The following is an 87,474-nucleotide window of genomic DNA, read 5'->3' as shown; positions in this document are numbered from 1 at the left end:
AGAAGCGGGATAAGAACGTCACGGTGGTTACCGAGGGTGCGCCTGAGGTGGGTAAGGCGGTAGAGCCGAAGGCTCCGCGTCGCTCCATTAAGGCGATTCCGTCTGGTTCTGTGGTGTTGGAGGAGGGTATGCCTTCTGTGATCTAGGCGGTTGATGGTGTAACCGCCGGGTAAGTTAGGCGGGTGAGGGAGTTATTTTCCCTTGCCCGTCTTTTTGCTGTGGGTGGTCTGCGTGCTGCGTGGCCTGGGTGCCGCTAGGTTGGGTGGTGGTAGCCCACCTTGACTGTCGCAATAATAAGGCGAAGAACCCCACCGCTGGTTAGAGCATGGTGAGGTTCTTCGTGAGACTAGCAGTCCCGTGATCGCGTCAAATGATGAAGCGGGCGGTTGCGTTGATACTCAGCCCGCCCTAGGAACCGTCGCGTGGAGCTGGAACTCTGGTGGCGGTTTTTGTTATCTCTGTTTGTGTGGTGATGGTGGGCTATTTGTCTTACCTTCTCCTCGTGGTTGAAGGTGCTTGCTTGTGGGGTGCGTGCCTTCGTCCTGGTGGTGGAGATGGTCGCACCACCGGGAGGAGCTGGGAGGTTTCCCAGCACAATGTCTCCTAGCGGGAAGAGTCCCGAGGGGGAGGAGGTGTGATTACGCTTTTATGCCGTTGAGGAGTGTCCCGGCGTCGGTGAGGAAAATAGCGGCGGTATCGCTCCGGATGTCGCAGCACGGGTGCATGAGGCGCGGCTCTACCCGCGCCCTGTCCCACCCGCCCTCTACAATGGCCTCATGACTGATCTGCCTGCCACCTCTGCCCATACTCAGAAATCCGCGCGCTGGTTCGAGCGCGCCTCGCGGCTGATCCCCGGCGGCGTGAACTCCCCGGTGCGCGCCTTCGGTTCGGTGGGCGGGCAGGCCCGCTTCATCCGGGAGGCCAAGGGCTCGCATCTGATCGACGTGGACGGCAACGAGTACGTCGATCTGGTGTGTTCCTGGGGGCCCATGCTCATGGGGCACGCCCTGCCCGCCATCGTGGAGGCGGTGCGCGAGGCCGCGGTGAGTGGGTTGTCGTTCGGCGCGCCGTCGATCGCGGAGGCGGAGCTGGCCCAGGCGATCGTGGATCGTACCGCCGTCGAGCAGGTGCGCCTGGTCAATTCCGGCACGGAGGCCACGATGTCGGCCGTGCGCTTGGCGAGGGGCTTTACCGGGCGGGCCAAGATCCTCAAGTTCGAGGGGTGCTATCACGGGCACGTGGACGCGCTGCTGGCCTCGGCGGGCTCGGGGGTGGCCACCCTGGGGCTGCCGGATTCCCCGGGAGTGACGGGGGCCGCGGCGGCGGACACCATCGTGGTGCCCTATAACGATCTGGACGCGGTGCGCCGCGCCTTTGCCGAGCACCCCGGCCAGATCGCGGCGATTATCGCGGAGGCGGCGGCGGGCAACATGGGCACGGTGGCCCCGCGCGAGGGCTTCAACGCCGCGCTCAAGGAGATCGCCCACGCCGACGGGGCCCTATTGATCCTCGACGAGGTGATGACCGGCTTCCGCACCTCCTATCACGGCTGGTACGGGGTGGATCGCGTGGCGGGCGACCTGGTGACCTTCGGCAAGGTGGTCTCCGGCGGCCTGCCGGCGGCGGCCTTCGGCGGGCGCCGCGACGTCATGGAGCATCTGGCCCCGCTCGGCCCGGTGTATCAGGCGGGCACCCTGTCCGGGAACCCGGTGGCGGTGGCGGCGGGGTTGGCCTCGCTGAAGGCCGCCACGGAGGAGGTCTATGACGAGGTGTCCCGGAACGCCAATCGCCTGGCCGGGCTGCTGCACGAGGCGCTGGGGCGCGAGGGCGTGGCGCACCACATTCAGCGCGCCTCCTCCATGCTGTCCGTGCGGTTTGCCGAGGGCGAGGGGCGTCACTTCCAGGACATGCAGGCCGCCCAGACCTTCCGCTATCCGGCCTTTTTCCACGCCCTGCTGGATGCGGGGGTCTACGCCCCGCCGAGCGTCTTTGAGACGTGGTTTGTGTCCAGCGCGCTCAGCGACGATGATTTTGAGCGGATTGAGCGCGCCCTGATTCCCGCCGCCAAGGCGGCTGCGGCGGCCACAGAAAAGTAGCCCGGCCTCCATCCCCGCGACAGAAAGCGATCCATGACCACCACCATTGTCCACCTGGTACGCCACGGTGAGGTGTATAACCCCGCCAAGATCCTCTATGGCCGCCTGCCGGGGTACCACCTGTCCTCCCGGGGGCAGAGCCAGGCGGCGCGCACCGCCTTGTCCTTCGAGGGGCACGACGTGGCCTACCTCGGAGCCTCCCCGATGGAGCGGGTGCAGGAGACGGCCGCCCCCCTCGCGCGGGTGACGGGCTGCGAGATCCGCACCGACGAGGATCTGTTGGAGGCGGGCAATCGCTTCGAGGGGCTGCGCACCAAGGGGTGGCGCTCCCAGCTGTGGAATCCGGTGCGCTGGCCGCTCATGGTCAATCCCACCCTGCCGAGCTGGGGGGAGCACTACGAGGACATCCTGGCGCGGATGCGGGCCGCGGTGGAGCGGGCGCGGGCGGCCGCGGAGGGCCGCGAGGCCGTCGTGGTCAGCCACCAGCTGCCCATCGTGATGGTGCAGCGCTGGGCGGCGGGCAAGCCCCTGGCGCATAATCCTGCCGCCCGCCGCTGCGATCTGGCCTCCGTGACCTCTCTGATTTTCCGGGGCGAGCGGCTGGTGGAGCATCGCTATAGCGAGCCCGCCCGCGAGATATAGGGGATGGCGATGAGGCGCAGGACGATGACGCTGGGGTTCGCGATGGCCGCCGCGCTGGCGGCGGGTGCTGCGGGATGCAGCGAGGAACAGACCGCCGGGCGTGACGCCGTGAACCAGGGGGAGGGCTCCTTTTCCTTTTATTCCCCCGGCGGGGCCACGGAGATTTTCTACGAGCCGCAGGAGCGTCAGCCCGTGCGGGACTTCTCCGGCGATTCCCTCATGCAGGAGGGCACCGAGATCGCGCTCTCGGACTTTGCCGACCAGGTGGTGGTGCTTAACTCCTGGGGGCAGTGGTGTGCCCCGTGCCGCTCCGAGGTAGACGACCTGGAGGAGACCCAGGAGGCCATCGCGCCGCTGGGGGCCACGGTGCTGGGGATCAACGTGCGGGACTATAACCGGCAGATCGCCCAGGACTTCGTCAAAGACAGCGCCGTGACCTACCCCTCCCTCTACGACCCGCCCTTCCGTACCGCCGCTGCCCTCGGCGGGGTACCGGCCAGCGTCGTGCCCACCACCATCGTGCTTGATCGGCAGCACCGTCCCGCGGCGGTGTTCCTGCGTTCGATCACGGCCGGGGAGCTCATCGACGTCGTCACGCGCATCGCCCAGGAGTAGCCCGTGGGAGAATATCTTGCCGACCTCGTCGCCTCCGGGCCCCTGATCCTCGGGGTGCTGGCCGCCGCCGTGGCGGGCCTGGTGTCCTTTGCCTCCCCGTGCGTGATTCCCCTGGTGCCGGGGTATCTTTCCTACCTCGCGGGCACCGTGGGCGGGGAGATGAACTACGAGGGGGAACACGGACCGCGGGTGGGGCGGCGCCGGCAGTGGGCGGTGGTGCTCGCTGCGGCGCTCTTCGTGCTGGGCTTCACCGTGATCTTTCTGCTGGCCACTGTGACGGTCTTTGGCGTTATCGGCGCGCTGACGGTGCGGGCGGAGACGCTCATGCGCCTCGGCGGGGTGGTGACCATCCTCATGGGCCTGGTCTTCATGGGCCTGGTGCCGGGCCTGCAGCGCGATACCCGCATGACCCCGCAGCGCTGGACCACCTGGCTGGGGGCGCCCCTGTTGGGCGGGGTTTTTGCGCTGGGCTGGACGCCCTGCCTCGGTCCCACGCTGACGGCCATCGTCTCGGTGTCCGTGGGCACCGAGGGGGTGACGGCCGCGCGCGGCGTGGCGCTCATCGTCGGCTACTGCCTGGGGCTGGGCCTGCCCTTCATCCTGCTGGCCCTGGGCTCCGGGGCCGCGCTGCGCGGCGTGGGCTGGCTGCGGCGGCACACCAGGGCCATGCAGGTCCTCGGCGGGGTGCTCATGGTGCTCATCGGGCTGGCCCTGGTGACCGGCCTGTGGGCGGAGTTTATTACGTGGGTGCGCCAGTGGACCGTGGAATACGGCACCACGCTGGTGTAGCACCGAGGAGAACGCGACGGAGGAGAGTCATACGATGAAGCTCGCGGTGAGGTACCTGCGCCGGGCCTGGAACTGGCTCACCAGCATGCGCACGGCGCTGGTGTTGCTCTTCCTGCTGGCCGTGGCGGCCATTCCCGGTGCGCTTCTGCCGCAGCGTAACCTCAGCCTGGCCAACGTGGAGGAGTACCTCGCGGACAACGGCCGCCTGGCGCAGATCTACGATCGCCTTGAGCTCTTCGATGTCTTCAGCTCCACCTGGTTTACCGCCATTTACGTGCTGCTGATGATCTCGCTGGTGGGCTGCATCATCCCGCGCAGCTGGGAGCACTACAAGGCCATGCGTACGCCTCCTGTGCGCCCGCCCAAGCGCCTGGAGAGGATGCCGCGCCACAGCGCCGACGTGGACCCGCGCCCCCTCGCGGAGTTAGAGGAGCAGGTGCGCTCGCGCTTCTCTCGGTGGCGCCTGGCGGAGTACGCTCCCGGGGAGGATCGGGCGGGCAAACGCTCGTTCGCCGCCGAGCGGGGCTATGCGCACGAGTTTTTCAACCTGGTTTTCCATCTCTCTCTGGTGGCGCTGCTGGTCACCGTGGGCCTGGGTCGGCTGGTGTATTACGAGGGGCACGTCATCGTGATCACGGAGTCCGGCTCCCACGACGCCCTGGCGCTCGACCAGTCCACGGAGTTCTGCAATACCTCCCCGGCCAACTTCGATTCCTTCCGCGCCGGGCCGCTTTTCAACGGCACCGGCCTGAGTCCTTTTTGCTTCCATGCGCACGACTTCACCGCGGACTACCTGCCCAGCGGGCAGGCGGAGATGTTTCGCTCCCACATCTCCTACGCCCGGGGCGAGGAGATCACCCGGGACCCCGCCACCTGGGAGAACTACGAGCTCAAGGTGAATCACCCGCTGCGGATGTCCGGGGACCGGCTGTATCTTCAGGGCCACGGCTTTGCCCCCACCTTCACCGTGACCTGGCCCAACGGGCAGCGGCGCACCCAGACCCTGCAGTGGCGCCCGGACGATCCCACCTTCTTCCTGTCCTCCGGGGCGATGCGCTTTGACCCTCCGGCGGGCATGTATCCGGACCTGTACGAGCGCCGCCAGCACCAGCTGGCCATTCAGGGGCTCTTCGCCCCCACCGCGCAGTGGTCGGGGGAGAACGGGGAGCTGCTTACCTCGTCCTTCCCCACCATGCGCGATCCCGCGGTGGCGATCGACGTGTACCGGGGCGATAACGGCCTCGATACCGGCGTGGGGCAGAACATCTTTAGCCTCGATCCCACCCTGATCCACGCGGGGCAGCTGCAAAAGATCGACCGGGTGAACCTCTCCCAGGGGCAGTCCGTGACCCTCGACGACGGCACCGTGGTCACCTTCGAGGGGGCCAACGAGTACGCCAACTATGTGGTGGCCTCCGATCCCACGCAGGTGTGGGTGCTCGTCTCCGCGGTGACGATGCTCGGCTCCCTGGTGGCCTCGCTCATGGTCAAGCGCCGCCGCGTGTGGGTGCGGCTCTCCCCGGCCCGGGGCGGGGGCACCCTGGTGGAGATGGCGGGGTTGGCGCGCACGGATCGCGCCGGGTGGGGCGCCGAGTTCGATGTGCTGCGTCGCCGGATCCTGGGCCTGCCCGAGGAGGATGAGGAGGAGCAATAGGCCGCCCGGCGAGGTCTGGTAGCGTCTGCTGTCAGTACCTGTTCGTCGAGGAAGAAGCCGAAAAATGTCTGTGAATACCAGCCTGGCGGGCCTGTCCGATCACACGTTCCAGGCCGCGTTTCTGGTGTACGCGGTGGCCCTGGTGGCCTCGTTGTTCTACTACGTGAAGATGCAGGCCATCATCCGCCTGCGTCGTCAGGAACCGGCCCCGGACGCGGAGGGGCGCCAGGAATCGGAGCGGCGCGAGGCGGGCGCGGCCAAGTGGGCCGGGGCGACGCAGGCGCTGGTGTGGACGGGCATCATCCTTCACGTCATCTCCGCGGTCACCAGGGGGCTGTCCGCCGGGCGCTTCCCCCTGGGGAATCTCTACGAGTACGTGTTGGTGGTCTCGTGCATTACCCTTGTGGTGGCCGCCGCGGTGGTGCAGCGCCGCGGCCACCAGGTGGTGTGGCCGTGGATCTTGACTCCGCTGTTGGTGCTGATGTTTATCGGCGCCACCAAGCTCTACGCGGACTCTGCCCCGGTGGTGCCGGCGCTGCAATCCTATTGGTTGCCCGTGCACGTGACCACGGTGTCGACGGGGGCCTCCATCGGCATCGTCTCCGGAGTGTTTTCCCTGCTGTACCTGCTGCGCGTGTGGCAGGCCCCCGGCAAGGAGTCGAGGGGCGGGGTGGCCGGTGTCTTCGGGGCGATGGCCGCTCCGCTGCCCTCGGCGGAGAAGCTGGATTCCATCGCCTATAAGTTGGCTGTGTTCACGCTGCCAATTCTGGGTATGGGCATTATTTTTGGGGCGATTTGGGCGGAGGATGCCTGGACGCGGTTTTGGGGCTGGGATCCCAAGGAGACGTTCTCCTTTATCTCCTGGATTCTCTACGCCGCCTACCTGCACGCTCGGGCCACGGCGGGATGGAAGATCGGGGCGGCCTGGGTGAATATCCTGGCGATGGGCACGATGGTGTTCAATCTCTTCTTTATTAATCTGGTGGTTTCCGGCCTCCACTCGTACGCGGGCCTTAATTAAAAGCCGCGATGTTTCGTTGGTAAATGTTTCGTAATGGGCGCGGAATTTTCCGTCCGCACCCTGTGATTTTTGTTGAAAAAATATTCCCGCGGCGCGCCGGAGAGTGCCCTAGTGGTCTATGTATGGAAGGGCGGTCAAGGGGCCCGTTAAGGCTATAATTCCATACATTTTCCCTGGGAGGGTGGGGTGTGTGCGAGGGGATGGCGCAACGTCCTATTTTTGGTATAGATTGGGGGATGGTTCCGATAGGTTGGCGCGCGGCGTGCTTATCGGTGTATTGTCTCGCTATCAAGAAAAATGCTTAGGGCACGGAAGAGGTGGGTGAAGGCTATGGCGTTACCTCGGCGCAAAACCGGTAAACCGGCGGGGGATGTACCGGAGCTGCTGGAGCTGGGGACGCAGCTGGCCGAGCGGCGCCGCCAGCTCGGCCGCCTTCAGCAGGACGTGGCGGATGGGGCCGGGGTTTCGCGCTCCACGCTGCACGCCATCGAACACGGCGCCTCGGGTGTGCGATGGGAGAAGGTCGTGGCCGTGGTCAGGGAATTACAGCTCGCCATGAGGTTCGTCGAGGGCGAGTAGTCGCGCCCCGCACGCCCCGGCGCTTGTTAGCCTGGTTCCCATGCATATCCTGGTCACCGGCGGGGCCGGTTTCATTGGCTCAAACTTCGTGGTGCGCACCCTGGAGCGTACCGAACACTCCCTGACGGTGCTCGATGCGATGACCTACGCCGCCAACCCCACCAGCCTGCCCGCGCCGGGGGAGCGGTGGGATCTCGTCGAGGCCTCCATCACCGATGAGTCCGTGGTGGACGCGCTGGTGGCGCGGTGCGATCTGGTGGTGCACTTTGCGGCGGAATCCCACAACGATCGCTCGTTGCGCTCCCCCCTGGATTTCGTGCGCACCAACGTGGAGGGCACGGCGGTGCTGCTGGCCGCGGCCGCGCGCCACGGGGTGCGTTTCCATCACGTCTCCACCGATGAGGTTTTTGGCGATCTCCCCCTGAGCGAGTCGGGGCGGTTCCACCCGCAGAGCCCGTATCGGCCGTCAAGTCCCTATTCCGCCTCGAAGGCTGCCAGCGATCACCTGGTGCGCGCCTGGGTGCGCAGCTTCGGACTGGAGGCCACCATCTCCAACTGCTCCAATAACTATGGGCCGCGCCAGCACCCGGAGAAATTCATCCCTCGGCAGATCCTCAACCTGCTCGACGGCGAGCCGCCCCGGGTCTACGGCACGGGGTGCAACGTGCGCGATTGGATCCATGTGGACGATCACAACGATGCGGTCTGGGCGATCATCGAGCGCGGCACTCCCGGCGAGACGTACCTGATTGGGGCGGAGGGGGAGCGCAGCAACATGGAGGTGGTGCGCGAGCTCAATCGGATCTTCGGCCGCGATCCCGACGATTTCCTGCACGTCACCGATCGCCCGGGGCACGATCGTCGCTACGCCATCGACCCGTCCTCCACCCGGGCGTTGGGCTGGCGGCCGGCCCACGCGGACTTCGCCGAGGGCCTGCGGGAGACGGTGGAATGGTACAGGGAAAACCCGGAGTGGTGGCGGGAGTCCTTCGCCGCCGCGGAGCGTGCCTATCGCCGCGGCGAGCGGCAGTTCCCGCACTAGAATGGCGGGCATGTTGGAACCGGTAGCAGGATGTGAGGGCGCGCTGCGCCTCGTACCCACCGTGTACCCGGATCGACGGGGTACCTTTCACGAATGGTTTAAGGCCAGCGAGTTCGAACAGGCCACGGGCTATCCCCTGGATGTGCAGCAGGCGAACATGTCCTTTTCCCGGGCGGGGGTGCTGCGCGGCCTGCACTACGCGGAGGTGCCCCCGGGCCAGGGCAAGCTGGTCACCTGCCCGGCGGGTGCGATCTTTGACGTGCTGGTGGACGTGCGGGTGGGCTCGGGGGACTTTGGCCACTGGGCGGGATTCGAACTCAGCGAAGACAACCGCCAGGCCCTCTATATTCCCCCCGGCTTTGCCCACGGCTTCCTGGCCCTGCGTGATTCCACGGTGGTGTACCTGACCACCTCGGAATACCAGCCGGAGGTGGAGCACGGCCTTAACCCCCACGACGCCCAGATCGGGGTGGATTGGCCGGAGCTGGCCGGACCGCCGGTGCTCTCGGACAAGGATCGCCAGGCCCTCGGCCTGGCGCAGGCGCGCGAGGCCGGGATTCTGCCCGAGGTGCAGGAGTGCCGCGCCTATCACACCGAGCTGCGCAACGCCTGGGCCGTGGCCAACGAAGAGGCCGGGCTGTGAGGGGCATCATCCTGGCCGGCGGTACCGGCTCGCGCCTGCACCCCATTACCTATGGGGTGTCCAAGCAGCTTGTGCCGGTCTACGACAAGCCGATGATCTACTACCCCCTGAGTACCCTCATGCTCGCGGGGATCACGGAGATCCTGATCATCACCACCCCCCAGGATCGCCCGCAATTCGAGCGCCTGCTGGGCGATGGCTCCCAGTTCGGCATCCGGCTGAGCTTCGCCACCCAGGACGCCCCCCGGGGCCTTGCAGACGCCTTCCTCCTCGGCGCCGAGCACATCGGCACCGAGCCAGTGGCGCTGGTGCTGGGGGACAACATCTTCTACGGCGCGGGCCTGGGCACCCAGCTGCGCCGCTACACCGACGTGCGCGGCGGGGCGATCTTTGCCTACTGGGTGGCCAATCCGCAGGCCTACGGTGTGGTCTCCTTCGACGAGCGGGGCCGCGCCACGGCCCTGGAGGAAAAACCAAGCCGCCTGCGCTCCCACTTTGCGGTGCCGGGACTGTATTTTTACGACCACTCCGTGGTGGAGATCGCCCGAGGCCTGAGCCCCAGCGCCCGGGGCGAGCTGGAGATCACCGACATCAACAACGAGTACCTGCGCCGCGGGGAGCTACAGGTGGAGGTTCTGCCCCGCGGTACCGCCTGGCTGGATACCGGCACTGTGGACATGCTCATGGCCGCCGGGGACTTCGTGCGCACCATTGAGCAGCGGCAGGGCCTCAAGATCGGCGCGCCCGAGGAGGTGGCCTGGCGGATGGGCTATATCACGGACGAGCAGCTGCGGGAGCGCGCCGAGAGGCTGCGCGCCTCCGGCTACGGGGAGTACTTGAGGGAGATCCTGCGGCGGGACGAGGCCCGGGGCGGGACGGATTAGTCGTCGGGGCGCGCGCGGCGCTCGCGCTTGCGTCGCTCCTCCTCGGCCCTGTCGGCTTCCTCGCGCGCCCGCCGCTCCTTGAACCGCTGCTTGTCGATGTTCCACAGGAAGTCGGGATCGTCATCCGGGCCCTTGATCGCCGGGGGCTCGGAGCGGCGGCCCGGGAGGCCGGGACGGTTCCAGGTGCCGGGGCCAAAGGCCTTCCATAGCAGCACGGCGGTGACGATGAGCAGGGCAACAAGCAGCAAGCGACCCACGTATCCATTCCTCCTTGGCGTTGCCACCATAGTAGCGTGGGGTGAGTGAACGACGATCAGCTGCTGCGCAAGAATGCCAATCGCGCCCTGCTCAAGTACGGTCTGGCCAGGTTGGGCCTCTTTGTGGTGCTCACCGCGGTGATCCAGACGGTGGCCTGGCTGGTGGGCAGCCCCTTTCCGCTGCTGGCCTCGGCCACCGGGGCGCTGTTGATCGCGTTCCCGCTGTCCATGCTCGTCTTCTCGACGATGCGGGTGGAGGCGAACGAGGCGGTGGCGGCCTGGTCGCGGCGACGCCGCGAGCGCAAGGAATGGATCGCCCAGGAACTCGCGGAGCGGTAGCGCCGGGATTATACCCCCAGCACCCCCACGGAGCTGCTGCTCAGGCACGCGCCCGGGGCGTCGATCAGCAGGCGGCCGCCGCCCCCGCTGACCTGCACGTAAACGCTGTGCAGCCCGGGTTCGATGGGGAAGTCCACCGGGTGCCCGTTGAGGGCCAGCACGCCGGTGCCGGGCCGCTCGGCGATGTAGTTGAGGCGTACCACCCACTCGCGGTCGATCAACGGACCGTCCAGGGGCAGCTCGGGGCCGGTATTGCACCGAGCGGGGGAGGCGGTGGCGCGCATCTCGTGGAGCCGCGCGGGGTGCAGCGCGCCGTCCGGGCCCACGATCACCGGGGCGGAGGTGGCCGTGGAGACGCGGTCGCTGTAGTGGGACAGCCGGTTATAGGGGTGGGTGACCGGCAGCAGCACCTCCAGCGGAAGATCCTGATCGAGCAGGGCGGCGTCGTGGCGGGTAAGCGAGGCGTCGAGGCCGCCGAAGAAGTCGCGGGCGGGCTGCTGCGCCCAGGACTGCGCGAAGGCCACCGTGCTGACCATGCTGGAGGCTAGCCACGCCGCGCCGAGCACCCGCGCGCTCCTGGGTAGCGGCGAGGGAAGGCAGAACGCCAGCACCACGGCGGCGAGCACCGCGACCTCGCTGACGTGGCGCAGCGTCTGGGTGATCTCCCAGGCGGTGTCCGGCCCCGAGCGCGCCAGCGCCAGGGCCAGAAAGGGCAGCAGCGGGTAGAGCGCCACCGGCAGCCAGGCGACGGCGCGGCGCAGGGTCAGCGCCAGGAGCACCAGCCCCGCCGCGGCCCCCAGCGCGATCGCCCCGGCGTGCGGGGCGGCCCACGGCGGGCCGGGGTGCCACCGCTCCCAGTGCCAGGGGCCGCCCGCCAGGGTGGGCAGCAGCCCCAGCCCGTAACCGTGGGAGAAAAACGGCAGCGGATCGCTCGGGGTGGTGCGCGGATCGCCCACCACTAGGGCGTAGATCCCCGCCCACAGGGCCGTGGGCAGGATCAGGCACAGGCGCACCAGCGCCCGGTGGGCGGAACGCATGCCGTCCAGCAGACCGCAGCAGCGCAGGGTCAGCAGCACGGCGGGCGCAAGAAAGAGGGCGCGCTCGCTAAAGAGTGCCCCGGCGATCATCGCCGCCCCGGCTCCCAGCGACCAGAGCGCGGCTTGGCGGGTGGAGGGGGCGCGGGCCGCTCGGATGCCCGCGCCTAGGCACAGGGCCAGCGCTGCGTGCAGCGGTAGCGTATTGACGCCCGCCGCCAGCCACGTCGAAGTGGTCAGCGTGACAGGGGTAAAAAGATACGCGGCCAGGGGGATCAGGCTGCGGCTGAGCGGGCGATACGCCCAGGCCACCGCCGCGCCCGCGGCCAGGTTGCCCGCCGCCAGGACCCCCACGGCTGTCGGCCAGCGCAGGGGCGCGCCGTGCGCGAGGCCCCAGACGACGAGCCAGGAGCCGGGCATGAGGTGGCCGTCGTGGGGCGTGAGAAGCAAGGAGAGGTCGGGTAAGGGGTGTTCCCGCGCCTGGGCGTAGAGGGTGAGGTCGTCGTAGTAGAACCAGCCTTGGGCCGCCACCGTCGTACGCACGAGCACACCGAGGACGAGCAGGGCGATGAGGGGGACGAGACTGCTTGGTTTGCTCGGGGCGCGCACGCGGATACGATAGGAGGACATCAGCGCCCGCTCATGGCCGCGATCGCCAGCATCACCGGCAGCGAGGCAAAGGTGGTCAGCAGCACGGTGTCGCGCGCCACGATGGTGCCCTTGCGGAAAGTGGCGGCGTAGTTGTACACGTTCTGCGCGGTGGGCAGCGCCGCCAGGATCACCGCGGCGTAGCGCTCCTGGCCCTCCAGGCCCAGCCCCAGGGCTAGCAGCCATGCCAGCAGCGGCATGACCAGCGTTTTGAGGCCCGTGGCCAAGAGCACCCGCGGACGATCGGCGGGGGAGTCGAGCACCGTGGTGGTGGTCAGGGAGGCCCCAAAGCTCATCAGGATCATGGGGATGGAGGCCCCACCCAGGATCTCCAGGGGGGCCATGACCGGCTCCGGCACGCTTAGGGAGCCCAGGCACACCACCAGTCCCGCCGCCGAGGCCAGCACGATCGGGCTGAGCAGCGCGGTGCGCACCGCACCCAGCACCGCCCTGGCGGTGCTTCCCGGGGCCGATCCCGCCCCGCTGGCTCCCAGCACGGCCAGCAGCAGCGGGGTGAGCAGCACCATCTGGATCACCAGAATGGGCGGGATATACGCCGCGCTGCCGAGCACGTACATGCTCACCGGCAGGCCGATGTTATTGGAGTTCACGTAGGAAGCCGCGGCCGCCCCCATCGCCGTATCGGCGGTGCTGTGCTGATCCCGCCCGGGCAGCAGGCGGGTCGCGAGCAGAAACACCCCGCCCGTGAGCAGCGTGGCCGCCAGGCTGACCCCGATCACCGGGGAAAAGAGCGCCTGCGGGCGGGAGGTGGAGACCACCGTGAACAGCAGCGCGGGGGTGGCGGCATAAAAGGCCACCCGGTTGAGCATCAGGCGTGCCTCGCCGGGCGGAATAATCTTGGCCCTCCCCAGCGCGTAGCCCGCGCCGATGACCACCATGATGATGGCGAACCCGGTGAGTACGCCGATCATGCCGGGGTCCTTTTCTTTTCCTTAGCGCTGCGCACGGCACACCACTGTAGCCGCACCCCGATCAGGCCAGAACGAAGCCTAAGAACATTGCCGCCGACCACGCCAGCATGGCGCGCCCCGTCAGGCCCAGCACCGGAATGAGCGCCGCCCCCGTGGCCCCCCGGAGCACCGGCCGCGCGCCGATGACCCCCAGCGGTACCGCCAGCAGGCCCAGCAGCGCCCACGGCGTCGCGCCCACCGCCAGGGGCAGGCAGAGAGCGAAGGGCACCGTGATAAGGCCGCAGAAGAGGCGGCGGGTGGCCGCCTCGCCCAGGCGCACCGCGAGGGTGATCTTGCCGCTGGCAGCGTCCGAGGGGATATCGCGCAGGTTATTGGCCAGGTTGACCGCCGCAGAAATCGAGCCCACCCCCACGGCGCAGGCCAGTCCCGCCCAGGTCACCGCCCCGGCCTGGGTATATTGCGTGCCGAGCACGGCCACCAGGCCAAAGAACACAAACACGGCGGCCTCCCCCCACCCGCGATAGCCATAGGGGCGGGAACCTCCCGTGTAGAACCACGCCCCGGCGATGCAGCCCGCGCCCACCAGGATCAGCCACCAGCTGCTGGCGAGGCTCAGCGCCACGCCGAACGCCCCGGCGATGAAGAATGCGAGGAACGCCGCGCGCCTGACGGCCTGCGGCGCGGCGAGCCCGGAGCCGGTCAGCCGCAGGGGGCCAGAGCGATCCTCGTCGGTGCCGCGGATGCCGTCGGAGTAATCGTTGGCGTAATTGACCCCGATGATGAGCGCCCAGGCCACCCCCAGGGCGAGCAGGGCGCGCCACCAGCTCGCCGCACCGTCCAGGGCGGCGGCCCCGGTACCGGCGATGACGGGGGCCAGCGCGTTGGCCCAGGTGTGGGGGCGGGCGCCGGCCCACCAGTCGGCGGGGGTGGCGCGGCGAGGTTGTGGGGAGGAAATCATGGGTTTATTGTCTCACTGGATCTGGGGCTGGAGGGCGGTGAGGGGGATCCTATGCTGGCTTATGCCGGTTCACTTTGATTGTGACAAAAACGGCGAGGAGCCTCACCCGGCGCTCAAAACCAAGTGAGGCTCCTCGTGGGACTAGCTGAGCAGGCTAATCATCGCTTCTACGATCACATGGGAGAGGCCGTTGGAGATTGTTGCGTTGATTTTGGCTCGGGGATGAGCCGATCATCCCTGCGATGAAAAGCGCGCTGGCAGCACCTTGCGGAGCCGTAGCCGGTGCAGACCCGCACACCACCACCCCTATGCATGGAGCCGTGTACGGTGGGAGGGTATTTTTCGGGAGTGCGGCGCGGCGGTGCCCGGGAGGGCGGAGGCTTCATGTGGTTCAGGTATGTGGTCGGTCAGGCGGTCGGCTTCCTGTTCACCCTCCTGCGCCTGGTGCCGCTGCGCTGGCACAATCGGTTTTCCCGCTCGCGCCTTCCCCGGTGGGAGGGCAACCCGGAGCTGCTCGTCTCCCTGACCACGCACGGCCGTCGCCTGCGCACGGTCTTCCTGGCAATCGAGTCGGTGGCCCGAGGTGCGCGCGGGGTGCCCATCGTGCTGTGGCTGGATCCTGAGGAATACGATCACCCGGAGGCCTGGCCGGCCAGCCTGCACCGGCTGGTGCACCGAGGGCTGACGGTGCGCCGGGGCGACGGCGGGCTGGGCCCGCACGCGAAGTACTGGAACCAGTTTCGCGCGGTGGCCGGGTCCCAGACCCGGGTGGTCACCATCGACGACGACGTGATCTACCCGGCGTGGTTCCTCGATCGCCTGCGCGAGGTCGGGGGTCTGCGGCCGGATACCGTGGTGGCGTACCGGGCCCACCGGATCGAGCTGCGCGAGGGGCGGATGCTGCCCTACATGAAGTGGAGTCCCGCCGATACCTGCGCGCCGAGCCTGCTGCACTTCGCCACGGGGGTCTCAGGGGTGTCCTATCCGCCCGCGTTCATCGACTACGTGGTGGCCCAGGGGGAAGGATTCCGGGAGGTGGCCCCGCAGGCGGATGACGTCTGGCTGCATCTGTGCGCCCTGCGCTCCGGGCACCCGGTGCGCCAGGTCTTTGCCAGGCCCCGCAACTTTGCCGTGGTTCCCTCCGCGCAGTTGGATGCCCTGGTTCTGGGCAATGGCGTGGGCGGCGGTAACGACGAACAGATCGGGCGGGCCTATACCCCGCGGGATGTGGCCAATCTGGTGGCGCTGAGCGGTCGGGAGGATTAGCCTTTCGCGAGCAGCGCGGCCACCCCGGCGCGGTGAACCTTGCCCGAGCCAGTGCGCGGCAGGGCGTCCACCCGGCGCAGTTCCTTGGGCAGCTGCCAGCGCGGCAGGGCGTCGAGCGCCTCGATGAGGTCTTCCGGTTGCGCCTGGCCGGTGTAGGCCACCGCGATCGCCTGTCCCAGGCGGGGGTGGGGAACGCCCACCACGCAGGCCTCCGTGACGCCCGGGACCTCGCGCAGGTGGTACTCCAGCACCTCGGGGTGGAGCTTGAGGCCCCCGGAGTCGATGATGGCGTCGATCCGGCCGCGCACGGTCAGCGTCCCGTCATCGGCCAGCGTCCCGGCGTCGCTCGTGGCAAACCAGCCCTCGCGGGCGAAGGCTTCGTGGCCGGGGGTGTTGCGGTAGCCGCGCGCGATCATCGGGCCGCCTAGGTGGATCCGATCCTGCTCGTCCAGGCGCAGCCGCACCCCGGGCAGGGGGCGGCCATCGTAGACGCACCCGCCGGAGGTCTCGGAGGCGCCGTAGGTGCGCACCACCCGGATTCCCAGCTCTGCGGCCGCGCGGGCGTCCGCCTGGCGCAGGGGGGCACCGCCGATAAGGACGGCGCTAAATGTGCGCAGGGCCTCGATTCCCTCCAGCCGGTCCATGGCCTTGAGTAGCTGGGCGGGGGTGAGCGCGGTGTAGGTGCGCGGTCCCGCTAATCGACGCGCCGCCTGCGCAAAGGCGGGCACGCGGAAGCCGGAGCACAGGTCGAGGCACACCGGGGTGGTGCCCGCCGCGAGGGAGCGCACCAGAACCTGCAGGCCCGCGATGTAATGGCCGGGCATGGCCAGCAGCCAGGTGCCGTCCCCGCCGAGGGCCTCGTGGGTGGCGGCCGCGCTGCTGAGGAGGTTGCGGGCGCTTAGCTCCGCCCCCTTGGGGGTGCCCGTGGAGCCGGAGGTGCTCACCACCAGGGCGACCTCGCGGTCGATGGCCTGGCCCACGCGCTGGGTGGTGCGCAGGAGTTGGGCGCGGCCGGGATCGTTGTCCGGCAGCGGCAGCAGGCTGCGCCGCCCCGCGAGGGCCTCGCGCAGATCCGGCAGGATCGCGCTCGCGTCGGTGCTGGGGACGACGAGGGGTTCGAGGATGCGCTCGGCCATCGCTAGGCGGCCGCGGTGGCGGAGTGACGGAAGAGGGTATCGGCGGAGAGGCGTCCGGCCTCGATCGCGCCGGGCAGCTCCCAGCCGCCGTCGGCGACGAGGAGACCACGGTCCTTAATTATTGACACGACGGCAAAGATAGTCATGGAAGGTCCGCCGCGCCACATCAATAGTAGAAGGGGAAGCCGGACCAATCCGGTTCCCGCTTATTTAGGAAGGCCTCCTTGCCCTCCACGGCCTCGTCCGTCATGTAAGCCAGGCGCGTGGCCTCGCCGGCAAAGACCTGCTGCCCCATCAGGCCGTCGTCGGTGAGGTTGAAGGCAAACTTCAGCATCCGCTGCGCGGTGGGGGACTTCCCGTTGATCTCACGCGCCACCCGGATCGCCTCGGCCTCCAGCTCCGCGTGATCGGTCACGATATTGACCGCACCCATGCGGTGCATCTCCTCGGCGTCGTAGGCGCGACCCAGGAAGAAAATCTCCCGGGCAAACTTCTGCCCCACCTGCTTGGCCAGGTAGGCGCTGCCGTAGCCGGCGTCGAAGGAACCTACGTCGGCATCCGTCTGCTTGAAGCGCGCCTCTTGGCGTGAGGCCAGGGTCAGATCGCACACCACGTGCAGGGAGTGCCCCCCGCCGGCCGCCCACCCATTGACCACCGCGATGACCACCTTGGGCATCGTGCGGATCAGCCGCTGCACCTCCAGGATGTGCAGCCTTCCGCCCTCCACACGGGCGCGCTGCTCGTCCACGGTATCGGCGGTATCGCCCTCGGCGTACTGATAGCCCGAGCGGCCCCGGATCCGCTGATCTCCGCCCGAGCAAAAGGCCCAGCCGCCATCCTTGGGGCTGGGGCCGTTGCCGGTGAGCAGTACCACGCCCACGTCCGGGGTGCGGCGCGCGTGATCGAGCGCCCGATACAGCTCGTCCACGGTGTGCGGGCGAAAGGCGTTGCGCACCTCGGGGCGATCAAAGGCGATGCGCACGATGCCGTCGCGGCGATGGTCTCCCACGTGGCGGTGATAGGTGATGTCCGTGAGATCCTCGAATCCCTCCACGGCGCGCCACTGCTGCGGGTCAAAGGGTTGCTGGGTGCTGTCACTCATGGGATCGAGTGTAGGGCGCGGTGCCACCGATGCACGCCTTGGACGTCGCTAGGCAACAAGGTGCTTGAGGATCGTGCCGTGCGGGATACCTGGGCTACCACGTCGTTGAGGGCGTAATCCACGCAGGTATCGGAGTAACGCAGCACGATGTAGCCCGCGCGTTGGGCGGCGTTGGTCTTCCACCGATCCCGGATAAAGGCGTCCGTGTCTCTGTGAAATTGCTGCCCATCCACCTCAATCAGAAGGGGCTGGCCCACTACTTTCAGATCGAATACATAGGGCCCTACCCGTACGTTGGATTGGGTGAAAACCCCCTCGGCTGCCAGTGCGTGAGCCAACCTGCGCTCCGTCTGACTTGACGCCCCGATGATGGCCCTTCCCGCGATGATCCTCATCGTGCTTTGCGCAGCAGGACCCAACGCAGAGCAATCCGAGCGATAGCGAGCGGTGCCATCGAAGCCGCCATAGGATCGCTCCAGAAAACTGATCAATTTCGCGCGTGGCCACCGTTGCACAAGGTCATGCGCGGTGGCTACCGGCGAGACCACCCGTAATCCTTGCTGCATCTGGCTGCGGCGTATCGAGGTTCTCTTGAGGCGCACGTTGTGAGAGTTGATCCCCGTCCCCGTGCCCGGTATCACGCCGGAAACCGGCCAGGTCAGTGGCCCCCAACCATAGAGATGCGCGGCTGTGGTTCCGGTAAAAACAATCCGCGGCCAGCGGCGGCACAGCGCCCGCAGACGGGTCAGATCGTCCGCCCCTGGGCGGATGTAGAGGCCATGGGCCAGGCGTTCTATCTTTCCCCGGGTAATGCTTCTTTGCACCGCGTTGGGAGAAAAGCCGGCGCGGCGCAGATCCTGAGTAGTCCAAAAGTCGGTCACATTGCTCTTAGACCGCGATGGGGTGGTGGTTGGTTCCAGGGGTTTCTTCGGTGATGTGTGACTGGTGTGAATCTCATGAGTTCTGGAACCCGGGTTGGGTATTTTCCTCACCTGTGTGTGACTGTTGGTGCTACCACCAGTAACCAAGCACTGAAAAAAGATCTTTTTCAGCCCAGTGGGAAACACGTGATTCCCAGCAGTAACATCACCCCCATGACCCCCTCGCCCTCCCTCGATGATCTCCTCGATAGAACCCACGTCGTTTCCTTGCCCATGCGGGCGCGCTTCCGTGGGATCACCACCCGGGAGGCGCTGCTCATCGAGGGGCCGCGCGGCTGGGGGGAGTGGGCCCCGTTCGTGGAGTATGCAGACGCGGAGGCTGCCACCTGGCTGGCCAGCGCCCTGGAATCCGCCTACGTGGGCTTGCCGCCGGCGGAACGGGACTTCGTGGAGGTCAACGCCACGGTTCCCGCCGTGGAGCCTCAGCGGGTGCCGGAGTTGTTGGCGCGCTATCCGGGGTGTCGCACGGTGAAGGTCAAGGTGGCAGAAAAGGGGCAGAGCCTGGCCGATGATATGGCCCGGGTGGCGGCGGTGCGCGAGGAGGTGCCTCGGGCGCGAATCAGGGTGGATGCGAACCGGGGGTGGTCCCTCGATCAGGCGGTGGCGGCCGCCCGTCACCTGGGGCCGCTGGACTATATGGAGCAGCCGTGCGCCACGGCCGAGGAACTAGCGGCCCTGCGGGAGATTCTGAAGAACAAGGGGATCGCCGTGCCGGTGGCGGCCGATGAGTCGATTCGCCGCGCGAGCGATCCGTTTCGCGTGGCGAAGCTCTGCGCGGCGGACGTGGCGGTGCTCAAGGTCGCGCCCCTGGGTGGGGTGCGGAGACTCGTAGGGATCGCCCGGAGGATGCGCGATCATGCGATAGCCACCACCGTCGCCAGCGCCCTGGACACGGCGGTGGGGATGAACGCCGGGTTGGTGGCCGCTGCGGCGCTGCCCGATCCCCAGGCCCCGGCCGGGTTGGCCACCCAGACTCTCTTCGTCGAGGACGTGGCGGAGCCTCGGCGCCTGGTCGGCGGGCGGCTGAGTACGGCCGTGGTGTCCCCGGAACCGGCGCGGCTGAGCGGCCTGGCGGCGGCGGGGGAACGCAGGCAGTGGTGGATCGAGCGCCTGGGGCGCTGCCTGGATCACCTACACTGACCCGTATGGACGATAATGAGACCCGCTATCTGGGTCCCGTGGGTGACCGGGGCGAGCAGGGGAATCAGGGCCACCCCGCCGCGCGGCCCCGCCAGCACTTTCCGGAGCAGCAGCGCTCCACCCAGCAGTATCACAATTACGCGGATGGGTACCCGCCGGAGTACGAGCAGGACGCCGGGGTGTCCCCGGAACCGAGGGGATCGCGGGGCGGCAGCGCGATGGCGGTCGCCGGGGTGATCGCCGCGATCCTGATTGCCGCCGGGGTCTTTTTCTTTCTGGGCCGCGCCGCAGGCGAGGGCCAGGTGGAGCGGGAGGTGGTGACGCAAACCCAGGTCTCCACGGTGACGGTGACGGAAACGGTGACCGAGGGGCCCGGGCTGCGGCTGCCGGAGTTGCCCAGCGGTATCCCCAGCATCCCCGAGGTGGAGGTGCCCTCGTGGTTGCAGGATCTCCTGGGAGGCTCCGCTCAGGGGGCCGATCCGCAGGACGGGGAGCCGCGGCTGTGAGCGCCCCCATCCTGGCCCGCGAGGTGGCCGCCGCGATCGCTTCCTACCTCACCGACGTGGTGCTATGCCCCGGTTCGCGCAACTCGGCTCTCACGCTGGCCCTGCTGGCCCGCCGCGACCTGCGGGTGCACGTGCGCATCGACGAGCGTGCCGCGGCCTTCCTGGCCCTGGGCATGGCGCGTCAGCAGCGCCGACCGGTGGCGGTGGTGATGACCTCGGGCACGGCCGTGGCCAATTGCCTGCCCGCGGTGATCGAGGCCGCGCAGTCCCACGTGCCCCTGGTGGTGCTCAGCGCCGATCGGCCCCGGGTGCTGGTGGGCACGGGGGCCAGCCAGACGATCGACCAGGTGGGCCTCTTTGGCTCCTATGCCCCCACCGTGCAGGTGGAGGGCCTCGACGACGTGAGCCGGATCCCGCGGGCCCTGGACCGCTGCCCCCAGGTGCACCTGAACGTGGCCTTCGATATCCCGCTGGTGCCGGATGCCCTGCCCACCCCGGAAGGACACGCCAGGATACCCCGCTGCCGCGCGCTCGCGGAGGTGGATCACGGCGAGGTGGAGGTAGATCTGAGCCGCCCCACCCTGGTGATCGCCGGTGACGAGGCCTGGGAGGTCGAGGAGCTCGCGGAGGTGCCCACCATCGCGGAACCTTCCGCGCCCGCGCCCTTTCACCCCGTGCACCCGCTGGCGGCGCACCTGCTGAGCGGCAGGATCGAGGGGCCGGTGGGCGAGCAGCGAAGGGAGCTGGTGACCAAGCCCGAGCAGGTGATCGTGGTGGGGCATCCCACCCTGCATCGCCCCGTGCTGGCCCTCCTGGAGGACCCCGAGGTGGAGGTCACGGTGCTCAGCCGCACGGACACGGTCACCGACCCGGGCCGCCACGCGCGCCGGGTGGCCAGCCGCGTCAAGGCAACGGGGAGCACCCCGCGGCGTTGGTACGCGATCACCCAGGCGGCCTCGGAGATGGGGGCGCAGGCGGTGCGCGAGGCGGTGGCCTCGTCGGACTACGGGCTCACTGGCCTGCACGTGGCGGCCGCCGTGGCCGATAGCGTGGCGATAGGCGATTGCCTGTTCTTGGCGGCTTCGAACGCGGTGCGGGATGCTTCCCTCGTGGGGCTGCCGTTTAGTGGCGTGGATACCCACACCCCTCGGGGCGCGGCGGGAATCGACGGCACCGTTTCGCAGGCGGTGGGGGTGGCCCTGGCGGCACAGTCGGCGGAACCGGAGGCGGTGCGAGCGCCGCGCACCGTGGCGCTGCTGGGCGATCTTGCCCTGCTGCACGACGCCGGGGGGATGCTCATCGGCCCCACGGAGCCGCGACCGGAAAACCTCACGCTGGTGGTGGCCAACGACGAAGGTGGCGGCATCTTCGAGACCCTGGAGGTGGGGGCGCCCGAGCTCCGCGAGGCCTTTGAACGCGGCTTTGGCACCCCGCACGGGGTCGGCATCGAGGACCTGTGCGCGGCCTACGGGGTGGATTATGCCCGAGCCGAGGACCTCTCGGGCCTCCTGGCGGCCCTGGACGAGGCCGAGGAGGCGGGGGGCCTGCGGCTGATCGAGGCGCGCACGCGGCGCGACACGCGCCGCGCCCTGCACGCCGACCTGGAGCGCGCGGTGCGGGTGGAGAAATGAGCCCACGCATGATCCATCGCGCCCGGCAGGCGGTGATCGCGGCCTACCTGTTGGCGCTGCTGGGATGCGCGGCCATGGTCCTGGGGTCGTGGCTTAATGATCGCGCCATCGAGGCCGATCCCGGCCGGGCGCTGGCCAAGGTCACCGGGGTCACGGCCTGGCGCACCGCGGTGGAATACCAAGACGAGCAAGGAATGTATCACCTCCCGGCCACCGGCCTGCTCTACCCCTCGGGGCTGGGCGAGGGGCAAAACGTGTGGGTCACCTATGCCCGCACCGACCCGGACCTGGTGAAGGTGGAGGGCCGGGCTTGGACGCTTTCGGTGGTGCCCGCGGCCTCGGTGGCGGTCACCGCCACGGCGGTGGCCGGCCTCGTGTGGTGGGGCGTCGGCAGAAAGCGCAGAGCGGATTGATGCGCATCGGCATCGTGGCGGAGTCTTTTCTCCCCAACGTCAACGGCGTGGTCAATTCCGTGCTCCGGGTGCTGGACTATGCCCGGGCCCGTGGGCACGAGGCTTTCGTCATCGCCCCGGGGGCGCGCGACTTCCAGGAAGAAATCCCCGATTACCTGGGCTTTCCCGTCTATCGGGTGCCCACCGTGATGGTGCCCCTGATCGATTCCCTCCCCGTGGGCGTGCCGGTTCCCGCCGTGGTGGAGATCCTTCGCCGCCACCGGCCGGATGTGGTGCACCTGGCCTCCCCCTTTGTCTTGGGGGCCGCCGGGGCATTCGCCGCCCGCAGGCTCGTCATCCCCGCGGTGGCGGTGTATCAGACGGACGTGGCGGGTTTTTCCACCCGCTATCGGCTCGGGGCCCTGGCGTCGGCCTCCTGGGCCTGGACCCGCGCCGTCCACAATGCCTGCCAGCGCACCTTGGCCCCGTCCTCCGCGACCATGGAGCAGCTGCGCGCCCACGGGATCGGGAACATTCACCGTTGGGGGCGGGGGGTGGACGCGCAGCGCTTCCACCCGGACAAGCGCTGCGTCGCGCTGCGCCGCCGCTGGGATCCCACGGGAAGCAAGAAGATCGTGGGTTTTGTGGGGCGCCTGGCCGCGGAAAAGGGCGTGCATCGCCTGGCGGGCCTGGATCGGCGGGCGGGCATCCAGCTCGTGATCGTGGGCGACGGCCCGGAGCGTGGCGCGCTGGAGCGGCTGCTGCCGGGTGCGGTGGTCACGGGGCAGCTCGGCGGCGAGGATCTCGCCCGGGCTTATGCCTGCCTGGACGTGTTCGTCCACCCCGGCGAGTTCGAGACCTTCTGCCAGGCGATCCAGGAGGCCCAGGCCTCCGGCGTGCCCACCATCGGCCCGCGCGCCGGGGGACCGAGGGATCTTATCGAGCAGGGGCGCAACGGGCTGCTCCTTGACGTTCCCACCTTCGCCCGCGAGCTTCCCGCCGCGGTGGACTGGGTGCTGGACGATTCCCGCCACGAGCTGCTGCGTCGGCAGTCCCGCGCGGGCGTGGCGGGGCGCACCTGGGAGGCGCAGTGCGAGCGGCTCCTCGGCCACTACCGGGAGGCCATCGGCGAGGCCCGGGGCCGGGTCTAGACTGGGGCGTTGTGGCTAAGGCATCACTGGAGAAAAAGCCCCTGGACGTCGCGGCGATGTTTGACGACGTGGGCGAGAACTACGACCTCACCAACACCGTCTTGTCCTTCGGGCAGGATCGGCGCTGGCGGCGGCGCACCAGGCGGCGTCTGGACCTCAAGCCGGGGGAGCGGGTACTCGACCTCGCCGCGGGCACGGCGGTGTCCACCGTGGAGTTGGCCAAGTCCGGAGCCTGGTGCGTGGCCTGCGATTTCTCCCCGGGAATGCTGGCCGCCGGGGCGCACCGCCCGGTGCCCAAGGTGGTGGGCGACGGCATGCACCTGCCTTTTGCCGATAACACCTTCGACGCGGTGACCATCTCCTACGGACTGCGCAACATCCACGATTTCCGCGCGGGCCTGCGCGAGATGGCCAGGGTGACCCGCCCGGGCGGGCGGCTGACCGTCAGCGAGTTCTCTACCCCTGTGGTGCCGGTGTTCGGCACGGTGTATAAGGAATACCTCATGCGCCTGCTGCCCGCCGTGGCGCGGGTGGTGTCCTCCAACCCGGAGGCCTACGAGTACCTGGCAGAGTCCATCCGCGCCTGGCCGGATCAGGAGGCCCTGGCCCGGGAGATCAATGCCAACGGCTGGCGGGAATGCGGCTGGCAAAACCTCACCCTGGGCATCGTGGCCCTGCACTCCGCGGTCAAGCCGGGCTAACCCCACAGAGGCCGACGCCCCGGACGCCGCGCGGCCACCCACCCGGCCCCGCGCCAGGCCCGGGCGATAAGATCGCGGTCCTCCTCGGTGACGAGGTTACCCATCAGCCGTGCCGCGGCGGGCATGAGCCGCGCCCCGAGCGGTCCGCGCAGGGCCAGCGGGCCCACGGCGGGCACCAGGCGTGGGTGGGTCAGCAGCCGGGCGGCGGCGCGGGCCAGGGCGAAGGCCTCGCCGTAGCGGGAACGCAGCAGCTCCGGCCAGGCGCGGCGGTAATCCGCGGTTCCCACGAGGGAAACCGCCAGCTCCGCAGTCTCCAGGGCGTAGTCGATCCCCTCCCCGTTGAGGGGATTGACGCAGGCGGCGGCGTCGCCAAGCAGCATCCAGTTGCGCCCGGCCACGTTGCTGACCGCGCCGCCCATGGGTAGCAGCGCGGAGGTGATGCGCTGCGGCGCGTCGAGGCCCCATTCCTCGCGGCGCTGATGGGCGTAGTGCTCCAGGAGTTTTTTGGTATTGACCTTGGCGCGCCGGGCGGTGGTGGACAGCGCGCCGCAGCCGAGATTGACCTCCCCGTTGCCGAGGGGGAAGATCCAGCCGTAGCCGGGCTGCGCGATCCCCTGCGGGTCGCGCAGCTCCAGGTGCGAGTGGATCCAGGGTTCCCGGTGGCGGGGGGTGCGACAGTAGGAGCGCGCGGCGATGCCGTAGACCTCCTCCTGGTGCCAGGCGCGCCCCAGTTGCTTGCCCAGGGGGGAGCGCACCCCGTCGGCCACCAGCACGGAGGCGGGGCGAAGGCGCTTGTCCTCGCCCTCGTGACGCACCACCACGGCGGAGAGGCGATCCCCGGTGAATTCCGGTCGCAGGGCCCGTGCCCCGTGCCACACGGTGGCGCCCGCCTGGCGTGCGGTGTCGAGCAGCAGATGGTCGAGTTCCACGCGCGGCATGGCGGAGCCCACCGCGCCGAAGGCCCCGTCCGGCCAGGGGGCGGTGACGGAGCCGCCGAAGCCGTGCAGCTTGAGCCCTCTGTTGCTGTAGCGGTCGAGAATTTCCGTGGCCAACCCCAGGCGACGCAGCTGGTGGATGGCCCGGGGGGTCAGCCCGTCCCCGCAGGTCTTGTCGCGGGGGAAGACGGTGGCGTCGATGAGCGTGGTCTCGAAGCCGCGGGCGGCGGCCCAGGTGGCCGCGGCGGAACCCGCGGGCCCCGCGCCGATGATGAGCAGGGAGGGGGAAAGAGCGGAACTCACACCCCGGAGTGTATCTGCGGGGGTGATTCCGCTACGGTTGAGTCCGAGTTACCGTTACTCTCCAGGATGGGTGCCACCTGGCCCGGAGATACAAATCACCTGCGAGGACACCGAAGACATGACCAAAGGGCGCGAGGCGGCAACGCCTGGGGTGGTGGCGGGATCGCTCAACCTCGGTGACGAGGCCCTCAACGAGCGCGTGGGGCGCGGCCTGAACCTGGTGGAGGAGACGCTCTATGAGCACCTGAGCCGGAGCGACGACATCCTGCGGGACAAGGTCATGCACCTGGTCAACGCCGGGGGGAAGCGCTTCCGCCCCATGTTTGCGCTCTTGGCCTCGGAATACGGCGAGCGTCCCATGAGCGAGGACGTGATCCGCGCGGCCGCGGTGGTGGAGATGACGCACCTGGCCACGCTGTATCACGACGACGTGATGGACGAGGCCGCCCGTCGGCGCGGGGTGGAGTCCGCCAACGCGCGCTGGGGCAACTCCGTGGCGATCCTGGCGGGCGATCACCTGCTGGCCCAGGCCTCCGGGATCATGGCGCAGTTGGGCACGGACACGGTCACACACTTTGCGGAGACCTTTGGCACCCTGGTCACCGGGCAGATGCGCGAGACCGTGGGCGCGCAGGGCGGCGACCCGATCGCGCACTACACCCGGGTGATCGAGGAAAAGACCGGGGTGCTCATCGCCTCCGCCGGCTACCTCGGGGCCCTGCACAGTGGGGCCAAGGAGGAATACGTGGCGGCCCTGCGCGGCTACGGGCACGCCATCGGCATGGTCTTCCAGATAGTCGATGACATCATCGACCTTTTCTCCACCCCGGAGGAATCCGGCAAGGTACGCGGCACCGATCTGCGCGAGGGGGTTTTCACGCTGCCGGTGCTCTACGCCCTTGGGGAGCGGGGCTCGGTGGGGGATCGCTTGCGCGAGATACTCACCGGGCCGGTGACCTCGGAGGAGGAGCTGAGCGAGGCGTTGGGGCTGTTGGAGCGCTCCGAGGGGCGAGCGCGGGCTGCCGCCGACGTCGCCGTTTGGGCCCAGCGCGCCCGGGAATACCTGGCGGTACTGCCGCAGGGCCCGGCCACGCGCGCCCTCGAGGCCCTGGTGGTCTACACCGCCGAGCGCCTGGGTTAGGTTCTTGTGCCCTGTGACCAGCCGATTTGGCCGCTATGGGTGGGATCGTAGTAAAGTATCCCCCGCACCGCACGGTGTGGTTTGCCAGGTTGCCCGAGCGGCCAAAGGGAGCGGACTGTAAATCCGCCGGCATTGCCTTCAGAAGTTCGAATCTTCTACCTGGCACCGTTCATCGCCCCCGCGATATCCTCTCAGAGGGAGGATATTGCGGGGGCGATGGCTATTTCTTGGGTCGCCGGAGGGGTGGTTCGGAGTGGGAGCGGCGGGCGCAAAATCGCGGTTGTCCTGGGGATTTGTGGTTGTCGGGGGTGCCAGGTTAATCTTTGTGAGGCTTCAACGGAGCGGCCCGGAAATCCTCAGGATGTTTCGTGGTGGTGAAGATGTGGCGCGCCCCCTTAGCTCAGTCGGCAGAGCGTTTCCATGGTAAGGAAAAGGTCAACAGTTCGATTCTGTTAGGGGGCTCTGTTGTTCTTTCCGGTGCCGTCAGGTGCGGGGAAGGATGCGCGGCGGTGTAGCTCAGTGGTAGAGCAAGCGACTCATAATCGCTGTGTCGCGAGTTCAATTCTCGCCATCGCTACTGGGACGAAGGGCCGGGCTTCGCGCCTGGCTTTCGTTCTAGATCCGGGAAGTGTCCGCCCGGTGCGGATGCCTCTGGTAGGGTGGTTCCTGCCGCGCGAGCGGTGAGAACAAAGGGGCGTGGCGCAATTGGTAGCGCAACGGTCTCCAAAACCGTAGGTTGCAGGTTCGAGTCCTGTCGCCCCTGCCATATACTTTTCAACTCTTAAGGAGTGCTGTGAGCGAGGATCGCGCAAACCAGTCGGAGGCCGTGCGGCCCACCGGTAAGCGTCAGCGCGCAGGTGCAACGACCACCACGTCCTCCTACGAGGCCCGCAGCTCCGCGACGCAGGGAGCCGAGGATACGAAGCCCGGCGGCGGGCCGCTGCGGTTCCTGCCCGAGGTGGGCGCGGAAATCAAGAAGGTTATCTGGCCCACGGCCTCCCAGATGGTCACCTACACCCTGGTGGTCTTCGCTTTCCTCATTGTGCTCACCGTCCTCGTTTCCAGCGTGGATTTTGTGGTGGGCCTGGGAGTTGAGAAGGTCCTTGCCCCGTAGTAGGGTATGGGTTTGAAAATACGTTAAAGAAGAATGATCCCGCCGTCCCGCCCGGGCGGCGGGATCATTCTGTGACCGCGGTGCCTGCGCCGGGCCGTCTCGCGCTGGCGCGCGGCGGGATAGGATGGGCACCGCATGCCGGCATCACGATGAGAGACACGACCCAGGAGCACACCATGAGCGAGGAATACACCTCCCAGCACGATTCCGAATCCCCCTTGTTTGCCGCCGCCCGGGAGGCGATCCAGGACTCCGTGGAGCCCGAGACCGTCGAGGAGCCCGCGGAGCAGGCCTCCATCGTGGAGACTCCCGCAGTAGAGGCTCCCGCGCAAGAAACCCCGGAGACCCCGGCGGTTGAGGCGGAAGAGGATGCCTCCGATGCGGAGTACCGCCGCCGCCTGCGCGAGTTCACCCGCGAGCTGAAGAAGAAGTCGGGCCAGTGGTATATCATCCAGTGCTACTCCGGGTACGAGAACAAGGTGAAGACCAACCTGGACATGCGCGTGCAGACCCTTGAGGTGGAGGACTCCATTTACGAGGTGGTGGTGCCGGTGGAGCAGGCCCTGGAGCTGCGCGACGGCAAGCGCAAGATGGTCAAGCGCAAGCTGTTACCGGGTTACGTGCTGGTGCGCATGGACATCAACGACCGCGCCTGGTCCGTGGTGCGCGAGACCCCGGGCGTGACGAGCTTCGTGGGCAACGAGGGCAACGCGACCCCGGTGCGTCACCGCGACGTGGCCAAGTTCCTCATGCCGCGCGCCGCCGTGGAGGGGGAGGCCACGGCCGCCGGCAACGAGGTGGAGCAGGTGGTGGCCATGCCCGAGGAGCAGGCCGCCCCGAAGCAGCAGATCGACTTCGAGGTGGGCGAGGCCGTCACCATCCTCACCGGGGCCCTGGCCTCCGTGTCCGCCACGATCTCCGATATCGACTACGAGACGGGCAAGCTGCAGGCCCTGGTGTCCATCTTCGGCCGTGAGACCCCCGTGGAGCTCACCGCGGATCAGGTGGAGAAGATCATCTAGCCCCGCTCGCCGCGACCCGCGGCATTTGGTGCCACGGCGGCGGCTCAATTAGACTGTTTCTTCGCGTGTGCCGACAACGGCTCGCGTAGGAAACGTATTCATCCCCGGTGGCCGGGTTACGCGGAGAAACAGCGCCATGCTGCGAGCGGGACCCGGCATCCGGACGGCGGTGCGGCGCGGCCGTCGAGCGCCCCCGCCGGTACCTAGGAAAGAGGGTCAGCGATGGCAAAGAAGAAGAAGGTCACCGGCTTTATCAAGCTCCAGATCGAGGCGGGTGCGGCTAACCCGGCTCCTCCCGTGGGTCCCGCCCTGGGTGCGCACGGCGTGAACATCATGGAGTTCTGCAAGGCCTACAATGCCGCCACCGAGAGCCAGCGCGGCAACGTGATCCCCGTAGAGATCACGGTGTACGAGGACCGCAGCTTCGACTTCAAGTTGAAGACCCCGCCGGCCGCCAAGCTGCTGCTCAAGGCCGCCGGCCTGCAGAAGGGCTCCGGCGTGCCGCACACCAATAAGGTGGGTTCGGTGACCATGGCTCAGGTCAAGGAGATCGCCGAGCAGAAGAAGCCGGATCTCAACGCCCGCGACATCGACGCCGCCGCCAAGATCATCGCCGGTACCGCCCGCTCCATGGGCATCACCGTCGAGGACTAATTTTTCCCGCAAGACCATTGTGGCAGGGCCAGCTTCGGCCCGTTCGACCGCAGGATCGCTATTCTTATAAGGATCTTTGAACTATGAGCAAGAAGTCTAAGGCCTTCCGCGCCGCCGCCGAGGCCGTGGATCAACGCCACCTCTACAGCCCGCTCCAGGCCGCCAAGCTGGTCAAGGAGACCTCGTCCAAGAATTTCGATGCCACCGTGGACGTCGCCGTGCGCCTGGGCGTGGACCCCCGCAAGGCCGACCAGCTGGTGCGCGGCACTGTGAGCCTGCCCAACGGCACCGGTAAGGCCGTGCGCGTGGTGGTCTTCGCGGAGGGCCCCAACGCCACCGCCGCCGAAGAAGCCGGCGCCGATGTGGTGGGTACCGCCGAGCTCATCGAGCGGATTCAGGGCGGCTGGACGGATTTCGACGCCGCCATCGCCACCCCGGATCAGATGGCCAAGGTCGGCCGCGTGGCCCGCGTGCTGGGCCCCCGCGGCCTCATGCCGAACCCCAAGACCGGCACCGTGACCACCGACGTGGCCAAGGCGGTCAAGGAAATCAAGGGCGGCAAGATCTCCTTCCGCGTGGACAAGGCCGCGAACCTGCACGCCGCGATCGGCAAGGCCTCCTTCACCGCGGAGCAGCTCGCACAGAACTACGGCGCGCTGATCGAGGAGCTCAACCGCCTCAAGCCCTCCTCCGCCAAGGGTATCTACATGAAGAAGATCACCCTTTCCTCCACGATGGGCCCCGGTGTGCCGGTGGATGCTTCCGTGCAGAAGAACTTCGACGCGGAGTAAAACTCTCGAGACCACCGCTTCCCCTGGGTCTGGATGACTATGGTTATCCCGCCCTGGGGGAGCGCTTTTCTGTTGGCGTGGTGCCGGAAGCAAGAAACGAGCAAGAAAAAGTTTCCGCAGCTAGAACACCAAAAAGGGGCGTGCGAAGGGGTACAAACCCGCCCGCGGAAGGATGCGAAGCAAGAAAACGCGGGGAACTGCCTCTACGCCCACGCGGGGATGTAGTGCATGGCCCGCGCCCCGGCGTGGGGATCACGGGGCCTAATCAGGTTCGCCGCGATGCAGTCCTTGAGGAGCCGGGAGACCTGTGAGGCCTGGCTATCCCTGAGCCCCAGCCTGGCGCGGATGGAGGAATTATTGACCACCCTGCCCTCCAGGAAGGCCAGGCAGGTGTGCTGGTACACGGCTTGGTGGCGCTCCTGCTGCGATAGAAGGGGGAAGGGGCGAAATGCGCTGAGGGTCACCGTGGTGGATCCGTTTGCTCGCACCAAGGCCGGCGGGAATTTCTCCGATTCCAGGGATTGCACGACTTTGTCCCACCCGCTGCCCCGTTGCTCAACGAACTGGGCTTGGCACAAGGCGGCGCCGAGCTTGGGATTACGGGTGGTGGAGGGGGCGTCGATGAATCGCTCGGGAGAGATCAAGGGGGTGCCCGGGTTGGTGACCTCGGCCCTGTCGGCAAAGACCTCCACCGTGAGAAACTTTCCGGTCTGCTCTAGATCCTGGTGCATGAGGGCATTGGCGTAGACCTCGCGGAAGGCGATGGTGGGCAGGGCGGGGATCTGCATCAGTCGGCCCGTCGAGGGGTCGAAGGATTCGCCTCCCGGGCGGATTGCGTCAAAGAGGGCGATGACCTTCCCGAAGCTGGAGGCAAAGCCCTCATCAAACTCCCATTGTCGCTTCAGCGTGGTGCGCGCGGTGGCATCAAAGTGCAAGATGCGGGAATGAATTGCTCTAGGGAGGGGAAGCGCGAGAGCGTGGTGGCGTACATCAGTGCGGACCAGGTGGGGATGGACCAGCCGTCCTCGTGGGTGTAGTTCACGGCTCCTGCCCTGAGCATGAGGTCGGGGAGTGCTGAGTCGCCGGTGTGGGGCAGCTCGGGGCGGTTGTTGAAGAACGCTTTTGCGCTGAGGAGGTCGAGGATCTCCGACTTTGCAACGCCGGTCATGGCGGGGGAGTCTTCGCGGGAAAACTGGTTGAGCTGACGCCATAGTGCCTGCTCGGACTCAGGGTAGTCGAGGAGATTCTTCGTGTAGCTTCCCAGCCGGAACCAACGCTTGCCCTCGTATGAGTACGGGGCGCGGGTTGGAGCCTCGATGCGGAGGAGAACGATGGGCTGCCCCTCCACGGTGATGGTCGAAAACTCCAGGATCGGGGTGGGGGAGATGACCCGGGTGAGCCACGGTTTCAGGTCTTCGTTGCCTTTACCCTTGGTTGTCTGCCAGTCGAAGGAGGTGCCCACGGGTTCGCGGGAGTCGCTGATTCCCCAGACGAGGTAGCCGGCCGGTTCCCCCTGGAGGCGGGCGGAATTGCCGAGTGCACAGACGTACTTGGCGATTTCCGGGCCTTCCCGAAGCTTATCGATCTTAAACTCCAGCCACGGTTGTTCGGTGGGGAGTTTAAGGAACCGCTGGAGGCGTCGGCGCAACGCGGCATCGGGGTTGGGGTCCGGTCGAGTCATAGAGATGGCCTGCCTTCGGTGAGCACGTGAGTCACGTATAGGTATGACCCGGCCGGAAGCAAGAAACGAGCAAGAAAAAGTTTCCGCAGCTAGACAGTCAAAAAGGGGCGTGTGAAGGGGCACAAACCCGCCCGTGGAAGGATGCGAAGCAAGAAAAACGCGGGGAGGTATCTCCCCGCGAGGCCGTTGCCTATTATTTTTATTTCTTCCTGCGTCGCCACTGCGGCAGCGCGCCGTAGCCGGGCAGCACGGTACCGCGAACGAGGGGGTGGGTGCTGCGGTAACCCCCGGTGACATCGAGTTCCTCCCGAATGAAGTCGATGACGCGGGGGGAGTACAGGATGGCCAGGTGATCGCTGAAGTCGCGCACCGCCCCCTCTTGCACCAGCACGTTGCGCACGGTGGCGCCCGGCCCCTGGTCGAGGAATTGGCGGCGCCAGGGGGTCACGATCTCGTCGAAGCGGGTGCACAGGGTGGTGTAACTGACCCCGGGCACGGTATCGCCCAGGCGGTTGATGTGGCGCATGGTCTCGGAGTCCACGAGCTGATCCAGAGCGGCGTCGCCAAGAATCCTCGTGAGGAGGGGGCGCAGGCCGGGCCAGCGCTTCTCGACCTTGAGCCCCAGGGAACCGAGGCCGGAGAGCGTGGTGCCGTGGTGGCTGGGGCTGATGGCGATGAGCTTGCGCACCCGGTTGCGGGTGGGATCCGCGGGATTAGCCCCGCCGGAGTCGGAAAGGTAGAGGCGGGCCTGGCTCATCCCTTGGGAGTGGGCGATGAGATCCACCTGCGCTGCCTCGGTACGCTCGAGGACTCGGCCGATAAAGGCGGCCACCTCGGGTTGGGCGTCGAGGATTGCCCGGGTGCCGTGGATCGCCCGGGGCCGCCCGGTCAGCGCGGAGGTGTCGCGCCCGTAATTGAAGGCAAAGACCCGGTGCCCGTCCTTGGCAAGCGCCGGGGCGATCTGCGACCAGGTGTTATAGCTGTTGAGCCAGGTGCCGTGGATGAGCACCACGGGTACCTGGCCCTCGACGAGAGGGGAGGCCCAGTCGTTGACGCCCTGGGGCATCCATTCCGGGTGGGCGAGGGAGCGTAGGAAGGCGGCGAGGAAGTTCGTGGAGGCGCGGACGCTATCGGGGGAGGAGACCTGGATGTGTGTTGGCATGGGAACACAATACAAAGGGATCGGACCGCTTCGGGGGCGTTTGGGGAAGGAAATACCGGGTAGGTTGTGTTCTCGGGTGTGGAGGGTGTACAGTTCCCGGAGAAGTTTGAATGGTCGCGCACTCGTGCGCGCCTAGCTCAAGTTTCACCGAAGACCGTCGGTTATCCGCGCCACGCGGATCGAAGGTTCCCGGCTTGCCGGGGCGACCCACGCAGGAGACACTTTCGAGCCACCGCCTTTCCCTGCGGGGAGGGCAGGCCCCTGTGCTTCCTGCACGGGGGCCTTTTTCGAGAGAGGTCTCCGGGCGGAAAACACGACACGTTTAAGAGGAAGGAGGCGAAGTACATGGCTAACCCGAAGAACCAGGCGGACCTCAAGGAACTGAAGACCTGCTTTGCCGAGGCGGACAGCGTGGTGCTCACCGAGTACCGCGGCCTGACCGTGGCGCAGACCACCGAGCTGCGCACGGCCCTGGGGGATGACGTCCAGTACTCCGTCGCCAAGAACACCCTTCTGAAGCTGGCCGCCAAGGACAGCGGCATCGAGGGACTCGACGATTACCTGACCGGCCCCACCGCCATCGCCTTCATTAAGGGCGAGGCGGTGGACGCCGCCAAGGCGATGAAGAAGTTTGCCGAGGATAACAAGGCCTTCATCGTCAAGGGTGGCTACATGGACGGCGCCGCTTTGACCCCGGAGCAGGTGCAGGCCATCGCCGATCTGGACAACCGCGAGACCACGCTGGCAAAGCTGGCTGGTGCCATGAAGGGTAGTTTGGCCAAGGCCGCAGGCCTGTTCAACGCCCCCGCTTCCCAGGTGGCGCGCCTCGCGAGCGCGCTGCAGGAGAAGAAGGAAGCCTAAGACACCGCGCATTCCCGCGCACCCCCTACCCACACCGCGAGCCGCAGCGGCTCGCACAATAGAAAGGATGCCATCATGGCTAAGCTTTCCAAGGACGAGCTGATCGAGGCCTTCAAGGAGATGACCCTGATCGAGCTCTCCGAGTTCGTCAAGGAGTTCGAAGAGGTCTTCGACGTCACCGCCGCCGCCCCCGTGGCCGTGGCCGCCGCCGGCGCCCCCGCCGAGGGCGCTGCCGCCGCCGAGGAGAAGGACGAGTTCGACGTCGTGCTCGAGGACGCCGGCGCCAAGAAGATCGGCGTGATCAAGGCCGTGCGCGAGATCGTTTCCGGCCTGGGCCTGAAGGAGGCCAAGGAGCTGGTGGAGTCCGCTCCCAAGGCGATCCTCGAGGGCGCGAACAAGGACGACGCCGAGGCCGCCAAGGCCAAGCTGGAGGATGCTGGCGCCAAGGTCTCCCTCAAGTAATCCCTCGGGATTGCTGCGCCCGGTTCCCGCCACGGCGGGGCCGGGTTTTTCGTGTGCGAGCGGGAGGTGTGACGCATTCCTCGCCCGGGAGGTTTCCCTCATCCGCGGTGCGTCGCGTCATCGCGGGTAACATCGCGGTCATGCTTCCTACCTCCCGGGTGATCTCCGTGCTTCTTATGGGTCTGGGGGCGGCGCTTGCGGTCGTGAGCCTGCTCGCCCCGCGCCTGATCGACCGGGATGCCCGCCTGCCCCTCGACGTGGGGGAGCTGACCTGGACGCTGCGCGACGAATCCGCGCGGTCCATGGTGGTGGCCGATCCGCAGCGCCCGGTGGTCACTACCCCCGTGGTGCGGCAGATGCACGTGACGCTGGAGGAGCCCTCCACCCGAGATCAGGTCATGGTGCGGGTGGGCACCAGCCAGCTGCGGGAGAGCCGCCAGGAGGAGGCGGATCGGTTGATCTCTGCGCAGGTGTGGAGCTACGGGATGGATCGCACCACGGGGGCGGCCACGGGGCCCGCGGTGCTCAGCCAGCAGCTCGCCAGCCCCACCACGGAGGTGGTCGCGCCGTGGCCGTGGTGGAAGTTCCCCTCCCTGGTGGAGCGGCGCTCCTACGAGGTCTTCGATGAGACCCTGCGCGCCGCCTTCCCCGCGGAGTTTCAGGGGGCGCAGGAGCGTGATGGGCGCGAGGTGTACCACTTCCGTCAGGTCATCGAGCCGACCAACGTGGCCCAGCGCTACCCGGGTGTGGTGAATACCACGCAGTGGGAGAACGCGGGGGAAGGCGCAGCTGAGCGCGGCTTTCTCTTTCACTCGGCCACCAGGGATTACTATGTGGATCGGGTTTCCGGCCTGGTGGTGGATGCCCACGAGCGGATCGATGATTACTATGGCACCGCAGACGGCGTCAGGCGGGAGCAGGTGCTTTCCTTCGACGGTGGCCTCGCGGAGGGTCAATCCGAGCGGTTGCTGGAGGCGGCCGGTCGGGTGACCGAGCGGGGGTACGTGGGGGCGTGGTCCTGGGCGGGGATCGTCGCGGGCGTCGCGCTCGTGGCGGCGGGGGCGCTGGGTGCCCTGCGTCCGGGGCCGCGGCGCGCCCGCTCCTCGTCCCGAGGGGTTGCGCGCCTCCCTGAAGTGGTATAGGCTGCTTCGTTGCGCTGGAATCCGTCTCCGGGGCGCCGAGTAACCTTGATCGGTTGGTGAGAAAAGCCAATTTGACAAGGTGATTTTGTGCTATCTGGGACGGGTGTCCACAGCAGTGACAATGCTAAAATTACCAGCGGATATGCCGGTTGTTGGCCCATGCAATCGGCGGTCCGCGTGAGGTGCTGGAAGGACCCATCTTGGCAGTCTCCCGCCAGACCAAGTCAGCGGCCGATACCCCCGGAGCCCCGAAGCGTTATTCCTTCGCTAAGTACTCGGAGCCGATTGAGATTCCGGGTCTCCTTGACGTGCAGCGTGATTCCTTCGATTGGCTCGTCGGCACGCCCGAGTGGCGCGCCCGTCAGCAGGAGGAGCGCGGCCCGGAGGCGCGCATCACCAGCGGCCTTGAGGATATTCTCGACGAGCTTTCTCCGATTCAGGATTACTCCGGCAACATGTCGTTGTCCCTGTCGGAGCCGCGCTTCGAGGAGGTCAAGAACTCCATCGAGGAGTCCAAGGACAAGGACATTAACTATTCCGCTCCGCTGTACGTCACGGCCGAGTTTATTAATAACGACACCCAGGAGATTAAGTCCCAGACCGTGTTCATCGGCGACTTCCCGATGATGACGGACAAGGGAACGTTCATCGTGAACGGCACCGAGCGCGTGGTGGTCTCGCAGCTCGTGCGCTCCCCGGGCGTGTACTTCGACCAGACCATCGACAAGTCTACCGAGCGTCCGCTGCATTCCGTGAAGGTGATCCCCTCGCGCGGCGCGTGGCTGGAGTTCGACGTGGACAAGCGCGACACCGTCGGCGTGCGCATCGACCGTAAGCGCCGCCAGCCGGTGACGGTGCTACTCAAGGCCCTGGGGTGGACGGCAGAGCAGATCCGCGAGCGCTTTGGCTTCTCCGAGATCATGATGTCCACGCTGGAAAACGACGGTGTGGAGAACACCGATCAGGCCTTGCTGGAGATCTACCGCAAGCAGCGCCCCGGCGAGCAGCCCACCCGCGAGCTGGCGCAATCCCTGCTGGATAACGCCTTCTTCCGGGCCAAGCGCTACGACCTGGCCAAGGTGGGTCGCTACAAGGTGAACCGCAAGCTCGGCTTGGGCGGCGATCACGACGGCCTGATGACGCTCACCGAGGAAGACATCGCCACCACCCTGGAATACCTCGTGCGCCTGCACGCGGGGGAGCGGACGATGACCTCGCCCACCGGCGAGACGATCCCGGTGGCGACCGACGACATCGACCACTTTGGCAACCGCCGCCTGCGCACCGTGGGCGAGCTGATCCAGAATCAGGTGCGCGTGGGGCTTTCACGCATGGAGCGCGTGGTGCGCGAGCGCATGACCACGCAGGACGCGGAGTCCATCACGCCCACCTCCCTGATTAACGTGCGTCCGGTCTCGGCGGCGATCCGCGAGTTCTTTGGCACCTCGCAGCTCTCGCAGTTCATGGACCAGAACAACTCCCTGTCCGGGCTGACCCACAAGCGCCGCCTGTCGGCCCTGGGCCCCGGCGGCCTGTCCCGCGAGCGCGCGGGTATCGAGGTGCGCGACGTCCACGCCTCGCACTACGGCCGCATGTGTCCGATTGAGACCCCCGAGGGCCCGAACATCGGCCTGATCGGCTCCCTGGCTACCTACGCCCGGGTCAATCCCTTCGGCTTCATCGAGACGCCGTACCGCAAGGTCGTCGACGGCAAGGTCACCGATCAGGTGGAGTACCTCACCGCGGACGAGGAGGATCGCTTCGCCGTGGCAGAGGCCTCCACCCAGGTGGATGCCGAGGGCACCATCACCCAGGGGCGCATCGAGGTGCGCGTGAAGGACGGCGATATTCAGGTGACCAACGCCCAGGGCGTGGATTACCTGGATGTTTCCCCGCGTCAGATGGTCTCGGTGGGCACGGCCATGATTCCCTTCCTGGAGCACGACGACGCCAACCGCGCCCTCATGGGCGCGAACATGCAGAAGCAGGCCGTGCCCCTGCTGCGCTCCGAGGCCCCGCTGGTGGGCACCGGCATGGAGTATCGCGCGGCCTACGACGCGGGCGACCTGGTGATCGCCCCGCGCGCGGGCGTGGTGGAAAACGTCTCCGCGGACTTCATCACCATCATGGATGACGCCGGCCAGCGCGAGACCTTCATGCTGCGCAAGTTCGAGCGCACCAACCAGGGCACCTGCTACAACCAGACCCCGCTGGTGAGCATCGGTCAGCGCGTGGAGGCCGGCGAGGTGCTCGCGGACGGTCCCGGCACCCACAACGGCGAGATGGCCCTGGGCCGCAACCTTCTCGTGGCGTTCATGCCGTGGGAGGGCCACAACTACGAGGACGCGATCATCCTCAACCAGCGCGTAGTGGAGGAGGACATCTTGACCTCCATCCACATCGAGGAGCATGAGATCGATGCCCGCGATACCAAGCTGGGCGCCGAGGAGATCACCCGCGAGATCCCCAACGTCTCCGAGGACGTGCTGCGCGACCTCGACGAGCGCGGCATCGTGCGCATCGGCGCGGACGTGCGCGCGGGCGACATCCTGGTGGGTAAGGTCACCCCGAAGGGTGAGACGGAGCTGACCCCGGAGGAGCGCCTGCTGCGCGCGATCTTCGGTGAAAAGGCCCGCGAGGTGCGTGATACCTCCCTGAAGGTGCCGCATGGCGAGACGGGCAAGGTCATTGGCGTGCGTCGCTTCTCCCGCGAGGACGATGACGACCTGGCCGCCGGCGTCAATGAGATGATCCGGGTGTACGTGGCGCAGAAGCGCAAGATTCAGGACGGCGATAAGCTCGCCGGCCGCCACGGCAACAAGGGCGTGGTGGGCAAGATCCTGCCCCCGGAGGATATGCCCTTCATGGCCGACGGCACTCCCGTGGACATCATCCTCAACACCCACGGCGTGCCGCGCCGCATGAACATCGGGCAGGTGCTGGAGACTCACCTGGGCTGGCTGGCCGCGGCTGGCTGGAAGGTGGACCCGGCGGACGAGAAGAACGCCGAGCTGCTCACGACGCTGCCGGAGGAGCTCTACGACGTTCCCGCCGGCTCGCTGACGGCCACTCCCGTGTTCGACGGCGCCACCAATGCCGAGGTGGCGGGCCTGCTGGCCAACTCCCGCCCCAACCGCGATGGCGACGTCATGGTGGACGGCAACGGCAAGACCATGCTCCTCGACGGCCGCTCTGGCGAGCCCTTCCCCTACCCGGTGTCCGTGGGTTACATGTACATGCTCAAGCTGCACCACCTGGTGGACGAGAAGATTCACGCCCGCTCCACCGGCCCGTACTCGATGATTACCCAGCAGCCCCTCGGCGGTAAGGCCCAGTTCGGTGGCCAGCGCTTCGGCGAGATGGAGGTGTGGGCCATGCAGGCCTACGGCGCCGCCTACACCCTCCAGGAGCTGCTGACCATCAAGTCCGATGACGTGATGGGCCGCGTGAAGGTCTACGAGGCGATCGTGAAGGGGGAGAACATCCCGGACCCGGGTATCCCCGAATCCTTCAAGGTGCTGCTCAAGGAGTTGCAGTCCCTGTGCCTGAACGTGGAGGTTCTCTCCGCCGACGGCACCCCGATGGAGCTCTCCGGCTCCGATGACGACATGGAGGCCACGACGTCGCTGGGCATCAACCTGTCCCGCGACGAGCGCTCCGATGCCGACATCGCCTAGGCAAACACACCCTGTGACTTTTATCCGCCATTTCAATCCCTCCCGCCGCGGGAGGGGAAAGGGAGTTACGTGTTCGACGTAAACCTCTTCGACGAGCTTCGCATTGGCCTGGCCACTGCTGACGACATCCGTCGTTGGTCCAAGGGCGAGGTCAAGAAGCCGGAGACCATCAATTACCGTACCCTCAAGCCGGAGAAGGACGGCCTGTTCTGCGAGCGCATCTTCGGCCCCACCCGCGACTGGGAGTGCGCCTGCGGCAAGTACAAGCGCGTCCGCTACAAGGGCATCATCTGTGAGCGCTGCGGCGTGGAGGTGACCAAGTCTAAGGTGCGCCGCGAGCGCATGGGCCACATCGAGCTCGCCGCACCGGTCACCCACATCTGGTATTTCAAGGGCGTTCCTTCCCGCCTGGGCTACCTGCTCGACCTTGCGCCCAAGGACCTGGAGCGCATCATCTACTTCGCCGCGAACATCATCACCTCGGTGGACGAGGAGGCGCGCCACGCCGACCAGTCCACCCTGGAGGCGGAGATGCTGCTGGAGAAGAAGGACGTGGAGGCCGACGCCGAGTCCGAGATCGCCGAGCGCGCCCAGAAGCTGGAGGAGGATCTGGCCGAGCTGGAGGCCGCCGGCGCCAAGGCCGACGCCCGCCGCAAGGTGCAGAACGCCGCCAACAAGGAGATGCAGCACATCCGCGAGCGCGCCGAGCGCGAGGTGGAGCGCCTGGAGGAGATCTGGCAGACCTTCATCAAGCTCGCTCCGAAGCAGATGATCATCGACGAGACCATCTACTCCGAGCTGGTGGATCGCTACGAGGATTACTTCACCGGCGGCATGGGCGCGGAGGCCATCCAGACCCTGATCCGCAACTTCGACCTCGACGCCGAGGCCGAGGAGCTGCGCGAGGTCATCAACAACGGCAAGGGCCAGAAAAAGATGCGCGCCCTCAAGCGCCTCAAGGTCGTGGCGGCCTTCCAGCGCTCCGGCAACGACCCCGCGGGCATGGTGCTCGACGCCATCCCGGTGATTCCCCCGGAGCTGCGCCCCATGGTGCAGCTCGACGGCGGTCGCTTTGCCACCTCGGACCTCAACGACCTCTACCGCCGCGTCATCAACCGCAATAATCGCCTCAAGCGCATGATCGACCTGGGTGCGCCCGAGATCATCGTGAATAACGAGAAGCGCATGTTGCAGGAGTCCGTGGACGCGCTGTTCGATAACGGCCGCCGCGGCCGCCCCGTCACCGGCCCGGGTAACCGTCCGCTGAAGTCCCTGTCCGATCTGCTCAAGGGCAAGCAGGGCCGCTTCCGCCAGAACCTGCTGGGTAAGCGCGTGGACTACTCCGGCCGTTCCGTGATTATCGTCGGTCCCCAGCTCAAGCTGCACGAGTGCGGCCTGCCCAAGCTCATGGCGCTGGAGCTGTTTAAGCCTTTTGTGATGAAGCGCCTGGTGGAGCACGATTACGCGCAGAACATCAAGAGCGCCAAGCGCATGGTGGAGCGCCAGCGCCCCGAGGTGTGGGATGTGTTGGAGGAGGCCATCGCCGAGCACCCGGTGATGCTCAACCGAGCCCCCACCCTGCACCGTCTGGGCATCCAGGCCTTCGAGCCCAAGCTTGTGGAGGGCAAGGCCATCCAGCTGCACCCGCTGGCCTGCGAGGCCTTCAACGCCGACTTCGACGGCGACCAGATGGCCGTGCACCTGCCGCTGTCCGCCGAGGCGCAGGCTGAGGCCCGCGTGCTCATGCTCGCCTCGAACAACATTCTCTCCCCGGCCTCCGGCAAGCCGCTGGCGATGCCGCGCCTGGATATGGTCACCGGCCTGTACTTCCTGACCATGGACAAGGGCGAGGACGAGATTGGCGGGCAGGGGCGCTACACCCCGGCCACCGAGGATCGTCCCGCCGAGGGCGAGTACACCTCCATGGCCGAGGCCATCATGGCCCGTGACCGCGGCGTGCTGGGCCTTCAGGCCCCCATCAAGGTGCGCATCTCGCACCTGCGTCCCCCGCAGGAGGTGGAGACCGAGCAGTTCCCGCAGGGCTGGGAGCGCGGCCAGGAGTGGCTCGCGGATACCACCCTGGGCCGCATCATGTTCAACGAGCTCCTGCCGTGGGACTACCCCTACCTCGAGGGGGTGATGGTGCGCAAGGGCGGCGGCTCCGGCACGATCCTGTTGGGCGACGTCATCAACGACCTTGCCGCCAAGTACCCCATGATCACCGTGGCGCAGACTATGGATAAGATGAAGGACGCCGGATTCTATTGGGCCACCCGCTCGGGCGTGACCATCTCCATGTCCGACGTGCTGGTGCTGCCCAACAAGACGGACATCCTGGAGCGTTACGAGGACGAGGCCCGCCAGATCGAGCGCAAGTACTGGCAGCAGGGGGCGCTCACCGAGCGCGAGCGCTACGACCGCCTGGTGGAGCTGTGGCAGGCCGCCACCAACGAGGTGGGCGAGGCCGTGGAGGATCTTTACCCGGACGATAACCCCATCCCCATGATCGTGAAGTCCGGTGCCGCCGGTAACATGCGCCAGATCTGGACCCTGGCCGGCATGAAGGGCATGGTGGTGAACTCCAAGGGTGATTACATCACCCGACCGATCAAGACCTCCTTCCGCGAGGGCCTCTCGGTGCTGGAGTACTTCAACAACTCCCACGGTTCGCGCAAGGGCCTGGCCGATACCGCCCTGCGCACCGCCGACTCCGGCTACCTCACCCGACGCCTGGTGGACGTGGCCCAGGACGTCATCGTGCGCGAAGACGACTGCGGCACCCGCCAGGGCGTGCGCGTGCCCGTGGCCGTGCCCGCCCCCGGCACCGAGAGCGGCTACCGCGCCCACGAGTTCGTGGAGACCTCCGTGGCGGGCCGCGTACTGGCCACCGACGTCAAGAACGCCGAGGGCGAGGTGGTGCTGGAAGCCGGCGCCGACCTCACCGAGGCCACCGTGGCGGGCCTGGTCTCCGCGGGCATCGAGTGGGTCAAGGTGCGCTCCGTGATGACCTGCCAGACGGCCACCGGCGTGTGCGCCAAGTGCTACGGCAAGTCCATGGCGTCGGGCCACCTGGTGGACATCGGCGAGGCCGTGGGCATCGTGGCGGCCCAGTCCATCGGCGAGCCCGGTACCCAGCTGACCATGCGTACCTTCCACCAGGGTGGTGTGGGCGGCGACATCACCGGTGGTCTGCCTCGCGTGCAGGAGCTCTTCGAGGCCCGCGTGCCCAAGAACCGCGCGCCCATCGCCTCGGTCGCCGGCACCATCCACCTGGAGGACGAGGGCAACTTCTACACGCTCACCATCACCCCGGACGACGGCGGCGATAACGTGGTGTACGAGAAGCTCTCCAAGCGCCAGGGCCTGGCCCAGGTGCGGCGCCCCATGGAGTCCAACCCGAACGCCATGATCGAGCGCGCCCTGCGCGAGGGCGACCACGTGGAGGTGGGAGAGCGCTTGCTGCGCGGCCCCGCCGACCCGCACGACGTGCTTGAGGTGCTCGGTCGCCGCGGCGTGGAAAAGCACCTCATCGACGAGGTGCAGGCCGTGTACCGCACCCAGGGCGTGGCGATCCACGACAAGCACATCGAGATCATCATCCGCCAGATGCTGCGCCGCGGCACCGTCATCGACTCCGGCTCCACCGAGTTCCTGCCCGGCACCCTCGTGGATCTCTCCGAGGCCAAGGCCGCCAATGCCGAGGCCATCGCCGCTGGCGGCAGCCCCGCCGAGCTGCGCAGCGAGATCATGGGCATCACCAAGGCCTCGCTGGCCACGGAGTCCTGGCTCTCGGCGGCCTCTTTCCAGGAGACCACCCGCGTGCTCACCGATGCCGCGATCAACAAGCGCTCCGACAAGCTCATCGGTCTAAAGGAGAACGTGATCATCGGTAAGCTCATCCCGGCCGGTACGGGCATCTCGCGTTACCGCAACATCACGGTCACTCCTACCGAGGAGGCCCGCAATGCCGCCTACGCCATCCCCACCTACGGGGAGGCGATCTACGGCGACGATGGCTTCGGTGAGTTCACCGGCGCCTCCGTGCCGCTGGATGAGGCATTCGAGATGTAGGGCGTGAAACCCTTGCGGCTGTGAGGCCCGCTTTCTCCTGGGAGGGGAGGGGCGGGCCTTTGGCTTTTAGCCCCTGTCTGAGTTAGAGCTATTCCAATCCCAGTAGGCGCCGTCCCTCGACGGTGAGGGCGTAGCGCAGGGGGCGCTCGCCGGGCAGATTCACGAGCCCGTGCTCCTGGAGCCGCGCCGTCCAGCGGCGGGTCTGGCGATCCCCGGTGGGGACGTGCTCGACCACGTTTCGATGCAGCACCCCGGCCTCGGCGTCGAACAGATGGGCCTGTCCCAGCACGAAGAGGATGGCCTTCTCCTGTTCCTCAAACCGAGTACCGAGTTCCTCCACGGAGTTCCCCAGGGCGTCGACGGCACGCTTTCTTTCCCCTATCTCCGTGCTGAGATTCCGCTGAGCCGCGTGCACGAGATGCAGCATGCGGCAGGTGAAGAGCGTGCCGTCCGCGTGATTGAGGGGGTCCTCGGTCTCGAGAAACGCCTTGTAATACACCTCCTTGTTGCGATTCAGGGTGCGGGACAGGGAGAGGGCCGTGGGGGCGGAAAGCAGGCGGGCGAGGGACATACCGAGGAGGTAGCGGCCCAGGCGGCCGTTGCCGTCGTAAAAGGGGTGGAGGTACTCGAACATGAGGTGACACATCAGGGTGTTCACCAGCGGAGCGGGCGCTTCCTCGTCGTTCATGCTGCGCAGCATGGTCTCGAGCCCCTCGATGATCGCGGATTCGGGGTGGACGCCTCGGTGGACCTCCTTGGTGCCCCCGAGGATGAACACGGGATTGGCGCGGAAAAGGTCGCCGTCCGGGTGGTCCTCCTCGGAGACCTCGCCGCGCATGATCCGGTCGTAGAGGCTCCGTATTTCCTTCGGCGTGCGGGGCAGGCTGACCTCCCCGAAGGCGGCGTCGAGGTAAAGCCGCACCGTTTCTCGAAACCGCACAGTGGCGTGCCCGGATGCTTCCGCGGCGTTCAGTGCCGCAGTGAGTTCCTTCCGCGTGGAGCGGACCTGCTCGATGTCGTTGGTTGCCATCACCTCCTTGACGATGAGCGATCGCAGGTAGTGGTGCTGGGCGGCTCCGCTGAGTTCGTTCCACTGGAGGGCGATGGTGCGCTCGGTGCGCAGAATCTTCTCCGTGTAGGCGTGGATGTCAAGGCTGAGCACGCAGAAGAGTGGTTCTTCGCCTATGCGAAACGACCAATGGAGGGTGGAATCCGAGCGTCGTCGCCGCTCTAGGAGTTCGGCGGCGGCGTGGGCATCGCGCGCGTGAAACTCGGACGTGAGGCTACGGTAGGGCATGCGGGATTCCTTGAGAGCGTGAGGACGGGATTCTCTTATCTGACATATATGTCAGATATGTCGGATAAGAGGGGTGTGGACAGAGTATAACCGGACACATGGCCCCTATATGTCAGATTGGAGGGGAGGCGGCAATGTCTCAAGAAGATCGGGAAGGCATCGGCGCGGAGGAGGTGGGCCGCGGGTTCTGCGAGGCGGTGCTCATGGTGCTGCATTTCCACGAACAGATCGGCTTCCTCGAGTCCGGGCACGGGGAGCCGGCGCTCATCGCCCCGCACGCCGGGTTCTGCTGGGACTACGTGCCGCGGGAGGCGCTGGAGCACTTGGGTGAGGAGGGGTGCCAACGGCTCGTCAGGGCAGGGGCGAGTATCGGTGGGCGATGAACCCCGAATGAGGGGTTGGGGCTACGGTGCGAGGGTGGTTTTCTGGGGTGCCTGACCGGCCCACTCGTGAACGCGCTCCAGGGCGGGCACCTGGCGGGCATCGGGGGAGGAAGGGCGCTCGTCAAGCATGGAGATTCCGGTGATGGTGAGGTCAAGGAGGTTGGCCAAGCCCAGCGCAAAGAGATTGGCCTTGGTGGGATCCTGGGCATCAATGTCAAAGATGATTTCCGGTGATGCGGGATTCTCTACAAGGGATGCTCCGGGGATGTCGTCCAGGAAACTGTAGTGAGCTTCCCAGGCATCGTGCTGCACGGGAGCCGTGATGAGCCGCAGGGTGTAATTCCTCATGGTAATTCCAATCCTGATAACGGTGGTCTAGAGCTAGGATACTTCCGCGCCGAATCGACGTAGCTGCGCAATGGAGTTTTTGTCGCCACGGGAGTCGGAAGGCGTTTTGGAGAATGTCACGGGGTAAGCAAGGTTTCCTTGATCGTCGGTAGCGCCGGGTGGTGGGTGAAAACGAGAATGTCCACTCCGGGTAGTGTCGTAGCGCCAACCCTGCTTTTCAAGCGACCTCTTCAATTTTCTTAACCGTGATGGAACCGTTTGCTTCCCCATAGCGCCCCGATCTATGCGGCCCAATTTTTGGTGGTGAGTGTAGCACTTTGATCTGATCGTGCGCCCCTCCCTCAACCCTATTTGCTACCCCTTCCTCCGGCGTGTATCCTTAGCCCAGTCTCCCGTGTAAGCGGGACAATCCCCTGGCTCCTGGGCGTCGGTAAGTAAAGCCGGTAACCACCGTGGGCTGGCGGCGATCATGCGGTAGGGCCCCGGAGAAGAGCCCCTCTTTTTGCATGTTTGCCACGCAACTGTTCGGTTCAATCAAGGTAAGGTAAATGCCTACTATTCAGCAGCTGGTCCGCAAGGGCCGCCACGATAAGACCACCAAGGTGGCCACCGCTGCGCTGAAGGGTTCGCCCCAGCGCCGTGGCGTGTGCACTCGCGTGTACACCACCACCCCGAAGAAGCCGAACTCGGCTCTGCGTAAGGTCGCCCGTGTGCGCCTGACTTCCGGCATCGAGGTCTCGGCCTACATCCCGGGTGAGGGCCACAACCTCCAGGAGCACTCCATGGTGCTCGTGCGCGGCGGTCGTGTGAAGGACCTCCCGGGTGTGCGCTACAAGATCATTCGCGGCGCCCTCGATACGCAGGGTGTGAAGGATCGTAAGCAGGCTCGTTCCCGTTACGGCGCGAAGAAGGAGAAGTAAAGCACCATGCGTAAGTCCCGAGCACCGAAGCGCGAGATTATCAAGGATCCGGTCTACGATTCCGAGCTGGTTACCCAGCTGGTGAACAAGGTTCTCCTCGACGGCAAGAAGTCCACCGCCCAGCGCATCGTTTACGGCGCGCTGGAGAAGTGCCGCGAGAAGACCGGCACCGACCCCGTGGGCACCCTGGAGAAGGCCCTGGGCAACATCCGCCCGGACCTGGAGGTGCGTTCCCGCCGCGTGGGTGGCGCCACCTACCAGGTGCCGGTGGAGGTCAAGCCCGGCCGCTCCAACACGCTGGCCCTGCGCTGGCTGGTGACCTTCACCCGGCAGCGCCGCGAGCACAGCATGATGGATCGCCTGGCCAATGAGATCCTGGACGCTTCCAACGGCCTGGGTGCCTCCGTGAAGCGCCGTGAGGATACCCACAAGATGGCCGAGGCCAACCGCGCCTTCGCCCACTACCGCTGGTAGTCATCGCGAGCGTTGCCATCGAGATGAAAACGGCCCTTGTCCCTCGATCCCCCCGGCGCATCGCCGCATCGAGCCGCGCCGCGCGCGGTGGTGCGGCGGCCGGGGAGTGACCCAGGCGCGGGGGTCGTTTTTTCGCGCACACCGCCGCAGGAGACGGGCGCGGGCGCAGGCCCATCCGTCATGCCCGTGGCGGGAAAGAATGGCAGAATTGAACGAGAATTATCCACCCGGCACGTCTTTGCGCCCCAGCACCCTCGATCAGGGCGGCGGCGCGGGGATGTCCACAACAACTGAGTTGGGGTATAACCGTGGCACAAGAAGTGCTTAAGGATCTCAAGAAGGTCCGCAACATCGGCATCATGGCGCACATTGATGCCGGTAAGACCACCACCACCGAGCGCATCCTTTTCTACACCGGCATCAACCGCAGGGTGGGCGAGACGCACGACGGCGCCTCCACCACCGACTGGATGGAGCAGGAGAAGGAGCGCGGCATCACCATTACCTCCGCCGCCGTGACTTGCTTCTGGGAGGGCCACCAGATCAACATCATCGACACTCCCGGTCACGTGGACTTCACCGTGGAGGTGGAGCGCTCCCTGCGCGTGCTCGACGGCGCGGTGGCGGTGTTTGACGGCAAGGAGGGCGTGGAGCCCCAGTCCGAGCAGGTGTGGCGCCAGGCCGCCAAGTACGACGTCCCGCGCATCTGCTTCGTGAACAAGATGGACAAGCTCGGCGCGGACTTTTACTACACGGTCCAGACGATCATCGACCGCCTGGGCGCGAAGCCCTTGGTGCTGCAGCTGCCCATCGGCGCGGAGGATGACTTCGACGGCGTGGTGGACCTGATCAACATGCGCGCCATCGTGTGGCCGGGCAAGGTCGAGGTCGGCGCGGAGCCGGAGTACCGGGAGATCCCCGCCGAGCTGCAGGAGAAGGCCGAGGAGTACCGCGAGAAGCTGCTGGAGGCCGTGGCGGAGTCCGACGAGGCTCTCATGGATAAGTACTTCGGCGGCGAGGAACTCACGGTCGAGGAGATCAAGGCGGCCATCCGCAGGATGACCGTGAACTCGGAGATCTACCCCGTGCTGTGCGGCACCGCCTACCGCAACAAGGGCGTGCAGCCGCTGCTCGACGCCGTCGTGGACTACCTGCCCACGCCGCTGGACGTCGGAGAGGTGCACGGCCACAAGGTGGGCGACGAGTCCGTGGAGCTGACCCGCAAGCCCTCCGACGAGTCCCCGCTGTCCGCCCTGGCCTTCAAGATCGCGGCGCACCCGTTCTTCGGCAAGCTGACCTTCGTGCGCGTGTACTCCGGCACCATGGAGCCCGGCGAGCAGGTGCTCAACTCCACCAAGGAGAAGAAGGAGCGCGTCGGCAAGCTCTTCCAGATGCACGCCAACAAGGAAAACCCGGTGGACTTTGCTCACGCGGGCAACATCTACGCGGTGATTGGCCTGAAGGACACCACCACGGGCGATACCCTGTGCTCCCAGAGCGATCCCATCATCCTGGAGTCCATGGACTTCCCGGACCCGGTGATTAAGGTCTCCATCGAGCCCAAGACCAAGTCCGACCAGGAGAAGCTGGGCGTGGCCATCCAGAAGCTCGCGGAGGAGGATCCCACCTTCACCGTGGAGCTGGACGAGGAGTCCGGTCAGACCGTGATCGGCGGCATGGGCGAGCTGCACCTCGACGTGCTGGTGGATCGCATGAAGCGCGAGTTCAAGGTGGAGGCCAACGTCGGTGCCCCGCAGGTGGCTTACCGCGAGACGATCCGCAAGGCCGTGGAGAAGCTGGAATACACCCACAAGAAGCAGACGGGTGGTTCCGGTCAGTTCGCCAAGGTCATCATGGCCTTCGAGCCCTACGCTCCCGCCGAGGACGAGCTGGAGGAGGGCGAGTCCGCGATCTACAAGTTCGAAAACGCCGTCACCGGTGGCCGCGTGCCCAAGGAGTACATCCCTTCCGTGGATGCCGGCGTGCAGGACGCGATGCAGTATGGCTACCTGGCGGGCTTCCCGCTGGTGAACGTCAAGGCCACCCTGCTCGATGGCGCCTACCACGAGGTGGACTCCTCCGAGATGGCCTTCAAGATCGCCGGCTCCCAGGCGCTCAAGGAGGGCGTGGCCAAGGCCAAGCCGGTGCTGCTGGAGCCGCTCATGGCGGTGGAGGTGACCACGCCCGAGGAGTATATGGGCGAGGTCATCGGCGACATCAACTCCCGCCGCGGCCAGGTCTCCGCGATGGAGGATCGCGCCGGTGCCAAGCTGGTGAAGGCCAAGGTGCCGCTGTCCGAGATGTTCGGCTACGTGGGCGACCTGCGCTCTAAGACGCAGGGCCGCGCGAACTACTCCATGGTCTTTGACTCCTACGGCGAGGTGCCCTCCAGCGTCTCCCAGGAGATCATCGACGAGCGCAACGGCAACAAGTAAAGCCGGTCACGCGCTTCGCGCCTCCCGCACCGGGCGTGTCGCCGGTGCGGGAGGGTGCGGTAGCGGCTTCCTGGCGATCCGCCCCGTGGTGAGGTGGGGCGGGTGGGCAGGCGGCCGTTACGGCACCCGAGGCGCATCCTGGGAGTCGCGTGCGCGGGAATCTGGTTTGATATTCCGCGCCGATAAATCTAGGATCAAGTAACTGGCACGTTGTGTAAAAGCTACCCTGCGTGGGTTCTGTCCGTGCGGGGTTAGCTTCCGTTAATTACGTGGCTGCGAGAGTCGTAGCCACCATGAAGTCCAGGAGGACATACAGTGGCAAAGGCGAAGTTCGAGCGTACAAAGCCGCACGTCAACATCGGTACCATCGGTCACGTGGACCACGGTAAGACCACCACCACGGCCGCCATCACCAAGGTGCTGGCCGACAAGTACCCCGATGAGAACACTGCCTTCGCTTTCGACGCCATCGACAAGGCGCCGGAGGAGAAGGAGCGTGGTATTACGATCAACATCTCCCACGTTGAGTACTCCACCCCGAAGCGTCACTACGCCCACGTTGATGCCCCGGGCCACGCTGACTACATCAAGAACATGATTACCGGTGCCGCTCAGATGGACGGCGCCATCCTCGTGGTCGCCGCCACCGACGGCCCCATGCCCCAGACCCGCGAGCACGTGCTGCTCGCCCGCCAGGTGGGCGTGCCCTACATCCTTGTGGCCCTGAACAAGTGCGACATGGTGGATGACGAGGAGATCATCGAGCTCGTGGAGATGGAGATCCGCGAGCTGCTCGCCGAGCAGGAGTTCGACGAGGATGCCCCCATCGTTCACATCTCCGCCCTGAAGGCTCTTGAGGGCGACGAGCAGTGGACCCAGTCCATCGTGGACCTCATGCAGGCCTGCGACGACTCCATCCCGGATCCGGAGCGCGAGACCGACAAGCCGTTCCTGATGCCGATCGAGGACATCTTCACCATCACCGGCCGCGGCACCGTGGTGACCGGTCGCGTGGAGCGCGGCAAGCTCAACCTGAACGAGGATGTCGATATCATCGGCATCAAGGAGAAGTCCACCCACACCACCGTCACGGGCATCGAGATGTTCCGCAAGATGATGGACTACACCGAGGCTGGCGACAACTGCGGTCTGCTCCTGCGCGGCATCAAGCGCGAGGACGTCGAGCGCGGCCAGGTCGTCATCGCTCCGGGCGCTTACACCCCGCACACCGAGTTCGAGGGTTCCGTGTACGTGCTGTCCAAGGACGAGGGCGGCCGCCACACCCCGTTCTTCGACAACTACCGTCCGCAGTTCTACTTCCGCACCACCGACGTGACCGGTGTGGTTCACCTGCCGGAGGGCGTCGAGATGGTCATGCCGGGCGACAACGTCGATATGCGCGTCGAGCTGATCCAGCCCGTCGCTATGGACGAGGGCCTGCGCTTCGCCATCCGCGAGGGCTCCCGCACCGTGGGCGCCGGTCGCGTGACCAAGGTGATCAAGTAAAGCTTGAGACCTAAGCGCGCATAGGGGCCGCTTCCTCCGCACGGGGGAGCGGCCCCTTTCGCATGAGAAGGGCGGACGCAAAGATGAAGGATCCCACCAGGATAGAGCCCCTGATGAACCTGCTGTGCGATGTCTGGGAGGCCCAGCCCGACCTCGAGCTCTCCGAGCTCTGGGGCATCCTGGAAAACCGCGGCATCGGCTGGGGTGCCACTGACGAACAGGTGGCCGAAGAATTGCGGCGTATCCTGCGCGAGCATCCCGTGCGGGTGGGCGATGAGCCCGCGCTGGTGTACACCACGCAGCCGGATCACCTGGTGAGCATCCATCCCGGCGAGGGCTCGGTGATGGTGCGGCACCCGGATCGCTCCCGCCAGCCGGCCTGGTGGCGGCTGGCGGCGGTGGTGCGCGCCCGGGTGGGCGGGCCCCTGGTGCTGCGGGACGAGGAGGGAATCGACCACCGGCTGGGGCTGATTCGGGGCATCGATCGCATCGGGACTCAGCGCCGCGACCTCGCCGGGCTGCGCCCGGAGCTGTTGGGCGACGCCGCCTACGCCTGCCGCCTGGAGGGCGGGGACCTGGTGGTGGTCGGCCACGGCATCGACGTCTATGCCAAGGGCAGGCGCAGCGTGACGCACTCCGCGCTGCGCTGGGCAGAAATTAAGGCCGGTGCGGTGGGCACCGGCCTGGTGATTCTCCCCCGCGGGGGAGAACGGGCGCGGGATCTGGGCGTGGTGTGCGCGGTGCTCCCGCTGGCCTAGCTCGCCACGGGGGCGAGGTTGATCTTGTACACGCTGTCGACGTCGATGCCGGGTAGCGCGGCGCGCAGATCCTCCTCGTTGCGCTCGATGGCCTCGCGCAGCTCCAGGAGATCCGTGATGGCCTCGCCCCGGATCATCCAGGTGATGGTGGGGCGGGAGCGCTCCATCGCTACCCGGTGCCGGACGCGGGTGACCCCCGGTACCTCGGACAGGTCCTCCCCCACGGCGGAGGCCACGCGCACCAGGCTGATGTCGATGGAGCCGTGGGCGGTGGAAGCCTCGGAACGCAGCCGGTTAAAGCCCCGGCGGCGCAGGTTGGCGGCGATCCACCACAGGCCCAGGATCACGCCGAGGATCATGGTGATCCACAGGGCGGCCGTGAACCAGGGGGAGTCCTGGACGGTGGAAAACACGGAGGCGTCGATGCGTCGGTTGACGCGCGAGACCTGCTCCACCCGCAGCCACGAGGCGATGCCCCAGGCGCCACCAAGGAGGCCGAGCAGGCCGAAGAAAACGAGAATGATCCGATCGACAGCGGAGAGCGCGCGGCTCATTTCTGCTCACCTCCGGCGGAGTTATCGACGCTAATTTTCACGGTCATGGAGCCTCCCACCAGGGGATCGAGGCCGCGGTGCACGTCGTCGTGGACGCGCTGGCCCACGGTGTCATCACCGCTGGTGGCCGTGGCGTGGAGGCGCACCTGCTTGCCGCGCACGCGGGTGGCGGCGGAGGTAATGCCGGGCACGCGCTTGGCGGTGGCGGTGGTATGCCGGGCGAGGTCCACAGGCCTGGCCCACAGGGAGACCCGGGACTCCAACGGAAGATAATCCCGGCGCCGCGGCTTGAGGGCGATGAGCAGGAAAAAGAGCCCGATGATCACGGCGCCGATGGCGGCGGGAATCATCCACTGCTGGAACGTGCCCTGGGCGAGGTTGTCGAGCAGGGGAAGAATCCAGCTGCTGCGCTCCTCCTTGGCGTAGTGCACCCACAGCTCGCGGCCGGCCACCCCGGCCAGGGCGATGAGCCCGAGGCCGAGCAGCACGGAAACCCAGCGGGCGGCGGGGGCGGCCTTGGGCTCCTGGCCGTACCCGGGGCGATGTTTATCGGACACGGGCTTCTCCCTTCTCCTGCGCCGGGCTCAGCGGATGCCACGGGGTGACCGTGATGGGACTCAGTGGGCGTGGCAAAGCGATGGTGATCTCCGGCGGGGGTGTTTCCTCCGAGGCCACGGCGATGGGCACGAGGGATTGCGCCTGCGCGGTGACCACCTCGGGGTTCGTGATCCGGGTGGCGGCCACGGTCACGGGGCGCAGCGGCATTCGACTGGGGCCGTCCCCGGCCTGATCCGGCTCGGTGATCGCGGATTCGCGCACCGTGACCGGCTGCAGGGCAGGAAGGCTGGGGGTGGCGTCGATAAGCTCCGCGGTGATGCGGCGGCTTCCCTTGACCACGGCCCCCACCAGGATATTGCAGTGCGTCACGCGCAGCCCGGTCATGCTCGTGACCGAGTTGGTGATGGTGGTGCGCACTTCCTCGGCCACGCGGGTGACCGGGGCGGGCCAGGTCACCGCGATGAAGGCCTCGATGGAGACTACGCCGCGCTCGGCATCGACCAGGACGTCGTAGCGGGGGAAACCGCGCGCCGCGAGCCGGTCGAAGGCCTTGCCCACCTGCGTTGTTCCGGGCACGGACTGGGCGGCGGCCGCGACGATGCGGGAGACGGCGCGTTCGGTGATGAAAATGCGGCCGCGATCGCTCACCCCTTACCACCTCGTCCGGACGTCAGGCTATCCCAGAGGGCACGCAGGTCGATGCGTCCCTCGACCTGGGCGCCGATGAGTCCGCCGAGGGCGCCTAGGAGAAGGGCAACGATAAATCCGCTCAATCCGCCGGCGGCTGCGGAGAGGGCCACGGCAAGGCCGAAGGCGATGCCGATGATGGTCATGTTCTTCATGAAATCTTCCTCGGTGCCCGCGGCGCTGAGGAAGCGTCGCGGGCCTTCGTCGTATCGGTTGAAGCGGTCTCGGGCGCGGTGGAGTCCACGGCGTCCGCGATGATGACGTCCACGGTGAAACCCGTGGCCGATTGCACCGCCCGGCGAACCTCCCGGGCGAGGTCGTGGAGGTCGGGGGCCGCGGCGAGATCGGCGACGAGGTGAACCTCCAGATGGGTGCCCTCACGCAGGCGCAGACCGCGCACGCGCCGCCCCGGGTAGAGCAGGGATACCTCCCCGAAGGTTCCGGCATGGAGATCGGCGACGCCCGGCAGGGCGCACACCATGCGCACGAGCTTCTCGGCATCCTCATAGGGGAGGGAATCGGACATGGGCACGAGGGGCCTCCTTGTGCGTGCGGGATCGAAAAGGGGAAACGCGGGGGATCGGAAACGCCCCGGGGACGAGCCGACGGAGCGCCGCAGGCCGATCGCCTCCGTGCGGGGTTACTGCACCCGGCGGGGGGCGTCCTCGGAGTCCTCTTCCGTGGGCTCGTCGTTGTCGTCGAGGTCCAGGTGCACGTCGGTAACGGTGACGTTTACCTCGGTGACCTCCAGGCCGGTCATCCGCTCGATGGCGCGGATGATGTTGCGACGGATAGCCTCGGCCAGCTCGTGAATGGCCACGCCGTACTCGGCCACGATGGAGAGATCCACGGCCGCCTGGCTCTCGCCGACCTCCACGTCCACGCCCTGCTGCACGTTATCGGAGGCGCCGAAGGACTCGCGGATGGAGCCGAGCATCCGAGCGGCACCGCCGCCGAGGGCATGGACACCGGAAACCTCGCGGGCGGCGAGACCGGCGATCTTGCCGACCACCTGATCCTCGATCACGGTGCGGCCGTGCTCGGTGCTCAGGGCGTCGTTGCGGGCTACCTCCGCGCCGGTGTTGTTCTGGTTATTCTTCGCGTTTGCGTTCTTGTTCTCAGCCATGATGCTCCTTCTGAATCGATATGGTCTGCACGGTACGGCCGCTAGTATACGGATCTGGACGGAAGCGCGAGGGTGGCGCTATGTAGCGGCGTGGAAACATGATGGGGAAGTCCTGCTCAGCGGGGTGAACGAGAGGAAATGTGAGGTTGCATAAAAATTTCCTCCGTGCTTTAATGGCGGGGTTGCTTTAACACGGCGTGGCTCTTCCGCGTCCACTCTCGCACGTGGAGTGCACGGGATGGGCGAGGTGTCCCGCCGCTGGTGAGGCGAACATGACACCTTCGTTTGCGCGCTCGAGGGCCTCCCCGTGGGGTCGGGTTCGCAAGGAAGGGTCCAGGATCGGGGTAGGTCGGCCCGCGGAGGCGCGGCATTCCCGAGAGTGGAAACCGGAGAAGGGGCATGGCAAATAAACAGCGGCAGTGCGCAAGGGTTACTTTCCTCGCCTCGGGCGTGGGGGTTCCTTGCACTTGATCGGTTCGGCACGGATCGGCGCTGCGGTGCGTTTGCTTGCGCAGTCCCGCACCGCGCCGGTGATGTCATGGCGGTCAAGTGAAGAACTGGCGTTGAACCTGCTGGCCCCGGCCCTGGGACAACGTTATAGAGAACATCAGGAAGCTAATTCCCACCTCTCCACCCCGGTGGACGTGGGACGAGCGAGGAAGAGGATAAGCGTGGCGGGACAAAAGATCCGCATTCGACTCAAGGCCTATGACCATGAGGCGATCGACGCGTCGGCACGCAAGATTGTCGAGACCGTGACCCGTACCGGGGCTCGCGTCATCGGCCCCGTGCCGCTGCCCACCGAAAAGAACGTGTACGCCGTTATTCGTTCTCCCCACAAGTACAAGGATTCTCGCGAGCACTTCGAGATGCGCACGCACAAGCGCCTGATCGACATTCTCGACCCGACGCCCAAGACGGTGGATGCCCTCATGCGCATCGACCTTCCGGCCAGCGTCGATGTGAACATCCAGTGATCGACGATCGACGACAAACTTTGGCGGAGAAGAACTAATGAGTGAAAACGAGATCAAGGGCATTCTGGGCACCAAGCTCGGCATGACCCAGGTCTTTGACGATCAGAACCGGGTGGTTCCGGTGACGGTCGTGGAGGCCGGGCCGTGCGTGGTCACCCAGATCCGCACCATCGAGACCGATGGCTACAACGCCATCCAAATCGCCTACGGCGAGATCGATCCCCGCAAGGTGAAGAAGCCGCAGGCGGGACACTACAAGAAGGCCGGCGTGACCCCGCGCCGTCACGTGACCGAGATCCGCATGGATGACGTCTCCGGCTACGAGGTTGGCCAGGACATCACCGTGGAGATCTTCAACGACATCGAGTTCGTGGACGTCACCGGCATCACCAAGGGCAAGGGCTTTGCCGGCGGCATGAAGCGCCACGGCTTTGCCGGTCAGGGTGCCGCGCACGGTAACCAGGCCGCGCACCGTCGCGTCGGGGGTATCGGCGGCGCCGCTACCCCCGGCCGCGTGTTCAAGGGCAAGCGCATGGCCGGCCGCATGGGTTCCGACCGTGTGACCACCCAGAACCTGAAGATCCAGAAGGTGGACGCCGAGGCGAACCTGCTGCTCATCAAGGGCGCTATCCCGGGCAACCGCGGCGGCATCGTCACCGTTAAGACCGCAGTGAAGGGCGGTGCACACGCATGAGCACTCTGAAGTTGGACGTCCACACCGCGGACGGCAAGACCAACGGCCAGGTGGAACTTCCCGCGGAGATCTTCGACCGCGAGGCCTCCGTGGCGCTGATGCACCAGGTTGTCAACGCGCAGCTTGCGGCCAAGCGCCAGGGCACCCACGCCACCAAGACCCGCGGCATGGTCTCCGGCGGCGGCAAGAAACCGTTCCGTCAGAAGGGCACCGGCCGTGCCCGCCAGGGCTCCATCCGCGCCCCGCACTTCACCGGCGGTGGCGTGGTGCACGGCCCGCAGCCGCGCGATTACTCCCAGCGCACGCCCAAGAAGATGAAGGCCGCCGCCCTGCGCGGCGCGCTGACCAACCGCGCCTCGAACGAGCGTATCCACGTCATCGAGGAGCTCGTTCCGGGCCAGAAGCCCTCGACGAAGGCCGCCCGCGCCTTCATCGAGCGCCTCACCGACCGCAAGAGCGTGCTGCTCGTGATCGGCCGCGAGGATCTGAACGGACGCCGCAGCGCTAATAACCTGCCGAACGTGCACATCCTCACCCCGGATCAGTTGAACACCTACGACGTGCTCAACTCCGATGACGTTGTGTTCTCCGTGGAGGCTCTGCACAGCTTCATCAACCGCGCCGGCGACGCTGCCGCGGAGAAGGAGGAGAACTAATGGCGAAGATTGCGAACCCGCGCGACATCATTCTCGCGCCGGTCGTTTCCGAGAAGTCCTACGGCCTCATGGAGCGGAACACCTACACGTTCTTTGTGGCCCCGGACGCCAACAAGACCCACATCAAGCAAGCCGTGGAGGAGATCTTCGGCGTCAAGGTTGCTTCGGTGAACACCGTGAACCGTGAGGGCAAGCGCAAGCGCAGCCGCACGGGCTTCGGTCGCCGCAAGGCCACCAAGCGCGCCTACGTCACCCTCCGCGAGGGCAGCGACTCCATCGACATCTTCGGCGGTTCGGCCGCCTAAGGGTGCCGAGAAGTAAGGACACATTATGGCTATTCGCAAGTACAAGCCGACAACTCCGGGTCGCCGCTTCAGCTCCGTTTCTACCTTCGAGGAGATCACTCGCTCGAAGCCGGAAAAGAGCCTGCTGCGCCCGCTGCACAAGACCGGCGGCCGTAACGTACACGGCCACATCACCACCCGTCATAAGGGCGGTGGACACAAGCGTCGTTACCGCGTGATCGACTTCCGTCGTAACGACAAGGACGGCATCGCGGCTAAGGTCGCTCACATCGAGTACGACCCCAACCGCACCGCCAACATCGCCCTGCTGCACTACATCGACGGCGAGAAGCGCTACATCGTGGCGCCCAAGGGCCTCAAGCAGGGCATGGTCGTGGAGGCCGGCCCCAACGCGGACATCAAGGTGGGCAACAACCTGCCGCTGCGCAACATTCCCACGGGTACGACCATCCACGCCGTGGAGCTCAAGCCGGGCGCCGGCGCCAAGCTCGCCCGCTCCGCGGGCGCGTCCATCCAGCTCCTCGGTAAGGAAGGCAAGTATGCCGTGCTGCGCATGCCCTCCTCCGAGATCCGCCGCGTGGACATCCGCTGCCGCGCCACCGTGGGCGAGGTAGGCAACGCCGAGCAGATCAACATCCGCTGGGGTAAGGCGGGCCGCATGCGCTGGAAGGGCGTGCGTCCGACCGTCCGCGGTGTGGTGATGAACCCCGTGGACCACCCGCACGGTGGTGGTGAGGGCAAGACCTCGGGTGGTCGCCACCCGGTGTCGCCGTGGGGCAAGAAGGAAGGCCGCACCCGCAACCCGAACCGTTACTCCAACAACATGATCGTGCGTCGTCGCCGGTCCAACAAGAAGCGCTAAGAGGAGGTAAGTCACTATGCCACGCAGCCTGAAAAAGGGCCCGTTCGTCGATGAGCACCTCCTCAACAAGGTGGATGCTCAGAACGAGAAGGGCACCAAGCAGGTCATCAAGACCTGGTCTCGCCGGTCCACCATCTTGCCAGACTTCATCGGCCACACCTTCGCCGTCCACGACGGTCGCAAGCACGTGCCGGTGTTCGTCGATGACTCCATGGTCGGACACAAGCTGGGCGAGTTCGCGCCCACCAAGACCTTCAAGGGTCACGTCAAGGACGATAAGAAGGGACGTCGATAAGCGATGAGTGAGACCATCACCTCCGCACGCGCTACCGCGCGCTACGTTCGCGTCACCCCGATGAAGGCTCGCCGCGTGATTGATCTCGTGCGCGGCAAGTCGGTGTCCGAGGCCCTGGCCATCCTCAAGTACGCCCCCCAGGGCGCCGCCAAGCCGGTGGCCAAGGTTGTGGCCTCGGCCGCGGCTAACGCTGAGAACAACTTTGGTCTGGACCCGCGCACCCTCGTGGTCTCCGAGGCTTATGCCAACGAGGGCCCCACGATGCGCCGCTTCCAGCCGCGTGCCCAGGGTCGCGCCTACCAGATCCGCAAGCGCACCAGCCACATCACCGTGGTTGTCGAGAGCCAGAAGGAAGGGGCCAAGTAGTGGGCCAGAAGATTCACCCCCACGGCCTCCGGCTGGGAATCACTTCCGATTGGAAGTCCCACTGGTACGCCGACAAGCAGTACAAGGACTACGTCGCCGAAGACATCAAGATCCGCGAGTTCCTGTCCAAGGGAATTGAGCGCGCCGGCATCGCCGACGTCGTGATCGAGCGCACCCGCGATCGCGTCCGCGTGGACATCCACACGGCCCGTCCCGGCATCGTCATCGGCCGCCGCGGTTCCGAGGCCGATCGCATCCGCCGCTCGCTGGAGAAGCTCACCGGCAAGCAGGTTGCCCTCAACATCCTTGAGGTCAAGAACGTGGATGCCAACGCCCAGCTGGTGGCCCAGAACGTGGCGGATCAGCTTGCCAACCGCGTGGCCTTCCGCCGCGCCATGCGCAAGGCGATCCAATCCGCGATGCGCCAGCCGCAGGTCAAGGGCATCAAGGTACAGTGCTCCGGTCGCCTTGGCGGCGCCGAGATGTCCCGCACCGAGCGTTACCACGAGGGCCGCGTGCCGCTGCACACGCTGCGCGCCGAGATCGACTACGGCGTACACGAGGCCCACACCACCTTCGGCCGCATCGGCGTGAAGGTCTGGATCTACAAGGGCGACGTGGTCGGTGGCCGCCGCGAGAGCGAGCTCAACGCACCGTCCGAGCGTCGCGGCCGTGGTGACCGCGCCGGCCGTCCGCGCCGCGGTGGCCAGCGCCGGAACCGCGCTGAGAAGAAGCAGGAGGGCTAAACGCAATGCTTATTCCTAAGCGCGTGAAGTACCGCCGCCAGCACCGCCCGACCCGTCGTGGCGTGTCCAAGGGCGGTAACCGCATCAACTTCGGTGATTACGCCATCCAGGCGCTGGAGCCGGCCTACATCACCAACCGACAGATCGAGGCGGCGCGTATCGCCATCAACCGCCACGTCAAGCGCGGCGGCAAGGTCTGGATCAACATCTTCCCGGATCGCCCCCTGACCCAGAAGCCGCTCGGTGTGCGCATGGGTTCCGGTAAGGGTCCCGTGGAGAAGTGGGTGGCTAACGTCAAGCCCGGCCGCATTCTCTTCGAGATGAGCTACCCGGACAAGGCCACGGCCGTGGAGGCCCTGCGTCGTGCCGGCCAGAAGCTGCCCTGCAAGGTCCGCATCATTTCTAAGGAGGACCAGTTCTAATGGCTACCGGTACCCCCGCACATGAGTTCCGCGAGCTGTCCGTGGAGGAACTTGAGACCCGCCTGTCCGAGGCCAAGGAAGAGCTGTTTAACCTGCGCTTCCAGATGGCCACCGGCCAGCTGACCAACAACCGCCGGCTGCGGACGGTCAAGCGCGACATCGCCCGCATTTACACCGTCATCCGCGAGCGTGAGCTTGGCCTGTCCGTCGTCCCGGGAGCTGAGGCTTAACTATGAGTGAGGCAAACGTGACTAAGAAGGAAAAGGGCGCGCAGAAGGTCCGCACCGGCTACGTGGTTTCTGACAAGATGCAGAAGACCATCGTGGTGGAGCTGGAGGACCGCAAGCGTCACGCCCTGTACGGCAAGACCATGCGCACCAACTCCAAGGTGAAGGTGCACGATGAGAACGAGTCCGCCGGCGTGGGCGACCTCGTGCGCATCGCCGAGACGCGACCGCTGTCGAAGGACAAGCACTTCCGTCTCGTGGAGATCATCGAGAAGGCCAAGTAGGCCCCTCGCCTGATCGACGTGAGAGGGCCCGGCCTCCCCGCGCAGGGGAAGGCCGGGCCCTTGTCTTATGCCTGAGGCGATGCGGGCGGCGCGGGATCGTGGGAGGCAAGGAGGGTTGCGGGGGTGTCCAAAGGGAGATCGTTGTGCGGGTTATGCGGGCGGCGCGGTGGCGATGATGGCGAGAATCTCCAGGTGGGAGCGTTGGAGTGGGGTGGTCGAAGAAGATGTTCAAAGTGTGAGGAACATTATCGCTACCCCCTAAAAGCGTATGACCGTGTTCAAAAATATCGCGGAGTATTATGCTGATCCCGTAAGTTTTCTCAGATTTTCCTCAGGTAGGCCTGTGGGATGGCATGCGCGGGATACGGCGGTGCGGCCGTGCATCGTGCAGGAAGAAAGGGTCAGTTTATGCGTTCGAAGATCGTCTCCATCATGGCCGCCGCGGCCGTGTCCCTCGGTGCCGTGGCGGCGGCACCCGCGGCCTCCGCCGCGCAGGCCGTGGTGCCGGGCAAGGTGGGGCAGTCCTGCTCCATCGAGGGGCAGAACGGGCAGTCGCTCAGGATCGTCTCCAGCACCTTCGAGGTGGAGGGAACCGCGACCGTCGCCAACTACAACGACGAGGACCTGCCGCTCACGCAGACCCTGCGCGAGGGCAAGACCAAGTCCTGGAACGTGGGTGGGTCCGTCGATTTCGACCTGCTCAAGCTCTTCCACGTGACGTTTAGCGCCGGTTACCAGTCCACGCAGACCTGGGAGGTCGGCCAGACCCTGGGTCCGTACCCGGTCAAGCCCGGTTACACCGGTGTGCTGGAGTATGGCTTCCTCAACCAGCGCTTCGAGGGCACCCACCTCCGCTGCACCGGCGGCACCTGGCGCGACACCGGTCGCCCCTTCCACGGCACCATCCCCAAGGAGCGCCACGTGAAGGTGTCTATGCGCTCGAACGAGGCCTAAGCGGCGAGGCAGGGTGATCGGGCTGATGAGAAAGAGGCTGACGACGGCCGCGTGCGCCGCGGTCGTGGCGATGGTGAGCCTGGGTGGCGGTACCGCGGTGGCCCAGCAGAAGGTGTCTCCGGATCAAAACGAGCACCGCTCGACCTTCGTCAATAACGAAACCTGCAACGTGCTCACCGATGCCAAGCGCCACCCCTGGGAGCAGTGGATCGTGGACGAGTGGGATCGCTACAACGGCACCTCCTCGTTTACCAACACCACGGATCGCGTGATTACGTATTCCTTGGAGGTTACGGAGGGCGTCAATGAGTCCGTGAAGGCCATGAGCAGCGGCAACATGTGGGATACCTTCTTCAAGGGCCTCAAGACCCGCTACGGGGTGGTGGAGACCTCGGAGTGGTCCGTGGGCGATAAACTCGGCCCGATCAAGGTCAAGCCGGGTGAGACCGTGCGGGCCGATTACGGCGTGCACATGAAGGAGTTCATTGGCCGCGTGCGTACCTGCGATAAGAGGACCGGGCTGTGGCGCACCGAACGCTCCTTCGGCGAGTACCGGGGCAAGGGGCCGAGCACGCGCTTCGTGGTGTGGCACCGCACCACCGCGGAGGGCGATTACACCCAGAGCTACATGCCGGTGAGCGATTCCTGGGGCAAGGGCAGCGACGGCGGCCCGGGCGCGCAGACGATTAACGGTAAGGCGTGATGGCGGTGGCAGCAAAGAAGATTGCGACCACGGTAGCGGCGAGCGCCGCCGCCCTGGCGGCGCTGATCGGTGTGGCGGCCCCGGCGGTGGCGGCCCCGGACTTCTCCGTGGGGCGTACCTCGGACTCGTGGGCGCCGGTGGCCAAGCTTCAGGCGAAGGAGCGCGGGCCGCAGCCAGGTACGCAGTGTACCCAGCGCGGTGAGGTGCGCGAGTACGTGGAGCTGCGGGATTCCCACTTCGATGTGGAAGGGAGGCAGTCCTCCGTCAATGAGACCGAGGGGGTGGTGCCGCTGAAGCAGACCATCAAGGAGAGCAAGAAGAAGAAGTGGACGTGGTCCGCCTCCGTGACGGTCAAGCTCACCAACGAGATCAAGAAGAAGTACGACTGGGAATATAACCGAGAGATGTTCTGGTCGCTTGGCCAAAACCTCGGCCCCTACGATCTCATGCCCGGAGAGAAGGGCACCTTGGCCTGGGGCTTCATCATGGATGACTACACTAGCCAGCGAGTGCGCTGCGGTGCGGCCATGACCTGGGAGCCGGTGGGCCGGCAGAACCACGGCTCCGCCCCGCGCGAGCGCCACGTGGAAGTGGTTATTACCAAGGCCTCCTAGCGCACGGCCCCGTTGTTGTCGAGCGGCCCCGCCCATGTGGGCGGGGCCGCTGGCGCGAAACGCCCCTCGCCCCCGCGCCTGGATAATGTTAGCCTAGCCAAGGTTATTGCTGCGGCTATGGGCACAAGGAGATCCAGGGTGACGGAAGAAAAAGAACTCAACGCACTGCGGGCGGCTACCACCCCCGGCATGGTGGCCACCGGTGTCCCCGAGGAGGTGGCCCGGCGGTACCGCGAGGAGGGGTTGTGGACGGGAGACCATCACTGGCGGATGTTTAGCCGCACGGTGGAACGGTACCCGGATCGGCTGGCGGCCACCGACCGCTACCGCTCGCTGACCTGGGCGCAGCTGGCCGAGACGGTGGCCGCCGCCTCGGCCAGGTTGGCGGCGGTGGGGGTGTGCCGCGGCGACGGCGTCCTCGTGCAGATGCCCAACTCCGTGGCCTACCTGGAGACCATTCTGGGGGTCTGGCGGTTGGGGGCCATCCCGGTGATGACCCTGCCCGCCCACGGCTCCACGGAGGTCGTGCACTTTGCGGATACCGCGCCGGCACGCCACTACGTCGGCCCGGTCAAGGGGGATCGGCACCACGCCCGCGTGATTCGCGACCTGGAGCGGCGGCGCCCCGACGTGGTGCGGGTGGAGGTCGATACGTGCTCGGCGGACTGCCCCTGGGGCACGGAACCCGTCCCGACCCCGGCGGAGGTAGACCCCGCGGAGCTGGCCTTTCTTCAGCTTTCGGGCGGCACCACCGGCGTCCCCAAGCTGATTCCCAAGACCCACGATGACTACCTGTATTCCGTGCGTGCCTCCCTCGAGGTGTGCGACCTGGATGAGGACAGCGTGCTGTTGACCGTCCTGCCCGCCGCGCATAACTTCTCGATGTCCTCGCCGGGGATACTCGGGGCCATGATGCGCGGGGCGCACATCGTTTTTTCCCCGGATCCCAGCCCCATGACGGTGCTGCCGCTGATGGAGAGGCATCGGGTCACTCACGCCGCCCTGGTGCCGCCCATGCTCCTGAGCTACCTTCATTTTCCGGAGCGGGCCGGGTATGATCTTTCCGCGCTGCGCACCCTGTGGGTGGGTGGGGCCAAGCTGTCTGCGGCCGTGGCGCGCCGCGTGACCCCGGAGTTGGGGTGCCGGCTGCAGCAGGTCTTTGGCATGGCGGAGGGCCTGGTCAATTACACCAGGCTGGACGATCCCGAGGAGGTTGTGATCGCCACCCAGGGGCGTCCGGTCTCTCCTCACGACGACGTGCGCCTCATCGACGCCGAGGGCAAGGACGTACCCGCTGGGCAGCCGGGCGAGTTGATCACGCGCGGGCCTTACACGATTCGCCGCTATCACCGCAATCCCGAGGCCAATGCGCGTTCCTTTACCGAGGATGGTTTTTACCGCACCGGAGACATCGCCACCGTGGACGTACGCGGCAACATCACGGTGGTGGGCCGGGCCAAGGATCAGATCAACCGGGGCGGGGAGAAGGTGGCCCCCGAGGCCGTGGAGAATGCCCTGCTGGGGCACCCCGGCGTGCACGATGCTTCCGTGGTGGGGGCACCGGATGAGGTGCTGGGGGAAAAGATCGTGGCCTACGTGATCCCGCAGCAAGGGCGGGAGCTTACCGCTGTTGACCTGCGGAAGTTTGTTCGCGAGTCCGGATCGTCGAGCTTTGCGGTGCCCGACGTCGTCGAGATCGTATCGGAATTTCCCTATACCGGGGTGGGCAAGGTGTCTAAGCGGAGACAGCGGGAGCGTCGATAGCCGCGAGCACCTCGTGCCGGGTGGGCGGCTGAGCGCCCGGTCGCGAACAGGTCAGGGCGGCGCCAGTGGCGGCGAAGCGCAGTACCTTCCGCCAATCCGCCTCGCCCAGCCCCGCGAGGGAATCGGGGCCCCACCCCCGCCGATCCGCGTAGGCGAGCAGGGCGGCCAGGACGGTATCGCCCGCGCCGATGGTGTCCGCCACGGCGACGGGCACGGCGGGAATGTCCACCCGAGCCCGCGCGGTGCGCACGCTCAGGCCCTCCCCGCCGCGCGTGATGACGATGACGGGGGCGGCGATCTCCTCGATCCCGCCGAGGAACTCCACTTCCTCCTCGGAGAGCTTCAGCAGCGTGACATCCGGGAGGAGGCTGCGGAGGAACGCGCGGTGGCGTGTGGTGGCGGAGAAAGCGCGGATGTTGGGGTCGAGGGCCACGAGGGCGCCCCGGGTGGCCATCTCGCGCAGCACTTCCGCGTAGCGGCTCGCGGCGGGTTCCAGCGCCAGCGAGCAGGTGCCAAAGCAGGCGATCGGAGCGTCGGTGGCCCACGGGCGGGCGAGGCGATCCGCGGTGCCCTGCGTGTAAAAGGAGTAGCTTGCGGAACCGGTGCGATCCATGCTGGTCACCGCGAGCGTGGTGGGTGCCTCGCCGCGCTGCACGCCCGAGGTATCCACGCCTTCTTCGCGGAGAGCGCGCGTTAGGGCCTCGCCGAAGGCATCGGTGGACAGGCGGGATTGGAAGGCCACCTCCGCTCCCAGGCGGGCGGCGGCCACGGCCACGTTGTAGGGGCCGCCGCCGAGGGCTGGGCGCAGCGGGGCCAGCGGGGTGGGGTCGGCGGGGACGAGGTCGATGAGCCCCTCGCCGTAGACGGTGATCATGGGTGCCTCCCGGTGGTGGTGCGATCGGATCACGGCGTTCTGTGCACGCCGGTTAGGTGCCACGGTAGCAAGGATGAGGGCGCGATTATGCCCGATCGGAAGGGGGAACGGGCATGTTTCTCGGGTATTTTGGGATGGAACGGGCAAGAAAAAGAAGGAATCGGGCGCTATGGGGTGGCTAGGGACACATCGCGGCGGCTATTCTGGTGGGCATGGCGCAGCATCACTACCGCCCCGCTTATCACGTTTCGCCGCCGCAGGGGCGGCTCAACGACCCCAACGGGCTTTTTCTCAGCGGCACCACCGTGCACGTGCATTACCAGCACGATCCCGTGTTCCCCCACGCCGCCAAGCGCACCGGCTGGGGGCATGCCGCGATCCCGTTGACCGGACCCCGTGCCTTCGTTCCTCATCACCTGCCCGCCGCCATGGAACCGGGTTATCCCTACGACGCCCACGGCTGCTACTCCGGCTGCGCGGTGCGCATCCCGGACCATCTGCGCGGGGAATACGGGGGAAGCGCCGAGGTGGCCCTGTTCTACACCGGAAATCTCAAGACCGAGCGGGGGCGGCAGGCCAGCCAAAACCTCACGCTGCTCGACGACCCGGACGGACCGCTGGGCGGGGTGTACCGGCGGGTGGAACACAACCCGGTCATCGCGACCCGCCCCGAGGGCTTTACCCCGCACTACCGCGACCCGCACGTGGGGCCGGATCCCGAGCGCCCCGGCGCCTGGCGCATGGTGCTCGGTGCCCAGCGCGGGGAGGGGGAGGGTGGCCCGGGTCGCGGCGAGGGCACGGCGGTACTGTACCGCTCCGTGAACCTCCGGGACTGGGAGTTCGCCGGGCCACTGGACTTCGATACCAGCGGGGCCGTCCCGGGCGATGCCCCGGACCTTCTTCCCGACGGCTACATGTGGGAGTGCCCCAACCTCATCCGGCTCATCGACCGGCGCACCGGCGAGGACATGGACGTGCTGGTGATCTGCCCGCAAGGCCTCGACGAGGTCGAGGAGGTGCTCCCGGAGAACCCCGATGTGATGGTCACGCACTACGCCAGTGCCGATCAGTGCGGCTACCTGGTGGGGCACCTCGAGGGCACCACCTTCCGCGTGACCCGCGGCTTCAGCGAGCTGGACTACGGCCACGAGTTCTACGCCCCGCACCTCATTCCGGAGTCTCCCGACGCCGCCCTCATGCTCGCCTGGATGGGTCAGCCCGCGCAGGACGATAAGCCCTCCCTGGCCGAGGGCTGGGTGCATATGCTTACCTGCCTGCGTCGGCTCACGCTCGTCGGTGGTCGGCTGCGCCAGGAACCCCTGCTGCCCGCGCGGTTGGACGCCCCCAACGCCTTCCGCCTCACCGCTTCCCTCGGCGGCGAGGACATCGACAAACGGCTGGTGGATACCGCCGGCGAGACTCAGGTGCGGTTGGCCTACGAGGCGGCCGCTGGGGTGCTCTCCGTGGGGCGCCGGGGTGGGCACGCCGCGCTGGACCGCGGCGACGGCAACGCCTGGGACACTCGCACCTTCCGGGTGGAGCCCGGCCCGTTGGAGGTGATCGTCGATGGCGCGGCCGTGGAGATCTTCGCCGGCACCAGCGGGGTTACCGCCAGCCTTCAGGCGTTTTGCACGCCGGGGGCCAGCTGGCGCCACCCGTAGGCTTTTCCATCACACACATTCACACAGAAAGCGGAATAACCACCGTGGAACACAAAGAGGTAGCCGGCCGCGTGCTGGCGGCCGTGGGCGGGGAGGACAACCTTGTCGCCGCGGCACACTGCGCCACGCGCCTGCGCATGGTGCTCAAGGACGGCTCCCGCATCGACCGGGAACGCCTGGACAACGATCCCGACCTCAAGGGAACCTTTGAGGCCGGCGGCATGTTTCAGGTCATCGTGGGGCCCGGCGACGTCGATCGGGTTTTCGCCCAGATGGAGGCGCAGACCACCAAGAACATCGCCGTGAGCACCGAGGAACTCAAGGAGGTCGCGGCCACGGGCGGCAATCCCGTGACCCGCGCCGTCAAGGTGCTCTCCGATATCTTCGTGCCGCTGATCCCCATCCTGGTGGGCGGCGGCCTGCTCATGGCGCTCAACAACGTCCTCACCGCGCAGGGTGTGTTCGGGGAGCGCTCCCTGATCGCCACCTACCCCCAGATGGCGGATCTTTCCGAACTCATCAACCTCCTGGCCTCCGCTCCCTTCGCCTTCCTCCCGGTGTTGGTGGGCTATACGGCCACCAAGCGCTTCGGCGGCAACGAGTTCCTGGGTGCGGGCATGGGCATGGCGATGGTCATGCCCATGCTGGTCAACGGCTACGAGGTGGCCGAGGCGACGGCCAACGGCCAGATGCCGCACTGGGACATCTTTGGCCTTCACGTCGCCCAGGCGGGCTACCAGGGCACGGTGCTCCCCGTGCTGGTGGTCTCCTGGTTGCTGGCCACCACGGAGAAGTTCCTGCACAAGCGCCTCAAGGGCACCGTGGACTTCCTGCTGACCCCGGTGCTGACCCTCCTGGTCACCGGCTTTATCACCTTCCTCGCCGTGGGTCCGGTCATGCGCACCGCGGGCGACGCCTTGGGTGAGGGGCTGGCCTGGCTCTACCACGTGGCCGGCCCCCTCGGCGGCTTGCTCTTCGGCCTGTTCTATTCCCCCATCGTCATCACCGGCCTGCACCAGTCCTTCCCGCCGATCGAGATCCAGCTTTGGGCGGCCGATGGCGGCTCCTTCGTGTTCCCCGTGGCCTCCATGGCCAACATCGCCCAGGGCGCGGCTACCCTGGCCGTATGGACGCTGGCCACGTCGAGCAAGCTGAAGGGCCTGGCGGGGGCCTCGGGCGTCTCGGCGGTGTTCGGCATCACCGAGCCCGCCATCTTCGGTGTGAATCTGCGCCTGCGCTGGCCCTTCTTCGTGGCCATGGGCGGGGCGGCCCTGGGCGGCGCGCTGGTGGCGCTGTGGAAGATCAAGGCCACCGCGCTCGGCGCGGCCGGGTTCCTCGGCGTGGTCTCCATGCGCGCCGGGGATTGGGGCACCTTCCTTGTTCTCTCGGCGGTGACCTTCGCGGTCACCTTCGCCGCCACCTGGGGCTACGGGTGCTACCTGGTGGCCCGCAACGGCACGATCGACCCGGACGCTCCCGCCGCCGTGGTGGGTGGCGGGCACCCGGAGGAGCCCCGCGCGGCGGCCTCCGCCGAGGCCACCGCCGTGGCTTCCCCGCTCACGGGCCGGGTTCTGGAGCTCTCCGAGGTTTCCGATCCGATGTTCGCCGCGGGCAAGCTCGGCGCGGGGATGGCCGTGGTTCCTCGGGAGGGCGTGCTGCGCTCCCCGGTGGCGGGCACCGTGACGGTGGCTTTTCCCAGCGGCCACGCCTTCGCCGTGCGTACCGAGGCCAAGGATGGCTCTCCGGTGGACATCCTCATGCATATCGGCTTCGATACCGTGAACCTCAAGGGAGAACACTTTAGCCCCCGCGCGGCCAAGGGGGACCGGGTGCAGGTGGGTGACGTGCTGTGCGAGTTCGACATCGAAGCGATCACGGGTGCGGGCTACGAGGTGACCACCCCGGTGGTGGTGGCCAACGCCAAAAAGACCGGCCCCGTGCTACCCGCGGCAAGTCGTGCGCTCCCCGGCGTCGTGACGGCGGGGGAGGCGCTGCTGGCGGTGGAGCCGAAGCCGGCCGCGGCGGCCGCTACCCCCTGAGGCGCTGTTGCGCCCGGAGTCGATGAGGTGATTTAATAGGGCGGTTGTCTGCGTGGAGGGTGCGTTCCGAGCCCGAATGGCCTGTGGTCGGCGCAGAAAACGAGCTTTGTACATAGACCGCGTGCGCGCAGGACGGAAATCTGGCGCACACTCAACCAGGTCAAGGAGACCAGCAGTGATTCAGCAGGAATCGCGTCTGAAGGTCGCCGACAACACCGGTGCGCGGGAAATCCTGTGCATCCGTGTTCTCGGCGGTTCTACCCGACGCTTTGCCGGTATCGGTGACACCATCGTGGCCACCGTGAAGGAAGCCACCCCCGGCGGCAACGTCAAGGCCGGCGAGGTGGTCAAGGCCGTGATCGTGCGCACGAAGAAGGAGACCCGTCGCCCGGACGGCTCCTACATCGCGTTCGACGAGAACGCCGCCGTGCTCATCAAGAACGATGGCGAGCCCCGCGGCACCCGCATCTTCGGGCCGGTGGCCCGCGAGTTGCGCGAGAAGAAGTTCATGAAGATTGTGTCCCTGGCACCGGAGGTGATCTAAGGTGAAGATCCGCAAGGGCGATATGGTCCAGGTGATCTCCGGGCCGGATAAGGGCGCTCAGGGCAAGGTGATCCAGGCCTTCCCCAAGAACGACAAGGTTCTGGTCGAGGGCGTGAACCGCATCAAGAAGCACGTGGCCAACTCCGCCCCCGAGCGCGGCGCAGAGTCCGGCGGCATCGTGACCCAGGAGGCCCCCATTCACGTGTCCAACGTGATGCTGCTGGACTCCGAGGGTAAGCCCACCCGCGTCGGCTACCGCTTCGACGAGGACGGCAAGAAGGTCCGCATCGCGCGTAGCAACGGGAAGGACATCTAATGAGCGAGAACTACACCCCGCGGCTCAAGACCGTCTACCGCGAGGAGATCCGCGCCAAGCTCAACGAGAAGTATGAGTACGAGAACGTCATGCAGATCCCCGGTCTGACCAAGATCGTGGTGAACATGGGCGTGGGCGACGCCGCCCGCGACTCGAAGCTCATCAACGGTGCCATCGAGGATCTGACCCTCATTACCGGCCAGAAGCCGCAGATCCGTCGCGCGCGCAAGTCCATCGCCAACTTCAAGCTGCGCGAGGGCATGCCGATCGGCGCGAAGGTGACCCTGCGCGGCGACCGCATGTGGGAGTTCCTGGATCGCCTGCTCACGGTGGCGCTGCCCCGTATCCGCGACTTCCGGGGCCTCTCCGACACCCAGTTCGACGGCCACGGCAACTACACCTTTGGTCTGACCGAACAGACGATGTTCTACGAGATCGACGTGGACAAGGTTGATCGCCCGCGCGGCATGGACATCACCCTGGTGACCACCGCCACGAACAATGAGGAAGGCCGCTCCCTGCTGCGCCTGCTCGGCTTCCCGTTCAAGGACGCCGAGGGCAAGATGCAGCCCAAGGAGGCCTAGCCCCCGCGCCGGTTGCCCGGCGTTTGCAGGAGGTTCCCGCCAGCCAGGAGGTTGGCGGGAACCTCCTTTGCTTACCGGAATCGTGGGCGATATTGCGGGGTGGAGATGGCTGGGAAGGCTGCTGAGTCTGCGGGTTCTGTCGCGGCTCGGTGACGTGGTCTATCGCTGCCATGCCGCCGCGAGGGTGTGCGAGATTGAGGCCTAGTCACACCAGTCACACTGGTTTTGCTATGCTTCCTTAGGGAAATGTCTTTTGGCTATGCTCCGCCTGTCTTTCCCCTGGTTGTTTGGCTCGGGGGTGAAACTTCGTCAGTGGTGGAGAAGATTGGATGAATACGTGAAGAAGACGCGTTTGCTTGCGTTCCTGACCGCCGTGGCGACGGCCCTCCCGGCGGCTCCCGCCGTCGCGCTGCCCTCGCTGGAAGGCCCGCACCCCGGCGCTCCGATGGGTGGCTCCTCGGTGCGCCAGGCCGATCACAGCTTCTTTGAAAATCATGAGGATCTCTCCGGGCGTAACCCCGGTGAGGTTTTGGGCGTGCGCCACGTGGCCTACCATGCGCTCGGCGCCCCGACGCCGCTGGACGTGGCGCAGATCCGCTACGTCACCACGGACTCGCAGGGGAATAAGACCCACGGCATCACCTCCGTGCTCTCGCCCACGGGGCCGGGCAATGGCAAGCTGGTCTCCATTCACTCGATCTACGATTCCCTGGATCCCGAGCATGCTCCCTCCCGCGCCATCGCCGGGGACGTGGCCCTGGGCACCATCTCCTACTCCACCGTGGAGACGGCCCAGCTCCTTGATTTCCTGGCGCGCGGCTACTCGGTGGCCTTCCCGGACATCGAGGGGCAGAATGCCAACTTTATCGCCGGACCCGAGTACGGCACCACCACCCTGGACGGCATCCGGGCGGCCCTGTCCGTGCCGGACACCGGACTGAACCAGGATTCGCTGGTGGGCCTCTTCGGGTACTCGGGAGGCTCCATCGCCACCAACTGGGCCGCGCAACTTGCCCCCTCCTACGCCCCGGAGATCAACGATAACCTGGTGGGCGCCGCGACCGGCGGCGTGCTGGTCAACCCGATCAACAACATCGGTTACGTTAGCGGTTCCGCCTACTGGGCCCCGATTCAGGTGATGGCCGTGGTGGGCCTGTCCCGCGCCTACGGGCTGGATCTGAACAAGTACTTCAACGGTTTCGGTCGCATGATGCTCGCTCGCATGGAGCGCGCCTCGATCACGGAGGTCGTGGGCACCGCCCCGGGCCTGACCTGGGAGTCCCTGGTCAAGCCGGAGTACCGCGATCCCTATGCGGTGCCCGAGCTGGTCGATGTGGTCCGCAAGGTGAACATGGGCCTTGGTCCTGACCCGACCATTCCCTTCTACTACAGCCAGGGCACCGTGGGTGAGGTTATCGGAACGGTGGACGTCCCGCGCGGTCTGGGCAAGGCGGGCGACGGCGTGATGGTGGCCGACGATTCCCGCGCCCTGGCCAACAAGTACTGCGCCGCCGGGGTGCCGGTGCAGTACGAGGAGCACCCTGTTGCTCACGTGGCCGGCGGGGCCGTTTGGTTTGCTAAGGCCGTGGGCTGGCTGAACGATCGCTTCGAGGGCAAGCCCGCCCCGAGTACCTGCGGCATCATCCCCGCGGGCGACCAGAGCATCCTGCACTAGGGTTGCGATCGGGGGGTGGTACCGGTACAGTGAATCTTTGGATTTCTGCGCGTCACGGTAGTGGCGCGCGGCTTTCCGTTAATTGAACATGAACACCTACTTTGCCGTAGGCCCCTCGCCGGATGCGCGGACCGTGTGGAATGTGGCAGCGAGCAGCCCCCATTACTGAGTGGGGGAGAGCGCAAGTGGCCCAAAAAGATGCACGGAGAACGCCGGATCGGTGAGCCACGGGAACCGCGGCGAGAAAGGCTAGAGGTCGCTTTATGACCATGACTGATCCTATCGCGGACATGCTGTCGCGCGTGCGCAACGCGAACCACGCGCACCACGACGTCGTGTCCATGCCTTCCTCGAAGATCAAGGCGAACATCGCCGAGATCCTCAAGCAGGAGGGTTACATTGCGAACTACACCGTCGAGGACGCCAAGGTCGGCAAGACCCTGACCCTTGAGCTGAAGTACGGCCCCCAGCGCGAGCGTTCCCTGTCCGGTCTGCGCCGCGTGTCCAAGCCGGGTCTGCGCGTGTACGCAAAGTCCACCGAACTGCCGAAGGTCCTGGGCGGCCTGGGCGTGGCGATCATCTCCACCTCCCAGGGGCTGCTGACCGACCGCCAGGCGAGCGAGAAGGGCGTAGGCGGAGAAGTTCTCGCCTACGTCTGGTAAAGGGAGAAGTGATAAGCAATGTCGCGAGTTGGTAAGGCTCCCATCGCCATTCCGTCCGGCGTGGAAACGAAGATCGATGGCCAGCACGTCGAGGTCAAGGGCCCCAAAGGCACCCTGTCCCTGGACGTCCCGGAACCCATCGCTGTGTCCGTGGAGGACAACCAGATCCTGGTGACCCGCCCGGACGATCAGCGCAAGAACCGCGCCCTGCACGGCCTGTCCCGGTCGCTGATCAACAACTGCGTGGTCGGCGTCACCGAGGGTTACACCATCAAGATGGAGATCTTCGGCGTGGGCTACCGCGTGCAGGCCAAGGGCAAGAACCTGGAGTTCTCCCTGGGTTATTCCCACCCGATCCTCATCGAGGCTCCGGAGGGCATCACCTTCGCCGTGGACGGCACCACGAAGTTCTCCATCGCCGGTATCGACAAGCAGCAGGTTGGGCAGATCGCCGCGAACATCCGTCGTCTGCGGAAGGACGATCCTTACAAGGGTAAGGGCATCCGCTACGAGGGTGAGCAGATCCGCCGCAAGGTCGGAAAGACGGGTAAGTAAGCATGAGCAACAACGCAGAGCAGAACAAGAAGCGCACGCCGGTGGGCAAGGACATCTCCTCGCGCCGTCGCGCTGCCCGTGCCCGCCGTCACTTCCGCGTCCGCAAGAACCTGCGTGGTACTCCCGAGGCCCCGCGCCTGGTGGTTCACCGCTCCTCGCGTCACATGCACGCGCAGGTCATCGACGACACCATCGGCCACACCCTCGTTGCCGCCTCCACCATCGAGCCGGAGATCCGGGCGATGGAGGGCGACAAGAAGGCCAAGGGTGCCAAGGTGGGCGAGCTGATCGCCCAGCGCGCCAAGGAGGCCGGCATCGAAAAGGTCGTGTTCGACCGCGCCGGTTACAAGTACCACGGCCGCGTTGCCGCGCTGGCCGACGCAGCCCGCGAAGGTGGTTTGAAGTTCTAATGATCGCCGCCTCGCAGAACATCAACGGAAGGATCGCGTAATGCCGGGACGTGAACGGCGTGACGGCGGGCGCTCCGCCGACGAGAACAAGAAGAACAACAACGATCGCCGCGGCGGGCGCAACAACGATCGCCGCAGCAACAACGACGAGCGCGATAAGTACATCGAGCGCGTCGTGACCATCAACCGCGTGTCCAAGGTGGTCAAGGGCGGTCGCCGCTTCAGCTTCACCGCCCTGGTGATCGTGGGCGACGGCCAGGGCATGGTCGGCGTGGGTTACGGCAAGGCCAAGGAAGTCCCCGCCGCCATCCAGAAGGGCGCCGAGGAGGCCCGCAAGAACTTCTTCCGCGTGCCCATGGTGGCCGGCACCATTACCCACCCGGTGATCGGCGAGGCCGCCGCCGGCCGCGTGATGCTCAAGCCGGCCGCCCCCGGTACCGGTGTGATCGCCGGTGGTGCCGCCCGCCCGGTGCTGGAGTGCGCCGGCGTGCAGGACATCCTCTCGAAGTCCCTGGGTTCGGACAACGCCATCAACGTGGTGCACGCCACCGTGGCGGGGCTCAAGCAGCTCGTCCGCCCGGAGGAGGTCGCCGCCCGCCGTGGCAAGACCCTCGAAGAGGTCGCCCCGGCCCGTATGCTGCGCGCCCGCGCTGGACAGGAGGCCTAATCATGGCACTGAAGATCACGCAGATTCGCGGTATCGTGGGTGCGAACCCGAAGCAGAAGGCCAACCTTGAGGCCCTGGGCCTCAAGCGCATCCGCCACAGCGTTATCAAGAAGGACAACGCCGCCGTGCGCGGGCAGATCAACAAGGTCCGCCATCTGGTGGTTGTCGAAGAAGTGGCAGGGGAGTAGATAACACATGAGCGATATCATCAAGCTCCACGATCTGCGCCCTTCCAAGGGTGCAAACAAGCCCAAGACCCGCGTGGGTCGCGGCGAGGCGTCCAAGGGTAAGACCGCCGGCCGCGGTACCAAGGGTACCAAGGCCCGCAAGCAGGTTTCGGCGGCCTTCGAGGGTGGGCAGATGCCGATCCACATGCGGCTGCCGAAGCTCAAGGGCTTCAAGAACCCGAACAAGGTCTACTACCAGGTGGTCAATGTGGGCGACCTGAACAAGGCCTTCCCCGAGGGCGGCGACATCACCGTGGCCGACATCGTGGCCAAGGGCCTCGTGCGTCCCAAGCAGCCGGTGAAGGTGCTGGGCACGGGCGACCTCGGTGTGAAGATCAACGTCACCGCCGAGAAGTTCTCCAAGTCCGCGGTGGAGAAGATCGAGGCCGCAGGCGGCTCCGCGACCACCACCAAGTAGCCTCCCGCGCGAGAATCCCCGTCACCCCTATCCGGGGGGCGGGGTCTTTCGCGTTCTCGCCGGCTATACGGTGGACGTCATGACGGTGAGAACGTGGGCCGCCGCCGCGGCCGCAGTGATGGGGTTTCTTCTGGTCGCGGACCTGGCTTCGGTGATCTTTCTGGAAAGCGGTGCCGGCGCGGTGCCGCGTACGCTGTCCCTGGCCAACGCGGCGCTGATGCTGATGGGGATCGCGCTGTTTTTTGTGCGCAGGATCCCGCGCGCGATGATGGGGGTGGTCCTTGCGCTGGGGCTGTGTACCTGGTGGGCCCGGTTGGCGGTGGGCCTTGGCGGTGGCCTCAATGGCGAGGACGCGGCGGCCGTGCTCCTGCTCGGCGGGGCGGGGCGGGTTTCGTGGCGCTGCTGTGGGCGGGGCGAAAAGAGTCGATGCCGGCCGAACACTAAGGCGATGCTCACCCAGGGGTGGGAAAACCTCGGGCGGCTGGTAGGGTAGTGGAGTCAATTGTGTCCGGCGCCCCTGGCTGCGTGTATGCGGGGCGTTAGGGGCTGGAAGGAATAGAACACTCTGCCGCGTGGATCACCAGACGGTGATGGGCGCGCGGAGCCAGGAGGATAAGTGTCCGCCGTTATCCAGGCTTTTAAGGATGTTGATCTTCGCCGGAAGATTCTCTTCACGATCGCGATGATCATCTTGTACCGCATCGGTGCGCAGATCCCCTCCCCGGGAGTGGATTATGCACAGATCAGCGGCCGTTTGCGCGACCTCACCCAGGAACAAGGCAGCGTGTACTCGCTGGTTAATCTGTTCTCCGGCGGCGCGCTCTTGCAGCTTTCCGTGTTTGCTATCGGCATCATGCCCTACATCACGGCCTCTATCATCGTGCAGCTGCTCACGGTGGTGATTCCCCACTTCGAGCAGCTGAAGAAGGAGGGGCAGTCGGGTCAGGCCAAGATGACTCAGTACACCCGCTACCTCACGGTGGCGCTGGCGTTGCTGCAATCCGCGGGCATCGTGGCCCTGGCGGATCGGCAGCAGCTCCTGGGCGCGGGCGTCGAGGTGCTGGTGGCCGACCGCGGCGTCTGGGACCTGGTGGTGCTGGTGATCACCATGACCGCCGGTGCGGTGCTGGTGATGTGGATGGGTGAGCTGATCACCGAGAAGGGCGTGGGCAACGGCATGTCCCTGCTCATCTTCGCCGGTATCGCCACCCGCCTGCCCACCGATGGCGTCTCGGTGCTCAACAATTCCGGTGGCCTCATGTTCGCCGTGGTGCTCGCCGCCGTGATCCTGCTCGTGGTGGGCGTGGTCTTCGTGGAGCAGGGCCAGCGCCGTATCCCGGTGCAATACGCCAAGCGCATGGTGGGGCGTCGTCAGTACGGCGGCTCCTCCACCTACCTGCCGCTGAAGGTGAACCAGGCGGGCGTGATCCCCGTGATCTTCGCGTCCTCCTTGATCTACATGCCGGTGCTCATCACCCAGATCGTCTATTCCGGTCGCGTGGGGCAGCCGGATAACTGGTGGCAGCGCAACGTCATCTCGGTGCTGCAGACGCCCTCCTCCTGGCAGTACATCGTGCTCTACTTCGTGCTCATCATCTTCTTCTCCTACTTCTACGTCTCGGTGCAGTACGACCCGAACGAGCAGGCGGATAACATGAAGAAGTATGGTGGCTTCATCCCGGGCATCCGACCGGGGCGGCCCACGGCGGAGTACCTGGCCTACGTGATGAATCGCCTGCTCTTCGTCGGCGCGCTGTACCTGGGCGTCATCGCGGTGCTGCCCAATATTGCCCTGGACTTCGGGGTGGGCCACCAGAGCGGCGCGGGCACGGGTGCCTTCGGCGGCACCGCCGTGTTGATTCTTGTGTCCGTGGCGTTGACCACCGTGAAGCAGATTGAAAGCCAGCTGCTGCAAAGTAACTACGAAGGATTGCTCAAATGAGACTTGTACTTCTCGGTCCTCCCGGTGCCGGCAAGGGCACCCAGGCCGCGCTCCTCTCGGAGAAGCTGGGCGTGCCCCACATCTCCACCGGAGATCTCTTCCGCGCCAATATCGGGGAGGGGACCCCGCTGGGCATGGAGGCCAAGGCATACATCGACGCGGGCAAGCTCGTGCCCACCGACATCACCGCGCGCATGGTGGAGTCGCGGCTGACCGAGGCGGATACCGCCGAGGGCTTCCTACTCGACGGCTTCCCCCGCACCGTGGAGCAGGCGGATATCCTGGCCGAGCTGCTGGGGCGCCAGGGGCTCAAGCTCGACGGGGTGCTCAACTTCCGCATCTCCGAGGACGTGGTGGTCGAGCGCATGCTCGCCCGCGGCCGTGCGGACGATAACGAGGAGACCATCCGTACTCGGCTGAAGGTCTATCGAGAGGAGACCGCGCCCCTTATCGAGCACTACGGCGAGGCGATCGTCAGCATCGACGCCGAGGGTGAGGTCGAGGAGATCAGCGCGCGCGCCCTGGCGGAGTTGGGGAAGCGCGCGTAACCGCCGATCGTCGATCGGCATAGCAATCCCCGTGGGAGTCCCTGGTGGCATTCCCCCGGGGATTTTCTGCGCGGTGGGAAAGCCGGGCGGGGTGAAGAACACAGAACTGAGGAGACGATGGGTTTTAAGACTCGCAAGAAGATACCGGGCAAGACGCCCGGGGAGCTCGACGCCATGCAGGCGGCGGGGGAGATCGTAGGCCGGGCCCTGTGCGCAGTGCGGGAGGCGGCGAAGCCCGGCGTGAGCACCGCGGAGCTCGACGCCGTGGCCGAGGCCGTGATTCGAGACGCCGGGGCCTCCCCGACCTTCCTCGGCTACGAGGGCTTCCCGGCCTCCATCTGCGCCTCCGTGAACGAGGTGATCGTGCACGGTATGCCCAGCGAGAAGGTGGTGCTGCGCCAGGGCGATCTGGTATCCATCGACTGCGGTGCCACCTTGGATGGCTGGGTGGGCGACTCCGCATGGTCCTTTGGGGTAGGGGAGCTCTCCCCGGAGGCCAAGGCGCTCAACGAGGCCACCGAGTGGGTGATGCAGCGGGGAATCGAGGCGGTGGTGCCGGGTGCGCGTCTCACCGACATCTCGCATGCCCTGGAGGTGGCCACCCGGCAGGCCGAGCGCCGCTGGGGGGTGCCGCTGGGGATCGTCGATGGCTATGGAGGGCACGGTATCGGGCGCACCATGCACGAGGATCCCTTCCTGGCCAACGAGGGGCGCCCCGGCAAGGGGCCGGTGGTGCAGGAGGGCACCACGCTGTGCGTGGAGCCCATGCTGACCCTGGGGACCTGGGATAACGAGGTGCTTGACGACGCCTGGACGGTGGTGACCGCGGATGGTTCCTGGGCGGCGCACTGGGAGCACACGGTGGCGGCCACGGCGGAGGGGCCTAGGATTTTGACTCCACGCCCGGAGTAGTGATCCGGCCGGTTGCGCCGATGCGGGTTTAAGGTACGGTAGCAGCTATACTTGCGGTCATGTCATACAAGCCCCGCCATGCTAAGCCCTCTGCCACGCGGCGTCGGGCGGCCTCCTTCGCTGCCGCTGGTACAGCGACGGGTGCCCTCCTGGCCGCTCCCTCCGTTGCCTCTGCGGCAGAGAATACTTCCGCTCCGATCGCCTTGACGTGGGGCGATCAGGCCCTTCAGATTCGCGACGCGCTCCACGAGCAGGCGGGTCTTCTTCCCCCGGAGCTCGCCGAGCCGGCTCGGCAGCTGGTGGATACCTCCGTGGAGACGGCCTTTCCCGGGCTGATCGATCAGCCCGAGCAGCCTCCCGTGGTTGATCCCGCGGCCGAGGAGGCCGCCCGCGCCGCGGAGCAGCGCCGCGCGGAGGCTCAGCGCGTGGCCGAGCAACAGCAGGCGGATGCCCGCGCCGCGGAGGTCAGCTCCACGCCCTGCCCGCAGCAGGCTCGCGCCTGCATCGACCTTCAGGGCAACCGCACCTGGCTGCAGGAGGGCGGCAAGGTCACCTACGGGCCGGTGCCGATGTCCGCCGGTGCCCCCACGCCGGAGACCGCCACCCCCACCGGCACGTTCTACGTGAACCGCAAGGTCAAAGACGAGATCTCCTACGAGTTCAACGGCGCGCCCATGCCCTACGCGGTGTACTTCACCAACAACGGCATCGCCTTCCACCAGGGAAATACCGCCCTGCTTTCGCACGGCTGCATCCACCTTAACCACGACGATGCGGTGCAGTACTTCGATCAGCTTCAGATCGGCGATATGGTTTACGTCTACTAGATTTTTGTACGCAAGGCGAGCGGGTACTTTACCCGCTCGCCTTTTTTGTTAGCTGGAGATGCGGCGTGTAAAGTAAGCCGAGATCATGTCCTATCGCGTCGTGCGTTCGTGTGCGGCGCGGCGTGGTCGCTATACAACACATGTCAGCGGAGAGTGGAGGATATGGCAAAGGAAGGCGCCATCGAGGTGGAGGGTCGGGTTATCGAGCCCCTGCCGAACGCAATGTTCAAGGTCGAGCTCGATAACGGCCACCAGGTTCTCGCCCACATTAGTGGCAAGATGCGCCAGCACTACATCCGTATCCTGCCCGAGGATCGCGTCGTGGTGGAACTTTCCCCCTACGACCTGTCCCGCGGCCGCATCGTCTACCGCTACAAGTAAGTCTTTTCGCCTCCTTGCTCCAGGCTTTTGCGCGCGTGCGCGCGAAGCTGCATGACCTTCGGCCACGGTGGCTGGAGCCCCGGTTGTCGCGGACGCGTCGTGCGCGTCAGATTCCGCGCGGCGGGGGTGAGCAGGGAGAAAACCACCGTAACTACCGGAAAGGTACTGCCACATGGCACGTCTTGCTGGTGTGGACCTCCCGCGCAATAAGCGCATGGAGGTTGCACTCACCTACATCTACGGCATCGGCCCGGCCCGCTCGGCCAAGCTGCTGGAGGAGACCGGCATCTCTCCCGATCTGCGCACCGATGACCTCAACGACGAGCAGCTTTCTGCTCTGCGTGACGTGATTGAGGCTTCCTGGAAGGTGGAGGGCGACCTCCGCCGCCAGGTTCAGGCCGATATCCGCCGCAAGATTGAGATCGGAAGCTACCAGGGCCTGCGGCACCGTCGCGGTCTGCCCGTTCGCGGTCAGCGCACCAAGACCAACGCCCGCACCCGCAAGGGCCCGAAGAAGACGATCGCCGGAAAGAAGAAGTAATCTATGCCTCCGAAGACTCGCTCTGGCGCCCGCCGCACTGGCCGCCGCGCCGTCAAGAAGAACGTGGCCCAGGGCCACGCCTACATCAAGTCCACCTTCAACAACACCATCGTGTCCATCACCGCCCCCAACGGCGACGTGATTTCCTGGGCCTCCTCCGGCCACGTGGGATTCAAGGGCTCGCGCAAGTCCACGCCGTTCGCCGCGCAGCTGGCCGCGGAGAACGCCGCCCGCAAGGCAATGGATCACGGCATGAAGAAGGTGGATGTGTTCGTCAAGGGTCCGGGCTCGGGCCGCGAAACCGCTATCCGTTCCCTCCAGGCCGCCGGCCTCGAGGTCAATTCGATCTCCGACGTCACGCCGCATCCGCACAATGGCTGCCGCCCGCCGAAGCGTCGTCGCGTTTAAGGGAAAGGAAAGGTAACTAACTATGGCTCGTTACACCGGCCCCGCAACCCGCAAGTCCCGCCGTCTCCGTGTTGACCTCGTCGGCGGGGACATGTCCTTCGAGCGTCGCCCCTACCCCCCGGGTCAGGCCGGCCGCGCCCGCATTAAGGAGTCCGAGTACCTGCTCCAGCTGCAGGAGAAGCAGAAGGCCCGCTTCACCTATGGCGTGATGGAAAAGCAGTTCCGCCGCTACTACCAGGAGGCCAACCGCCTGCCCGGTAAGACCGGCGAGAACCTCCTGGTTCTGTTGGAGTCCCGCCTGGATAACGTGGTCTACCGCGCCGGTCTGGCGCGCACCCGTCGCCAGGCCCGCCAGCTGGTTTCCCACGGTCACTTCACCGTGAACGGTAAGAAGATCGATGTTCCCTCGTTCCGCGTGTCGCGCTACGACATCATCGATGTGCGCGAGCGTTCCCGCAAGATGCAGTGGTTCGAAGAGGCCCAGGAGCAGCTTGCCGACGCCATCGTGCCGGCCTGGATTCAGGTCGTCCCGGACACCCTGCGCATCCTCGTGCACCAGCTGCCCGAGCGCGCACAGATCGACGTTCCGCTGCAGGAGCAGCTCATCGTCGAGCTCTACTCGAAGTAATCTTCGAGCTTCGTTATCCGTCCCTTTCCCCACTATCGGCGTCAAATAGCGGGCGCCAAAGGAGAGTCCCATGCTCATTTCTCAGCGACCCACCCTTACCGAAGAGGTGGTGGAGGAGTCCCGCTCCCGGTTCATCATCGAGCCGCTGGAGCCGGGTTTTGGCTACACCCTCGGCAACTCGCTGCGTCGCACCCTGCTGTCGTCCATCCCGGGCGCGGCGGTGACCAGCGTGAAGATCGATGGTGTGCTGCACGAGTTCACCACGATCAACGGGGTGAAGGAGGATGTTTCCGACATTATCCTGAACATCAAGTCCATGGTGCTGTCCTCGGATTCCGAGGAACCTGTGGTGATGTACCTGAGCAAGCAGGGCGAGGGCGAGATCACGGCGGGCGACATCCAGCCCCCCGCCGGGGTGGAGATCCACAACCCGGATCTGCACATCGCCACCCTCAACGAGCAGGGCAGCCTGGAGATTGAGTTCATCGTCGAGCGCGGCCGGGGTTACGTGCCCGCCGCCCCCACGGGTGGCGGGGAGATCGGTCGGATCCCGGTGGATCAGATCTATTCCCCCGTGCTTAAGGTCAGCTACAAGGTCGAGGCCACCCGCGTGGAGCAGCGCACGGACTTCGACAAGCTGATCATCGACGTGGAGACGAAGAACTCCCTCACCCCGCGCAATGCCATGGCCTCCGCGGGCAAGACGCTCGTGGAACTCTTTGGCTTGGCGCACGAGCTCAACACCTCCGCCGAGGGGATCGAGATCGGTCCCTCCCCGCGAGAGTCCGAGTTCATGGTTGCCTACGGGACCCCGATTGAGGACCTCAACTTTTCCGTTCGGTCTTACAATTGCCTGAAGCGCCAGGAGATCCACACCGTCGGTGAGCTCGCGGAGTGCACCGAATCGGATCTGCTGGACATCCGCAACTTTGGGCAGAAGTCCATCAACGAGGTCAAGATCAAGCTCGCCAACCTGGGGCTGACCCTCAAGGACGCCCCGGACGACTTCGATCCGACGGTGCTTGAGGGATACGACGCCGCCACCGGCGACTACGTGGACGACGAAGCGGAAGATTCCGAAGAGTAAGACGCCCGCTCAACTTAACTTTCACACGAGGAGTTATTCATGCCTACCCCCAAGAAGGGCGCACGGCTCGGCGGCTCTGCCAGCAACCAGCGGAAGATTCTGTCTAACCTGGCTGCGCAGCTGTTCGAGCACGGTGCCATCAAGACCACCGATGCACGGGCCAAGATGCTTCGCCCCTACGCGGAGAAGCTCATCACTAAGGCCAAGCGGGGCACGCTCGCGGATCGCCGCGAGGTGCTCAAAAAGGTGCCGCACAAGGACGTTGTGGCCCACCTCTTTAACGAGCTCGCCCCCAAGTTCGAGGGCCGCGAGGGCGGTTACACCCGCATCGTGAAGCTCGACAACCGTCGCGGCGATAACGCCCCGATGTCTCAGGTCTCCCTGATTCTGGAGGAGACCGTGAGCACCGAGGCTACCCGCGTTACTCGTGCGGCCGCGGCCAAGGAGGCCGCGCAGACCGAGGCTACTGAGGAAGCCGTTGAGGCTCCCGAGAAGGCGGAGGAGAACATCGAGGAGAAGTAATCTCTCCTCAGAGGTGCTCTCGTCGAGCGCCGGGGTAGGAACATCGCCGATGTTCCTACCCCGGCGCTTTTGTCCCGGTGTCCCGGCGCTGCGGTATGGTGCTGCGTGTGAAACGCACATTGAGAACGACACCGGCGGTTGTCCTCCTGCTGGCGCTGGCCGCGTGGTATGGGGGACGGCTCATCGCCGCGATCGGCTGGCGGGGGGAGTACCTGCCTCGGTGGAACATGGTGGCCGATCTGCAGGTGTCCGAGTGTCTGCCGATGGAGGACTTCTTTGCCCCGCGCGTGGCGTGCAGCCCGCATTACCTGTGGTTTCAGTGCGCAGGATTGTTCGCCGCAGTGATGGTGGCAGTCGCCGGGCTCTGGCTCCTTCAGCGGGGGCATGGCATGGCTGGGGCCGCGCCCATGGGCGGGGGGTTTATAACCGCCGGAATCTGTGCCGCGCTGGCCCTGGCCGTGGATCCGGCGCACTACTCCACAGCGCATTATGTCCTCGAAGCCGTGGCGGTGGCGGCGATGTGGTGCGTGATGGCGGTGGCCGGGGTGACTTCCCGGCGTCAGCGCGCGATAATCGAGGAGGTGCCGCGCGCCGCCGCGGGTGGCCCCCTTATCCCGGTGACGTGGGTGCTCCTGGGGGTATCGGTGTTGGGGGCGGCGCTGACGACTGCGGCCGCCCTCGGCACCGGCTATGGGCACCCGGTGGGGCTGTATCAGCGCATGGCTATCGACGCCCCGGCCCTATGGCTGCTGGCCCTGGCCTCGGGCTGGTGGCGCCGATGAGTCGGGAGGTGCGGCTGCGGCTCGATCTGGCCTACGACGGCACGGATTTTCACGGCTGGGCCAACCAGAAGGACCCCTCCCTGCGTACCGTTCAGGGCGTGCTGGAGGAGGCGCTGGCCTTGGTTCTGCGGGTGCCGGTGAGCCTGACGGTGGCGGGGCGCACGGACGCGGGGGTGCACGCCTCGGGCCAGGTGGCGCACGCGGACGTACCCGCGGAGTGCCTGGAGCAGCGCTCCCTGGGGGGAGACCCACGCCGGTTGGTGCGGCGGCTCGCTCGGCTGCTGCCCGAGGACATCCGGCTTGCGGCCTGCCAGGTCGCCCCGGAGGGCTTCGACGCCCGGTTTTCTGCCCTGCGCCGTCGCTACGTGTACCGGGTGACCACGCATCCCGGCGGTCCCCTGCCGACCAGGGCGCGTGATACCGCGGCCTGGCCCAAGCCGGTGGAGCTTTCCCGACTTCAGGACACGGCCGATCACCTGGTGGGTTTGCATGACTTCGCGGCTTTTTGTAAAGCCAAGCCGCACGCCACCACGGTGCGTGACCTTCAGGTGTTGCGCTGGCGCGACGCCTCCACCCCGAGCGAGCCGGCCTTGTACGAGGCCGAGGTCCACGCGGATGCCTTTTGCTGGTCGATGGTGCGCGCCCTGGTGGGGTGCTGCCTGGCGGCGGGGGAGGGGAGGTTCGCTCCGGAGACCGCGCTGGGGTTGCTTCAGGAGCGCCGCCGCTCCCCCCGAGTACCCGTGGCGGCGGCCAGGGGGTTGAGCCTGGTGGGGGTGGACTATCCTGAAGAACGGGAACTAGCAGCTCGGGCGTTGGTGACTCGGGATCGGCGTGCGGCGCTACCGCGCCAGGGCCAGGAGACCAGTACCCTTTAGGGGCTGCCCAAGACCACGAAAGGACCACGAGGCATCTCCATGGATACTGCTCAGATCGCCTATCTCGCGGTACTGATCTTTACCCTGCCGGGGTTCCTGCTGAGCTGGGCTTCCGGGCTGAAGGTACCGTGGGCGGTGGTGGCCTCCGTGCCGGTGAGCTTCGGGGTTTTTGGCCTGGCGGCCTGGCTGATGGGCGTAACCCCGTGGCGCTACGATCTGTTGTCCGTAAGCGGCCTGTGGATAGTTCTGCTCCTCCTCGCCCTGGGGTGGCGATACTGTTACGGTCGGCGTCGTGGTGGTAGAAGGCGTCGCGCCGCGCTGTGGACGAGGCGCCGGGATCGCGGGCGGAATATGGCGGCCACGGTGATCTACCTGAAACCCGATGCCGACATTCTCGGTGACGCCGCCGCGGTGGACCTGGCCACGGGTTTGGCCGCCCGGCCCACGGTGTACAAGGAGGCCCTCGATCCCGCCGCGCCGCACCGCGAGGAGTCCCTGGAGGACACCGGGCCGCGCTGGACGCAGCGCGAGTGGTGGCGCGATGCGCACCGACGCCGCGGCAGTATCGTCGATGCCGCCTGGATCATCCCCGCCCTGGGCGTGGTCGCCGGGGCGCACGTGATAGTGGGGAAGTCGCTGGGCTTTATCGCCCGCGCGCCCGAGGGGCTCAATAACGTCTTCCAGGGTTGGGATGTGCAGTGGCACGCTAACGTGGTGCGCTGGATCATGGAATCCGGAGTGGCCTCGCCCACCAGGATGGGGGAGCTGCACAACATCGAGACCCAGGCCTCGATGTTTTATCCCAGCGGCTGGCACGCGGGCACGTATTTCATCGCCCAGCTCGGCGGGGTATCGCCCATCGAGGCCGTCAATGTGGCCAGCGCCGTCATCCCCGGCGTGGGCTTCCCCCTCTCCGTGGGACTGTTGGCGTGGAAGATGATGCGCAGCCGCGGCCTGACCGCCCAACTGGGCGCGGCCCTGGCGGGGTTCATGATCTTTGGTGCCCCCGCAGGGTACTGGGTGGGTAACTACGTGGGTGCCTGGCCCTATGTGGCGGCGGTGTCTCTGACCGGGGTTGTTATCGCTCTTTTCATGAACGTGCCGGATGATCCCCGCAGCGGCCTCGCCGCGGCCCTCGCGCTCATGGGCGTGACCCAGATGCACCCCTCGGCGGCCACGATCATCGTGAGTGCCCTGCTCCTGTGGTGGCTGTGCTGGTTGATCTGGGTGCCCTCTCGTCCCGCCGAGGGCCTGTGGCAGGGGATCCGGGTGCGACTGCGTGATGGTGGGGTGCTGGGTGCTTTTGGCGCGGTGGGCGTGGTGCTGCTGCTGCCGCAGTTGCTCGTGGGCTCCGAGGTCACCGAGGAGGTGGCGGCCTTTTCCGGGGAGGAGGATATTTCTTCCGGGCAGGCCTGGGCCAAGGTACTGTGGATGAACACCCGACACGTGGATGCCTTCGGCGAGATCACTCTCGCCTGGGTGCTGTGGGCCGCGCTCATCGGTGGAATAGCCCTGATTGTGTGGCGGCGCAACCTGTGGGCGCCCCTGCTCTATCTCTTTTCCGTGGTGCTCGCGGTCAATGCCCTGTATCCCTTGGGGGGTGCCTGGGGGGAGATTCTGAGCGCCATCGGCGGCCTGCATTACTCCATGGCGCATCGGCTCGTGATTCCCGTGGCGATGCTGGTGATGGCCGCCGCGGGCATCGGCGTGGCGACTCTGCTTCGGCTGGTGTGCCTGGCTCCGGTGAAAAAATGGGGGCGCGCTTCGGCCATCGTCTCCATCGCCCTGGCGCTGCCGGTGGGCGGAGGAATCTACGCGAACCTGTGGTCGCAGATTGCGGAGGGGGCGGAGTGGGCGATTAATTCCTCCCGCGAGGATGATCGCATGGTCAGCGCGGTGGATCTGCGGGCCTTCGATTGGCTGGCGCGTCAGCCGCACGCCTACGAGGGCCTCATCATGGGCGAACCCGCCGACGGTCACAGCTGGATGTACGCCTACAACTCCCTGCCCACCGTCATGCGTCATTACGATTGGCCCGCCGACTCCAAGGACTCCGCCACGCGCCTGCTGTACTGGTGGCCTAATGCCCTCGGGGCCGGGAACCCCGGTGCCCCCAACGAGCGCAATAACGTGGACGAGGCCGCCGAGCGCATGGGCGTCAAGTACATCATGATCTCGCCGGAAAACTTCTGGATTTCCCAGCCGCGCAACGAGCGCATGATGGACGGGCTGTGGTACACCCCCGGCGTGACCCTGGTGTACCTGGAGGATAACGTGGCGATCTTTGCCGTCAATGAGGCCTTCACCGACGAGGAACTCGAGGCGATGCGCGAACCCGGCAATTCTCCCGAATCCCTCGATGAGCGCTATCCCATCCCCACCAAGGGGGAGGCCGGGGTGGCCGCTTCCCCGGAGGAGGAGTCTCAGCCCTACTTCCACCGGCCCACCGAACCCAACAACCGTCCCGACGTGCCGGATGCGGACGAGGACGCCGAAAACGATGCCAGCTGGCCCGTGGCGGGGAGGTTTACCGAGGGTGGTGCCCCCGTGCGGACGGAATAAGGAGCTCACGCCCGCTCACCCCGGTGGGGGTGGTGATTCCGGTATAATATGAGGCTGTCACGGATACTATCTTCGGGGGAAGGTTCATCGGGGGATGCCACATCATCGTCTTGTTCTCGCGCCCACCACGCAAGCCCAGGTCTCTGGGCACCGCTTTCTGCTGCGTAGGATGCATCACGCGCTCGTGCTGGGCGATGCCCGCATGATCCACGATCCGCTGGCCAAACGCCACCGGGCCGCCACCGTGGGCGTGGTTCTCGCGGTGCTTTTTCTCATGGGATCGGGCCTCCTTGCAGTTCTTGACCCGCATCCCATCCCCGGCGAGGACGTCGCCCTTTTGCGCGCTGCCAGCGGCGAGCTTTACGTGCGTCTCGACGGCGAGGTGCACCCGGTGAGCAATCTCGCCTCCGCCCGCCTCATCCTGGGGACGGCCGCGGAACCCGCGGACATCGCCGACGAGGAGCTGGGCTCCCTGCGCCATGGTAGGCCGCTAGGACTCAGCGATGCCCCCGGCTTTATCGCCGCCGCGAACCCACCGGAGGAGGAACGCACGTGGGCCGCCTGCCTGCGCGGTGGTCGGCTCAGCGTGGAACTGGGGCGTACGCCGCACGCACTGGATGGTCACGAGGCGGTGTTGCTGCGCGAGACGCACGGCCCGGTGCCGATGGACTACCTGGTAACGGCGGGAGGCAGGGCGGCGCTGCCCCTGGGAGATACCCCCGAGGGGGTGGTGGTGCGCCGAAGATTGGGGATAGATGCGACCGCTCCAGTGTGGGAACCACCGGCGCCCTTGACTG

97 protein-coding genes and 4 tRNA genes (1 of these 101 cut by a window edge) are annotated in these 87,474 nt (G+C 66.5%); 80 read left to right on the top strand and 21 right to left on the bottom strand.

The features are described 5' to 3' along the window. The first annotated feature begins 776 nt into the window (after positions 1-776). The 10 genes from hemL to rfbA all read left to right on the top strand — a co-directional run bounded on the left by hemL (position 777) and on the right by rfbA (position 9,965). A complete protein-coding gene (gene hemL / locus H7347_RS05870; protein WP_152822125.1) occupies positions 777-2,096 on the top strand; it encodes a glutamate-1-semialdehyde 2,1-aminomutase in 1,320 nt (439 codons plus the stop codon). 33 nt (positions 2,097-2,129) lie between these two features. Continuing rightward, positions 2,130-2,738, top strand: a complete 609-nt coding sequence (locus H7347_RS05865) for a histidine phosphatase family protein (protein WP_152822123.1) — start codon at positions 2,130-2,132, stop codon at positions 2,736-2,738. 24 nt (positions 2,739-2,762) lie between these two features. Further along, positions 2,763-3,353, top strand: coding sequence for a TlpA disulfide reductase family protein (locus tag H7347_RS05860; protein ID WP_227659020.1), 591 nt, complete (start codon positions 2,763-2,765; stop codon positions 3,351-3,353). Between the two features lie 3 nt (positions 3,354-3,356). Further along, a complete protein-coding gene (locus tag H7347_RS05855; protein ID WP_186337304.1) occupies positions 3,357-4,142 on the top strand; it encodes a cytochrome c biogenesis CcdA family protein in 786 nt (261 codons plus the stop codon). Between the two features lie 34 nt (positions 4,143-4,176). Continuing rightward, positions 4,177-5,796, top strand: coding sequence for a cytochrome c biogenesis protein ResB (locus H7347_RS05850; RefSeq protein WP_152822119.1), 1,620 nt, complete (start codon positions 4,177-4,179; stop codon positions 5,794-5,796). A gap of 64 nt (positions 5,797-5,860) precedes the next feature. Then, positions 5,861-6,817, top strand: coding sequence for a c-type cytochrome biogenesis protein CcsB (ccsB, locus tag H7347_RS05845; RefSeq protein ID WP_152822116.1), 957 nt, complete (start codon positions 5,861-5,863; stop codon positions 6,815-6,817). Positions 6,818-7,147: 330 nt separating this feature from the next. Continuing rightward, positions 7,148-7,396, top strand: coding sequence for a helix-turn-helix domain-containing protein (locus H7347_RS05840; protein ID WP_152822115.1), 249 nt, complete (start codon positions 7,148-7,150; stop codon positions 7,394-7,396). Positions 7,397-7,436: 40 nt separating this feature from the next. After that, positions 7,437-8,438, top strand: a complete 1,002-nt coding sequence (gene rfbB / locus H7347_RS05835) for a dTDP-glucose 4,6-dehydratase (RefSeq protein WP_152822113.1) — start codon at positions 7,437-7,439, stop codon at positions 8,436-8,438. A gap of 10 nt (positions 8,439-8,448) precedes the next feature. Then, positions 8,449-9,081, top strand: a complete 633-nt coding sequence (gene rfbC / locus H7347_RS05830; RefSeq protein ID WP_152822111.1) for a dTDP-4-dehydrorhamnose 3,5-epimerase — start codon at positions 8,449-8,451, stop codon at positions 9,079-9,081. Beyond that, positions 9,078-9,965 carry a glucose-1-phosphate thymidylyltransferase RfbA gene (gene rfbA, locus H7347_RS05825; RefSeq protein ID WP_186337303.1) on the top strand — a complete coding sequence of 296 codons (888 nt, stop codon included), beginning with the start codon at positions 9,078-9,080 and terminating at the stop codon, positions 9,963-9,965. Before rfbC ends, rfbA begins: the two co-directional genes overlap by 4 nt. Here rfbA and H7347_RS05820 read toward each other — a convergent pair. Then, entirely contained in the window at positions 9,962-10,222 is a 261-nt protein-coding gene (locus H7347_RS05820; RefSeq protein ID WP_186337302.1) for a hypothetical protein, read from the bottom strand. The genes rfbA and H7347_RS05820 overlap by 4 nt on opposite strands. Before the next feature lie 45 nt (positions 10,223-10,267). On the opposite strand from H7347_RS05820, the gene H7347_RS05815 reads away from it, so the two are divergent. Then, positions 10,268-10,561 (top strand): DUF4229 domain-containing protein, encoded by a 294-nt coding sequence (locus tag H7347_RS05815; RefSeq protein ID WP_370513924.1) that lies wholly within the window; start codon positions 10,268-10,270, stop codon positions 10,559-10,561. An 8-nt stretch (positions 10,562-10,569) separates the two neighbouring features. On the opposite strand, the gene H7347_RS05810 is transcribed toward H7347_RS05815, so the two are convergent. The 3 genes from H7347_RS05810 to H7347_RS05800 form a co-directional block, all read right to left on the bottom strand. Further along, a complete protein-coding gene (locus H7347_RS05810; protein ID WP_152822107.1) occupies positions 10,570-12,225 on the bottom strand; it encodes a hypothetical protein in 1,656 nt (551 codons plus the stop codon). Next, complete coding sequence (locus tag H7347_RS05805; RefSeq protein WP_152822105.1) at positions 12,225-13,175, bottom strand: AEC family transporter; 951 nt, start codon at positions 13,173-13,175, stop codon at positions 12,225-12,227. Before H7347_RS05805 ends, H7347_RS05810 begins: the two co-directional genes overlap by 1 nt. 61 nt (positions 13,176-13,236) lie before the next feature. Further along, positions 13,237-14,133, bottom strand: coding sequence for a 1,4-dihydroxy-2-naphthoate polyprenyltransferase (locus H7347_RS05800; RefSeq protein WP_152822103.1), 897 nt, complete (start codon positions 14,131-14,133; stop codon positions 13,237-13,239). 384 nt (positions 14,134-14,517) lie between these two features. Here H7347_RS05800 and H7347_RS05795 point away from each other — a divergent pair, with 384 nt between their 5' ends. Continuing rightward, positions 14,518-15,399: a glycosyltransferase gene (locus H7347_RS05795; protein ID WP_152822101.1), complete on the top strand. Its 882-nt coding sequence runs from the start codon at positions 14,518-14,520 to the stop codon at positions 15,397-15,399. Here the strand turns inward: H7347_RS05795 and menE are convergent. The 4 genes from menE to H7347_RS10950 are packed head-to-tail and all read right to left on the bottom strand — an operon-like array spanning position 15,396 to position 18,518. Next, positions 15,396-16,535: an o-succinylbenzoate--CoA ligase gene (gene menE / locus H7347_RS05790; protein WP_152822100.1), complete on the bottom strand. Its 1,140-nt coding sequence runs from the start codon at positions 16,533-16,535 to the stop codon at positions 15,396-15,398. The two genes, H7347_RS05795 and menE, sit on opposite strands and share 4 nt — an antisense overlap. 2 nt (positions 16,536-16,537) lie before the next feature. Beyond that, a complete protein-coding gene (locus tag H7347_RS10745; RefSeq protein WP_255476826.1) occupies positions 16,538-16,663 on the bottom strand; it encodes a hypothetical protein in 126 nt (41 codons plus the stop codon). 38 nt (positions 16,664-16,701) lie between these two features. Further along, positions 16,702-17,637 (bottom strand): 1,4-dihydroxy-2-naphthoyl-CoA synthase, encoded by a 936-nt coding sequence (locus tag H7347_RS05785; RefSeq protein WP_152822098.1) that lies wholly within the window; start codon positions 17,635-17,637, stop codon positions 16,702-16,704. Beyond that, complete coding sequence (locus H7347_RS10950) at positions 17,634-18,518, bottom strand: type IV toxin-antitoxin system AbiEi family antitoxin domain-containing protein (protein WP_186337301.1); 885 nt, start codon at positions 18,516-18,518, stop codon at positions 17,634-17,636. Before H7347_RS10950 ends, H7347_RS05785 begins: the two co-directional genes overlap by 4 nt. A gap of 213 nt (positions 18,519-18,731) precedes the next feature. Here H7347_RS10950 and H7347_RS05775 point away from each other — a divergent pair, with 213 nt between their 5' ends. The 6 genes from H7347_RS05775 to H7347_RS05750 are packed head-to-tail and all read left to right on the top strand — an operon-like array spanning position 18,732 to position 24,099. Continuing rightward, entirely contained in the window at positions 18,732-19,718 is a 987-nt protein-coding gene (locus tag H7347_RS05775) for an o-succinylbenzoate synthase (RefSeq protein ID WP_152822095.1), read from the top strand. A 5-nt stretch (positions 19,719-19,723) separates the two neighbouring features. Continuing rightward, positions 19,724-20,224, top strand: a complete 501-nt coding sequence (locus H7347_RS05770; protein ID WP_152822093.1) for a hypothetical protein — start codon at positions 19,724-19,726, stop codon at positions 20,222-20,224. Next, on the top strand, positions 20,221-21,855 hold the full coding sequence (gene menD, locus H7347_RS05765) for a 2-succinyl-5-enolpyruvyl-6-hydroxy-3-cyclohexene-1-carboxylic-acid synthase (protein ID WP_186337300.1): 1,635 nt from the start codon (positions 20,221-20,223) through the stop codon (positions 21,853-21,855). The genes H7347_RS05770 and menD overlap by 4 nt, the downstream gene beginning before the upstream one ends. Beyond that, a complete protein-coding gene (locus H7347_RS05760) occupies positions 21,852-22,268 on the top strand; it encodes a DUF3592 domain-containing protein (RefSeq protein ID WP_152822091.1) in 417 nt (138 codons plus the stop codon). Before menD ends, H7347_RS05760 begins: the two co-directional genes overlap by 4 nt. After that, on the top strand, positions 22,268-23,398 hold the full coding sequence (locus H7347_RS05755) for a glycosyltransferase family 1 protein (protein ID WP_152822089.1): 1,131 nt from the start codon (positions 22,268-22,270) through the stop codon (positions 23,396-23,398). The genes H7347_RS05760 and H7347_RS05755 overlap by 1 nt, the downstream gene beginning before the upstream one ends. 11 nt (positions 23,399-23,409) lie before the next feature. Next, positions 23,410-24,099 (top strand): demethylmenaquinone methyltransferase, encoded by a 690-nt coding sequence (locus H7347_RS05750; RefSeq protein WP_186337299.1) that lies wholly within the window; start codon positions 23,410-23,412, stop codon positions 24,097-24,099. On the opposite strand, the gene H7347_RS05745 is transcribed toward H7347_RS05750, so the two are convergent. Beyond that, entirely contained in the window at positions 24,096-25,337 is a 1,242-nt protein-coding gene (locus tag H7347_RS05745; RefSeq protein ID WP_186337298.1) for a geranylgeranyl reductase family protein, read from the bottom strand. The two genes, H7347_RS05750 and H7347_RS05745, sit on opposite strands and share 4 nt — an antisense overlap. A gap of 118 nt (positions 25,338-25,455) precedes the next feature. Here H7347_RS05745 and H7347_RS05740 point away from each other — a divergent pair, with 118 nt between their 5' ends. The 9 genes from H7347_RS05740 to rplA all read left to right on the top strand — a co-directional run bounded on the left by H7347_RS05740 (position 25,456) and on the right by rplA (position 30,059). Beyond that, entirely contained in the window at positions 25,456-26,478 is a 1,023-nt protein-coding gene (locus H7347_RS05740; protein WP_152822087.1) for a polyprenyl synthetase family protein, read from the top strand. Positions 26,479-26,561: 83 nt separating this feature from the next. Further along, a tRNA-Tyr gene (locus H7347_RS05735) sits at positions 26,562-26,643 on the top strand. 224 nt (positions 26,644-26,867) lie between these two features. Then, positions 26,868-26,940: transfer RNA gene (locus H7347_RS05730), tRNA-Thr, on the top strand. Between the two features lie 43 nt (positions 26,941-26,983). Continuing rightward, positions 26,984-27,055, top strand: a tRNA-Met gene (locus H7347_RS05725). A gap of 113 nt (positions 27,056-27,168) precedes the next feature. After that, positions 27,169-27,244, top strand: a tRNA-Trp gene (locus tag H7347_RS05720). Positions 27,245-27,271: 27 nt separating this feature from the next. Continuing rightward, positions 27,272-27,592 carry a preprotein translocase subunit SecE gene (gene secE, locus H7347_RS05715; RefSeq protein WP_186337297.1) on the top strand — a complete coding sequence of 107 codons (321 nt, stop codon included), beginning with the start codon at positions 27,272-27,274 and terminating at the stop codon, positions 27,590-27,592. Between the two features lie 176 nt (positions 27,593-27,768). After that, the gene (nusG, locus tag H7347_RS05710; RefSeq protein ID WP_186337296.1) at positions 27,769-28,614 is read left to right on the top strand and encodes a transcription termination/antitermination protein NusG; all 846 of its coding nucleotides are present in this window, start codon (positions 27,769-27,771) and stop codon (positions 28,612-28,614) included. Between the two features lie 222 nt (positions 28,615-28,836). Further along, complete coding sequence (gene rplK / locus H7347_RS05705) at positions 28,837-29,268, top strand: 50S ribosomal protein L11 (protein WP_018119277.1); 432 nt, start codon at positions 28,837-28,839, stop codon at positions 29,266-29,268. A gap of 83 nt (positions 29,269-29,351) precedes the next feature. Beyond that, positions 29,352-30,059, top strand: a complete 708-nt coding sequence (gene rplA / locus H7347_RS05700; RefSeq protein WP_152822085.1) for a 50S ribosomal protein L1 — start codon at positions 29,352-29,354, stop codon at positions 30,057-30,059. Between the two features lie 203 nt (positions 30,060-30,262). On the opposite strand, the gene H7347_RS05695 is transcribed toward rplA, so the two are convergent. From H7347_RS05695 to H7347_RS05685, 3 genes are all read right to left on the bottom strand, one after another. Further along, positions 30,263-30,994: an ATP-binding protein gene (locus H7347_RS05695; RefSeq protein WP_186337295.1), complete on the bottom strand. Its 732-nt coding sequence runs from the start codon at positions 30,992-30,994 to the stop codon at positions 30,263-30,265. Continuing rightward, positions 30,961-31,740, bottom strand: coding sequence for a helix-turn-helix domain-containing protein (locus tag H7347_RS05690; protein ID WP_186337294.1), 780 nt, complete (start codon positions 31,738-31,740; stop codon positions 30,961-30,963). Before H7347_RS05690 ends, H7347_RS05695 begins: the two co-directional genes overlap by 34 nt. 199 nt (positions 31,741-31,939) lie before the next feature. After that, positions 31,940-32,902, bottom strand: a complete 963-nt coding sequence (locus H7347_RS05685) for a triacylglycerol lipase (RefSeq protein ID WP_152822080.1) — start codon at positions 32,900-32,902, stop codon at positions 31,940-31,942. Positions 32,903-33,247: 345 nt separating this feature from the next. Here H7347_RS05685 and rplJ point away from each other — a divergent pair, with 345 nt between their 5' ends. The 5 genes from rplJ (at position 33,248) to H7347_RS05660 (ending at position 43,115) form a co-directional block, all read left to right on the top strand. Further along, complete coding sequence (gene rplJ, locus H7347_RS05680; RefSeq protein WP_152822078.1) at positions 33,248-33,763, top strand: 50S ribosomal protein L10; 516 nt, start codon at positions 33,248-33,250, stop codon at positions 33,761-33,763. Positions 33,764-33,838: 75 nt separating this feature from the next. Next, positions 33,839-34,225, top strand: a complete 387-nt coding sequence (gene rplL / locus H7347_RS05675; RefSeq protein WP_152822076.1) for a 50S ribosomal protein L7/L12 — start codon at positions 33,839-33,841, stop codon at positions 34,223-34,225. Positions 34,226-34,365: 140 nt separating this feature from the next. Beyond that, complete coding sequence (locus H7347_RS05670; RefSeq protein WP_152822074.1) at positions 34,366-35,367, top strand: DUF3068 domain-containing protein; 1,002 nt, start codon at positions 34,366-34,368, stop codon at positions 35,365-35,367. Positions 35,368-35,549: 182 nt separating this feature from the next. Beyond that, on the top strand, positions 35,550-39,044 hold the full coding sequence (locus H7347_RS05665; RefSeq protein WP_186337313.1) for a DNA-directed RNA polymerase subunit beta: 3,495 nt from the start codon (positions 35,550-35,552) through the stop codon (positions 39,042-39,044). A 69-nt stretch (positions 39,045-39,113) separates the two neighbouring features. Further along, complete coding sequence (locus H7347_RS05660) at positions 39,114-43,115, top strand: DNA-directed RNA polymerase subunit beta' (protein ID WP_186337293.1); 4,002 nt, start codon at positions 39,114-39,116, stop codon at positions 43,113-43,115. A gap of 88 nt (positions 43,116-43,203) precedes the next feature. Here H7347_RS05660 and H7347_RS05655 read toward each other — a convergent pair whose 3' ends face one another. Next, positions 43,204-44,412, bottom strand: a complete 1,209-nt coding sequence (locus tag H7347_RS05655) for a Fic family protein (RefSeq protein ID WP_152822072.1) — start codon at positions 44,410-44,412, stop codon at positions 43,204-43,206. Between the two features lie 134 nt (positions 44,413-44,546). On the opposite strand from H7347_RS05655, the gene H7347_RS05650 reads away from it, so the two are divergent. Beyond that, on the top strand, positions 44,547-44,795 hold the full coding sequence (locus tag H7347_RS05650) for a hypothetical protein (RefSeq protein ID WP_152822069.1): 249 nt from the start codon (positions 44,547-44,549) through the stop codon (positions 44,793-44,795). 21 nt (positions 44,796-44,816) lie between these two features. Here the strand turns inward: H7347_RS05650 and H7347_RS05645 are convergent, their stop codons facing one another. Next, on the bottom strand, positions 44,817-45,143 hold the full coding sequence (locus H7347_RS05645; RefSeq protein ID WP_152822068.1) for a hypothetical protein: 327 nt from the start codon (positions 45,141-45,143) through the stop codon (positions 44,817-44,819). A 548-nt stretch (positions 45,144-45,691) separates the two neighbouring features. Here H7347_RS05645 and rpsL point away from each other — a divergent pair. The 5 genes from rpsL (at position 45,692) to H7347_RS05620 (ending at position 51,236) form a co-directional block, all read left to right on the top strand. Beyond that, entirely contained in the window at positions 45,692-46,063 is a 372-nt protein-coding gene (gene rpsL, locus H7347_RS05640; RefSeq protein ID WP_055175534.1) for a 30S ribosomal protein S12, read from the top strand. A 6-nt stretch (positions 46,064-46,069) separates the two neighbouring features. Then, entirely contained in the window at positions 46,070-46,537 is a 468-nt protein-coding gene (gene rpsG / locus H7347_RS05635; protein ID WP_152822066.1) for a 30S ribosomal protein S7, read from the top strand. A gap of 308 nt (positions 46,538-46,845) precedes the next feature. Then, the gene (gene fusA, locus H7347_RS05630; protein WP_186337292.1) at positions 46,846-48,972 is read left to right on the top strand and encodes an elongation factor G; all 2,127 of its coding nucleotides are present in this window, start codon (positions 46,846-46,848) and stop codon (positions 48,970-48,972) included. Between the two features lie 315 nt (positions 48,973-49,287). Further along, complete coding sequence (tuf, locus tag H7347_RS05625; RefSeq protein ID WP_186337291.1) at positions 49,288-50,478, top strand: elongation factor Tu; 1,191 nt, start codon at positions 49,288-49,290, stop codon at positions 50,476-50,478. 83 nt (positions 50,479-50,561) lie between these two features. Next, positions 50,562-51,236, top strand: a complete 675-nt coding sequence (locus H7347_RS05620; RefSeq protein ID WP_152822063.1) for a hypothetical protein — start codon at positions 50,562-50,564, stop codon at positions 51,234-51,236. Here the strand turns inward: H7347_RS05620 and H7347_RS05615 are convergent. The 6 genes from H7347_RS05615 to H7347_RS05590 all read right to left on the bottom strand — a co-directional run bounded on the left by H7347_RS05615 (position 51,233) and on the right by H7347_RS05590 (position 54,161). Next, positions 51,233-51,790, bottom strand: coding sequence for an alkaline shock response membrane anchor protein AmaP (locus tag H7347_RS05615; protein ID WP_152822061.1), 558 nt, complete (start codon positions 51,788-51,790; stop codon positions 51,233-51,235). The two genes, H7347_RS05620 and H7347_RS05615, sit on opposite strands and share 4 nt — an antisense overlap. Continuing rightward, positions 51,787-52,347 (bottom strand): DUF6286 domain-containing protein, encoded by a 561-nt coding sequence (locus H7347_RS10945; protein WP_152822059.1) that lies wholly within the window; start codon positions 52,345-52,347, stop codon positions 51,787-51,789. The genes H7347_RS05615 and H7347_RS10945 overlap by 4 nt, the downstream gene beginning before the upstream one ends. After that, positions 52,337-52,996 carry an Asp23/Gls24 family envelope stress response protein gene (locus tag H7347_RS05605; RefSeq protein WP_152822057.1) on the bottom strand — a complete coding sequence of 220 codons (660 nt, stop codon included), beginning with the start codon at positions 52,994-52,996 and terminating at the stop codon, positions 52,337-52,339. Before H7347_RS05605 ends, H7347_RS10945 begins: the two co-directional genes overlap by 11 nt. Beyond that, entirely contained in the window at positions 52,993-53,190 is a 198-nt protein-coding gene (locus tag H7347_RS05600; protein WP_152822055.1) for a hypothetical protein, read from the bottom strand. Before H7347_RS05600 ends, H7347_RS05605 begins: the two co-directional genes overlap by 4 nt. Continuing rightward, positions 53,187-53,561 carry a hypothetical protein gene (locus tag H7347_RS05595; RefSeq protein WP_186337290.1) on the bottom strand — a complete coding sequence of 125 codons (375 nt, stop codon included), beginning with the start codon at positions 53,559-53,561 and terminating at the stop codon, positions 53,187-53,189. Before H7347_RS05595 ends, H7347_RS05600 begins: the two co-directional genes overlap by 4 nt. 114 nt (positions 53,562-53,675) lie before the next feature. Continuing rightward, positions 53,676-54,161, bottom strand: coding sequence for an Asp23/Gls24 family envelope stress response protein (locus H7347_RS05590; protein WP_152822054.1), 486 nt, complete (start codon positions 54,159-54,161; stop codon positions 53,676-53,678). 671 nt (positions 54,162-54,832) lie between these two features. Between H7347_RS05590 and rpsJ the strand changes: the two genes are divergently transcribed. The 15 genes from rpsJ (at position 54,833) to H7347_RS05515 (ending at position 64,030) form a co-directional block, all read left to right on the top strand. Beyond that, on the top strand, positions 54,833-55,138 hold the full coding sequence (gene rpsJ / locus H7347_RS05585; protein ID WP_018118334.1) for a 30S ribosomal protein S10: 306 nt from the start codon (positions 54,833-54,835) through the stop codon (positions 55,136-55,138). 37 nt (positions 55,139-55,175) lie between these two features. Then, positions 55,176-55,832: a 50S ribosomal protein L3 gene (gene rplC, locus H7347_RS05580; protein WP_152822052.1), complete on the top strand. Its 657-nt coding sequence runs from the start codon at positions 55,176-55,178 to the stop codon at positions 55,830-55,832. Further along, complete coding sequence (gene rplD / locus H7347_RS05575) at positions 55,829-56,488, top strand: 50S ribosomal protein L4 (protein WP_152822050.1); 660 nt, start codon at positions 55,829-55,831, stop codon at positions 56,486-56,488. The genes rplC and rplD overlap by 4 nt, the downstream gene beginning before the upstream one ends. After that, positions 56,488-56,793 carry a 50S ribosomal protein L23 gene (gene rplW / locus H7347_RS05570; RefSeq protein ID WP_152822048.1) on the top strand — a complete coding sequence of 102 codons (306 nt, stop codon included), beginning with the start codon at positions 56,488-56,490 and terminating at the stop codon, positions 56,791-56,793. Before rplD ends, rplW begins: the two co-directional genes overlap by 1 nt. Before the next feature lie 25 nt (positions 56,794-56,818). Further along, the gene (gene rplB / locus H7347_RS05565; RefSeq protein WP_152822046.1) at positions 56,819-57,655 is read left to right on the top strand and encodes a 50S ribosomal protein L2; all 837 of its coding nucleotides are present in this window, start codon (positions 56,819-56,821) and stop codon (positions 57,653-57,655) included. A gap of 16 nt (positions 57,656-57,671) precedes the next feature. Further along, positions 57,672-57,950, top strand: coding sequence for a 30S ribosomal protein S19 (gene rpsS / locus H7347_RS05560; RefSeq protein WP_146325605.1), 279 nt, complete (start codon positions 57,672-57,674; stop codon positions 57,948-57,950). Between the two features lie 3 nt (positions 57,951-57,953). Then, a complete protein-coding gene (gene rplV, locus H7347_RS05555) occupies positions 57,954-58,316 on the top strand; it encodes a 50S ribosomal protein L22 (RefSeq protein ID WP_055122269.1) in 363 nt (120 codons plus the stop codon). Next, positions 58,316-59,062 (top strand): 30S ribosomal protein S3, encoded by a 747-nt coding sequence (gene rpsC / locus H7347_RS05550; RefSeq protein WP_186337289.1) that lies wholly within the window; start codon positions 58,316-58,318, stop codon positions 59,060-59,062. Before rplV ends, rpsC begins: the two co-directional genes overlap by 1 nt. A 5-nt stretch (positions 59,063-59,067) precedes the next feature. Then, positions 59,068-59,484 carry a 50S ribosomal protein L16 gene (gene rplP / locus H7347_RS05545; protein WP_152822044.1) on the top strand — a complete coding sequence of 139 codons (417 nt, stop codon included), beginning with the start codon at positions 59,068-59,070 and terminating at the stop codon, positions 59,482-59,484. Further along, positions 59,484-59,714, top strand: a complete 231-nt coding sequence (gene rpmC / locus H7347_RS05540; protein WP_055122268.1) for a 50S ribosomal protein L29 — start codon at positions 59,484-59,486, stop codon at positions 59,712-59,714. Before rplP ends, rpmC begins: the two co-directional genes overlap by 1 nt. Positions 59,715-59,716: 2 nt before the next feature. After that, positions 59,717-59,995, top strand: coding sequence for a 30S ribosomal protein S17 (gene rpsQ, locus H7347_RS05535; protein WP_055175580.1), 279 nt, complete (start codon positions 59,717-59,719; stop codon positions 59,993-59,995). A gap of 408 nt (positions 59,996-60,403) precedes the next feature. Then, positions 60,404-60,949 carry a hypothetical protein gene (locus tag H7347_RS05530; RefSeq protein WP_152822042.1) on the top strand — a complete coding sequence of 182 codons (546 nt, stop codon included), beginning with the start codon at positions 60,404-60,406 and terminating at the stop codon, positions 60,947-60,949. A gap of 25 nt (positions 60,950-60,974) precedes the next feature. Next, complete coding sequence (locus tag H7347_RS05525; RefSeq protein WP_152822040.1) at positions 60,975-61,652, top strand: hypothetical protein; 678 nt, start codon at positions 60,975-60,977, stop codon at positions 61,650-61,652. 5 nt (positions 61,653-61,657) lie between these two features. Further along, positions 61,658-62,266 carry a hypothetical protein gene (locus H7347_RS05520; protein WP_370513923.1) on the top strand — a complete coding sequence of 203 codons (609 nt, stop codon included), beginning with the start codon at positions 61,658-61,660 and terminating at the stop codon, positions 62,264-62,266. Positions 62,267-62,455: 189 nt separating this feature from the next. Continuing rightward, positions 62,456-64,030, top strand: coding sequence for a (2,3-dihydroxybenzoyl)adenylate synthase (locus H7347_RS05515; protein ID WP_227659030.1), 1,575 nt, complete (start codon positions 62,456-62,458; stop codon positions 64,028-64,030). Here the strand turns inward: H7347_RS05515 and H7347_RS05510 are convergent. Further along, complete coding sequence (locus tag H7347_RS05510; protein ID WP_152822196.1) at positions 64,002-64,904, bottom strand: carbohydrate kinase; 903 nt, start codon at positions 64,902-64,904, stop codon at positions 64,002-64,004. The genes H7347_RS05515 and H7347_RS05510 overlap by 29 nt on opposite strands. A 212-nt stretch (positions 64,905-65,116) precedes the next feature. Between H7347_RS05510 and H7347_RS05505 the strand changes: the two genes are divergently transcribed. The 27 genes from H7347_RS05505 to eccB all read left to right on the top strand — a co-directional run. After that, a complete protein-coding gene (locus tag H7347_RS05505; RefSeq protein ID WP_152822037.1) occupies positions 65,117-66,565 on the top strand; it encodes a glycoside hydrolase family 32 protein in 1,449 nt (482 codons plus the stop codon). A gap of 44 nt (positions 66,566-66,609) precedes the next feature. Beyond that, positions 66,610-68,604, top strand: a complete 1,995-nt coding sequence (locus H7347_RS05500) for a sucrose-specific PTS transporter subunit IIBC (RefSeq protein ID WP_186337288.1) — start codon at positions 66,610-66,612, stop codon at positions 68,602-68,604. 175 nt (positions 68,605-68,779) lie between these two features. Then, positions 68,780-69,148, top strand: a complete 369-nt coding sequence (gene rplN, locus H7347_RS05495) for a 50S ribosomal protein L14 (RefSeq protein ID WP_018118351.1) — start codon at positions 68,780-68,782, stop codon at positions 69,146-69,148. Position 69,149: 1 nt separating this feature from the next. After that, a complete protein-coding gene (rplX, locus tag H7347_RS05490; protein ID WP_186337287.1) occupies positions 69,150-69,464 on the top strand; it encodes a 50S ribosomal protein L24 in 315 nt (104 codons plus the stop codon). Further along, positions 69,464-70,048 carry a 50S ribosomal protein L5 gene (gene rplE, locus H7347_RS05485; RefSeq protein ID WP_152822036.1) on the top strand — a complete coding sequence of 195 codons (585 nt, stop codon included), beginning with the start codon at positions 69,464-69,466 and terminating at the stop codon, positions 70,046-70,048. The genes rplX and rplE overlap by 1 nt, the downstream gene beginning before the upstream one ends. Positions 70,049-70,385: 337 nt before the next feature. Beyond that, the gene (locus H7347_RS05480) at positions 70,386-71,723 is read left to right on the top strand and encodes a lipase family protein (protein ID WP_370513922.1); all 1,338 of its coding nucleotides are present in this window, start codon (positions 70,386-70,388) and stop codon (positions 71,721-71,723) included. Between the two features lie 263 nt (positions 71,724-71,986). Beyond that, positions 71,987-72,385: a 30S ribosomal protein S8 gene (gene rpsH, locus H7347_RS05475; protein WP_152822032.1), complete on the top strand. Its 399-nt coding sequence runs from the start codon at positions 71,987-71,989 to the stop codon at positions 72,383-72,385. Between the two features lie 18 nt (positions 72,386-72,403). Further along, positions 72,404-72,940, top strand: a complete 537-nt coding sequence (gene rplF, locus H7347_RS05470; protein WP_152822031.1) for a 50S ribosomal protein L6 — start codon at positions 72,404-72,406, stop codon at positions 72,938-72,940. Positions 72,941-72,942: 2 nt separating this feature from the next. Beyond that, entirely contained in the window at positions 72,943-73,350 is a 408-nt protein-coding gene (rplR, locus tag H7347_RS05465; RefSeq protein ID WP_152822029.1) for a 50S ribosomal protein L18, read from the top strand. A gap of 40 nt (positions 73,351-73,390) precedes the next feature. After that, entirely contained in the window at positions 73,391-74,017 is a 627-nt protein-coding gene (gene rpsE / locus H7347_RS05460) for a 30S ribosomal protein S5 (RefSeq protein WP_152822027.1), read from the top strand. A gap of 2 nt (positions 74,018-74,019) precedes the next feature. Further along, positions 74,020-74,205 carry a 50S ribosomal protein L30 gene (gene rpmD / locus H7347_RS05455; protein ID WP_152822025.1) on the top strand — a complete coding sequence of 62 codons (186 nt, stop codon included), beginning with the start codon at positions 74,020-74,022 and terminating at the stop codon, positions 74,203-74,205. A 7-nt stretch (positions 74,206-74,212) separates the two neighbouring features. Then, positions 74,213-74,662 (top strand): 50S ribosomal protein L15, encoded by a 450-nt coding sequence (gene rplO, locus H7347_RS05450; protein ID WP_152822024.1) that lies wholly within the window; start codon positions 74,213-74,215, stop codon positions 74,660-74,662. Positions 74,663-74,741: 79 nt separating this feature from the next. After that, positions 74,742-75,155, top strand: a complete 414-nt coding sequence (locus H7347_RS05445; protein ID WP_152822022.1) for a hypothetical protein — start codon at positions 74,742-74,744, stop codon at positions 75,153-75,155. A 123-nt stretch (positions 75,156-75,278) separates the two neighbouring features. Then, positions 75,279-76,604 (top strand): preprotein translocase subunit SecY, encoded by a 1,326-nt coding sequence (gene secY / locus H7347_RS05440; RefSeq protein ID WP_186337286.1) that lies wholly within the window; start codon positions 75,279-75,281, stop codon positions 76,602-76,604. Next, a complete protein-coding gene (locus H7347_RS05435) occupies positions 76,601-77,152 on the top strand; it encodes an adenylate kinase (RefSeq protein WP_152822020.1) in 552 nt (183 codons plus the stop codon). Before secY ends, H7347_RS05435 begins: the two co-directional genes overlap by 4 nt. Before the next feature lie 117 nt (positions 77,153-77,269). After that, the gene (map, locus tag H7347_RS05430) at positions 77,270-78,064 is read left to right on the top strand and encodes a type I methionyl aminopeptidase (protein WP_152822019.1); all 795 of its coding nucleotides are present in this window, start codon (positions 77,270-77,272) and stop codon (positions 78,062-78,064) included. Between the two features lie 59 nt (positions 78,065-78,123). Beyond that, positions 78,124-78,891, top strand: coding sequence for a L,D-transpeptidase (locus H7347_RS05425; RefSeq protein WP_152822017.1), 768 nt, complete (start codon positions 78,124-78,126; stop codon positions 78,889-78,891). A 162-nt stretch (positions 78,892-79,053) separates the two neighbouring features. Then, positions 79,054-79,272 carry a translation initiation factor IF-1 gene (gene infA, locus H7347_RS05420; RefSeq protein ID WP_018118368.1) on the top strand — a complete coding sequence of 73 codons (219 nt, stop codon included), beginning with the start codon at positions 79,054-79,056 and terminating at the stop codon, positions 79,270-79,272. A gap of 172 nt (positions 79,273-79,444) precedes the next feature. Continuing rightward, a complete protein-coding gene (gene rpsM, locus H7347_RS05415) occupies positions 79,445-79,813 on the top strand; it encodes a 30S ribosomal protein S13 (protein ID WP_018118369.1) in 369 nt (122 codons plus the stop codon). A gap of 3 nt (positions 79,814-79,816) precedes the next feature. Next, entirely contained in the window at positions 79,817-80,221 is a 405-nt protein-coding gene (gene rpsK / locus H7347_RS05410) for a 30S ribosomal protein S11 (RefSeq protein ID WP_055122250.1), read from the top strand. A gap of 22 nt (positions 80,222-80,243) precedes the next feature. Further along, on the top strand, positions 80,244-80,849 hold the full coding sequence (rpsD, locus tag H7347_RS05405) for a 30S ribosomal protein S4 (RefSeq protein ID WP_055122249.1): 606 nt from the start codon (positions 80,244-80,246) through the stop codon (positions 80,847-80,849). A gap of 70 nt (positions 80,850-80,919) precedes the next feature. Next, positions 80,920-81,936, top strand: a complete 1,017-nt coding sequence (locus H7347_RS05400) for a DNA-directed RNA polymerase subunit alpha (protein WP_152822015.1) — start codon at positions 80,920-80,922, stop codon at positions 81,934-81,936. Positions 81,937-81,975: 39 nt separating this feature from the next. Beyond that, the gene (rplQ, locus tag H7347_RS05395) at positions 81,976-82,458 is read left to right on the top strand and encodes a 50S ribosomal protein L17 (protein ID WP_152822013.1); all 483 of its coding nucleotides are present in this window, start codon (positions 81,976-81,978) and stop codon (positions 82,456-82,458) included. 107 nt (positions 82,459-82,565) lie between these two features. Next, positions 82,566-83,240 carry a hypothetical protein gene (locus H7347_RS05390; protein WP_152822011.1) on the top strand — a complete coding sequence of 225 codons (675 nt, stop codon included), beginning with the start codon at positions 82,566-82,568 and terminating at the stop codon, positions 83,238-83,240. Further along, positions 83,201-84,115: a tRNA pseudouridine(38-40) synthase TruA gene (gene truA, locus H7347_RS05385; RefSeq protein WP_152822009.1), complete on the top strand. Its 915-nt coding sequence runs from the start codon at positions 83,201-83,203 to the stop codon at positions 84,113-84,115. Before H7347_RS05390 ends, truA begins: the two co-directional genes overlap by 40 nt. A gap of 39 nt (positions 84,116-84,154) precedes the next feature. Then, complete coding sequence (locus H7347_RS05380) at positions 84,155-86,677, top strand: DUF6541 family protein (protein WP_152822007.1); 2,523 nt, start codon at positions 84,155-84,157, stop codon at positions 86,675-86,677. Between the two features lie 94 nt (positions 86,678-86,771). Continuing rightward, on the top strand, positions 86,772-87,474 hold the 5' portion of the coding sequence (eccB, locus tag H7347_RS05375; RefSeq protein WP_152822005.1) for a type VII secretion protein EccB. Its footprint extends 593 nt past the window's final position; 703 of the gene's 1,296 nt are visible here — the first part of the coding sequence; the start codon lies at positions 86,772-86,774; the stop codon falls past the right edge of the window.

Source organism: Corynebacterium sp. zg-331, assembly GCF_014267345.1.
Lineage (GTDB): Bacteria > Actinomycetota > Actinomycetes > Mycobacteriales > Mycobacteriaceae > Corynebacterium.
The sequence above is the reverse complement of the archived record's forward strand: the minus strand, read 5'-3'. Positions and strand labels throughout refer to the sequence as shown.

What these genes read in the sequence shown, in the direction of transcription:
- rpsG (WP_152822066.1), top strand. Translation starts at nt 46,070, where the DNA reads ATGCGTAAGTCCCGAGCACCGAAGCGCGAGATTATCAAGGATCCGGTC.
- H7347_RS05510 (WP_152822196.1), bottom strand. Translation starts at nt 64,904, where the DNA reads ATGATCACCGTCTACGGCGAGGGGCTCATCGACCTCGTCCCCGCCGAC.
- rplD (WP_152822050.1), top strand. Translation starts at nt 55,829, where the DNA reads ATGAGCACTCTGAAGTTGGACGTCCACACCGCGGACGGCAAGACCAAC.
- H7347_RS05655 (WP_152822072.1), bottom strand. Translation starts at nt 44,412, where the DNA reads ATGCCCTACCGTAGCCTCACGTCCGAGTTTCACGCGCGCGATGCCCAC.
- H7347_RS05600 (WP_152822055.1), bottom strand. Translation starts at nt 53,190, where the DNA reads ATGAAGAACATGACCATCATCGGCATCGCCTTCGGCCTTGCCGTGGCC.
- nusG (WP_186337296.1), top strand. Translation starts at nt 27,769, where the DNA reads ATGAGCGAGGAATACACCTCCCAGCACGATTCCGAATCCCCCTTGTTT.
- ccsB (WP_152822116.1), top strand. Translation starts at nt 5,861, where the DNA reads ATGTCTGTGAATACCAGCCTGGCGGGCCTGTCCGATCACACGTTCCAG.
- H7347_RS05425 (WP_152822017.1), top strand. Translation starts at nt 78,124, where the DNA reads ATGTCATACAAGCCCCGCCATGCTAAGCCCTCTGCCACGCGGCGTCGG.
- rpsM (WP_018118369.1), top strand. Translation starts at nt 79,445, where the DNA reads ATGGCACGTCTTGCTGGTGTGGACCTCCCGCGCAATAAGCGCATGGAG.
- H7347_RS05810 (WP_152822107.1), bottom strand. Translation starts at nt 12,225, where the DNA reads ATGTCCTCCTATCGTATCCGCGTGCGCGCCCCGAGCAAACCAAGCAGT.
- rplR (WP_152822029.1), top strand. Translation starts at nt 72,943, where the DNA reads ATGAGCAACAACGCAGAGCAGAACAAGAAGCGCACGCCGGTGGGCAAG.
- rpmD (WP_152822025.1), top strand. Translation starts at nt 74,020, where the DNA reads ATGGCACTGAAGATCACGCAGATTCGCGGTATCGTGGGTGCGAACCCG.
- rplJ (WP_152822078.1), top strand. Translation starts at nt 33,248, where the DNA reads ATGGCTAACCCGAAGAACCAGGCGGACCTCAAGGAACTGAAGACCTGC.
- H7347_RS05615 (WP_152822061.1), bottom strand. Translation starts at nt 51,790, where the DNA reads ATGAGCCGCGCGCTCTCCGCTGTCGATCGGATCATTCTCGTTTTCTTC.
- rfbC (WP_152822111.1), top strand. Translation starts at nt 8,449, where the DNA reads ATGTTGGAACCGGTAGCAGGATGTGAGGGCGCGCTGCGCCTCGTACCC.
- rplV (WP_055122269.1), top strand. Translation starts at nt 57,954, where the DNA reads ATGAGTGAGACCATCACCTCCGCACGCGCTACCGCGCGCTACGTTCGC.
- menE (WP_152822100.1), bottom strand. Translation starts at nt 16,535, where the DNA reads ATGGCCGAGCGCATCCTCGAACCCCTCGTCGTCCCCAGCACCGACGCG.
- rplP (WP_152822044.1), top strand. Translation starts at nt 59,068, where the DNA reads ATGCTTATTCCTAAGCGCGTGAAGTACCGCCGCCAGCACCGCCCGACC.
- infA (WP_018118368.1), top strand. Translation starts at nt 79,054, where the DNA reads ATGGCAAAGGAAGGCGCCATCGAGGTGGAGGGTCGGGTTATCGAGCCC.
- rplW (WP_152822048.1), top strand. Translation starts at nt 56,488, where the DNA reads ATGGCGAAGATTGCGAACCCGCGCGACATCATTCTCGCGCCGGTCGTT.
- rplA (WP_152822085.1), top strand. Translation starts at nt 29,352, where the DNA reads ATGAGCAAGAAGTCTAAGGCCTTCCGCGCCGCCGCCGAGGCCGTGGAT.
- H7347_RS05525 (WP_152822040.1), top strand. Translation starts at nt 60,975, where the DNA reads ATGAGAAAGAGGCTGACGACGGCCGCGTGCGCCGCGGTCGTGGCGATG.
- H7347_RS05740 (WP_152822087.1), top strand. Translation starts at nt 25,456, where the DNA reads ATGACCAAAGGGCGCGAGGCGGCAACGCCTGGGGTGGTGGCGGGATCG.
- H7347_RS05785 (WP_152822098.1), bottom strand. Translation starts at nt 17,637, where the DNA reads ATGAGTGACAGCACCCAGCAACCCTTTGACCCGCAGCAGTGGCGCGCC.
- rplK (WP_018119277.1), top strand. Translation starts at nt 28,837, where the DNA reads ATGGCAAAGAAGAAGAAGGTCACCGGCTTTATCAAGCTCCAGATCGAG.
- rplF (WP_152822031.1), top strand. Translation starts at nt 72,404, where the DNA reads ATGTCGCGAGTTGGTAAGGCTCCCATCGCCATTCCGTCCGGCGTGGAA.
- H7347_RS05515 (WP_227659030.1), top strand. Translation starts at nt 62,456, where the DNA reads ATGGTGGCCACCGGTGTCCCCGAGGAGGTGGCCCGGCGGTACCGCGAG.
- rpsE (WP_152822027.1), top strand. Translation starts at nt 73,391, where the DNA reads ATGCCGGGACGTGAACGGCGTGACGGCGGGCGCTCCGCCGACGAGAAC.
- H7347_RS05620 (WP_152822063.1), top strand. Translation starts at nt 50,562, where the DNA reads ATGAAGGATCCCACCAGGATAGAGCCCCTGATGAACCTGCTGTGCGAT.
- H7347_RS05770 (WP_152822093.1), top strand. Translation starts at nt 19,724, where the DNA reads ATGGACGATAATGAGACCCGCTATCTGGGTCCCGTGGGTGACCGGGGC.
- H7347_RS05755 (WP_152822089.1), top strand. Translation starts at nt 22,268, where the DNA reads ATGCGCATCGGCATCGTGGCGGAGTCTTTTCTCCCCAACGTCAACGGC.
- H7347_RS05850 (WP_152822119.1), top strand. Translation starts at nt 4,177, where the DNA reads ATGAAGCTCGCGGTGAGGTACCTGCGCCGGGCCTGGAACTGGCTCACC.
- H7347_RS05670 (WP_152822074.1), top strand. Translation starts at nt 34,366, where the DNA reads ATGCTTCCTACCTCCCGGGTGATCTCCGTGCTTCTTATGGGTCTGGGG.
- rplC (WP_152822052.1), top strand. Translation starts at nt 55,176, where the DNA reads ATGAGTGAAAACGAGATCAAGGGCATTCTGGGCACCAAGCTCGGCATG.
- rpsH (WP_152822032.1), top strand. Translation starts at nt 71,987, where the DNA reads ATGACCATGACTGATCCTATCGCGGACATGCTGTCGCGCGTGCGCAAC.
- H7347_RS05645 (WP_152822068.1), bottom strand. Translation starts at nt 45,143, where the DNA reads ATGAGGAATTACACCCTGCGGCTCATCACGGCTCCCGTGCAGCACGAT.
- H7347_RS05595 (WP_186337290.1), bottom strand. Translation starts at nt 53,561, where the DNA reads ATGTCCGATTCCCTCCCCTATGAGGATGCCGAGAAGCTCGTGCGCATG.
- H7347_RS05760 (WP_152822091.1), top strand. Translation starts at nt 21,852, where the DNA reads ATGAGCCCACGCATGATCCATCGCGCCCGGCAGGCGGTGATCGCGGCC.
- map (WP_152822019.1), top strand. Translation starts at nt 77,270, where the DNA reads ATGGGTTTTAAGACTCGCAAGAAGATACCGGGCAAGACGCCCGGGGAG.
- H7347_RS05795 (WP_152822101.1), top strand. Translation starts at nt 14,518, where the DNA reads ATGTGGTTCAGGTATGTGGTCGGTCAGGCGGTCGGCTTCCTGTTCACC.
- H7347_RS05650 (WP_152822069.1), top strand. Translation starts at nt 44,547, where the DNA reads ATGTCTCAAGAAGATCGGGAAGGCATCGGCGCGGAGGAGGTGGGCCGC.
- H7347_RS05865 (WP_152822123.1), top strand. Translation starts at nt 2,130, where the DNA reads ATGACCACCACCATTGTCCACCTGGTACGCCACGGTGAGGTGTATAAC.
- H7347_RS05435 (WP_152822020.1), top strand. Translation starts at nt 76,601, where the DNA reads ATGAGACTTGTACTTCTCGGTCCTCCCGGTGCCGGCAAGGGCACCCAG.
- H7347_RS05400 (WP_152822015.1), top strand. Translation starts at nt 80,920, where the DNA reads ATGCTCATTTCTCAGCGACCCACCCTTACCGAAGAGGTGGTGGAGGAG.
- rpsD (WP_055122249.1), top strand. Translation starts at nt 80,244, where the DNA reads ATGGCTCGTTACACCGGCCCCGCAACCCGCAAGTCCCGCCGTCTCCGT.
- truA (WP_152822009.1), top strand. Translation starts at nt 83,201, where the DNA reads ATGGCTGCTGGCCCTGGCCTCGGGCTGGTGGCGCCGATGAGTCGGGAG.
- H7347_RS05530 (WP_152822042.1), top strand. Translation starts at nt 60,404, where the DNA reads ATGCGTTCGAAGATCGTCTCCATCATGGCCGCCGCGGCCGTGTCCCTC.
- rplB (WP_152822046.1), top strand. Translation starts at nt 56,819, where the DNA reads ATGGCTATTCGCAAGTACAAGCCGACAACTCCGGGTCGCCGCTTCAGC.
- H7347_RS05445 (WP_152822022.1), top strand. Translation starts at nt 74,742, where the DNA reads ATGACGGTGAGAACGTGGGCCGCCGCCGCGGCCGCAGTGATGGGGTTT.
- rplL (WP_152822076.1), top strand. Translation starts at nt 33,839, where the DNA reads ATGGCTAAGCTTTCCAAGGACGAGCTGATCGAGGCCTTCAAGGAGATG.
- H7347_RS05840 (WP_152822115.1), top strand. Translation starts at nt 7,148, where the DNA reads ATGGCGTTACCTCGGCGCAAAACCGGTAAACCGGCGGGGGATGTACCG.
- rpsL (WP_055175534.1), top strand. Translation starts at nt 45,692, where the DNA reads ATGCCTACTATTCAGCAGCTGGTCCGCAAGGGCCGCCACGATAAGACC.
- H7347_RS05805 (WP_152822105.1), bottom strand. Translation starts at nt 13,175, where the DNA reads ATGATCGGCGTACTCACCGGGTTCGCCATCATCATGGTGGTCATCGGC.
- rplQ (WP_152822013.1), top strand. Translation starts at nt 81,976, where the DNA reads ATGCCTACCCCCAAGAAGGGCGCACGGCTCGGCGGCTCTGCCAGCAAC.
- hemL (WP_152822125.1), top strand. Translation starts at nt 777, where the DNA reads ATGACTGATCTGCCTGCCACCTCTGCCCATACTCAGAAATCCGCGCGC.
- H7347_RS05800 (WP_152822103.1), bottom strand. Translation starts at nt 14,133, where the DNA reads ATGATTTCCTCCCCACAACCTCGCCGCGCCACCCCCGCCGACTGGTGG.
- H7347_RS05860 (WP_227659020.1), top strand. Translation starts at nt 2,763, where the DNA reads ATGACGCTGGGGTTCGCGATGGCCGCCGCGCTGGCGGCGGGTGCTGCG.
- H7347_RS05505 (WP_152822037.1), top strand. Translation starts at nt 65,117, where the DNA reads ATGGCGCAGCATCACTACCGCCCCGCTTATCACGTTTCGCCGCCGCAG.
- H7347_RS05775 (WP_152822095.1), top strand. Translation starts at nt 18,732, where the DNA reads ATGACCCCCTCGCCCTCCCTCGATGATCTCCTCGATAGAACCCACGTC.
- H7347_RS05685 (WP_152822080.1), bottom strand. Translation starts at nt 32,902, where the DNA reads ATGCCAACACACATCCAGGTCTCCTCCCCCGATAGCGTCCGCGCCTCC.
- rpsS (WP_146325605.1), top strand. Translation starts at nt 57,672, where the DNA reads ATGCCACGCAGCCTGAAAAAGGGCCCGTTCGTCGATGAGCACCTCCTC.
- rplE (WP_152822036.1), top strand. Translation starts at nt 69,464, where the DNA reads ATGAGCGAGAACTACACCCCGCGGCTCAAGACCGTCTACCGCGAGGAG.
- rplO (WP_152822024.1), top strand. Translation starts at nt 74,213, where the DNA reads ATGAGCGATATCATCAAGCTCCACGATCTGCGCCCTTCCAAGGGTGCA.
- rfbB (WP_152822113.1), top strand. Translation starts at nt 7,437, where the DNA reads ATGCATATCCTGGTCACCGGCGGGGCCGGTTTCATTGGCTCAAACTTC.
- rpsQ (WP_055175580.1), top strand. Translation starts at nt 59,717, where the DNA reads ATGAGTGAGGCAAACGTGACTAAGAAGGAAAAGGGCGCGCAGAAGGTC.
- rpsK (WP_055122250.1), top strand. Translation starts at nt 79,817, where the DNA reads ATGCCTCCGAAGACTCGCTCTGGCGCCCGCCGCACTGGCCGCCGCGCC.
- rpmC (WP_055122268.1), top strand. Translation starts at nt 59,484, where the DNA reads ATGGCTACCGGTACCCCCGCACATGAGTTCCGCGAGCTGTCCGTGGAG.
- H7347_RS05690 (WP_186337294.1), bottom strand. Translation starts at nt 31,740, where the DNA reads ATGACTCGACCGGACCCCAACCCCGATGCCGCGTTGCGCCGACGCCTC.
- H7347_RS05380 (WP_152822007.1), top strand. Translation starts at nt 84,155, where the DNA reads ATGGATACTGCTCAGATCGCCTATCTCGCGGTACTGATCTTTACCCTG.
- H7347_RS05590 (WP_152822054.1), bottom strand. Translation starts at nt 54,161, where the DNA reads ATGGCTGAGAACAAGAACGCAAACGCGAAGAATAACCAGAACAACACC.